Below are 86,314 nucleotides of genomic sequence, written 5' to 3'. Positions count from 1 at the left end.
TTGCGGGTGCGCGTGGCGGGCTTGGTCTCGACGGTTTCCGCCGTGTCGACGGCCGCGACGGCCTTCTTGCGGGTGCGGCGCGGCTTGGTCTCCGCGGCGACCTCGGTCTCGACCGTCTCGGCGACGGGCTCGGCCTTCTTGCGGGTGCGCGTGGCGGGCTTGGTCTCGACGGTTTCCGCCGTGTCGACGGCCGCGACGGCCTTCTTGCGGGTGCGGCGCGGCTTGGTCTCCGCGACGGCCTCGGTCTCGACCGTCTCGATGACGGGCTCGGCCTTCTTACGGGTCCGGGTCCGCGCGGGCTTCGCCTCGGCGGGCTCCGCGACGGGCGCGGTGGCCTCGACGGCCTCCACCGTGTCGACGACCGCCTCCGCCTTCTTACGCGTACGGGTACGGGCCCGCGCGGGCTTCGCCTCGGCCTCCGCGACCGGCTCGGCGGCCTGCACCGGCTCGACCGGGGCCACCACGGCGTCCGCCTTCTTGCGCGAACGACGACGCGGCTGGGCCGGGATCTCGGCCTCGGTCACCGGGGCGACGGCCTCGACGACCGCCTCCGCCGTCTGCACGACGGTCTCGGCGGCGACCGGACCGGCCGGCGGCGCGACAACGGCACCACGCGTGCGGCGGCGACGGCGCGGCGTGCGCGGCTCCGCCGCAGCGGCGGATTCCTCGACGGCGGGGCCGGCGGACCCGGCGGGCCCGGCGGGGCTGACGGGAGCGGCCGTGGCGGTCGCGGCCGCGGCCTCCGCGGCGACCGGCTCGCCGTTGCGCGTGCGACGGCGACGGCGCGGGGTACGGGCGGAACGCTCGCGCTCCTGCTCGCGGCCCTGGTCCCGGTCGCGGTCACGACGGTCCCGGTCCCGGTCGCGGTCCTGCGACGGACGGCCACCGCGGCCACCGCGCGGCGACGCGCCCCGGCCACCGGTCTCGCCCAGGTCCTCGATCTCCTCGGCCGCGAGCCCGGCGCGCGTGCGCTCCGAACGCGGCAGCACACCCTTGGTGCCGGCCGGGATGCTCAGCTCCTCGTACAGGTGCGGGGAGGACGAGTACGTCTCGACCGGGTCGTTGAACTTCAGGTCGAGCGCCTTGTTGATCAGCTGCCAGCGCGGGATGTCGTCCCAGTCGACCAGCGTGATCGCGATGCCCTTCTTGCCCGCGCGGCCGGTGCGGCCGATGCGGTGCAAGTACGTCTTCTCGTCCTCGGGGGACTGGTAGTTGATGACGTGCGTGACGCCCTCGACGTCGATGCCGCGGGCGGCGACGTCGGTGCAGACCAGCACGTCGACCTTGCCGTTGCGGAACGCGCGCAGCGCCTGCTCGCGGGCGCCCTGGCCCAGGTCGCCGTGGACCGCGCCGGAGGCGAAGCCGCGCTTCTGCAACTGGTCGGCGATGTCGGCGGCCGTGCGCTTGGTGCGACAGAAGATCATCGCGAGTCCGCGGCCGTCGGCCTGGAGGATGCGCGCGACCATCTCGGGCTTGTCCATGTTGTGCGCGCGGAAGACGTGCTGCTTGGTGTTCGCGACGGTCTGGCCCTCGTCGTCCGGCGCCGTGGCGCGGATGTGCGTGGGCTGCGACATGTATCGACGGGCCAGTCCGATGACCGCGCCCGGCATGGTCGCCGAGAACAGCATGGTCTGACGCTTCGCCGGCAGCATCTTGATGATCTTCTCGACGTCGGGCAGGAAGCCCAGGTCGAGCATCTCGTCGGCCTCGTCCAGGACGAGCGCCTTCACGTGCGACAGGTTCAGCTTCTTCTGGCCGGCCAGGTCGAGCAGCCGGCCCGGGGTGCCGACGATCACGTCGACGCCCTTCTTGAGGGCCTCGACCTGGGGCTCGTAGGCCCGACCGCCATATATGGCGAGGACACGCACATTGCGCACCTTGCCGGCGGTGAGGAGGTCGTTGGTCACCTGCTGGCACAGCTCGCGCGTCGGGACGACGACGAGGGCCTGCGGGGTGTCGGTGAGCTGCTCGGGCGTGGCCCGGCCCGCCTCGACGTCCGCGGGGACGGTGACGCGCTCCAGGAGCGGCAGACCGAAACCGAGGGTCTTGCCTGTGCCGGTCTTGGCCTGGCCGATGACGTCCGAGCCCGACAGGGCCACGGGGAGGGTCATCTCCTGGATGGGGAACGGATTGATGATGCCGACTGCCTCAAGGGCCTCTGCCGTCTCGGGGAGAATGCCGAGCTGACGGAATGTCGAAGTCTGCGTAGTCAGGGTGCTGCCTCTTCTGTGAGGTGCGGTGCGAGGCGAACGCGGGGGTCTTGACCGTGCCAGTGCCGTGCCGTTGGTACGCCGGTCCCTGATCCGCTGCTGCGGTGGGGCCGGGTGGCGCGGGACCACTGCCGACGCTCGAGCGCTCGTGCCGCTGAGGGTCCCTCCTCGATCCGGACGCCTTGTGACGTACGAGCCGGAGGGCTGTCGGGTCGGAGCCGATCGGGCCTCCGACCGGGCATCCTCATTCGTGCGGCCCGTCACATCTGCGTGCGAGCACCCTTGCGATGGGGGGCAGGGCGGCTTGCACTCGACGGGCTCATTACCACCATACCCCGGAAACGCGCATGCGCGATGGCCGATTTGGTCACGTAGTCGTCGTCACACTCATTGACCAGGGACTTCCGCGTGGCGGTGAGCGGGCTATTGTGCGCTTCATGGAGACGCCTGACAACGCCACGCCCGCCACCGCAGCGACCGACGCAGCGAGCGACGCTCCGACCGGGATCGCCGCCCAGGACTGGGCCACCGCGTCCGCGGACGAGCACTACCGCGCTGCCGTCGTCGACCTGCTCGGCGCCCTCGCCTACGGCGAACTGGCCGCGTTCGAGCGGCTCGCCGAGGACGCCAAGCTGGCGCCCACGCTCGCCGACAAGGCGGAGCTGGCGAAGATGGCCTCCGCCGAGTTCCACCACTTCGAGCAGTTGCGCGACCGGCTCGCCGCGGTCGGCGCCGAGCCGACGGCGGCGATGGACCCGTTCGTCGGCGCCCTCGACGGCTTCCACCGCCAGACCGCGCCGTCGGACTGGCTGGAGGGCCTGGTCAAGGCGTACGTGGGCGACTCGATCGCCTCCGACTTCTACCGGGAGGTCGCGGCCCGGCTGGACTCCGACACCCGTGAGCTGGTGCTCGCCGTGCTCGACGACACCGGGCACGCGTCCTTCGCCGTCGAGAAGGTGCGCGCCGCCATCGAGGCCGAGCCGCGCGTCGGCGGCCGGCTCGCGCTGTGGGCGCGGCGGCTGATGGGCGAGGCCCTGTCGCAGTCCCAGCGGGTGGTCGCCGACCGCGACGCCCTGTCGACCATGCTGGTCGGGGGCGTCGCCGACGGGTTCGACCTGGCCGAGGTCGGCCGGATGTTCTCGCGGATCACCGAGGCGCACACCAAGCGGATGGCCGCCCTCGGACTCGCCGCGTAGTACCAGCACACTCCAGCGCAGGCCCGCACGGTCCGGCGCAGGCCCGCACGGTCCGGCGCAGGCCCGCACGGTCCGGCGCAGGCCCGCACGGTCCGGCGCAGGCCCGCACGGTCCGGCGCGGGCCCGTACGGTCCCGCGCGGCCGTTCCTGCGGCCGCGCGCCCCTCGCGGCGTCCTCAGGCGGACGTCGGGAGGTGGCGCGCTCGGCGGCGGGTGGGGCGCAGCAGCAGCGACAGCAGCGCCACCGCCATCACGATCGAGCCGCAGAGCGTGGCCAGCTCGTGGCCGGAGCCCAGCGACGTGTGCGTGACGAACGCCCCGAACAGGGCGCCGGTGATCCCGGTCGGCAGCACCAGCGTGCGCGACGGCAGGCGGTGCGGCAGACGGTTGCTCGCGGCCCAGGCGAGGGCCAGACCGAGCAGTGCGGATCCAAAGGCTTCGAGAAGCATGGTGAGGGTCCCTCCCGCGCGGCCAGTAGGTGCAAATCGGTCCTAGCCGGTCTACCCCTGGTACCCGGAACGCAATCCTCCCCGTGTGTCCCGGCTGTGGTCGCCCTGTGAACCCGCGGCAACGACAGGACAACGACGGACAACGACAGAAGGGGCCCGGCGGCATCCTGCCGCCGGGCCCCTCCTGGTGCTGATCCGCTCTGCTGATCCGCTCTACAGAGGGCCGAAGCCCACCTTCCGCACTGCGGGCTCGCCCAGCTCCACATAGGCGAGACGGTCGGCCGGGACCAGGATCTTGCGACCCTTCTCGTCCGCCAGCGAAAGCAGCTGCGCCTTGCCGGACAGCGCCGCGGACACCGCGCTCTCGACCTCCTCGGCGGACTGGCCGCTCTCCAGAACGATCTCGCGGGGCGTGTGCAGCACGCCGATCTTGACCTCCACGGCCTTGTCCCTCCGACGATCCGTGATGCGCGCGGACTACCGCGCCGTACGCAGCACAGATTAGCCCGCCCGGCCGACGCTCCCGGCGTCCCGGCGGCACGCCAAGAGCGAACAGCGCACCGGGAACAAAACGGGACGGCCCGCGAGCGGCCGGCTCAGAGGTGCTCGGCGCCGTGCAGCGGGAACCCCGCGATGCCGCGCCAGGCCAGCGAACTGAGCAGCTGCACCGCCTTGTCGCGGGGCACCGGGCTCGCGCTCGACAGCCAGTAGCGCGCGACGACCTGGGAGACGCCGCCGAGACCCACGGCGAGCAGCATCGACTCGTCCTTGGACAGCCCGGTGTCCTCGGCGATGACGTCCGAGATCGCCTCGGCGCACTGGAGGCTGACCCGGTCGACGCGCTCACGCACCGCCGGCTCGTTCGTCAGGTCCGACTCGAAGACGAGCCGGAACGCCCCGCCCTCGTCCTGCACGTACGCGAAATAGGCGTCCATGGTCGCCTGCACGCGCTGCTTGTTGTCCGAGGTCGACGCGAGCGCCGTGCGCACGGACTGCAACAGGGACTCGCAGTGCTGGTCGAGCAGGGCGAGATAGAGCTCCAGCTTGCCCGGGAAGTGCTGGTAGAGGACCGGCTTGCTGACGCCGGCACGCTCGGCGATGTCGTCCATCGCGGCCGCGTGGTACCCCTGCGCCACGAACACTTCCTGTGCCGCGCCCAGAAGTTGATTGCGTCGGGCTCGGCGCGGCAGGCGTGTGCCCTTGGGGCGCGCCGCCTCCGTCTGCTCGATGGCTGTCACGCCGCCTCCCAATATCGTCCGTGTGCTGCAGTGTGCGCCGCGCCGTCATCGTACTTTTGGGTAACCAGGATGTGCGCGGTGCGAGCGCAGAATTTCACGGACCGGACGTCTGTGAAAGCCGCTCGTCGCGCCCCTGTGGGCACAAAGTGACGCATACCGATGGATGCGGCGACGGAGGCGGCGGCAGCGGTGCGCGTGCGGCCGACGCCTCCGGTCCCGGCGGCGTCACCGATAGTCGTCCTCATCGAGCGCGACCACCCTCGCCTGCTCGACCCGGTCCGCCTCGTCGGCGCCGTCCGGGTCGGCCGGATCGACCGGCACGTCGTCCTGCTGGGGGGTCAGTTCGGTGGACTGCTCGGCGGCGTCGGCCTCCGGCTCCTCCACCCCGATCTCCGGGGGGCGGTTGTCGGTGAAGGTCCCGGGCTCGCTCGGGTCGACCGTCATCAGTGGCTCCCTTTCCTCACTTGTCCGTGTGTGGGCGGGTGCCCTGTATCGAGCGTAGGAGACACCCGATCGGGGCGCTATGCGATCTCCTGGTGGGCGTCCTTCCCCGTTCCGGTCCGGCTCTCCCGGCGGGCGGGGGGAGGCTTTGGGGAGAGGTGTGCGCGATCTGTGATGGCGAACACACGCTCCTCAGTGTGATCACCTCGTAACATATGCCGCATGCCTTCGACCGATTCGCCGCGTGTGCCTCCCGCTGTCGCCGCCGTGGCGCCCAAGCCGGGCGCCGTTCAGGTCACGGAGGGGGAGAGACTGCGCTCGGTCGGTCTGCCGGGGGTGACCCTGACGGTCCGCTCGCGGCCGGGCACCCGGGAGGGGCTGCCGCCCGCGCTCTACGTGCACGGTCTGGGCGGTTCCTCGCAGAACTGGTCGGCGCTGATGCCGCACCTGGAGGACGTCGTCGACGGCGAGGCCGTCGACCTGCCCGGCTTCGGCGACTCGCCGCCGCCGGACGACGGCAACTACTCGGTGACCGGGCACGCGCGTGCCGTCATCCGCTATCTGGAGGCCGAACGGCGCGGTCCCGTGCACCTCTTCGGGAACTCGCTGGGCGGGGCCGTCGCGACCCGCGTCGCCGCCGTCCGTCCCGACCTCGTCCGCACGCTGACGCTGGTGTCGCCCGCGCTGCCGGAGATCCGGGTTCAGCGCACCGCCCTGCCGACCGGACTGCTCGCCGTGCCCGGGGTGGCCTCGCTCTTCACCCGGCTCACCAAGGAGTGGACGGCCGAGCAGCGTGTGAGCGGTGTCACGGCCCTCTGTTACGGAGACCCGGGCAGCGTCTCGCCGGAGGGTTTCCGGGCGGCCGTCGAGGAGATGGAACGGCGGCTCCAACTGCCGTACTTCTGGGACGCGATGGCCCGCTCCGCGCGCGGGATCGTGAACGCGTACACGCTCGGTGGCCAGCACGGTCTGTGGCGACAGGCGGCCCGCGTACTCGCGCCGACACTCCTCGTCTACGGTGGACGTGACCAGCTCGTCTCCTACCGGATGGCGGCGCGTGCGGCGCGCACCTTCCCGGAGTCGCGTCTCCTCACGCTCCCCGACGCGGGGCATGTGGCGATGATGGAATACCCGGAGACCGTCGCGACGGCGTTCCGGGAACTCCTCGCGGACAGCGAGGCGTTGAACGGGACGCCCGTGCCGGGGGAGGCGCGGGAGCGGAGCGGGCCCCGGTCCGGCTCCGCGTCCGGTTCGGGTTCCGCGTCCGGTTCGGGTTCCGCGTCGGGTTCCGGTTCCGGGGTCGGCGCGGTACAGGACGAAGCGGGCGAGTCGGTCGAGGCGCGCGGGTCCCTTGAGGCTCGTGAGTCATCCGAGACACGCGAGACGCGCCAGACACAGACGCACCAGACGCAAACGCACCAGACACATGAGGCGCACGACGCGCCGGACAGTACGACACACCGATCGAAGTTGGGGAGCTGAGGCGGCGAGTGGGACGGCACAGCCGCCGAGGGCCGGCGGACAACGGCGACACCGCCGACATACCCGCACCACCCGAGCCGAGCGGCCCGCAGCAGGAGGGCCCGGGCTCAGGGCGCCGGCGCAGGGACGTCGCACCGGAGGGTGCCGTCCAGGCCGCACCCCGCCCGCCCGCGCGGCCGGACGCTCCGTCCGTCCGCGGCGGCCACCCCGAGCAGCGGGAGCCGGGCGGCGGCTGGGGCGCGGGATCACTCGCCGAGAAGCGGACCGGCGGTACCGGGTCGCTCACCGGGAAGCGGGCCGGAGGTGCCGGGTCGCTCACCGAGCAGCGGGCCGGAGGTGCCGGGGCCGGGAGTGTGCGGGACGAGTCGCGGACGTCGTCGCGGGGTGCGGCGACACCGGCGGCCGGGACGCCGACCGTGCCGCACCCGCGGTCCGCGCGGCCCCGCCAGGAGTACGTCGACGCCTTCGACGCGCCGTCAGCGCGCCAGGGCCCGCAGGCCTCCGGCGGCGGCCGGGGCGCTGCCACGGGCACCGACGCGGCGCCCGGGACGGACGCCTCGGGCGGCGGCTCGGGTTCCGGGAACACCGTCGTGGTCGAGACGGCCGAGGCCGACGGCGGCCGGGAGAGGCGCGGCAAGGGCCTGACCTTCACCGGCATCGCCGCCGCGGCCGTCACCACCGTGCTCGCCGTCGTCGTCGCGGGCCAGGTGGCCGACGGGCACGGCGGATCCGGCGACGTCTCGTCGAAGTCCGCCGACGGCGCACGCGGCCACGACGACTCGGCGTCCCGCTCGGACGACCGGGCCACCCCGTCCAGGACCGCGCAGGCCGCCCCGGCCACGTACGACCAGAAGATGGCGAAGAAGTACCCGCTCGCGGCCGACCTGAAGGCGTCGGGGAAGTTCGACGCGATCGGCGGCTCCGACAAGGCGCCGGGGCACGGGCAGAAGTTCCGGTACCGCGTCGACGTGGAGAAGGGGCTCGGACTCGACGGCAAGCTGTTCGCGCAGGCCGTGCAGAAGACCCTGAACGACAAGCGGAGCTGGGCCCACGACAGCGCGCGCACCTTCGAGCGGATCTCCTCCGGCCGGCCGGACTTCGTGATCACTCTGGCCAGCCCGGGCACCACCGCGGACTGGTGTGCGAAGTCGGGACTCGACACGACCGAGGACAACGTGTCGTGCGACTCGGCCGCCACCGACCGCGTGATGATCAACGCCTACCGGTGGGCGCAGGGCTCCAAGACGTACGACCACGTGCTCCACGACAGCGCCATCCACCCCTACCGGCAGATGCTCATCAACCACGAGGTCGGCCACCGGCTGGGCTTCAACCATGTCACCTGCACCCAGGACGGCGCGCTCGCCCCGGTCATGCAGCAGCAGACGAAGTTCCTGACCTTCCAGGGCATCACCTGCAAGCCCAACCCCTGGGTGTACCCCAACGGTTGACGCTTCGTGGCGTTCCGTAGCGCGATGATCTCTTAGCGCGACAGAACGTCACGCGCGCGCGAAAGTTACGCCTGTTCACCCCTTTTGGTGGCGCGATGGACAACCGTCCATCGCGCCACCGGCATGTCCGCATACGTTCGTCCCGCTGCGAGCCGCCGACCCAACGGCGGCTCCCCATACGGGAGATCGGGGGTGTACTCGTGCGTATCGGACTGCTGACCGAGGGTGGCTACCCGTATGTGAGCGGTGACGCCAGGCTCTGGTGCGACCGGCTCGTGCGCGGGCTCGAGCAGCACGAATTCGACATCTACGCGCTCAGCCGCAGCCAGGAGCAGGAGGCCGCGGGCTGGCTCGAACTGCCCCCGCAGGTGGCCCTGGTGCGGACCGCTCCGCTCTGGACGGAGCGCGCGGGTGCCGCTGGCGACGGAGTGCGCGGCGCACTCGGACGGCGCGCCCGTCGCCGCTTTGCCACCCTGTACGCCGAGCTGGCCGAGGCCGTGGTGTGCGGAACCGGCGACGGCTCCGGCAGCGGAACCGGTAACCGGAGGGGGAACGGGACCGGGAGCGGGGCCGGCATCGGCTCGGACCCGGGGTCCGGGCTCGGGCTCGGGCTCGGTCACCGGGCGGGGAGCGGAACGGGTAACCGGTCCGGAAACGGGGTCGTGGTCGGGAGCGGCACGGATGACGGGTCCGGAAGCGGGAGCGCGGCCGGGAGCGGATCCGGCGTCCCCGACGCCTTCGCCCTCGGCGAGGCGGACCGTTTCGCCAACGCGCTGTACGGGCTGGCCGAGCTCGCCCGCGACGAAGGCGGCCTCGGGTCCGCGCTGCGCTCCGAGACCGCCGTGCGCATCCTGGAGCGCGCCTGCCGCGCCCCCGGCGCCCTGCGCGCCGCCCGGGGGGCCCGGGTGCCCGACCTGCTCGCCTTCGCGGCCGAGGTCGCGTGTGTACTGCGCCCGCTCTCCCTGGACTGGTACGACGACGCGGCCGACGGCTCCGGTGGCGGCGGTCTCGGCGCCGTCGACCTCTGCCACGCCACCTCGGGCGGGGCGGCGGCCCTGCCGGGACTGATCGCCAAGCGGTTCCACGGCGTCCCGCTGCTCGTCACCGAGTACGGGGTGCAGCTGCGGGCCCGCTACATCGCGGCGGGCGACGCCGAGCTGAGCGCGCCGGTGCGCGCGCTCCTCGCCGCCTTCCACGGCCGGCTCGCCGCCGAGGTCTACCGGCAGGCCGCCGTCATCACCCCGGGCAACGCCCACGCCAGGCGCTGGCAGGAACGGTGCGGCGCCGACCGCGCCAAACTGCGCACCGTCCACCCCGGTATGGAGGCCTCCCGCTTCGCCGAGGTCGGCGAGCGCGAGGAGCCGGGGGAGCCGGACACGCTGGTCTGGGTCGGGCGGATCGATCCGTCCAAGGACCTGATCTCGCTGCTGCACGCCTTCGCGGAGGTCCGCAAGGAGGAGCCGGGAGCGCGGCTGCGCATCGTGGGGGCGATGCCGACGGGTTCTCGACCGGGCTCCGGCTCCGGCTCGGGCTCGGGATCCGGCTCGGGATCCGGTGCGGGTGTGAGCGCGGGCCCGGCCGCGGCGCTCGGCTCGGGCGCGGGCTCCGGTTCCGGTTCTGGTACCGGAACCGGGAGCGAGCAGGGGGCCAAGGCGTACCTCGGGCACTGCAAGGCTCTGGCCGCGCAGCTCTTCCCCGACGAGGCGGCGGGCCTGCACGTCATAGGTGAGAACCCGGTCTCCTTCGAAGAACTCGGCGCCCCGGAGGCGCCCGGCCTCGCCGAGGTCTACGGCTCCGGTGCCGTCGTCGTCCTCTCCAGCGTCGTCGAAGGCTTCCCGATCAGCCTCGTCGAGGCCATGTTCTGCGGACGCGCGACGGTGTCGACCGACGTGGGCGCCGTCGTCGAGGTGATCGGCGGCACCGGTCTCGTGGTGCCCCCGCGCAACCCGCGCGCCCTCGCCGAGGCGTGCGTGGCCCTGCTGCGCGACTCCGAACGCCGCGAACGGCTCGGCGCGGCCGCCCGGGCCCGCGCCCTGGAACTCTTCACCGTCGAGCAGAACGTCGCGGCATTTCACGGCATTTACCTGGAGATCGTCTCGCACTGCCCGGTGCGCCGGGAGGCCGTCGACGCGGCCGGGGAGCCCCGCCCGTTCGCCCATCCGCCCGAGGCCCACGTACCGGGCCGCTGGACGGCACCGGCCACCGGCGGCACCTGGCCGGCCGGCCGCTCCACCGGTACGGCTGTGCCGCGCCGGGCGACCGCGCTCGGCGGCGGGCGCGAGGAACTGGCCGGCGTGACACGCGGCGGCGGGGAGGGGGACGCATGAGCGCGAGGGACGACCTCGACGGCCCGGACGGCGGCCGTGGCCGCGCCGACGTGCCCCGGGTGCCGGTGGGCGCCGGGGCCTGGGGGACCAGCTCGGAAGAGGCGCTGGCCCTGACCGTCACCGAACAGCCGACCGCGCCCGAGACCGCCGTCGACGCCCCGGAAGCCACCGGCGCCGCCGACTCCCCGGGCCCCCTCGACACGTCCCCGGACCCCCTCGACACTCTCGACTCGGACCTGCTGCACGAGTCCGCCGCGTGGCGCAGGACGACCGGCACCGGTGACGCGCCCCGCCCCACCCGCCCACGGCCCGCCCACAGCACCGACCTGCCGGCCACCGCGACGCCGCGCACCGCCCCGAGCACCGACCTGCCGGCCACCGGGACGACGCGCACCGAGGTGCCCGGCACCGGGGCGCGGGCGTCCCGGGCCGCCGGCTCCCGCACGGGGCAGCGCCGTTCCGGAGTGGACCCCGTCAAGGTCCTGATGCACCGCCACCGCGAGCTGTGCGAGCGCGCCGTCGACCCGCTGGAGATCGCGGCCGGCCTGGAGGCGCACGGCCTGACCGACCGGGCCGCCGCCCACTACCGGCACAAGGACGTCTTCTCGCTCGCCGAGGAGATGTACGCGCGCATGCCGAGGGACGGCGAACCGGGCGCACCGGCCACCACCGCCCCGGCCCCCACCACCGGCGCACACGGCGCGTGGGCCGGGCTCGCGCTGCTGCCCGGCGCCGTCTGCGCCCTCGCCCTGCTCGCCCTGCGTCTCACCACCGGCACCGCACACCTGGCCGTCGCGGTCACCGGCGCCCTGGCCCTCGCCGTCGCCCTGCGCACCACCCTGCGCCACGGCCCCCTGCGCGCCGGCGCCCGGCCCCCCGCGCCCGCCACCCGGCTGTGGGTCTGGTCGCTCCTCCTCTACACGGTCTTCGGCGACGGACTCCTGAACGCGGCACTGGCCGGCGGCCCCGACGAGACCTGGGCCCCTGCCACGGCCCCGCTCCTCGCCCTCGCCGTCGCCGTGGCGCCCGCGACCTGGTGCGCCCGGCTCTTCGCGGCCGGCGCCCGCCGCCGCCTCGCCGCCAGCCGCGGCCTCGCCGACTTCACCTCCTCCGTGCGCCCCCTGCTGCTCGGCTGCGTCCTGCTCTTCACGGTCGCCCTCGCCGTGCTCCTCGCCGCGGCCGGAGCCGTCGTCACCGGGGCCGCCCCCGGCACGGACTACGCAGGTGCGGGCGCCCTGGGCGTCCTGCTGCTGCTCGCCCGACTGCTCGGCGCACACGGCCGCACCCACGCGCCGGCCGTGGTGCTGGGCGTGGCCGCCGGGGCCGAGATCCTCGCCGTCGCCACCGTGTTCGCCGCGCGACTGCCGGGCTGCGCCGTCCTCGGCGTCCCCGTGGAGAGCGCCGTCGACGCCCTCGGCGCGGGGGTGGTGCCCGGCACGGTGTGCGCCGTCGCCGCCCTCCTCCTGCTGGTCCACGTCAACCGGACCCTCACCCTCGCCTCCGCCCACGCCCGCACCGACGACCGGGCGAGCACCCCATGACCCCCACACGCACCACCCGAGTGCCTGCCACACGCACCACCCGAGCCACAGCCGGACGCGCCCCGACCCGGCGCACCCCGCACCTGGCCTGAGCCCCACCTTCCTCCCGCGGGGCCGACACCGCGGGCCCTCCCTTCGACTCTCAGCAACATCCGTAAGGAGAACGCCAGATGACCACCCCTCCTCCCGGAGGCACCGGATACGCCGGATACTCCGGACCTCATGGGCAGCGCGGAACCCACGGGCAGCGCGTGCCGCGCGCGGTCCACCCGGTACTCCCGGTGCCTCCGGCGCCGCCGGTACCCCTGGCGTCGTCGGTGCCCCCCGCGCCGCCGGCCCGCCCGGTGCTGTCGCCGCGAACCCTGGGAGGCGTCCGATGAGGGTCCTGCTGATCGGAGCCAACGGGTACATCGGCCGCTTCGTCGCCGACCGGCTCCTCGCCGACCCCGCCGTGCAGCTCACCGCGCTCGGCCGGGGCGACGACGCCGACGTCCGCTTCGACCTCGCCACCGGCAGCCCGGGCGCGCTCACCCGCTTCCTCGACGCCGTGCACCCCGGAGTGGTCATCAACTGCGCGGGCGCCACCCGCGGCGGCGCCCGCGACCTCACCCGGCACAACACCGTCGCCGTCGCCACCGTCTGCGAGGCCCTGCGCCGCAGCGGCTGCGGCGCCCGCCTGGTGCAGATCGGCTGCGGCGCCGAGTACGGGCCCTCGCAGCCCGGCTCGTCCACCGCCGAGGACGCGGTGCCCCGGCCCGGCGGCCCGTACGGCGTCAGCAAGCTCGCCGCCACCGAACTCGTCCTCGGCTCCGGCCTCGACGCCGTCGTCCTGCGCGTCTTCTCCCCCGCGGGACCGGGCACCCCGGCGGGCTCCCCGCTCGGCCGGCTCGCCGAGGCGATGCGCCGCGCGATGCAGGCGGGCGACGGCGAGCTGAAGCTCGGCGGCCTCGGCGCGCAGCGCGACTTCATCGACGTCCGCGACGTCGCCCGCGCCGTGCACGCCGCCTCGCTCTCCGCGGCCCAGGGCGTCATCAACATCGGCTCGGGCCGCGCGGTACGGCTGCGCGACGCGGCCTCCGTGCTCGCCCGCGTCGCCGGATTCGGCGGGGCCCTCCACGAACTGGACACGCCGTCGGTGGGCGTCCGCACCACCGTCGGCCACCCGCGCTCCGAATCCGACCACGGCATGCACACCCCGCCCGCCGCGTACCCGTACCCCGACGGCTGCGGAAGCTGGCAGCAGGCCGACGTCCGTACCGCCCGCGACCGGCTCGGCTGGCGCCCCCGCATCAACCTCGAAGAGTCCCTCGCCGACATCTGGATGGAGGCGGCATGCCGTATCTGACCCCCGCCGCCCTCGGCCAGTCCAGCACCGACGTACGCCTCGGCTTCGGGATCCCGGGCTTCGCCCACCCCCTCGTCGCCCCCGCCGAATGGGCCGAACTCACCCGCCCGGCAACCCCCTTGCACTGGGTCGTCCTGAATGTCGCACGTGGTCCCGGCAGCCGCCCCGACCCGCACTGCCTGGCGGCGGCGGCCCGGCTGCGCAACGCCGGGGTGCGTGTCCTTGGTCACGTGGACGCCACCCACGGCGCCCGCACCTTCGGCGAGATCGTCTCCGACGCCCACCGCTTCCTCGACTGGTACCAGGTGGACGGGTTCCTGCTCGACCGGTGCCCCACCGAACGGATCGCCCTGCCCGAGATCCGCCGCACGGTCACCACCCTGCGCGCCCTCGTCGACGACGCGTACATCGTGCTCGGCCACGGCACCCACCCGTATCCCGGATACGCCGAGTCCGCCGAGCAGTTGGTGACGTTCACCGGCCCCTGGAGCGACTACCGCTGGTCCCAGGTCGCCGAGTGGACCGCCGACTACCCGCCCGAGAAGTTCTGCCACTTCGTCCACGGCATGCCGGGCGGGCACCTGGAGGAGGCGCTGCGCATCGCCCGCTGGCAGGGCGCGGGCACCATCTACTTCACCGACCGGACGGATCGCGGGGGCCTGACCCACCCCTGGGAGGCGATGCCCGGTTACTGGGACGAAATCGTCTCGCGGATCGGACCTGGTGTCTCGGAATGAAGTCGGGCGTGGCAGTGTTACAGACGGAACATCCGTACGTAGATACCGACCAGCTGCATTAATGAGGTCTCCGTGTCGCTGCCACCCCTGGTCGAGCCAGCTGCTGAGCTCACCGTCGACGAGGTCCGCCGGTACTCCCGCCACCTGATCATCCCCGACGTCGGGATGGACGGGCAGAAGCGGCTGAAGAACGCGAAGGTGCTCTGTGTGGGCGCCGGCGGCCTCGGATCGCCGGCGCTGATGTACCTCGCCGCGGCGGGCGTCGGCACGCTCGGCATCGTGGAGTTCGACGAGGTCGACGAGTCGAACCTGCAGCGCCAGATCATCCACAGCCAGGCCGACATCGGCCGCTCGAAGGCCGCCTCCGCGAAGGACTCCGTCCTCGGCATCAACCCGTACGTGAACGTGATCCTCCACGAAGAGCGGCTCGAGGCCGACAACGTGATGGACATCTTCAGCCAGTACGACTTGATCGTCGACGGCACGGACAACTTCGCGACGCGCTACCTCGTCAACGACGCCTGCGTGCTGCTCAACAAGCCCTACGTGTGGGGTTCCATCTACCGCTTCGACGGCCAGGCCTCGGTCTTCTGGTCCGAGCACGGGCCGTGCTACCGCTGCCTGTACCCGGAGCCCCCGCCCCCCGGCATGGTCCCCTCCTGCGCCGAGGGCGGCGTCCTGGGCGTGCTGTGCGCGTCCATCGGCTCCATCCAGGTCACCGAGGCGATCAAGGTCCTGGCCGGAGTCGGCGACCCGCTCGTCGGCCGCCTGATGATCTACGACGCCCTGGAGATGCAGTACCGCCAGGTGAAGGTCCGCAAGGACCCCGACTGCGCGGTCTGCGGCGAGAACCCGACGGTCACCGAGCTCATCGACTACGAGGCCTTCTGCGGCGTCGTGTCGGAGGAGGCCCAGGAGGCCGCCGCCGGCTCCACGATCACTCCCAAGCAGCTCAAGGAGTGGATCGACGACGACGAGAACATCGAGATCATCGACGTCCGCGAGCCGAACGAGTACGAGATCGTCTCGATCCCCGGCGCCAAGCTGATCCCCAAGAACGAGTTCCTCATGGGCACCGCGCTCGAGGGCCTGCCGCAGGACAAGAAGATCGTCCTGCACTGCAAGACGGGTGTCCGCAGTGCGGAAGTCCTCGCCGTGCTGAAGTCCGCGGGCTTCTCCGACGCCGTGCACGTCGGCGGCGGCGTCATCGGCTGGGTCAACCAGATCGAGCCGGACAAGCCGATCTACTAGCCGGACCACCGGGCCACGGCTCGCAGGCGACCATCCCGGACGGGCCCCGCGCACCACGCGCGGGGCCCGTCCGGCGTGCCGGGGCCGTACACACCACGCGTCAGGAGCACACCGTGCCGTCGCGCGGTATTCGCCCCTCCAGGAGATACGCGTCCACCGCCGCGTCGACGCAGGTGCTGCCCGAGCCGTACGCGCCGTGCCCCTGGCCCTTCCACGTCAGCTCCACACCGACCCCCTCGCCCAGTTCGTCCGCCATCCGGCGCGCGCCCTCGTAGGGCGTGGCCGGGTCTCCCGTGTTGCCGACGACGAGCACCGGTGCCGCGCCCGGCGCGCTCACATCGGGGTCGTCCCACCGGCCCGGCACCGGCCAGTCGTGGCACCAGCCCGCCGTGTCCCAGGCCATGGCCACCCCGAAGACCGGCGAGATCGCCCGGAACCTCGCCAGCAGGGACGTGGCCTCCGCCGCCGTCGGACGCTCCTTGTCGTCCCGGCAGGAGATCGCCCGCTGGGCGTGGGTCGTCGTGCCGTAATGCCCCTGCGCGTCACGGTCGTTGTAGGAGTCGGCCAGAGCGAGCAGCGCCGTGCCGTCACCCCGCTCCGCCGCCCGCAGCCCCCGGGTGAGTGCGGGCCAGCTGGTCTCGCTGTACAGGGTGACGAGAATGCCGGTCGTCGCCAGCGACTCGTTCAGCTCCCGGCCGCCCGTCGTGGGCAGCGGCTTCGCGTCCAGCCGCCTGAGCAGTGCCGCGACATCGCGCGAGCCCGCTTCCGGATCGGCGCCGCGGGAGGTGAAGTAGGCGTCCAGCGCCCGCTGGAATCCGCGCGCCTGGTTCTCGGAGTGCCCCACCGTGCCCACCGTCGGGTCGACGACCGCGTCCAGGGCGAGCCGGCCGACCCTGCCGGGGAACAGGTGGGCGTACACGCCGCCCAGTTCGGTGCCGTACGAGACGCCCATGTAGTGCAGCTTGTCGTCGCCCAGGACCCGGCGCATCAGGTCCATGTCGCGGGCCGCCTCGGTGGTCGACACATGGCGGAGCAGCCCTCCTACCTGCTTCTCGCAGCCCTTGCCGAAGTCCGCGGCGTCCTCGAAGTACGCCGACCGCTCCGCCGCGGTGTCCGGAGTGGCGTCGACGGCCTCGGCGGCCCGCACCGCCCGGTCGTCGCGGCAGCGCACCCCGTGGCTCGCCCCGACCCCGCGCGGATCGAAGCCCACCAGGTCGTAGCGCGACCGCAGCTTTCCGTACTGGGGAGCGAAGGCGGGCAACAGATCGACGCCGGAGGCACCCGGCCCGCCGAAGTCGAACAGCAGCGAGCCGATGCGCTTCCCGCCGCCCCTGGACCTCGCCCGGATGAGAGCGAGGTCGATGGTGCGCCCCGCCGGCCGGGCGTAGTCGAGCGGTACTTCGAGCGCGGCGCACCGCCAGTCCGCGCCCGGGGCGGGTGTGTTCGCCGTGCCCGCGCAGCGCCCCCACCGCAGGTGCTGGCCGGTGAGGGCCCGCGGCAGCGCGGGCAGCGGGTCGGCGCGGGGCGTGGCGACGGGGGACCGCGTGCTGGCCCGGGTCGGCGAGGACGCCACCGGCTTCGGTGCGGTGCCGTCGTCGCCCGCACCGCTGCACCCGGTGATCAGCCCGGCCGTCAGCAGGGCGGCCGTGACCAGCCCGGCCGCCCGGACCGCAGTCCCCGCGCCGGAGCGCCGACGTGTACGTGGCGTCCACGACCTCCGCGGACATGTGTGTGTGCGTACGCGAGCACGCGAAACCTCTGGCGCCATCGGCACCTCCCCCGTCGACCGCCCCCGGTCGAGGAGCGGTCAGGCCATCGTAGGAGGCCCCGCCGACCACCGCTTGAGCCTGTGGACAACTCGAGATTCAGCCTGTGGACAACCTGGCGCTCACGAGCAGACGGTTCCCTCGTCCGGGGTCTTCCCGTCGAGGAGATAGCCGTCGACCGCGCTGCGCACACAGGAGTTGCCGCTGTCGTACGCGCCGTGCCCCTGACCCTTGTAGGTCAGCTCGACCCCCACCGAGCCGCCCAACGCGTCGACCATCTTCTTCGCGCCCTCGTACGGAGTGGCGGGGTCGCCGGTGTTGCCGACGACGAGGATCGGGGCGGAGCCGGACGCGCCCACGTCGGGATGGTCGGCCGCGCCGTCGACGGCCCAGTCGGTGCAGCCGAGCATGCCCCAGGCCAGATAGTCACCGAACAGCGGAGAGGCCTTGCGGAACTCGGGCAGCTTCGCCTCCACGTCCTTCGCCGAGTAACGGGGCTTGTAGTCGCCGCAGTTGATCGCCACGTTGGCGGCCTGCATGTTGCTGTACGTGCCGTTCTCGTTGCGCCCGTTCATCGAGTCGGACAGCGCCATGAGGATCTTGCCGTCGCCGTCGTACGCCTGCTGGAGGCCCTCGGTGAGGTACTCCCAGAAGTCCTTCGAGTAGAGGGACTGGGCGATCCCGTTGGTGGCCGCCGTCTGCGTCAGCTCGCGGGGGAAGACACCGGGGATCGGCTTCTCGTCGAGTTCGCCGAGCAGCTTGGCGATCTTGTCCTTGACGTCCTGCGGGGTGTCGCCGACCGGGCAGTCCTCGGCCTTGGACGTGCAGTCCTTCGCGTAGTTGTCCAGGGCGAGCTGGAAGCCCCTGGTCTGCCCGAGGGAGCTCTGCTCGGGGTCCTGCGTCGGGTCGACGACGCCGTCGAACACGGCGCGGCCGACGTTCTTGGGGAACAGATGGGCGTACACGCCGCCCAGTTCGGTGCCGTACGAGATGCCGAAGTAGTGCAGCTTGTCGTCACCGAGCACCTGGCGCATCAGGTCCATGTCGCGGGCCGCGTCGGTGGTGCGGAGGTGGGGGAGGACCTTGCCGGACTTCTTGTCGCAGGCGCTGTTGAACTCCTTGATGTTGTCGACGAGTTCCTTCTGCTCCCCGGCGTCGTCGGGCGTCGAGTCCTGCTCGAAGTATGTGTCGAGCCGGTCGGCGCTCTCACAGGTCACGCCGGCGCTGCGGCCCACTCCGCGCGGGTCGAAACTGACCAGGTCGTAGCGCCTGCGCAGCTTCTCGTAGTCGGAGCCGAAGGCCGGCAGGGTGGTGACGCCCGAGCCGCCGGGGCCGCCGAAGTTGAAGATCAGAGAGCCGATCCGTCGGGCGTCGGAGCCGCTGGACCTGGCGCGGATCAGCGCGACGTCGATGGTGTCGCCCTTGGGGTCGCTCCAGTCGAGCGGCGCCTTCATGGTGGCGCACTGCCAGTCCGTGCCGCCCGGCAGCGGGGACGGGGAGGCGCCGCCGCCCTCGGAGTTCGCGGGTACCGGACAGTCCTTCCAGCTCAGCTTCTGGGACGGCAGATCCGCGTCGTCCTGCGAGTCGCCGCCGCACGCGGCCAGCGAGGCGGAGAGCAGAGCGGCGGTGACGGCCAGGGCTGCGGCGCGGGGCCGGGACGGAATGGGCATGCGTCCATCCTGCGGCGGACCGCTGCGGGGCGCTCTTGCAGCGGGCTGTGCGGGTGAGAGCCCTCGGGGCGGGCGGGCCGCGGTGCCGGCGCCGGAGCGGGTGCCCGGCGCCGGGCGGCCTACAGGGCGCCCTTGCGGGTCAGGTGGTTGAAGAACAGCCACCCGGGCAGGACCGGCAGCCACAGGGTGAGCAGCCGGTACAGGAGCACCGCGGGGGCGGCCACTTCCTTCGGGAGGCCGATCGCGATCAGACCGACCGTCAGCGTCGCCTCGACGGCGCCGACGCCGCCCGGCGTCGGCGCCGCCGAACCGAGCGCGTTGCCCGCCAGGAAGACGACCGCCACGCTGGCCAGGCTCAGGCTCGTGTTCTCGTCGCCGAAGGCGCGGATCGAGGCGTCCAGGCACATCACGAAGCAGGCCGTCAGGAGCAGCATGCCGCCGATGCCGGTCACCAGCTTCCGCGGTCGCTGGAGCACGTCGAGCATGCGCGGCACCACACCGGCGAACAGCGACCTCACGCGCGTGACGACGAATTTCCGCAGGAAGGGGATCGACGTCACGACCAGGACGAGCACCGCGACGGTCAGCAGACCGGCGATGACGGTCCGCGAAGGCGACAGGGATGGCGTCTTCTCCGTCCCCGTCAGATAGCCGAACGTCAGCAGCAGCAGGATGTGGCTGCACATGCCGAACAGCTGCGAGGCGCCGACACTCGCGACCGCCAGTCCGGGCCGGACGCCCGCCCGCTGGAGGAAGCGGGTGTTGAGCGCCACACCGCCGACCGCCGCGGGAGCCACGATCTTCACGAACGACCCCGCGACCTGCGCCGCGACGGTCCGCATGAAGGGCACCCGCTCCGGCACGAAGCCCAGCAGGCTCATCGCCGCGGCCACGTAGCTGAGCGCGGAGAAGACCACCGCGAGCCCGACCCAGCCCCACTCGGCCTCGCCGACGATGGCGCCGAAGTCGATGTGCGTGAGCTGCGACAGCAGGAAGTACGCGCCGATGGCACCGGCGATGAAGCTGATCAGGGTGCGCGGCCGGATGCGTTCCAGGCGGGCCGGTTCGACGGGCGCCTGCGGCCGGATGAGCAGCACCTGATGGCGGATCTGGGTGAGCAGGTCCTCCTCGCGGGCCTCGTCCAGGGCGTCGTCCATGGCCCGCTTCTCGGCCTGGCGCTCCGCCTTCTCGGACTTCTTCTCGGACTTCTTCTCGGCCCGTACGGACTTCCTGGCGTCGGCCTCGTCCGGGTCGGCGGAGGCGTCGAGGCGGGCCTGCTTGGCCCGGTCGGACGCCTCCAGGACGGCCTCGCGCTCGCGCTGGGCGCGCTCGCGTCCGAGGCGGCGCAGGGTCGCCCTGGTGGTCCGGGTGAGCGCGATCGGCTGGAGCAGCGGCAGGCAGTCGGCGACGGGGTCCGGGCCGAGGACGCCCACGGCGGAGGCGACCGCCCGTTCGGCGCCGACGCGCAGGCCGAGCGTGGTGACGAGCTGCGCGATGTCCATGCGCAGTACCAGTTCACCGGCGGCGATCTCGCCGCCGCGCAGGTCCGTGAGGATCACCGTGCCGGAACGATCCACCAGAATGGCGTCACCGGCGAGCCGCCGGTGCGCGATCCGCCGCGACTGGAGCGACTGGACCTGGTGCCAGGTGTCGCGCAGCAGGTCGTCGGTGATCTCCTCGTCCGGGATCGCGTCGAGGGAGCGCCCGCCGATGTGCTCGTAGACGAGCATCACGGCGTCGGGGCCCAGCTCGGACGTGGCGATCAGCTTCGGGGCGTTCGCCCCCGCGGAGATCGCCGCGTAGGCGAGCAGCGCCTCCTGCTCCAGGGCCTGGCGCAGCGATTGCAGGCTGCGTCGCTGGGTGATGCCGCGCAGCGTCAGCCGCCGCCACACCCGGTAGAAGAAGCCCTGTGCCTGCTGTTCCCGGTCGACCACGGTGACGTCGAGGGGTGGGCCGTCCTCCAGGGTGACGAAGTAGCGCCGGCCCCGGTCGCCGTTCTCCGTGGTGCCCTCGTGGGCCTCTTCGCGGGCGGCGCTGACGGGGTGGAAGCCGACGTGCCGCAGGCCCGCGAGGAGCGTCTGCCCTGTGGGACGCACGTTGGGGGAGCCGACCGCGTACAGCGTGCCGTAGGCGACCGTCCAGCCGATGAGGATGGTCAGGATGATCGAGAACGGTGTGGTGTAGCCGGTGACCAGCATCGTGAAAGCGTCGAGCAGCAGGACCACCCACAGCACGACACGCCAGCGTGGTCTTCGGGACATGCCCACGGCCGTCATGTAGGCGATGACGGGCGCCAGATAGCCGTGCACGGGGTCGGTGAGCGCGTGGATGTCGCTCGGGGACACCTTCGTCAGCGCGTCCTGGATGGACTGGGGCGCGGCCTTGGCCACCCACAGGTCCGTCGCGAGCGTCACCCCGTGGGCGAGGACCGCGGCGAGCACGCCGTCGGCGATCCGCAGCCCGTCACGCTTGATGAGCCGCTCGATGGCGAACGCCACCGGCACCAGCAGGATCGCGATGCTCGACGCGAACCCGGCGAACTTCGTCAGCAGGTCGGGCGCCTGTTCGGTGCCCTTGTTGATGTCCTGCGCGAAACCCGTCGTCGTGGCGTGCGCGAACGCGGCGATGGCCAGCAGGACCACCACCGCGAGCACCCCCGCGAGCAGGCGCATGAGGTCGGAGGGACGGTGCACGCGCGCGGGGAGCAACGGTTCGTCGCCCTCGACCCGCTCCGCGTGCGCGTCCGCGCTGTCGCAGTCCGGATCGTGCAGCGGCTGCTCGTGCTTGGTCCCGTCGGCCTTCTCGGCCGTTTCCTCAGGGCGCGCCGATGCCACAGAAGTGCCCTCCGCCTTGTCGGGGTGCACGTTCTGCTCCGTCGTCTCTTCTTGATCTCGTATCACCAGTCACCGCCCGCACGATGGTGGCATGTCCCATCGCCGTAGGGGGGCATCAGGGTGCATCCGTGGGGTGCGGAGTCGCCGGCGGACGTCTTCCCGCGGATCCGTCCGGGCCGTCGCCCGGCGTCCCCCGGGCGTTGTCGGTGCCGTACGGCAGGATGGGCCGGATGAGCGAGGAGAGCGGGCCGGCAGGAGAACTTCCCGCGTACGCGGAGCGGGTGCTCGAAGTGGCGGAGCTGATTCCGCCCGGGCGCGTCATGACGTACGGGGATGTCGCCGAGTGGCTGGAGGAGGGCGGGCCGCGGCAGGTGGGGCGGGTGATGGCCCTCTATGGAGGAGCCGTGCCGTGGTGGCGCGTGGTCAGAGCCGACGGGACGCTGCTGCCCGGCCACGAGCTGCGGGCGTTCGACCACTACCGGGAGGAGAGCACCCCGCTGCGTGAGGCGTCCCGCGCCGCCGAGGGCCACCTGCCGCGCGTCGACATGAAGCGCGCTCGGTGGGACGGGCAGACCCGTACGGAAGCTCACGATTGACAGCTTCCGCCATCCCGCGCGCGGGCGGGGTGTCGGTGGCCCGTACGGGGGAAACGGGACGCGCGGGGCACTTCGGGGGACCCGCGTCCGTTCGTGAGACTGCGCACACCCGCGCCGGACGGGCTCCGGGACAGGCGTCGGAAGCCCGGCTTCCGCCACACTCGACGGCGTAGCGTCGACGGCACCGTCGATGGCAGACACCTCCCTCACCCCGCCGCCACCGCCTCGCGCGGACGGCGCGCCGACCACCAGCACACCCACCAGGACCAGCGATCCACGTGAGCTCCTCTTCGTCCACCCGCCACCTGTCGCGCCACCAGGCCCGACAGGGGATGCCCGGCGCGTACCGACTGGTACGTACCCCGCCGGCGCCCGTGGACCCCCCTCGTCTGGACGCACGTCAGCGTGCGGTGGTTGACCACGCACGAGGCCCGTTGCTGGTCCTGGCGGGACCGGGCACCGGCAAGACCACCACGCTCGTGGAGAGCGTCGCGGCCCGCATCTCCCAGGGCCTCGAACCGGCGCGGGTCCTGGTGCTCACGTTCAGCCGCAAGGCCGCCGTCGAACTGCGCGACCGCATGGGCCTGCGCATCGGAGCGGCCCGCGCCCCGCAGGCGACCACGTTCCACTCGTTCTGCTACGCCCTGGTCCGCGCCCACCAGGACGCCGACCTCTTCGCCGAGCCCCTGCGCCTGCTGTCCGGCCCCGAGCAGGACGTCACCGTGCGCGAGCTGCTCGCGGGCCAGATCGACCTGGAGCGGGCCGGGCTCGGCCACGTGCGCTGGCCGGACGAACTGCGCGCCTGTCTCACCACGCGCGGGTTCGCCGACGAGGTGCGCGCGGTGCTCGCCCGCAGCCGCGAGCTGGGCCTCGGACCCGCGGCCCTGCACTCCTTCGCCCGGCGCATCGGCCGCCCGGACTGGGGCGCTGCCGCCACCTTCCTGGCCGAGTACCTGGACGTCCTCGACATGCAGGGCGTGCTCGACTACGCGGAACTGGTGCAGCGCGCGGTCCTGCTCGCCCACCGCACCGAGGTCGCCGAACAGCTCGCCGCCCAGTACGACGCCGTGTTCGTCGACGAGTACCAGGACACCGACCCGGCCCAGGTCCGGCTGCTCCAGGCCCTCGCCGGGGGCGGCCGCACCCTGGTCGCGTTCGGCGACCCCGACCAGTCGATCTACGCGTTCCGCGGCGCGGACGTCAACGGCATCCTGGACTTCCCGGACGCCTTTCCGCGGCCGACCGGCGCCCCCGCGCCGGTCGAGGTCCTGACCACGTCCCGCCGCTCGGGAGCCCGCCTCCTGGACGCCACCCGGCGCGTCACCCAGCGGATGCCGCTGACCCGGCTGCCCGCGGACAAGGTGCGCGCCCACCGCGACCTCGCACCCGTGCGCGACGGCGGCCGGGCCGAGGTCTACACCTACCCGACGTCCGGCGCCGAGCTGGACAACATCGCGGACATCCTGCGCCGCGCGCACCTGGAGGACGGCGTCCCGTGGGGCGACATGGCCGTACTGGTGCGCGCGGGCGCGCGCGGCATCCCGGCCATCCGGCGCGCGCTCACGGCGGCCGGTGTCCCGGTGGACATAGACGGCGACGACCTGCCGCTGCGCCACGAACCCGCGGTGATGCCGCTGCTGACCGCCCTGAAGGCGATCGCACAGAGCCCCGCGGCGACCGGGGCGCAGCAGGCCGCGGAGGCTGCGGAGGCCGTCGAGGCCACGGAGGCCGCGGACGGGGACAGCGACGCGGCCGGGGACGGCGACGGGGAGAGCGAGGGCGAGGGCGTCCGTCGGCTGGACACCGAGACCGCGCTCACCCTGCTCTGTTCGCCGCTGGGCGGCATGGACGCCGCCGACCTGCGCCGTCTCGGGCGCGCCCTGCGCGAGGAGGAGCGCGCCGGCGGCAACCACCTGCCGCCGCCCTCGGACGACCTGCTCGCGCGAGCGCTCGCGGAGCCCGAGCGGCTCGCCGCGCACGATCCGGCGTACGCGCGCGGTGCGCAGCGCCTGGGTGCACTGCTCGCGCGGGCCCGCGCGAAGCTCGCCGACGGAGGCACCGCGGAAGAGGCCCTCTGGGAGCTGTGGAACGGCACGCCCTGGCCGCAGCGCCTGGAGCGGTCGGCCCGCCGCGGCGGCGCGGCGGGCCGCAACGCCGACCGTGACCTGGACGCCGTGTGCGCGCTGTTCGCCGTCGCCTCGCGTGCGGAGGAGCGCACGGGCGGCCGCGGCGCGCGCAACTTCCTGGAGGAGATCGAGGCCCAGGACATCGCCGCCGACACCCTCGCCGGCCGCACCGTGCGCCCCGATGCCGTCCGGCTGATGACCGCGCACCGCTCCAAGGGCCTGGAATGGCGGCTCGTGGTCGTCGCGGGCGTCCAGGAAGGGCTGTGGCCCGACCTGCGCCGCCGCGGCTCCCTCCTCGAAGCCGACCGCATCGGACGCGACGGACTCGCCGAACCGCTCACTCCCGGCGCGCTGCTCGCCGAGGAGCGCCGACTGTTCTACGTGGCCGCCACGCGCGCGCGGGAACGGCTGGTCGTCACCGCGGTGAAGGCACCCGCCGACGACGGGGACCAGCCCTCGCGGTTCCTCACCGAACTCGGTGTGGAGCCGCAGGACGTCGCGGGCCGCCCGCGCCGCCCCCTGTCCGTGGCCGCGCTGGTCGCCGAGCTGCGCGCCACGACCGTCGACCCGCGCGTGTCCGATGCGCTGCGCGAGGCCGCCGCCCGCCGCCTGGCCCGGCTCGCCGCGCTCAGCGACGACGACGGCAGGCCCCTGGTGCCGTCCGCCCACCCCTACCGCTGGTGGGGCATGTACGAGCCGACCGAGAGCAAGGTCCCGCTGCGCGACCGCGACAAGCCCGTCGTGCTCTCCGGCAGCGCCCTCGACCAGCTCGCCAACACCTGCGCGTTGCAGTGGTTCCTGGGCCGCGAGGTCAAGGCCGACGCCCCCGCCACCGCGGCCCAGGGGTTCGGCAACGTCGTGCACGTCCTGGCCGACGAGGTCGCCTCCGGCCGCACCCCCGCCGACCTGGCCGTCCTCATGGAACGCCTCGACTCGGTGTGGGACGCCCTCGCCTTCGACGCGCCCTGGAAGTCGGCGCAGGAGAAGGAGCACGCGCGCGTGGCGCTGGAGCGCTTCCTCCAGTGGCACGTCATGGACCGCGGTGGGCGCACCCCCGTCGCCAGCGAGCACGACTTCGACGTGACGCTGGAGGCGGGCTCCTACGAAGTGCGCATCCGCGGCTCCATGGACCGCGTCGAGCGGGACGCCGAGGGCCGCGCGTACGTGGTCGACTTCAAGACCGGCAAGCAGGCCCCGAGCGCCGCCGACGTCGCCCGCCACCCCCAGCTCGCCGTCTACCAGCTCGCGGTCACCGAGGGAGCCGTCGACGAGCAGTTCGGGGCGCGCCCGCACCCCGGCGGCGCCGAACTGGTGCAGTTGCGCCAGGGCGCCGCCAAGAAGGACGGCGGGGAGACGCTTCCCAAGGTGCAGGCGCAAGGCCCCCTGGGCACCGAGGACGGGTCGGGCCGGCCGGACGACTCGGCCGAACCGGGCGGATCCGCTGAATCAGACGGACCGGCTGAACCGGGGGAGGCGGGCCGACCGGGGGAGTGGATCGGCGACCTCCTCGCCACCGCGGCCGGCAAGGTCCTCGACGAGCGGTTCGCGCCGACCACCGGCCAGCACTGCACGCACTGTGCCTTCCGGGCCTCGTGCAGCGCGCGACCCGAGGGCCGGCACGTCGTGGAGTGACGTACGCCTCCGCCGCGCCGGAACGGGCCGGTGCTGTCAGTGGTGCCGGTTAGCCTCGATGAGGTGACCACACGCCTCACCGACCCCGAGCGGCTCAAGGAGCTGCTGGGCATCCCCTTCACCCCGGAGCAGATGGCCTGCATCACCGCGCCGCCCGCCCCGCAGGTGATCGTGGCCGGAGCCGGCTCCGGCAAGACGACGGTGATGGCCGCCCGCGTGGTCTGGCTGGTGGGCACCGGACAGGTCGCGCCCGAGCAGGTGCTCGGCCTCACGTTCACCAACAAGGCGGCGGGCGAGCTGGCCGAGCGCGTCCGCAAGGCCCTCGTCAGGGCGGGCGTCACCGACCCCGACGCCATCGACCCGGACCACCCTCCCGGCGAGCCCGTGATCTCCACCTACCACGCCTTCGCCGGCCGGCTGCTGACCGACCACGGCCTGCGCATCGGCCTCGAACCGACGACCCGGCTGCTGGCCGACGCCACCCGCTTCCAGCTCGCCGCGCGCGTGCTGCGCGAGGCACCGGGCCCCTATCCGGCGCTCACCCGCTCCTTCGCCGACCTGGTCAGCGACCTCCTCACCCTCGACGGCGAGCTGGCGGAACACCTCGTCCCGCCGAGCAGGCTGCGCGCGTACGACCAGGAGCTGCTGCACACCCTGGAAGGCGCCAAGCTCACCAACGCCGATCTGCGCAAGGTGCCCGAGGCCGCCGCCGCCCGGCTGGAGCTGGCCGAGCTGGTGGCCCACTACCGCGCCGCCAAGCGCACCCGGGACGTCCTCGACTTCGGCGACCAGATCGCCCTGTCCGCCACCCTCGCCGACACCCGCGCCGAGGTCGGCGAGATCCTCCGCGACGAGTTCCGGGTCGTCCTGCTCGACGAGTACCAGGACACCTCCGTCGCCCAGCGGATCCTGCTCGCGGGCCTGTTCGGCGGCGGCACCGGGCACGCCGTCACCGCCGTGGGCGACCCCTGCCAGGCGATCTACGGATGGCGCGGCGCCTCCGTCGCCAACCTCGACGACTTCCCCGAGCACTTCGCGTACGCGGACGGCCGCCCGGCCACCCGTTTCGCACTCAGTGAGAACCGCCGCAGCGGCGGCCGGCTGCTCGACCTCGCCAACGGCCTGGCGGAGCCGCTGCGCGCGATGCACGCGGGCGTGGAGGCGCTGCGGCCCGCTCCCGGCGCCGAGCGCGACGGGCTCGTGCGCTGCGCCCTGCTGCGCACCCACGGCGAGGAGATCGACTGGCTCGCGGACTCCCTCGCCCACCTCGTCGGCACCGGCACGCCGCCCGGCGAGATCGCCGTCCTGTGCCGCACCGCGACCGACTTCGCCGAGATCCAGGGCGCCCTTGTCGCCCGTGACATCCCCGTCGAAGTGGTCGGGCTCTCCGGCCTGCTGCACCTCCCGGAGATCGCCGACCTGGTCTCCGTGTGCGACGTGCTCCAGGACCCCGGCGCCAATGCCGCCCTGGTGCGCGTCCTGACCGGGCCGCGCTGGCGCATCGGCGCCCGCGACCTGGCGCTCCTCGGCCGCCGGGCCCGCCTGCTGGTCTCCCACGCGCGCGGGAGCGACGGAGACGATCCGGACCGGCGCCTCGCCGAGGCCGTCGAAGGCGTCGACCCGTCCGAGGTGATATCGCTGGCGGACGCGCTCGACACGTTCCTGGAGACCTCCGCGGGGGCCGACGGCGACGACGACGGGCTGCCGTTCTCACCGGACGCGCGCGTGCGCTTCGCCCGCCTCGCCGCCGAACTGCGCGACCTTCGCCGCTCGCTGTCCGATCCGCTCATGGACGTGCTGCACCGGGTACTCGCGGTCACCGGCCTGGAGGTCGAGCTCTCGGCGTCCCCGCACGCGCTGGCCGCCCGCCGCCGCGAGACGCTGTCCAACTTCCTGGACGTCGCCGCCTCCTTCGCGGCCCACGACGGCACGGCGACCCTGCTGGCCTTCCTCGCCTTCCTGCGGACCGCCGCCCAGTACGAGAAGGGCCTGGACAACGCGCTGCCGGGCGGCGAGAACACCGTGAAGGTGCTCACCGCCCACAAGTCCAAGGGCCTCGAATGGGACGTCGTCGCCGTCCCCGGACTCGTGACCGGCACCTTCCCGAGCACCCAGGGCCGGGAGAAGTGGACCGCCCAGGGCAAGGTCCTGCCGCACGCCCTGCGCGGCGACGCCGCCACGCTGCCCGACATCGAGACATGGGACTCGCGCGGCATGAAGGCCTTTCAGGCCGACATGAAGGACCACCAGCACACCGAGGAACTGCGCCTCGGCTACGTCACCTTCACGCGCCCGCGCCGCCTGCTGCTCGGCTCCGGACACTGGTGGGGCCCCACCCAGAAGAAGAAGCGCGGCCCCTCCGACTTCCTCCGGGCGCTGTACGAGCACTGCGCGGCCGGCCACGGCGACATCGAGGTCTGGGCGGACGAACCGGCCGACGACGAGGAGAACCCGGCCCTCCAGGAAGCGGCCGCCGAGCAGGCCTGGCCGCTCCCGCTCGACGAGGTCTCCCTCGCCCGGCGCCGCGCGGCGGCCGACACCGTCCTCGCCCACCTGGCGCGGGCCACGGACCCCGAACAGGCCCGCGCCCACACCCGCAGCCACCCCGCCGTCCCCGACGAGCCCCCCTTCGAGGACCCCGACTGGCCGCCCCCGCCGGACGACGACGCCCTCGGCGAGGACGAACCCCCGGTCCCGGACGAGGACCTCCCGGACGACTGGGAGAGCCTGCCCACCGAGCGCCCCCGGGTCCCGCACCCCGCAGCACACCGGCCCGCAACCCCACGGACGCACGCCCCGGACCCGGACCCGGCCCCACCCCCGGACGCAGCCGAGCACCCGCACCCGGAAACAGCGCAGCACGCGCGCGTACCCCAGCCGCACACCCTCGCGGTCCCGCACCCCGCGCACGCCCCCGAGCCCGAGCTCACCCCGGAGGAGGCCCGCGCCATCGCCTCCTGGGACCGAGACCTGGACGCCCTTGCCGGGGAGCTGATGCGCGCCCGCGCGTCGGTGCGCGAGGTACCCCTGCCGCAGACGCTCACCGCCTACCAGCTGATGCGGATCGCCGCCGACCCCGACGGCTTCGCCCAGGAGCTGGTCCGGCCCATGCCCAGCCCGCCCCAGCCGGCGGCCCGCCGCGGCACCCGCTTCCACGCCTGGGTCGAGTCCCGCTTCGAGGAGCTGCGGCTGCCCATGATCGACCCGGACGAGCTGCCCGGGAGCGACGCGGAGATCGCCGACGAGCGCGACCTGGAAGCACTCAAGGAAGCCTTCGAACGCACGCCGTACGCCCACCGCACCCCGCACCGGGTGGAACTCCCCTTCCAGCTGGCCATCGCGGGCCGCGTCGTCCGCGGCCGCATCGACGCCGTCTACACGAAGGACGACGGCGACGGGACGACGTACGAGATCGTCGACTGGAAGACCGGCCACCGGCAGAACGCCGACCCGTTGCAGCTCGCCATCTACCGGCTCGCGTGGGCCGAGCGCCAGGGCGTGCCGCCGGAGTCGGTGGACGCCGCCTTCCTGTACGTCCGCACCGGGGAGACGGTCCGGCCGCGCAGCCTGCCCGGCCGGGCGGAGCTCGAACGACTCCTCACCCGGGATCCGCAGGTCGTCGAGGAGCCACCGGACGAGCACCCCTCGGCGGGGGACTAGGCTCGTGGACATGAGCAAGCCCGTTGACAACGCCGTCAGCACCGTCCGTGCGTACATCGAGGACCACCGTGAGGCGTTCCTCGACGACCTGGCCGCGTGGCTGCGGATCCCCTCCGTGTCCGCCCAGCCCGACCACGCCCCGGACGTGCGGCGCAGCGCCGACTGGCTCGCCGCCAAGCTGGCCGGGACCGGCTTCCCGACGACCGAGGTGTGGCCGACGGCCGGAGCCCCCGCCGTGTTCGCCGAATGGCCCTCGGGAGACCCCACGGCCCCCACCGTCCTCGTCTACGGACACCACGACGTGCAGCCCGCCGCCCGCGAGGACGGCTGGGACACCGACCCCTTCGAGCCCGTCGTGGTGGGAGACCGCCTCCACGCGCGCGGGGCCGCCGACGACAAGGGGCAGGTGTTCTTCCACACACTGGGCGTGCGCGCGCACCTCGCCGCCACCGGCCGCACCGCCCCCGCGGTCAACCTGAAGCTGCTCGTCGAGGGCGAGGAGGAGTCGGGCTCCCCCCACTTCCGCGAGCTGATCGAGGCCCGTAGGGAGCGGCTCACCGCCGACGCCGTGATCGTCTCCGACACCGGCATGTGGTCCGAGGACACCCCCACGGTCTGCACCGGCATGCGGGGCCTCGCCGACTGCGAGATCGAGCTGCGCGGACCCGACCAGGACATCCACTCCGGCTCGTTCGGCGGCGCCGTCCCGAACCCGGCGACCGCCGCCGCCCGCCTGGTCGCCGCCCTCCACGACGAGCACGCGCGCGTGGCCGTCCCCGGCTTCTACGACGGCATCGTCGAGCTCACCGACCGCGAGCGCGCCCTCTTCGCCGAGCTGCCCTTCGACGAGGAGCAGTGGCTGCGCACCGCGAAGTCCCACGCCACGCACGGGGAGGCCGGGCACACCACGCTGGAGCGCATCTGGGCCCGCCCCACCGCGGAGGTCAACGGCATCGGCGGCGGCTACCAGGGCCCCGGCGGCAAGACCATCGTGCCGTCGTCCGCCCGGCTCAAGCTCTCCTTCCGGCTGGTCGCGGGACAGGACCCCGACCACGTGGAGAAGGCCGTCACCGCGTGGGTCGCCGACCAGCTGCCCGCCGGAATCCGCCACGAGATCACCTTCGGGGCCGCCACCAGGCCCTGCCTCACCCCGCTCGACCACCCCGCCCTGCAATCCGTCGTCCGCGCCATGGGGAAGGCCTTCGAGCAGAAGATCCGCTTCACGCGCGAGGGCGGCTCGGGCCCCGCCGCGGACCTCCAGGACGTCCTCGACGCCCCGGTGCTCTTCCTCGGCATCTCGGTCCCCTCGGACGGCTGGCACGCGCCGAACGAGAAGGTCGAACTCGACCTCCTGATGAAGGGCGTGGAGACGGCCGCCCACTTGTGGGGCGACCTCGCCGAGAGCTGGACGGCCGCTTCGTGACCGAGACGCCCCGCGCCGTGACCCCTGCCGAACCGCCCGCCGAACCACCCATTCCACCGGGGGAGTTGGAAGCACCCGTGACCACCTGGACCGACCGCACCGCCGACCGACCGCTCTCGCTCGCCGCCCCGAGCGGCATCGACCGCGCGGCGCACCACCGCCTCGACGAGGCGTGGCTCGCCGCCGCCTGGAGCCACCCCACGACCCGGGTCTTCGTGGTCTCCGGCGGTCAGGCGCTGATCGACGAGACACCGGACGGCGCGACGGAACTGGTCATGACGCCGGCCTTCGAAGCACCGCTCACCGAGGCGCACCGCTACTTCCTGGGCACCGACGACGACGGCATCAGCTACTTCGCGCTCCAGAAGGACACGCTTCCGGGCCGCATGGACCAGTCGGCCCGCCCGGCAGGCCTGCGCGAGGCCGGTCTGCTGCTCTCCCACCGCGACGCGGGCCTCATGGCGCACGCCGTCGCCCTGGAGAACTGGCAGCGGCTGCACCGCTTCTGCTCACGCTGCGGCGAGCGCACCGTCATCGCCGCGGCGGGCCACATCCGCCGCTGCCAGGCCTGCGGGGCCGAGCACTACCCCCGCACCGACCCGGCCGTGATCATGGCCGTCACCGACGAGCAGGACCGCATCCTGCTCGGACGCCAGGTGCACTGGCCCGAGGGCCGCTTCTCGACGCTCGCGGGGTTCGTCGAGCCCGGCGAGTCCATCGAGCAGTCCGTGCGCCGCGAGGTGTGGGAGGAGGCCGGTGTCGTGGTCGGGGACGTCGAGTACGTCGCCAGCCAGCCCTGGCCGTTCCCGTCCAGCCTGATGCTCGGCTTCATGGCCCAGGCGACGTCCACGGAGATCAACGTGGACGGCGACGAGATCCACGAGGCGCGCTGGTTCTCCCGCGACGACCTGCGGGCCGCCTTCGAGTCCGAGGAGGTCATGCCTCCCTACGGCATCTCGATTGCGGCCCGCCTGATCGAGCTCTGGTACGGCAAGCCCCTGCCGAAGCCCAGCGACGCGCTGTAGACCCGGCGTCGGGGCCTCAGGCGCCGATCTTCTGCTTGACCTGCGCCAGCGAGGGGTTGGTGAGCGTCGAACCGTCGCTGAAGAGGACGGTGGGGACCGTCTGGTTCCCGCCGTTCGCCTTCTCGACGAACGCCGCCGACTCCGGGTCCTGCTCGATGTTGATCTCGCTGTACGTGATGCCCTCGCGGTCCATCTGCTTCTTCAACCGCTGGCAGTAGCCGCACCAGGTGGTGCTGTACATCGTCACAGTGCCCGACATGGTCCTCGCGCTCCTTCGTGGCTGGTGATGCGTGTTCGCAATGGGTCGAACGTACGCGACCGGGCGACCATTCCCACACGTCGGGCGCATTAGTACGACCGGCGCCCGGTGCCTGTGGACAACGCGACGCATCCGCCCCCGCGGACCTGGCAGCATGGCGGGGTGACAGCAGCAACGCACTCCACCCTGTTCCCACAGGTCCCGGAATCGGCCGACGCGGTGCTCGACGGGCTCGACCCCGAGCAGCGCGCCGTCGCGACGGCGCTGCACGGTCCGGTGTGTGTGCTCGCGGGCGCCGGTACGGGCAAGACGCGCGCGATCACCCATCGCATCGCGTACGGCGTCCGCGCCGGGATCCTCCAGCCCAACACCGTCCTCGCCGTCACCTTCACCAACCGCGCCGCGGGCGAGATGCGCGGCCGGCTCCGGCAGCTCGGCGCCGGAGGGGTGCAGGCCCGCACCTTCCACTCGGCGGCCCTGCGCCAGCTCCAGTTCTTCTGGCCGAAGGCGGTCGGCGGAGACCTGCCCCGGCTCGTCGACCGCAAGATCCAGCTCGTCGCCGACGCCGCGGCCGCCTCCCGGCTCCGCCTCGACCGCGGCGAGCTGCGCGACGTCACCGCGGAGATCGAGTGGTCCAAGGTCACCCAGACCGTCCCCGGCGACTATGCGGCCGCGGCCCACAAGACGGGGCGCGACACCCCCCGCCACCCGGCCGAGATCGCGCAGATCTACTCCGACTACGAGACCCTCAAGCGCGACCGGGGCGTCATCGACTTCGAGGACGTGCTGCTGCTGACGGTCGGCGTGTTGCAGGACCGGCAGGACATCGCCGAGCAGGTCCGCGCCCAGTACCAGCACTTCGTCGTCGACGAGTACCAGGACGTCAGCCCGCTCCAGCAGCGCCTGCTCGACCTGTGGCTCGGCGACCGGGACAGCCTGTGCGTCGTCGGTGACGCCAGCCAGACGATCTACTCCTTCACCGGCGCCACCCCCGACCACCTGCTGAACTTCCGCACCCGCCACCCCGGCGCCACCGTCGTCAAGCTGGTCCGCGACTACCGCTCCACCCCTCAGGTCGTGCACCTGGCCAACGGCGTGCTCGCCCGCGCCCGTGGCCGCGCCGCCGAGCACCGCCTCGAACTGATCTCGCAGCGCGAGGGGGGACCCGAGCCGGTCTACGCGGAGTACGTGGACGAGCCCACCGAGGCCGAGGGCGCGGCCCGCCGCATCCGCGAGCTGATCTCCTCCGGCGTCTGCGCGGGGGAGATCGCGATCCTGTTCCGGACCAACAGCCAGTCGGAGATCTACGAGCAGGCCCTGGCCGACGCCGGTGTGCCCTACCAGCTGCGCGGGGCGGAGCGCTTCTTCGAGCGGCCCGAGGTCCGCAAGGCCGGGCACTCCCTGCGCGCGGCGGCCCGCTTCGGAGGCAATGACGCGGGGCTCGACGAGGCCGTCGACCTGCCCTCCCAGGTGCGGGCCGTGCTCTCCGGAGAGGGCTGGACCACCCAGCCGCCCGCCGGGTCCGGCGCGGTGCGCGAGCGCTGGGAGTCCCTCGCGGCCCTCGCCCGGCTCGCTGAGGACTTCGCCCGGGCCCGCCCCGCGGCGACCCTGGCCGACCTCGTCACCGAACTCGACGAGCGGGCCTCCGCGCAGCACGCCCCCACCGTGGACGGCGTCACGCTCGCCTCGCTGCACGCGGCGAAGGGCCTGGAGTGGGACGCCGTGTTCCTGGTCGGGGTCGCCGAGGGCATGATGCCCATCTCGTACGCGAAGACCGACGAGCAGGTCGAGGAGGAGCGCCGCCTCCTCTACGTCGGCGTGACCCGCGCACGGCGGCACCTGGGCATCTCCTGGGCGCTGTCCCGCTCACCGGGCGGCCGCCCCAACCGCAGGCCGAGCCGCTTCCTCGACGGACTGCGGCCGGGCTCCACCGGCCCGGCCGGCCGCGGCGCGGGCGGCGGACCCGGCGGCGTCGAGCACGGAGCGCGCCCGGACGACGCCGTGTGGGAGCCGCCGGCCGGGGCGCGGGCCCGGGGCGACCGGAAGGTGGCGCGCTGCCGGGTGTGCGGGCACACGCTCGACGCCGCCGAGATGAAGCTGATGCGCTGCGAGGAATGCCCCTCCGACATGGACGAGGGGCTCTACGACCGGCTCATCGAGTGGCGCGCCCGGACGGCGGCCGTTCTCGGCCAGCCCGCGTTCTGCGTCTTCACGGACAAGACGCTGATCGCCATCGCGGAGGCGTCGCCCGACGACGAGCGCGAGCTGTCCCGCATCCCGGGCGTCGGCCGACGGAAGTTTCGGAGCTACGGCTCCGATGTTCTTGCCCTTTGCGCAGGTCAGATGGTGAGAGATGAGGACGATGAGGGCGCCGGAGACGCTTGATTCAAACTCGTCGAAAAAATAGTTTGCGCATGCCCCAGCAATCCCCATAGGTTCTTAAGCACGAGAGCAGCGGCCTTCTCGAAGGCCCTGGTTCCGTGTTGTACTTGAAAGCCGTCGGACCGGTTCATCCGGTCCCCAAGACGCCGAGAGGAGGCGATTCCAGTGATCAGCATCAACGCCAGCTCCACCGTGAAAATGACCGATCGCTCGGTCGTCGCTTCCTGCCTGCTCGGCTTCTCGAACCTGGGCACCGGTCTGTCTGGCGTCAGCGCCATGCGTCCGGAGCCCGGCATGTCCCTCGCCTCCCTGCCGATTCGCGAGGGCAATGAGCGACCGACGAAGGCACCGGAAGCAGTAGCGACGGCACAGGCCCACGCCTATGCCTTTGCCGCGGCCGGTGCCGGATTCCGGAAGCAGACGACGCAGCACCACACGATGTGGGCCTTCCGTGGGCCTGAACCCTGGAGTGATCCAGCCTGATCTTCGATCAGGCCGGCGCCTTCAGGGCCGCGGAACCCCACCCGGGATCCGCGGCCCTTCTGTTTTCCCGGAAGAACCAGCGGTCTTCCGAGGGACCAGAACGAAGGGGCCTCGGGACAACAAAAGAACCCGGTACCACCGCCACCCGGCCCACCGGCCGGAACGACCAGACGAGGAAGACGACACCGTGCAACTCGAAGCGCACGCCCCGTCAGTACCGCCTTCAGACCCTCTTCCCCCGCCCGTCCCCACGGAGGACTCCGCCTTGAACCCGCTGACTGCGCTCACCGCGCTCGACGACGCCATCGAGAACCTCGGCGTGCCCGTCCCCTGCCGTGCCTACGACCCCGAGGTCTTCTTCGCGGAGTCGCCGGCGGACGTCGAGTACGCCAAGTCCCTCTGCCGTACCTGCCCGCTGGTCGAGGCCTGCCTCGCCGGCGCCAAGGAGCGGCGCGAGCCCTGGGGCGTCTGGGGTGGCGAGCTGTTCATCCAGGGAGTCGTCGTGGCCCGCAAGCGGCCGCGTGGCCGCCCGCGCAAGAACCCGGTCGCGGCATGAACACCCGAGGAACGATCGACCGCCCCCTGACGCACGACCCCAAGAAGCAGGCCCCGATGAAGCCGTCCACGAGCGAGCCCGCCGGCTCCGTGACTCCAGACTTTCCGACGTCGGACGCGAACGACTCGCGTCAGAACAGGACCCGTCAGATGCAACTCGCCCCAGAAGCCCTGGCCCGTGCGCATATGCACGAGCGCCTGCGTGAGGCCGACCTCGACCGCCAGGCCATGCGCCTGGTGATCGCCCGCCGGATGCAGCGTCGCGCCGAGCGCGCCTCGCTGCGCGCCCGTCGCGCGCTGGCCATGGCCGTCATGCAGTAATCAACGACAACAGCACCCGGCTGTTCGTGCGGGGGTCGGTCCGGAGCGGACCGGCCCCCGCGGTGCGTTGCGCCGGGCGAACACCCCCGCGCGGCGTTATCGTCGCCGCGTGACATCTCCTCCTGGCGGGGGCCCCGCACACCGCCCCGACCAGCGGACCCTGGTGTGTGCCCGCTGCGGCGCGACCGCCCGGGCGACACCCCTGACCTGGACGTACTCCGTCGAGGACGGCGTCCGGCGGCACTTCTGCGCGAGCTGCTCCCGGGAGAACATCAGGGCCATCGAGGGGCGTCTCGACTCCGACCGGTGGTGACCCGGTCAGCCCTCGGCCGCGGCCGGCGGTCCGTCCTCCCCACCGTCGGCATCGGCATCGGCATCGGCGTCGGCGTCGTCGGCTTCGGCGCCGCGGGCCCGGCCTTCCACGGCCCCGGACTCGTCCGCCGCGTCCTCGGCCCCCTCGTCGTCGGCCTCCTCGGCCACGAATCCGGGCACCCACGCCTCCAGCTCATCCCGCAAGCGCACCGTCGCACCCAGCTGGCACAGCACGCCGATCGTGCTCAGCGTCACCCGGTGGATGAGCAGATACGCCGGAGGCAGATTGAGCTGCTTCCCCAGCTGGTGAGCCGGAGAGCGCGGGTCGGCGATCCGCGCCGCCTGGTTGCGCATCCACGAACGGGTGAAGGTGAACGCCTCGACCCGCGCCGGCTCGATGATCGGCAGCAGATAGTCGAGCACCGCCTCCGGTTCGAGCCGGATCGACTCCTTGACGAAGCCCTCCTCGCGCAGCACCTCGTAGATCGCGCCCGCGTCTCCCTCCAGCGTCAGCCGCAACGAGTCACCGATCGGTGAGGGCAGCCCGCCCGGCAGCCGGTCGACCGTGCCGAAGTCCAGGACGCCCAGCCGCCAGCCGGTCTTCTCGTCGGGCAGCAGGCGGAAGTTCCCCGGATGCGGGTCCGCGTGCAGCAGCCCGGTGCGCGCCGGTCCCGAGAACAGGAAGCGCGCGAGCAACTGGCCCGCGCGGTCCCGCTGTTCCGTGCTGCCGCCGCTGATGATCTCGGCGAGCGGGATGCCGTCGATCCACTCCGTGACCAGCACCTGCTCGCACTGGTGCACCACCTGCGGCACCACGACATCGGGGTCCCCGTCGAACTCCTCGGCGTGCGCCTGCTGCGCCTGTGCCTCCAGGCCGTAGTCCAGCTCCTCCGCCACCCGGTCGCGCAGCTCGGTGATGAGCGGCTTGATGTCCATCCCCGGAATCAGCGGACCCAACAGGCGTGCGAAACGGCCCAGTTGGGTCAGGTCCGACAGCAAGGCCTCGCCCGCGCCCGGGTACTGGACCTTCACGGCGACCTCCCGGCCGTCGTGCCACACCGCGCGGTGCACCTGCCCGATCGACGCCGCCGCGGCCGGCTTGTCCTCGAACTCCAGGAACAGCTCCCGCCATTCCTCCCCGAGCCGCTCGTCGAGCACGGCGTGCACGGTGCGGGTCGGCATCGGAGGCGCGGCCTCCTGAAGCTTGGTGAGCGCCGCGCGGTAGGGCCCGGCGACATCCTCGGGCAGCGCCGACTCGAAGACGGACAGCGCCTGCCCGAACTTCATCGCCCCGCCCTTCAGCTCACCGAGGACGCGGAACAGCTGCTCCGCCGTGCGCTGCTGGAGCTCCCGGCCGACGATCTCGGCGGACTTGCCGCCGATCCGCTTGCCGATGCCCCAGGTCGCCCGGCCCGCGAAGCCGATGGGCAGAGCGGCCAGCTTGGCGGTACGGGTCACCGCCTTCCGGGGAAGATCAGACATACACCCCTCCAAGTGCCGGACGAGCCGTACCGCGCGCGTCCGGTGTCGTGGCGCCGTCGGCCATTGCCTACCCCACCATTGTGTCCTGCGGCTCGGCCTCCACGGGGGTCTCCTTCCCGTAACCTCCCTCACCCGCACCGCATGGGCACTCCGGATGGGGCCACACCGGCCTCGCGTGCCAGTCGAGACCGGGTGCGGACGTCTCCCACCGCGCCCCCGTGCTCGACGGCAGCTCACCGTCCAGGAAAGCCAGCCCGTGCGCCGCCGCGAGACCCGCAACCGCGGTGGAAAGCCCCACGTCACAGGGCTGCACCTGGCGCGAGGAGCGACCCGAGCCCCACTGCGCGAGCAACCGCGGCCAGACCGGATCGCGGTCCGCGCGCCCCAGCAGCAGACAGCGCGCGCATCCCGTGCCCCCGGGCAGCACCAGGGGCCCCACCACACCCGTGGCCTCGACCACGCCCGCGTACAGATGCGGGATCCCCGCCGCCATCAGATCCTCCACGGCCACCGGATCGGGGGAGTGGACACCGAGGCCGTCACGGGGCGCGACGATCACCAGCGACAGCGCGGGCTCGCCCTGCTCCCCCTCGGCGGGGCGGGGCGCGGCGGTGCGCCGGTCCGGGCGCGGAGGCCGGCCCGGCGCCGCCGCGCGCACCACGCGCTGCGCGGACACCTCGCGCCGCTCGCCCACCGCCGTCCCCGGCTGCCCGCCGGGTGCCACGTCCCACGGTGCGACGCAGCCGCCGTCCCGCACGTCGACATGGCCCACTCCCGCCGCCGCGAGCACCGAGGCGAGCACCGCGCCCACCCGGCCGGCCCCGCGCACCTGGACCCGCATCGAGTGCCGCGCCGCCAGTCTCCGCATGCCCTCGGCGGGCGCCGCGGTGGTCACGGTGAGGGCCGCGTGGTCGGGGCGGAGCCGGTCCAGCACCGCGGGCCGCCGGCGCAGCGCGTCGGCGTCCGGGCCGCCGCCCGTCGCGTCGTCGAGCAGCCCCGCCCCCGTCAGCCGTTCGAGAAGGGCGTCGACGTGACCGTCCGGCAGGCCCATCCGCCGGGCCTCCTCGCGCAGCAGCGGCACGCCGCGTGTGCCGTCGAGCAGGGTCAGGAACGTCCCGGTGGCCGTGTCCACCGGGCCGAGCACCACCGCATGGGCCGGTGTCATCCCGCACTGCACCGTGTTCAGGTCGTGCCAGCCGCGCCGCAGTGCGGGCTTGAGGATCGGATGCATGGCTGTCCCCCGTGGTTCCCCGTGCCGTGCTCCCGCCGATGCGGCGCGAGCCGTTCGCCTCGACCGAGAGCCGTTCCCCTCGATCGACGGCCAGCATGGCCGCCGGGCCCGACGGGTGCGGAAAGTTGTCCACAGGCGGTGGGTAATAGTCGTACGAATCGTTCGCCGGGGGCGCGGGGCCGCACCGAAGACTTCCGGAGGCGGGACTTCCGCCCTGTACAGCGGGTAACGTCGGGGCGTGCCCGTCGACCCCCTGCACCGTGCCTCGACCACGCAGCGCAGCACGGAGAAACCGCCGCCGAGCGGCCTCGGGACGAGCGCCGTCGAAGTCCGCAGGAGCGCGCGGCGACGCCGGACGGTCTCCGCCTACCGGGAGGGCGACCGCACCGTGGTCCTCATCCCGGCCCGCATGTCGGAGGCCGAGGAGAAGCGCTGGGTCGGCGTCATGCTCGACAAGCTCGCGGCGCAGGAGAGCAAGCGGGTCCTCGGCGACGCCGAGCTGGCCGAGCGCGCCGAGCGCCTGTCCGAGCAGCACCTCGGCGGGCGGGCCCGCCCGGCGTCCGTTCGCTGGGTCACGAACCAGAACACCCGGTGGGGATCGTGCACCCCCGCCGAGGGCAGCATCCGCCTCTCGCACCGGCTCCAGGGCATGCCGGAGTACGTCGTCGACTACGTCCTGATCCACGAGCTCGCCCATCTGCTGGTGCCCGGGCACGGCCCGCGGTTCTGGCGGCTCCTGGAGGCCTACCCGCGGACGGAGCGGGCGCGCGGCTACCTCGAAGGGGTGGTCGCCGCGGACCGGCTGCCCCATCCGCCGGGCGCGCGCGGCGAGTGACACGCCGCCCGCGGACGCCCGTCGTCCGGCGGAGACGGTTGTGTACCAGGGCTGTCCCGACCTCTACCGCTGTCGGTGTTTGCAGTTAGCCTGGCGCGACGCAATCACCATCGGGATGGGGGACGGTCGTTACGCATGGCCAGGGAATTCCAACGCGGCCACAAGGCCAAGATCAGTGATCTCACGGCGGGCACCGATCTGTACGTAGGCGTACAGATCGCCGGTCCCGGCCTGTCCTTCGACATCAGTTGCTTCGGCCTCGACGCCGAGGAACGCCTGTCCGACGACCGTTATTTCGTCTTCTTCAACCAGCCGAAGACGCCCGAGGAGTCCGTCCAGCTGCTGGGCGCCCAGGCCGGCGACACCGAGTCCTTCCGCGTGACGCTCGACCGGATCCCGGCCCGGATCCACAAGCTGTCATTCACCGCGACCATCGACGGCGCGGGCCAGATGTCGCAGGTGGGCCCCGGATACATCCGGATCGTCGCGGGCGGCGAGGAAGTGGCCCGGTACGCGTTCACCGGCGCCGAATTCTCCACCGAGCGTGCCGTCATGCTGGGCGACTTCTACCTGAAGGACGTCTGGCGCTTCGCCGCCGTCGGACAGGGCTTCGACGGCGGGCTGGAGGCGCTGCTCAAGAACTTCGGCGGCGAGGTCGCCGAGGAGGAGCCCGCCGCCGCGCCCGCCCCGCCGCCCCAGCAGGCCGCGGCGCCCGTGTTCGCGCCGCCCGCCTTCGGCGCCCCGGCCGCTCCCGCTCCCGCCCCCACACCCCCGCCCGCCCCCGCGCCGCAGAGTTTCGCGCCGCCCCAGACGCCTGCGCAGGCGCCGCCCCCGCCGCCCGCGCCGACCGCGCCGACCGCGCCGACCGCGCCGTCGATCCACCAGGCGCCCACCATCGCCGCCCCGCTGGCCCCGCCCCCGGGCGCGGTCCCGCCGCCCCCTGCCGCCCCGAACCCGTTCGGACAGCAGCCGCCGCAGCAGTTCGGGCAGGTCCCGGGCCAGGGCGGGGCGACGCTGCCGCCCGGTTACGGGCCGCAGTCCCCGACCCCGCCCATGCCGCCGGGCCACCAGCAGCCGGCCGCCGCCCCCGCCCCGTTCGGCGGCCCGCAAGGAGCCCCCTTCGGCGGTCCGCAAGGAGCCCCGCACGGCGCCCCGCAAGGAATTCCGCAGCAGGCCGCGGCGCCCGGCGTCGCGGCCGCCCTGGAGAAGTACCGCGAGGCCCCCACCGGCCAGCGCTGGACGCCGCAGAACAAGAAGCTGATCCGCGTCGACCTCGGCGCCGCCGGCGACCAGCCGGTCCTCGCCCGCCAGGGCAGCATGGTGCTCTACCAGGGCAAGGTCGACTTCAGCTACAAGGGCGCGGGCTTCGCGGGCCGCATCGTGGGCAACGCCACCGGCCAGGAGATGCAGCTGATGCGCTGCACCGGCCGCGGCCAGGTCTTCTTCGCCGAAGAGGCCACCTACCTGCACCCCATCGAGCTCCAGGGCGACGCGATCTGCGTCTCCTCGGAGAACGTGCTGGCCTTCGACGAGAGCCTTCAGTACGAGGTGCGCAGGATCGAGGGCCACGGCATCCCCGGCGGCGCCCTGTTCGTGATGCAGTTCCAGGGCACCGGCACCGTCGTCGTGAAGACCCACGGCACCCCCGTGGTGCTGCCGGTGACCCCCACCACGTTCGCCGACTCCAACGCGGTGGTGGCCTGGTCCGCGGCCGCCCAGGCGATCGTCTCCAGCCAGGTCCGCATGCGCCGCAACGCCTACCCCGGCCACAGCGGCGAAGGCGTGAACCTCCAGTTCCGGGGAGCCCCCGGCAACTTCATCGTCGTCCAGCCGTACGAGGTCTGAGGGAGCCCGTCATGAACCAACCACTCGCGGGCTTCGCCCCGACACCCGTAGCGGCCCGCATGGAGAACCACGGCAGCAACATGCTGAAGGTCGCCATGCAGACCGGGAACGACCTCCTCGCGCGCGTGGGCTCGATGGTCGCCTACGAAGGCTTCGTCCAGTACGAGCCCAACCCGCCCGCCGTGCGCCAGATCGCCCGGGACTGGATCACCGGCGAGGGCGCCCCCCTGATGAAGGCGTCCGGCGACGGCCTGCTCTACCTGGCCGACTACGGCGCGGACGTCGTCGTCATCAACCTCGGCGGCGACTCGATCTCGGTCAACGGCACCAACCTCCTCGCCCTCGACGCCCACCTCCAGTGGGGCGTCGAGCGGGTGAAGGGCCTCGCCAAGTTCACCGGCCAGGGCCTGTGGAACATCACCATCAGCGGCCAGGGGTACGTCGCCCTGACCTCGCGCGGCACCCCGATCGTCGTCGACTGCGGACGCGGCGAGGACGAGACGTACGTGGATCCGGACGCGCTCATCGCCTGGTCGCCGAAGCTGAAGGTGAAGGGCAAGCGCAGCTTCCGGGCCGGCTCGCTCATCGGGCGCGGCAGCGGCGAGGCCTACCAGATGGGCTTCTCCGGCGAGGGCATCGTCGTCGTCCAGCCCAGCGAGGACAGCACCGACCGTCTCCGAGTCCGGGGCTGAGGGGGAGCGCACACATCATGCAGAGTCCGCTTTTCGCATACGCCGACCAGCAGTCCCAGGACCGCTACACGGTGCAGAACCCGCAGATGCTGCGGGTCGTCCTGGAGGGCCACGACGACCTCCTCGCCCGCAAGGGCTCGATGGTCGCCTACCAGGGGCTCGTCGAGTTCGACGGCGAGTACCAGGCCCACGGCCGGCAGCGCGCCCGCGCGGTCACCGGCGAGGGCCTGAGCCTGATGCGCTGCCACGGCCAGGGCATCGTCTACCTCGCGAACCTCGCCCAGTACGTCCACCTGGTGGACGTGGAGCAGGACGGCCTGACCGTGGACAGCAACTACGTCCTGGCCATGGACTCCAGCCTGCACCACGAGGTCATCGCGGTGGACAGCCAGTTCGGGATCTCCGGATCCGGCAAGTACCAGCTCAACATCACCGGCCACGGCAAGGTCGCCCTGATGACGTCGGGCCAGCCGCTGATGATGCAGGTCACGCCCGACAAGTACGTCAACGTCGACGCGGACGCCATCGTCGCCTGGTCGACGAGCCTGCGGGTCCAGATGCAGGCGCAGACGCACTCCTCGGGCGTCTGGCGGCGCCGCGGCAACACCGGCGAGGGCTGGGAGCTGAGCTTCATGGGCAGCGGTTACGCGCTCGTCCAGCCCAGTGAGCTGCTGCCGCCGCAGAACGCGGCGATCGGCGGCGGCCTCGCCGCCCAGTACGGCATGGGCCAGCAGGGCGCCCGCGGCGCGAACCAGGGCAACGCCTGGAGCTGACGGCCGCACCGGCCGGGACACAGGGGTGGGGGCGAACGCCATGGCGCTCGCCCCACCCCTTGCGGCTCCGTCCCTACAGGCGGGCGCGGGTGGCCTCCACCAGGCGGACCACTGACGTGTCGGCGACGTCAGCGACCTCGTCGTACGGGAACCAGCGCAGGTCGAGCGACTCGTCGCTGATGGCCTCCGTGGCGTCGGGCGGGGCGAGCGCCGCGTACTGCACGTCCAGGTGCTGGGTGCACGGGCCGGGGATCGGGTGCCGGTCCAGCCGGACCGGGCCGCCCGCCAGCAGCGTCAGGCCCGGCACGCCCGACTCCTCCGTCGCCTCGCGCAGCGCAGCGGCGGCCACCGAGCGGTCACCGGACTCGCAGTGGCCCCCCATCTGCAACCACATCCGCAGCTTCTTGTGCAGCGTGAGCAGGACGCGCCCGCGCGCGGGGTCGACGACCAGGGCGCTCGCCGTCAGATGGCCGGCCGTGCACGGCTTCCACAGACCGGCCTCACCGTGCGCGGAGAGGTGGTCCAGGTAGGCCTGGCGCAGCTCGGGCTGGCCCTCGTAGCCCTTGAGCACGAGGACCGCGTCGTCGTACAGACTCACTTGGTGTCGTCGTCCTCGCCGGTGTCGTCGTCCTTGGCCGTCCTCGGCTGGTCGCCGCTGCCGCCGGCCGCCTCGCCGAGCATCTTGTCGAGCTCGGAGAAGTCCAGCTGCTCGCGGTGGACGAAGCCGTCCGGGTCGTCCAGGTCGGACGCCGTCGGCAGCATGTCCGGGTGCTCCCACAGGTCGTCGCGGCCGTCGACCCCGCGCGCGTCCGTGAGCGAGGCCCACAGGCGCGAGGCGTCACGCAGCCGCCGCGGCCGCAGTTCGAGACCGATCAGCGTCGCGAACGTCTGCTCGGCCGGTCCGCCGGTCGCCCGGCGGCGGCGCAGCGTCTCGCGCAGCGCGTCGGCGGAGGACAGGCGGGGCTTCGCGGCCGCGTGGACCACCGCGTCGACCCAGCCCTCCACCAGCGCCAGCGCCGTCTCCAGCCGCGCCAGGGCGGCCTTCTGCTCCGGGGTGTCCTCCGGCTGGAACATGCCCTGCTGGAGCGCCTCCTGGATCTGCTCGGGGTTCTGCGGGTCGAACTGGCCGACCACGTCCTCCAGCTTGGAGGTGTCGACCTTGATCCCGCGCGCGTAGCCCTCGACCGCGCCGAACAGGTGCGAGCGCAGCCACGGCACGTGCGCGAAGAGCCGCTGGTGGGCGGCCTCGCGCAGCGCCAGGTAGAGCCGCACCTCCTCCTGCGGGACGCCGAGGTCCTTGCCGAACGCCTCCACGTTCAGCGGGAGCAGCGCCGCCTTGCCGGCCGGGGCCAGCGGCAGGCCGATGTCGGTGGAGCCGACGACCTCGCCCGCGAGCACGCCGAGCGCCTGGCCGATCTGCGAGCCGAACATGGCGCCGCCCATGGAGCGCATCATGCCGATCAGCGGGCCCGCCATCGCCTGCATCTCCTCGGGCAGGACGTCGCCCATGGCCATGCCGACCCGCTCGGCGACCGGGTCGACGAGCTCCTTCCACACCGGGAGGGTCGCCTCCACCCACTCCGCGCGGCTCCACGCCACGGCGGAGTGCGCACCCGACGGCAGCGACGTCGCGTCGTCCAGCCACAGGTCGGCCAGGCGCACCGCCTCCTGCACCGCGGTGCGGTCGGCGGGGCCCACGCTGGCGTCCTTCACGCCGTCCTGCGTGCCCTGGGAGACCGTCTGGCGGGCGATGTCCTTGGCCATGTCCCAGTTCACCGGCCCGCCCTCGTAGGAGAGCATCTGGCCGAGCTGCTGGAACGCCGCCCCCAGATCGTTCGGATCCATCGATCCGAACATGGCCGCGAACGGGTTGTCCCCGGCCGCGCCCCCGGGGCCGCCCGCGCCGGGAAGGCCCGGGAAGCCGCCGAATCCGAACGGATTGGCCGGTCCCTGACCGCCACCGCCCTGCTGGTCCTTCTTCTTGCCCTCGTCGCCGTCTTCCGGCTCCTCCGGCGGAAGGCCGAAACCGAATGGGGTGTCACTCACGGGATTCCTCGGCTGGTAAGGCCACCGGTTCTGCCCGGTGGCGACTGCCCGACTTACACACACCCAGCGTAGACACCGCGACGGGATCGGGCCTCGGTGCTTCGCCGACTCATGGCCTGCGGCAGGATGGATGCCTCCTGGTACGTACGTGTCATTCACGTACTTACCGAAGACAACCGCTGGAGACGCCCGGTGAGTTCCCCAGATCCACAGGTTCGCGCAGCGCGAAACCCTTCAACCAGTCCGGCCGCGCGCGGCCCCGTCGTCGCGGTCACCGGTGCCGCGTCCGGCATCGGAGCCCTGCTCACCGAGCGGCTCGCCGCCTCCGACGCGATCAAGCAGGTGCTCGCCATCGACGAGCGGCGGGGCGAGTGCGCCTCCGCCACCTGGCACATCCTGGACGTACGGGATCCGGCCATCGCGGAGAAGCTGCGCGGCGCCGACGTCGTGGTGCACCTCGCGCTCGACCTCGATCTCGAGTCCGACCCGGCGGCCCGCACCGCCTACAACGTGCGCGGCACCCAGACGGTGCTCACCGCCGCCGCGGCGGCCGGGGTGCACCGCGTCGTGCTGTGCACCTCGGCCATGGTCTACGGGGCCCTTCCCGAGAACGAGCTGCCGCTCTCGGAGGACGCCGAGCTGCGCGCCACCGCGGAGGCGACCGGCGTCGGCGACCTCCTGGAGATCGAGCGCCTGGCGCGCCGCGCGCCCCGCGCCCACCCCGGCCTCAACGTCACCGTGGTGCGTCCCGCGGTGCTCGTCGGCGGCACGGACACGGCCCTGACCCGCTATTTCGAGTCGCCGCGCCTCCTGGTGGTGGCCGGCTCGCGGCCCGCCTGGCAGTTCTGCCACGTGGAGGACCTGTGCAGCGCCCTGGAGTACGCCGTCCTGGAGAAGGTCGACGGAGAGCTCGCGGTGGGCTGCGACGGGTGGCTGGAGCAGGAGGAGGTGGAGGAGCTGAGCGGCATCCGCCGGATGGAGCTGCCCTCGACCGTCGCGCTGGGGGCCGCGGCCCGGCTGCACCGCATCGGCCTGACGCCCTCGCCCGCCGGTGACCTCGCCTACACGATGTACCCCTGGGTCGTCAGCGGCAGCAGGCTGCACGACGCCGGATGGCGACCCCGATGGACGAACGAGGAGGTCCTCGCGGAGCTGCTGGAGGAGGTCGCCGGCCGGCGCACCGTGGCCGGACGCCGGCTCGGGCGCAAGGACGCGACGGCCGCGGGCGCCGCGGGCGCGACGGTGGCCCTGCTGGGCACGGCGGCCGTGGTGCGGCGGGTGCGCAAGGCGCGCCGCCGCATCTGAGGCGCGGAGCCGCGCGGGAAGCCCCGCCGTGCGGAAAGCCCGACGCCGACCGGGTGGCCTGTAGGAGGATCCAATTCACCGCCGCCAGGGGTGTACGGCACGATGAAGGCATGGCATCCACCCAGCACGACCACCCCGGCGAGCAGGCGGCGCAGGACCCCATCAGGCTGCTCGCCGTCCGGGAGACCCCGCTCTCCGTCGACGAGGTGTTCCAGGCGGTCGGCGACGCGGCGGCGGGCGGTACCGCGCTCTTCGTGGGGACCGTGCGCAACCACGACGGCGGGTCCGACGTGGACCGGCTCGGGTACTCGTGCCACCCGACCGCGGAGGCGGAGATGCGGCGCGTCGCCGAGCGGGTCGCCGCCAAGTTCCCGGTGCGCGCGCTCGCGGCGGTCCACCGGGTCGGCGATCTGGCGGTCGGGGACCTCGCCGTGGTCGTCGCCGTGTCGTGCCCGCACCGCGGCGAGGCCTTCGAGGCGTGCCGGATGCTCATCGACGACCTCAAGCACGAGGTGCCCATCTGGAAGCACCAGACGTTCTCGGACGGGACGGAGGAGTGGGTCGGGGCCTGCTGAGGCTCCGGTTGCGTAACCGCCACCCTGCGGCGAGCGTTGACTGAGCGGATGGTTAATCTGCTGATCAGTCAGTTGCGGTCGCACATGGGGTCGGGAGGTCGGCATGGCAGTGCTCTTGTGGCTGCTGATTCCGGTGGTCGCCGCGGTCGGCGCCGCGCTCTGGGGCTCGTGGGCCGGCCGGAGCCGGCACAAGACGGGTGACGTCACGGAGCTCAGCGGCTACGAACGTTTTCGCGAGGCGATGGAGAAGTCCCACTCCGGGACCTGAGGCCGCGGGGCCGGGTCCCGTACGGACCGGCCCCACAGGTGCACGCGCGGGCCCGTCCCGTACTGTCGTTCCATGCCACGCCGCACCGCGACGATGCTCGCTTCGACCCTGATGCTGATCGCGCTGCTCTGCGCGGGGGTGCTCATCAAAGTGCCCTACGCGGAGATGTCCCCGGGTCCGACGGTGAACACGCTCGCGGACCACGACGGCGAACCCGTCCTCCAGATCTCCGGACACAGGACGTACGAGACGTCCGGACACCTCAACATGACGACCGTCCGGGTCACCAGCGCCGACTTCAACATGAACCTGGTCTCCGCGGTCTACGGGTGGCTCGCCCACGACAGCATCGTGGTTCCGCACGACACCCTGTACCCCGACGGCCAGACCGAGGAGCAGTCCTCGCAGGAGAACGCCGAGGAGTTCAGCCAGTCCCAGGAGAGCGCCAAGGTGGCCGCCCTGGAGGAGCTGAACATCCCCGTGAAGTCCTGGGTGATCGTTTCCTCTGTCGTGAAGGACAGCCCGGCCGAGGGCCGGCTGCACGCCGGTGACGTGATCAAGGCCGTCGACGGCACCCGGGTCACCAAGCCCTCCGACGTCGCCAAGCTCGTCACCCGGCACAAGGCCGGCGAGGACGTCGTCTTCACGGTGGTGCCGGTCAAGCAGGCCGCCGCCGCCGAGAAGGAGGGCAAGGAGGCCACCGCCACGGAGAACGTGACGATCAGGACCGACAAGGCCGACGACGGCCGCGCGATCGTCGGCATCCAGGCCGGGACCGACCACACCTTCCCGTTCCAGATCGACATCAAGCTCGCCGACGTCGGCGGCCCCAGCGCCGGTCTGATGTTCTCCCTGGGCATCGTGGACAAGCTCACGCCCACCGACCTGACCGGCGGCAAGTTCGTGGCGGGCACCGGCACCATCGACGACGACGGCAAGGTCGGCCCGATCGGCGGCATCGGCATGAAGCTCGTCGGCGCGCGCGAAAAGGGAGCGCAGTACTTCCTGACGCCGAAGGACAACTGCGCGAGCGCGGCCAAGGACACCCCCAGCGGGCTCACCCTGGTGAAGGTGGGCACCCTGGACGACGCGATGGGCGCCCTGAAGGACATTCGCAGTGGCAACACCGGCGCCCTGCCGAAGTGCACCGCCAAGAGCTGACACCCGGCTCTGCGCAGCGGGGCGCCGCGGGGAGGATCCCGCGGCGCCCCGCTCGCGCCGGGGTGGCCGTCCTCACTCGGCGAACGTCGCCGCCAGTGCCTCGGCGAGGCCCGGCACCAGGTCCGAACCGGTGAGGACCTCGGTCGGCGCGTCCTTCTCGCGCAGCCGCAGCGCCGAGTCCCGGGACCCGTCGCGCAGTACGGCGACCGTCATCCGGACCTCTTGGCGGTCCGGGTGCTCGGCGACCCACCGGGTGAGCTTCTTGCCGGTGAGCCCCTCGGGGACGGACGCCTCGGCGGACGGCGGCAGCATCAGGCGCTCCACCGTCAGCGCACAGCCGGCGACGGCGTCGGGCCACGCGATGGTGCCGAGGAAGTCGTCCAGCGGCTTGGAGGCGGGGATCTCGTCCTGGAGGATCGGGGTGAAACCGGTGGTCTCGCCCTCGCTCTCCAGGCCGAGCTGGGCCGCGAGGGCCGGTTCCTGGGCGCGCAGGGCGCCGGTGTCGACGAGGGCGAAGAGGCGGGCGGGCTGGTCCCAGCCCATGCCGGAGGCGTACTCGTCGATCTCGAGGACGGCCCGGGTGAGGGGGCTTGCTGCCATGGGGGTGTTGGACATGGTCACAATCCTGCCTCGTTCGTCCCCCGAAGCGGGAACTGAGTAAAGCCTGAGTAAGTTGCATAGATGAGGGGTCCGCGATCTCGGGGGCCTGACAGATCGATTACTGAACTATCGAGGTGCGCACCTTGGCTTTCCAGATGCCGGACCGGGGCGGGGGTCCGACGGGACCGCGGATCAGAGTGGGACGCCCCTCCCGGCGTGCCCGGACGCTGCTGCTGACGCTGGGCGTCCTCGCCGTGCTCGGCATGGCCTTCGTCATGTTCTCCGGGTTCTGGACGGACTGGCTCTGGTACCGGTCGGTCAATTACTCGTCCGTGTTCACGACGACGTTGCAGACGAAGATCGGACTGTTCTTCGTCTTCGGTCTGCTGATGGCGCTCGCCGTCGGGGTGAACATCTGGCTGGCGCACCGGCTGCGGCCGCCGCTGAGCGCGATGTCGAGCGAACAGCAGAGCCTCGACCGCTACCGCATGGGCATCGCGCCCTTCAAGAAGTGGCTGCTCGTCGGGATCACCGCCCTCGTCGGCCTGATCGCGGGCGCCTCGGCGGCCAGCCAGTGGCGCACGTGGCTCCAGTTCGTGAACGGCGTGCCGTTCCACCAGAAGGACTCGCAGTTCCACCTGGACGTGTCGTTCTACGCCTTCGACCTGCCCTGGTACCGGTTCCTGCTCGGCTTCGGCTTCGCGGCCGCCGTGATCGGCCTGGTCGCCGCCGCGCTGACGCACTACCTGTACGGCGGGCTGCGCATCACCAGCCCGGGCGCGCGCGCCACGGCGGCCGCGACGGGGCACCTGTCCGTCCTCCTGGGGCTGTTCGTGGCCCTCAAGGCGGTCGCGTACTGGCTCGACCGGTACGGGTTGGCGGTGAAGTCGAGCGACTTCAAGGCGACGAACAACTGGACGGGCCTGCGGTACGTGGACGCGACGGCGTACCTGCCGGCGAAGACGATCCTGTTCTGCATCGCCGTCATCTGCGCCCTGCTGTTCTTCGCGACGCTGTGGCGGCGCACCTGGCAGCTGCCGGTCATCGGCTTCGGCCTGATGGTGCTCTCGGCCATCCTGATCGGCGGCCTGTATCCGGCCATCGTGCAGAAGTTCCAGGTGCAGCCGAACGAGCAGTCCAAGGAAGCGCCGTACATCAAGAAGAACATCGACGCCACGCGCAAGGCGTACGGCATCGACAAGGCGACGGTCGGCGACTACAGCGGCGAGGGGTCCGACAAGGACACCAAGAAGCTGCGCACCGAGTCCGACTCGGCGGCCAGCTACCGCCTGAACGACCCGAACATCGTGTCGCCGACGTTCCAGCAGCTGGAGCAGCAGCGGAAGTACTACCAGTTCCCGACGACGCTGGACGTGGACCGCTACAAGGGCCAGGACACCGTCGTGGGCCTGCGCGAGCTGAACCTGGGCAAGCTCGACAAGCGCAACTGGATCAACGACCACTTCGTCTACACGCACGGCTACGGAGCCGTGACGGCGAAGGGCACCTCCACCTCGCAGGGGGCTCCGCAGTTCACCGAGTCGGGTCTGCCGACCGGCGGTGACCTCGGGGACTACAACCAGCGCATCTACTACGGCGAGAAGACGACGCAGTACTCCATCGTCGGCGGGCCGCAGAAGGAGCTGGACTACGAGCAGGAGGACGGCACCCAGAAGACCACCAGCTACAAGGGCGACAGCGGCGTCAACCTGTCCAACCCGGTGAACCGCGCCGCGTACGCGGTGGCCTTCAGCGAGCCGCAGATCCTCTACTCCGGCGCCATCGGCGAGGGCTCGCGGATCCTGTACAACCGCACGCCCAAGGAGCGCGTCGAGGCCGTCGCGCCCTGGCTGACGATCGACGGCGACGCGTACCCGACCGTCGTCAACGGCAAGGTCACGTGGGTGGTCGACGCCTACACGACGTCGAACGGCTACCCGTACGCGTCCCGGACGACGCTCGGCGACACCACGGCCGACTCGCTCAACGAGGCGGACAGCCAGCGTTCCGTCGTGGCGCAGCAGAACCAGGTCAACTACATCCGCAACTCGGTGAAGGCGACCGTCGACGCGTACACGGGCGAGGTCAAGCTCTACGCGTGGGACGAGAGCGACCCGGTCCTGAAGACCTGGGAGAAGGCCTTCCCCGACACGGTGCAGCCCAAGAGCGCCATCCCCGCCGACCTGAAGGAGCACCTGCGCTACCCGCAGGACATGTTCAAGGTCCAGCGGGAGCTGCTGAGCCTGTACCACGTGACGGACTCGGACCAGTTCTACAACGCGTCCGACGCCTGGCAGGTGCCGAACGACCCCACCAAGAAGGACAACAGCGCGGTTCCGCCGTACTACCTGTCCATGAAGATGCCGGACCAGAGCAGTCAGCAGTTCTCACTGACGACGACGTTCACCCCGAGCGGCCGGCCGAACCTGCGGGCCTTCATGGCGGTGGACGCCGACGCGACCAGTAAGGACTACGGCGCCATAAGGCTGCTGAGAGTCACCGAGGACAAGGTCCAGGGACCCGAGCAGGTACAGAACAAGCTCAACTCCTGGGACCCGGTGGCGAACTGGGTGCGCGACATGAAGGGTGCCGACTCGACGGTGCTGTACGGCAATCTGCTGACCGTGCCACTCGACAGCGGGTTCCTCTACGTCGAGCCGATCTACGCACAGGGCCGGAACTCCGAGTACCCGCTGATGCGCAAGGTGGCCGTCTCCTACGGAGACAGAATGGGCTTCGCCAACTCGCTCTCGGACGCGTTGAACGACGCCTTCGAGGTGGACGGCGGGTCGTCGACCGAACCGGAGAAACCCGGCGGCGACACCACCAGCCCCGGGAACTCGACGGTCAAGGCGGCCCTCGCGGACGCCGAGAAGGCCTTCGAGGCCGGCCAGAAGGCGCTGAAGGGCGGCGACTGGACCGCGTACGGCACGGCGCAGGACGACCTCCAGGACGCCCTGGAGCGCGCCGACAAGGCCCAGACGGCGGCCGAGAAGGACGCCGGCAAGAACGGCGACGGCAAGGCCGCCGACAAGGACAAGAGCGGGTCCGACGGTCAGGGCGCCGGTGGCTGAGGTGCAGGTCGGAGGGTGAGCGGGCACCACCCCGCGCCGTGGTACGGTTGCAACACAACGGCGCGGGGTGGAGCAGCTCGGTAGCTCGCTGGGCTCATAACCCAGAGGTCGCAGGTTCAAATCCTGTCCCCGCTACTGATGATCGAAGGCTCGGAAGCTAAGGCTTCCGGGCCTTCGGTGCGTCGGGGCACCGGATGTCATGAGTCGCTGGCATGTGCGGTGTGGGAGGTGCGGTACGGGGTGAGCTGGGTACGCGTGCCAAGGGGGCGTACCAGAGATGTCTCAGGTGCGTCCCATGTATGTGCGAAGGGCGCTTCACCCGGGGAGACTTGGGGAAACTGTGTTTCACTTATCTCTCTGTGGGCATGTCGACAAAACGCTGAAGTGACCTCACTGGCTGCGGTATTCACGATGTACCCAGGTTGCAGGTGGTGCGACGATGGACGTTATGGGGGACAAGGCAACTCTGTGGGAGACAGGGCGGTTTGTGCAGCCGACAGATCGGGACGAACCCGGCGAAGCTGTAGAAGAAGCACGGCGCCGGCTGGCCGCGGAGGCCGGTGACGTCGAGGCGATGAGCGTCCTCGGCGCCATGCTGCTGCGCCGCGGTGACCTCGACGGGGCCGAGCCGCTGCTGCGCAACGCCACGAGCGTGGGCGACCGGGCCGCGGCCAACAACCTGGGGGTCCTGCTGCACCAGCGGGGCTACGCCGACGAAGCCGCGGGATGGTGGCGGATCGCCGCCGTCGCCGGCTCCGCCGCCGCGGCCCACGCCCTGGGCCGGCACCACCGCGAGCGCGGGGACGAGCCCGCCGCCGAGTACTGGCTGCGCCAGTCCGCCGAGCAGGGGCACACCCTCGCCGCGTACGCCCTCGCCGACCTGCTGGAGCACCGCTCCGACGTGGGCGCCGAGCGCTGGATGCGGGTCGCCGCCGAGCGCGGGCATCGGGAGGCCGCCTACCGCCTCGCCCGAGCGCTCGACCGCAAGGGCGGCACCGACGTGCTGGTCGCCGGGGACGCCAAGAACCCCGCGGAGGAGGCCGAGCAGTGGTACCGCCAGGCCGCCGCCCGCGGGCACCGCAGGGGCGCCCTGCACCTCGGCGCGATCCTGGAGAAGCGCGGCGACCTGAAAGAGGCCGGCAGGTGGTACCTGACGTCTGCGAAGGACGGCGAGCCGCGCGCCGCGTGCGCCCTCGCCTTCCTGCTGCGCGACGCGGGCGACGAGGAGAGCGCCGCCGTGTGGTGGCTGCGTGCCGCCCAGGACGGCGACGGCAACGCCGCGAACGCGCTGGGTGCGCTGCACGCCGGGCGCGGTGAGACGCAGACCGCCGAGCGCTGGTACCGGGCCGCCATGGACGCGGGCGACAACAACGGCGCGTACAACCTGGGGCTGCTGTGCGCCGAGCAGAAGCGCACCGCGCAGGCCGAGGACTGGTACCGGCGCGCCGCGTACGCGGGGCACCGGGAGGCGGCCAACGCGCTGGCCGTGCTGCTCCTCCAGAACGACGACGCGGTCGGGGCCGAGCCGTGGTTCTCCAAGGCCGCCGAGGCCGGCAGCGTCGACGCCGCCTTCAACCTGGGGATCCTCTACGCCGGGCGCGAGGAGGAGGAGTCCGCTCTCAAGGCGGTCCAGTGGTACGAGCGGGCCGCGGCCGGCGGGCACACGGAGGCCGCGCTCCAGGCCGGTATCGCGCGGCTGCGGGACGGCGACGAGCGCGGGGCCGAGCGGCACCTGCGGTGCGCGGCGGGCGGGGGCAGCCCCGAGGCCGCGTACCGGCTCGCCTCGCTGCTCGACGCGCGGACGCCGCCCGCGCCCCGGCACGAGCTGGGGGAGCCGGTCACGGAGAAGACCGAGTGCGAGGAGTGGTACGAGCGGGCCGCCGAGCACGGCCACCGGCGGGCGCAGGTGCGGGTCGGGATGCTGGCCGCCGCGCGCGGCGACGTCGTCGAGGCGGCCCGGTGGTACCGGGCGGCCGCGGAGACCGGTTCGCGCAACGGGGCGTTCAACCTCGGCCTGCTGCTCGCGCGGGAGGGCAGTCAGCCCGAGGCGGCCCTGTGGTGGACGCGGGCGGCCGACGCGGGGCACGGGCGGGCCGCGCTGCGGCTCGCCCTGCTGTGCGCGCGGCGCGGGGAGCTCGCCGCCGGGCAGACGTGGGCGTGCCGGGCCGTGGAGCTCGGTCCCGCCGAGGTCGCCGAGCGGGCCGGGCGGCTGCGGGACGCCCTGGGGCAGGAGCTGTCCGCCTGACCGCCGGGTGGCCCCGACCGCCGCGAGACATGCGTGGACGTGGTGTGCGGCCGGGGCCCGAGCGGCCGGGCGGGACGGGATTTGCGCTGGTCGGGGGCGTCGCGTAGAGTCGTGTTTACCGACGCGGGGTGGAGCAGCTCGGTAGCTCGCTGGGCTCATAACCCAGAGGTCGCAGGTTCAAATCCTGTCCCCGCTACTGAAGACCACAGCCCGGAACCATCACGGTTCCGGGCTGTGGCGCGTTCAGGGCCTCTTTCCGGGCCGGTGGCCCACCGCCTCCTCGTACAGCTTCCGGTCCACGGTCCTGGACTCCGGCAGGGGATCGCCCTGCGAGACGCCCGCCGCCGTGTACGCCTTCTGGAGCCGGTCCGTCGTGCCGGCGCGGATCTCCCAGTCCATGCGGAGCGACGGCGTCGACTCCAGGACCTTCCGGTCGGTCTTCAGGAGCGTGGCCAGCTCGGCGACGAAGGCGGGGTCCTTCTTGTAGTCGCCCGCGAAATACGTGTCGATCGTACGGATGTACGCGCGCAGGAACGCGACGCCCGCGTCCGGGTCCTTGCCGAGCAGGTTCGGGCCGAACAGCAGGCCGCCCAGCGGTTCGCCCAGGGGCTGGCCGCCGAGGAAGGCGTAGTGCGGGTCGCCGTCGACCTTGCGCCAGACCGGGTCGAGCAGCCATGCGGAGTCGACGCCGCCGTTCTGGAGCGCGGTCAGCACGTCCGCCGAGCCGAGCTGCTGGAACCGGACCTCGTCGAGGCCGCCGCCGTGCTTCTTCAGCGTCGTGTCCATGGGGTACGAGATGACCGAGCCCTTGCCGATCATCGTGCCCATCGTCCGTCCGGCCAGGGTGACCCGGGAGGCGTCCTCGCCGTCCTTGAGGCGCACCCACAGGCCGCTCCTGGACCCGGGGTCGGGGGAGAAGTTTCCCGCGACCCACTTGATGTCGAAGCCGCCCCTCACGCCGTTCATGACGGCCGCCTCGGGGGCCGCCCACTGGGCGTCGATGTCGCCCTTGGCCAGCAGGGGCAGGGCGTCGGGGGTGGGCAGGACCTTGAGGGTGACGGCCAGGCCCTCCTTCTCGAACTCGCCCTTCGCGACGGCCAGGACGAGCGGCGCGACGTACTCGGCGCCGAGGGTGCCGGTCGCGACGGTCAGCTTGCGGGTGCGGTCCGGGGCGACGGGAGCGGGCGCCCCTGACCCGCAGCGCGCGGGCTCGCGGTCGGCCGCCAGGTCGGACGGGTCGGTCCAGCTGCCCTTGCCGCAGCCGGCGACCGCCGCGATCGTGCGCGGCGCGGTCGCGGCGCCGCCCGGCGCGCCGTCGTCGTGCCGGGCGCAGGCGGGGCCGGCGAGGAGCAGGACGCAGGCCGCGAGCAGGGCCGTCCCCGGATGTCTGGTGCGCATGGAACCTCCGTACGAAGGACGTGTTGAGCCGTGCCGTGCCGTGCCGTGCCGTGCCGGTTCGGGTCAGGTCCGGCCCCGGCCGCGGTCGCGCGGCGCCCAGGGGGTGAGGAGCCGGCCGGCGAGCCGGACCAGCTCGGAGAGGACGACGCCGAGCACGGCGACGCAGAGGATGCCGACGAACATGACGTCGTTCTGGAACAGGGCCCGCGCGTCGAAGATGAGGTGGCCGAGGCCGTTCGTCGCGGCGATCTGCTCCGAGGCGACGATGACGAGCACGGCCACGCCCGCCGCGATCCGGGCGCCGACCAGGACCGCGGGCAGCGAGGCGGGCAGCAGGACGTGGCGGAACATCTGCCACGGGGACGCGCCGAAGACCTGGCCCGCGTCGCGGTGCCCGGCGGGCACGGAGAGCACGGCCGCCATGGTCGAGATCCAGACGAAGAAGAAGACGGTCGCCGCGACGAGGGCGACCTGCGGGCCCTCGCCGAGCCCGAACATGTTCAGGAACACGGGCAGCAGGGCCAGCTTCGGCACCACGTAGAGCGCGTCGAGCAGGGGTTCGAGGGCCGCGCGGACCAGGGAGACCGAGCCCATCAGCAGGCCCAGGGCGTAGCCGGTCACCGTGCCGACGGCGTATCCGGCCAGGACGCGCTGGAGGGTGGCCCGGACGTCCGGCCACAGCTCGCCCGCCGTGGCCCGGTCCCAGCCGTCGGCGAGGATCGTGGAGGGCGCCGGGTACACGCGGTCGTCGATCCAGGCGTGGCCGGCCGCCAGTTGCCAGAGCAGGACCAGCAGCAGCGGGACGGCGACGGCGAGGGACAGCTCCAGGGCGCGGCGCCTGCGCCGGGTGCGGGCCGGGTGGAGTTCGTGCGGGCCGGGGGCGCGGACCAGGACGCCGGTGCCGTCGTCCGGGGCCTCGGCGGGGGTGGTCGTCGTCATGCCGGGATCGCCTCCGGGTGCACCTCGCCGCGCAGCAGGTCCCACAACTCGCCCTTGAGCGCGGTGAACTCCGGGGTGGAGCGGATGTCTCCGGTGCGCGGCCGCGGGAACGGCGGGCGGCGCTCGGCGATCGTGCGGCCCGGCCGTGCCGACATCACCAGGACGCGGTCGCCGAGGACGATGGCCTCCTCCAGGCTGTGCGTGATGAACAGGGTCGTGGTGCGGGTCGACTGGGTCAGGGCGAGGAGTTCGTCCTGGAGGATCGTGCGGAGCTGGGCGTCGAGCGCGGCGAACGGCTCGTCCATGAGCAGGATCTCGGGCTCCACCGCGAGGGCCCGGGCGATCGCGACGCGTTGGCGCATGCCGCCGGAGAGCGCGGCGGGGTGGGCGTCGGCGACGTCGGCGAGGCCCATGCGGTCGAGCCAGTCGCGGGCCCGGGCGTTGGCCTCCTTGCGCGGGACCCGCTGGACGTCCAGGCCGAAGCGGACGTTGGCCAGGACCGTCTTCCAGTCGTGGATGCCGTAGTCCTGGAAGATCATGGCGGCCGGGCGCGGGCTCGTGGTGCGGATGGTGAGAGAGCCGGCGGAGGGGCGGGTCAGGCCCGCCGCGATGCGCAGGAGGGTGGACTTCCCGCAGCCCGACGGGCCCACCACGCAGACGAACTCGCCGGGCGCGACGGTCAGGTCCAGGGGGCCGAGGGCGTGGGTGGGGCCGAAGGTGCGGGTGAGGTCGCGGGCTTGCAGCTTGGGACGCATGGGCCCTCCGGGGTGCGGGGGTGTGGTGGGCGCCCGCGAGAATATGACGGCCCGTCAGATTCCGGAAGGGGTGGTGGGGGTCGGCCGTGGGGGCCTCGCCGCGGTCCCGGTGCCCGGGCCGGGCGGGGAACGACGGAAGCGGCCCGCGCCGGGAAGGCGCGGGCCGCTTCTGTGGAGTACGCGGGCTACGGGTGGCTACAGGCCGGGCACACGCCCCGGTAGGTGACCTCCACGGCGGAGACCGTGAAGCCGAAGCGCTCCGAGTCGGGCAGGCTCGTCAGCGGGTTGCCCGTCGGGTGGACGTCGCGGATCTGGCCGCACTGGGCGCAGACCAGGTGGTGGTGGGGGCGGTGCGCGTTCGGGTCGTAGCGCTTGGCCCGCTTGTCCGTGGCCACCTCGATGACCTCGCCCAGCGACACCATCTCGCCCAGGGTGTTGTAGACGGTCGCCCGGGAGATCTCGGGCAGCTTCGCGACAGCGCGGGCGTGGACCTCGTCGGCCGTCAGGTGGACGTGGTCGCCGTCGAGGACCTCGGCCACGACACGGCGCTGCGCGGTCATCCGCCAGCCGCGTCCGCGCAGTCGTTCCAACAGGTCGCTCATGAAAACCAGCCTAACAGCCAGGGGGGCAAATCCCGAACAGGTGTGACTTTGGAGCATTGCTTGACTTAGACATTGTCCATTGTAGGATCGCAAACGGCTCAGGCCAAGCGACAGGACAACTCCGGAAGGGCCCCCATGTCCGAGAATCACGAAGCAATCGTCACTGACCCGAAGTCGGAGGGGGAGGGCGGCTGTCCCGTCGCGCACGGGCGTGCGGCGCACCCGACCCAGGGCGGGGGGAACCGTCAGTGGTGGCCGGAGCGGCTCAACCTGAAGATCCTCGCGAAGAACCCCGCGGTGGCGAACCCGATGGGCGAGGACTTCGACTACCGCGAGGCGTTCGGCGCGCTGGACCTCGCCGCCGTCAAGCGGGACATCGCCGAGGTGCTCACCACCTCGCAGGACTGGTGGCCGGCCGACTTCGGCAACTACGGCCCGCTGATGATCCGGATGGCCTGGCACTCGGCCGGCACGTACCGCATCAGTGACGGCCGCGGCGGCGCCGGCGCCGGGCAGCAGCGCTTCGCGCCGCTCAACAGCTGGCCGGACAACGCCTCGCTCGACAAGGCCCGCCGCCTGCTGTGGCCGGTGAAGAAGAAGTACGGCAAGAACATCTCGTGGGCCGACCTGCTGATCCTCACGGGCAACGTCGCGCTGGAGACCATGGGCTTCGAGACCTTCGGGTTCGCCGGTGGCCGCGCCGACGTCTGGGAGGCCGAGGAGGACGTCTACTGGGGCCCCGAGACCGAGTGGCTCGGCGACAAGCGCTACACGGGCGACCGCGAGCTGGAGAACCCGCTCGGCGCCGTCCAGATGGGCCTCATCTACGTCAACCCCGAGGGTCCCAACGGGAACCCGGACCCGGTCGCCGCGGCCCGCGACATCCGCGAGACCTTCCGCCGCATGGCGATGAACGACGAGGAGACCGTCGCCCTCATCGCCGGTGGCCACACCTTCGGCAAGACCCACGGCGCGGGCCCGGCGGACAACGTCGAGGCCGACCCCGAGGCCGCTCCCATGGAGCAGCTGGGCCTCGGCTGGCGGTCCACCCACGGCACCGGTGTGGGCAAGGACGCCATCACGTCCGGCCTCGAGGTCACCTGGACCAGCACGCCGACCCAGTGGGGCAACGGCTTCTTCAAGAACCTCTTCGAGTACGAGTACGAGCTCACGAAGAGCCCGGCCGGCGCCAACCAGTGGGTCGCCAAGGACGCTGAGGAGATCATCCCCGACGCCTTCGACCCGACGAAGAAGCACCGGCCGACCATGCTCACCACCGACCTGTCGCTGCGCTTCGACCCGGTCTACGAGCAGATCTCGCGCCGCTTCTACGAGAACCCGGACCAGTTCGCGGACGCCTTCGCCCGCGCCTGGTACAAGCTCACCCACCGCGACATGGGCCCCGTCGTGCGCTACCTCGGCCCGGAGGTCCCGAGCGAGGAGCTGCTGTGGCAGGACCCGCTGCCCGCGCGTGAGGGCGAGCTGATCGACGCCGCCGACGTGGCCTCCCTCAAGGAGCGGATCCTCGGCGCCGGCCCGACCGTCCCGCAGCTGGTCTCGGCCGCCTGGGCCGCCGCCTCCTCCTTCCGGGGCAGCGACAAGCGCGGCGGTGCCAACGGCGCCCGGATCCGCCTGGAGCCGCAGCGCGGCTGGGAGGTCAACAACCCGGACGAGCTGGCCACGGTGCTGCGTGCCCTGGAGGGCGTCCAGGAGTCCTTCAACGCCCAGAGCGCCAAGAAGGTCTCCCTCGCCGACCTGATCGTGCTCGCGGGCACCGCGGCCGTCGAGCAGGCGGCCAAGGACGGCGGCGTCCCGGTCGAGGTCGCGTTCTCGCCGGGCCGGGTCGACGCCACGCAGGAGCAGACGGACGTCGAGTCGTTCGCCGCGCTGGAGCCGACCGCCGACGGCTTCCGCAACTACGTGGGCAAGGGCAACCGCCTCCCCGCCGAGTTCCTGCTGATCGACAAGGGCAACCTGCTCGACCTGAGCACCCCCGAGCTGACCGTCCTCGTCGGCGGCCTGCGCGTCCTCGGTGCCAACGCGGGCGGCTCGAAGCACGGTGTCCTCACCGAGCGTCCGGGCACGCTGACGAACGACTTCTTCGTCAACCTGCTCGACATGGACTACAGCTGGAAGTCCACCTCGTCCGCGCAGGACGAGTTCGAGGGCCGCGACGCCACCGGCGCCGTGAAGTGGACCGGCACCCGTGCCGACCTCGTCTTCGGCTCCAACTCCGAGCTGCGCGCGGTCGCCGAGGTCTACGCGAGCGACGACGCCAAGGAGAAGTTCGTCAAGGACTTCGCCGCGGCCTGGACCAAGGTCATGGACCTGGACCGGTTCGACCTGCGCTGAGCGGCCGGGCATGAGTGAGGAGGGCCGGTTCCCCGGGTGGGGAGCCGGCCCTCCGCGCGTGCGTCTCAGCCGGTCAGGGACGGTGCGGGCTGCCGGTCCGGGGACCAGCAGCGGATGATGTCGCGCACCGAGACGATGCCGACCGGCTCCTGCCCGTCGAGCACGATCAGGTGCCGGAACCCGCCGTGCGTCATCGCCTGCGCGGCGTCCTCCAGGGTCCACGCGGGAGCGGCGAACACGACATCGGTGGTGGTGTGGGTGTCGGCGGTCTCGACGTCCGGGTTCTGGTCCCGGCCGAGGGCGTTGAGGACATCGCGCTCGGTCAGGATGCCGATGCCGGAGCCGTCGGGGTCGAGGACCACGGCGGCGCCGACCCGGCGGCTGGCCATCAGCCGGGCCGCCTGGCGCAGGGTGTGGGACGGTCCGATGGTGAGGACCATCGTGCTCATGGCGTCGCGGACGAGCATGGATGGAGCCACCTTCCTGTGTGAGGTTCCCGCTCACCGCTCCCGGGATCCCCGTGCGGGGACTCCGTGAAGCGGTTCACAAGTTCACAAGTGGGGGGACTCTCAGAGTTACAGGTAAAGGGAGTACCAACAAGAGGGCGCGTGGGGTGAGTTCGGGGGCGCCCGCCGCGCGCCGCGGATCCGGTCAGCGGGCGGCGAGGTGGCTCAGCATCTCGTCGTGGAGCAGCCCGTTCGACGCCGCCGCGTTGCCGCTGTGCGGGCCGGGACGGCCGTCGAGCCCGGTGAACGAGCCGCCGGCCTCCGTCACCACGATGGCGGTCGCCGCCATGTCCCACAGGGAGAGCTCGGGCTCCGCGCAGAGGTCGACCGACCCCTCGGCCACCATCATGTACGGCCAGAAGTCGCCGTAGCCGCGCGTGCGCCACACCTTCCGGGTCAGGTCCAGGAAGCCGTCCAGCCGCCCCTGCTCCTCCCAGCCGCTCAGCGACGAGTAGGCGAAGGAGGCGTCGGCCAGGCGGCCCACCTCGGACACGTGCAGCCGGCTCGCCGAGGTCAGGCTGCGGCCGGTGTACGCGCCCGCGCCCTTCGCCGCCCACCAGCGGCGGCCCAGCGCGGGGGCCGACACCACGCCGACCACGGGTTGGAAGCCGTCCTCGCCCGCCTCCATCAGCGAGATCAGGGTGGCCCAGACCGGCACCCCGCGGACGTAGTTCTTCGTGCCGTCGATCGGGTCGATCACCCAGCGGCGCGGGCCGGTGCCCTGGACGCCGTACTCCTCGCCGAGGATCGCGTCGCGCGGCCTGGCCCGCTGGAGGTTGCCACGGATCAGCTCCTCGGCGGCCTTGTCGGCCTCGCTCACCGGTGTCATGTCCGGCTTCGTCTCCACCTTGAGGTCGAGGGCCTTGAAGCGGGCCATGGTCGCGGCGTCGGCGGTGTCGGCGAGAACGTGGGCAAGACGCAGATCATCGTGGTAATCGGGCATGACTGCACAGTAGCGACCGTGCTCGGTCGGGGGCCACAGCGCCCGGGGCCACAACCCGGACCGCCCGCCGTGTGCGGGCTCTTGACAGTGCGGACAAGCCCGTCAACTCTGGCGAAACGAGCCGTACGGCCCCACGACGGCGCCCGGGAGGCGACGGTGCCCGCAGCACGGGAATCCCTGTTGGACGCGGCCTACACGGCGCTCGCCCGGCGCCCCTGGGGCGGCGTGCGGATGGTCGACGTGGCGGCGGTCGCCGGGGTGTCCCGGCAGACCCTCTACAACGAGTTCGGCAGCAAGGAAGGGCTCGCGCGGGCGCTCGTGCGCCGGGAGGCCGACGCCTACCTCGCGGGCGTCGACCGGGCCCTGAAGGAGGGCGGGCTGGACACCGTCGCCGAGTGGACGGTGTCCGCGGCGCGGCGCAATCCGCTGGTGCGGGCGGCGCTCACCGGCTGCTGGAGCGAGCGGCTGCCCGCGCCGACCCTCTCGGCGGTGCCCTCGTCCTCCGCCGTGCCGGCGCAGCGCCGCGCGGACGGGCCGCTGCCCGCCCCCGCCGACTTCGTCTCGGCGGTGCGCGACCGGTCGCTGGCCGCGCTCGGTACGCCGGGCGCGCCCATGGCCGAGTCCGAGGCGCTGGCCCGGGACTGCGAACTCGCGGTCCGCCTCGCCCTGTCCTGCGTGCTCGCGCCGGTGGGGCCGGTGGGGCCGGGTGGGGAGGACGGCGCCGGACGCCTCGTCCGCGAGGCGCTGCGGGCACGGACTCCCTGACGGGGCCGGTGCCAGTGCCGGGGCCGGTGCCGGTGCCGGGGGCCTTCGCGCGGGGTGGCCGGGGCCGGGGTCAGTGGCCGGAGCCGGAGATCTGGAGGCCGATGACGCCCGCGATGACCAGGCTGATGGAGACGATCTTCAGGGTGGAGACCACGTCGCCGAGGAAGACCATGCCGTAGATCGCGGTGCCCGCGGCCCCGATGCCCGTCCAGACCGCGTACGCGGGACCGACGTCCAGCTTCTTCAGGGACAGGGTCAGCAGGCCGAAGCTGCCCAGCGCGAAGCAGGCGAACGCGATCGTCGGCCACAGGCGGGTGAAGCCGTGCGAGAGCTTCAGACAGACCGCGAACCCGGTCTCCAGAATTCCCGCGACGATGACCAGCAGCCACGCCATGTGATGTGCCTCCCGCGTTCCACTGATCCCGTGATCCCGGTCAACCCTGTGATCTTGCGTCCGGCTCGGTGTGATTATGCCCCCACCCGGCCGCGGGGGCAGCGGACAGCACCCGGATCAGTCGCCGTCACGCCGCTCCCGCGTGGCCAGCAGCCGCCGCAGCGAGTACAGCCGCGCCGGATCCGCGTGCCCCTCGGCGACCCAGGCGTCCAGGGCGCAGTCCGGCTCGTCGTGGCTGCACGCGCGCGGGCAGTTCTCCGTACCGGGCTCCAGGTCGGGGAAGGCGTGGATGACCCGCGACGGATCCACGTGGTGCAGTCCGAACGAGCGCACGCCCGGCGTGTCGACCACCCAGCCGGCGTCGCCCGACAGGGGCAGGGCGAGCGCCGAGGTGGTGGTGTGCCGGCCGCGGCCCGTGACGGCGTTGACGTGCCCGGTGGAGCGCCGCCGGCCGTCCGGGACGAGGGCGTTGACCAGGGTCGTCTTGCCGACGCCCGAATGGCCGACGAACGCGGTGATCTTGCCGTCGAGCTGCTCGCGCACCCGGGCGACGGCCGTGCCGTTCTCCAGCTCCTCGCGGCTGGTCACCACGTACGGGATGTCCAGGTCCCCGTACAGGTCGAGGATCTTGGCCGGGTCCGCCAGGTCCGACTTGGTGAGGACCAGCAGCGGGGAGAGCCCGCCGTCGAACGCGGCGACCAGGCAGCGGTCGATCATGCGCGGGCGCGGTTCGGGGTCGGCGAGCGCGGTGACGACGGCGAGCTGGTCGGCGTTGGCCACCACCACCCGCTCGTAGGGGTCGTCGTCGTCCGCCGTGCGGCGCAGCACCGAGGTGCGCGGCTGGATGCGCACGATGCGGGCCAGGGTGTCCTTCTTGCCGGTCAGGTCGCCGACGACGGAGACCTGGTCGCCGACCACCGCCGCCTTGCGGCCCAGCTCGCGGGCCTTCATCGCGGTGACCGGGACGTCGTCGATGAGGACGGTCAGCCGTCCCCGGTCCACGGTGAGGACCATGCCCTCCGCGGCGTCGTCGTGCTTGGGCCGGATGTTCGTCCGCGGCCGGTTCCCCTTGCGGTTGGGGCGCTGGCGGATGTCGTCCTCGTCGGTGTTCTTGCCGTAACGGCGCATCGCGATGTTCCCTACGACCGGTCGGTCCCGAGCATCGCGGCCCACATGTCGGGGAAGTCCGGCAGCGTCTTCGCGGTCGTCGCCACGTTCTCGATCTGCACGCCCTCCACCGCCAGCCCGATGATCGCGCCCGCGGTGGCCATGCGGTGGTCGTCGTACGTGTGGAAGATGCCGCCGTGCAGCCGGCGCGGGCGGATGTGCAGCCCGTCGGCCGTCTCGGTGACGTCGCCGCCCAGCTCGTTGATCTCCTTGGTGAGCGCCGCGAGCCGGTCCGTCTCGTGCAGCCGGAGGTGGGCGACGCCGCGCAGGGTGGACGGGCCGTCGGCCAGCGCGGCGACGGCCGCGATGCCGGGGGTCAGCTCGCCGACCTCGCCCAGGTCCACGTCGATGCCGTGCACGGTGCCGGTGCCGGTGAACTCCAGGCCCCGCTCGGTCAGCTCGCAGGAGCCGCCCATCCGCGTGAAGATCTCGCGCAGCGCGTCGCCGGGCTGGGTGGTGTGGGCCGGCCAGTCGGGGATCGTCACCGTGCCGCCGCCGACCAGCGCGGCGGCCAGGAACGGCTGCGCGTTGGAGAGGTCGGGCTCGATGGTGATGTCCCGGCCGAGCAGCGCGCCGGGCGTGACCCGCCACACGTTCGCCTCGCCGCCCGACTCCGGGGTGTCGACCTGGGCGCCGACCGCGCGCAGCATGTCGACCGTCATCCGGATGTGCGGCAGGGAGGGCAGCGTGGAGCCGGTGTGGCGGACCTCGACGCCCTGGTTGAACCGGGGGGCCGACAGCAGCAGCGCCGACACGAACTGGGACGAGGACGAGGCGTCGATCTCCACCGGGCCGCCGTCGAGCGCGCCGCCGCCGTGCACCGTCAGCGGGAGCGCACCCCGGTTCTGGTCGTCGATCCGGGCGCCGAGCGCGCGCAGCGCGTCGATCACGCCGTGCAGCGGACGCTCGTACGAACGGGGGTCGCCGTCGAACCGGATCGGCCCGTCGGCGAGCGTCGCGACGGGCGGCAGGAAGCGCATGACCGTGCCCGCGTTGCCCACGTCGACCGTGGCCGGGCCCTGGAGCCCGGACGGGATGACCCGCCACGCCTCGCCGGAGCCGTCCGGGCCGACGCCCTCCTCGATGCCGACGCCCATCGCGCGCAGCGCGCCCGCCATCAGCAGGGTGTCGCGCGAGCGCAGCGGACGGCGCAACCAGCCCGGCTCGGCGGCGAGGGCGGCGAGGACGAGCGCCCGGTTGGTGACGGATTTGGACCCCGGCACCTGGACGGTCGCGTCGATGGCGCCGCTCGCGACAGGGGCGGGCCAGAGTGCGGTGTGCGCGGGGTTCGTGGTCATGCCCTTTACTTTAGTGGGCCCTCGCGGAGCCACCCGCTCACCGTCCCAGCAGCCAGCGGCCACCGCCCAGCAGTGCGCACAGCGAGACGGCGTGGAAGAAGAACAGCCACATTCCCGCGGGGGCGTGCGTGAGACGGGCGAGCTGGTCGGCGTCCGAGTCGCCCGCGCCGCCCCTGCGCCGCTTCGACTGGAGCTCGAACGCCGGGCGGACCCCGCCCAGCAGCAGGAACCACACCACCGCGTACGCGAACGCCGCTTGCACCTGCGGCCCCGCCAGCCAGGACACCAGCAGGAACGCGCCGCCCGTCACCACGACCGTGAGCACCCCGTACGCGTTCCTGATCATCACCAGCATCGCGATGAGCAGCGCCGTGGCCAGCCACAGCAGCAACGTGATGTGCCCGGCGCCGAGCAGCGCGGCGCCGCCGAGGCCGAGCAGCGGCGGGGCCGTGTACCCGGCCGCGGCGGTCAGGATCATGCCGAGGCCGTGCGGCTTGCCGCGGCTGACGGTCAGGCCGCTGGTGTCCGAGTGCAGCCGGATCCCGTCCAGGCGGCGGCCCATCAGCAGCGCGACCAGGCCGTGGCCGCCCTCGTGGGCGATGGTCACGGCGTTGCGGGAGAACCGCCATACGGTGTGCGGGACGATCGCGGCGAGGGCGACGACGCCGGTGGCGATCACCACCCACAGGTCGGGGTCGGACTGGGTTCCGAAGATCCGGTCCCAGAGGCTGGCGTCCATGGTCTTTCCCGGCTCCCGTTCGGTGGGGGTCTTGCTTCTGGCACTGTGGCACGTATGTGCGGACGGTATGCATCGAGTCGTAGGCCCGAGGATCTCGCAGGAATCTTCGAGATCGAGAAGTGGGAGCCGGAGGAGACCTTCGAGCCGGACTTCAACGTGGCCCCCACCAAGGAGGTCTACGCGGTTCTCGACCGCCCCGTGAAAGACGCCGGCGATCCGCGCCCGGTTCGCCAGCTGCGCAAGCTGAAGTGGGGGCTCGTGCCCTCCTGGGCCAAGACGCCCGAGGGCGGCGCCCGCCTGATCAACGCGCGGGCCGAGACCGTCCACGAGAAGCCCTCGTACCGGCGGGCCTTCGCCACGCGGCGCTGTGTCGTGCCGGCCGACGGCTACTACGAGTGGGTGACCGGGACCGGCGAGCGCGATCTGGAGGTCGAGGGCAGGAAGAAGCGGCCGCGCAAGCAGCCGTACTTCGTGACGCCGGCCGACGGGTCCGTGTTCGCCATGGCCGGGCTGTACGAGTTCTGGCGGGACCGGACGCTTCCCGACGAGCATCCGCTGGCCTGGTGGGTGACGTGCTCCGTGATCACCCTGGAGGCCGAGACGGCTCCGCTCGGGGTGGCGCCCGCCGAGGGGCCGCGCTCGCTGTCCGACATCCATCCCCGGATGCCGCTGATGCTGCCGCCGGACCGGTGGGACGCCTGGCTCGATCCGGCCCGCACCGATGTCGAGGATGTGCGGGGGCTGCTCGCGGCGCCGCCGGAGGGTCTGATGCGGGCCTATCCCGTGTCCACCGCCGTGAGCAATGTCCGCAACAACGGCCCCGAACTCCTGACCGAACTGGAGGCCCCGGAGGAGGGGACTCTCTTCTAGCCGGCGCGTTTTGTTGTCGTGACCTGGCGTGCTGTTCCGCGCGCCCGCTCGTGAGACGGATCCGCGTCTGCCCCACGGGCGTTCGCTGCTACCGCGCGGGCCGGTGGCCGCTTCTCGCGCAGTTCCCCGCGCCCCTGGATGCGAGCTTCGCTCGCCCAGGGGAGGTGGGTGGGTGCTGCCTGGGGGACGGGTGACCGCGCCGAGCACCGCCTTGGGAGGCGACCGTGCGGAGCACGGCCTCAGGGAGCGAGTGATCGCGCGGGCGCAGCCTCAGAGGGCGATCGCACTGGGCCCGCAGCCTCCTGGCGAGGGCGCGCGGAGCGCTGCCTCTGGGGGAGGCTGCGCGCAGCGCACGCCTCAGGGGCGCGGGGAACTGCGCGAGAAGCGGCCACCGGCCCGCGGACGCGCACAGGGCGAGACCACCACGCCGCAGACGTACTCGGGGCGAGGCCACCGGGACGCAGATGTGTACGGAGACGGCTCCGGTCGTCGTGGCGTGGAGGAACGGCGGGGTCGGGGGGGCGGGCACCATGGGTGGGTGACCTCAGTGATGGAGACCGTGAGTACGCGGAGCGGCGACGCGCGCGTGACCTGGCACCCCGCCCCCCACCCGACCCTGCTCCTGGCGGCGAGCCACGGCGCGGGCGGCGGTATCGAGGCCCGCGACCTCCAGGCCCTCGCCGCGACCCTGCCCGCCCACGGAGTGACGGTCGCCCTGGTGGAGCAGCCCTGGCGCGTGGCCGGCAAGAAGCTGGCCCCGGCGCCGAAGACCCTCGACGCCGCCTGGCACGACCTCTGGCCCGCCCTGACCCGCCCCGGCCTCCCGGTGATCGCGGCGGGCCGCAGCGCGGGCGCCCGCGTGGCCTGCCGCACCGCCGCCGACCTCGGCGCCGCCGCCGTCCTCGCCCTGAGCTTCCCCCTGCACCCGCCGGGCCGGCCGGAGAAGTCCCGGGCCGCGGAACTGCTCGGCTCCGGCCTGCCGACCCTCGTCGTGCAGGGAGGCAACGACCCGTTCGGCAGACCCGCCGAGTTCCCGGACTCCACCCGCTACACCCTCGTCGAGGTGCCCTACGGCGACCACGGCTTCGCGGTCCCCAAGCGCGCCCCGCTCGACCAGGACGAGGCCCTCGCGACGCTCACCGCAGCCGTCGCGGCGTGGACCCGGTCGCTCGGCTGATCCCCGGGCGGTTCCCGGGAATGCCGAGCGCCGGACGACTGTTGTGCGCACTACCGGTGCACACCATTCGTACGAGAGGAAGTCCGCCGCATGGGTTCGACCATCTGCCCCAGTCGCAGCACCGCTCCTGACCTGGAGTGGAGCGTGCTGTCGGCTGCCAAGACCGCTCCTATTCGGGCGGCGGGCGGACCGGATCGTCGTCTATCCTCCGATTCGGGTGGAGCCTTCCCGGGTTCCACGACGTCGCTTGAGGAGGTGGGTCCGGTCACAGGGACCGACGCAGGGACCGAACACGGCCAGCCCGACGAGCGGCCCGAGCCGGCGGAGACCGCCTCCGAGCGCAGCGCGCGCTTCGAGCGGGACGCGCTGGAGTTCCTCGACCAGATGTACTCGGCCGCGCTGCGGATGACGCGCAACCCGGCGGACGCCGAGGACCTGGTGCAGGAGACCTACGCGAAGGCGTACGCGTCGTTCCACCAGTTCCGCGAGGGCACCAACCTCAAGGCGTGGCTGTACCGCATCCTGACGAACACCTTCATCAACTCGTACCGCAAGAAGCAGCGCGAGCCCCAGCGCAGTGCCGCCGAGGAGATCGAGGACTGGCAGCTCGCGCGCGCCGAGTCGCACATGTCGACCGGTCTGCGCTCCGCCGAGTCGCAGGCGCTCGACCACCTGCCCGACTCGGACGTGAAGTCGGCGTTGCAGGCGATCCCGGAGGAATTCCGCATCGCGGTCTATCTGGCCGACGTAGAGGGCTTTGCGTACAAGGAGATCGCGGACATCATGGGGACACCCATCGGGACGGTGATGTCCCGGCTCCACCGTGGACGCCGCCAGCTGCGCGGCATGCTGGAGGACTACGCCCGTGACCGCGGGCTCGTCCCGGCCGGCGCCGGAGAGTCGAACGAAGCGAAAGGCTCGGGCTCATGAGCTGCGGAGAGCCGCACGAGACGGACTGCAGTGAGGTCCTCGACCATCTCTACGAGTTCCTCGATCACGAGATGCCGGACTCCGACTGCACCAAGTTCGAGGTGCACTTCGAGGAGTGCTCCCCGTGCCTGGAGAAGTACGGCCTGGAGCAGGCCGTGAAGAAGCTGGTCAAGCGGTGCTGCGGCTCGGACGACGTGCCCAGCGACCTGCGGGCCAAGGTCATGGGGCGGATCGACGTGATCCGCTCCGGCCAGGGCGCGCCCGACGAGGGCACCCCGCTCGCCTGACCCCGGGCCGGGCCCCGGCCCCGGCCCCGACCGCCCGGCGCCCGCCGCCGCACCTGCCGTCCCCGCCCTGCCCAACTGCCCCCTCTCGCGTGGCAGTTGGGGCGGGAATCATCGGCTGATTCACCCGATCGTGCTAATCCGGGGCCTTCTGCCCCGGTAATCGCCATGATGACGCCCGAGCGGCGCGTCCCGCGTCCTACTCTCTGGTCTCCGTGAACGGAACGTCACGGGGAGGGAGTTGGGCATGCGGTCGGTTCCGCCGATGGCCGGTGCGTATGTGCTCCTGACAGCGGGCGCGGGCGCCGTCTGCGCGGCACCCGCCCTCTCCGCCCGCACCTCGTGGACCGCCGTGGCGCTGCTCGCGTGCGTGTACGTGGGCTGCGGCCTGGCGGGGCGCGGGCCGCGGGGGATGGGCACGTTCTATCCCGTCCTGCTCGCAGGAGCGTTTCTGCTGCCGCCGTCGGCCGCGGCGCTCGTCGCCGTGCCCGGCGCCCTCCTCGGGCAGGTCGAGCAGCGCCCGAAAGGGCTGCGCCGCGTCTGGCGGGCGGCCCAGCTCGCCGTCGCCGTCCACGCCTCCGCCCGGGTCTTCGGCGCGCTCGGCGGGCCCGCCGCGATCGCCGGGCCCCGCTTCCCCGGCGCGCTGCTGCCCGGCGCCGCCGCCGTCCTCGCCTTCTGCGCCGTGCTCACCGCGCTCGACGGGGGGATCCTCGCCGTCGCCGAGCGCGTACCGCCGCGCACCGCCTGGCGCGGCCTCTTCCTGCGCTCCCTCGCGCCGGTGGCCGTGCACGGGCTCGCCGGGCTGATGATGGCGGTGCTCTGGACCAGCTCGTACGGGCCCGTGGCCGCGCTGCTCGTCGTGCTGCCCATGTGCATCTCCTGCTGGGTGTTCGCCCAGTACCAGCGCGAACGCTCCGCCCACCAGGCCACCATCCGCGCCCTCGTGCAGGCCGTCGACATCAAGGACGGGTACACCCGAGGCCACAGCGAGCGGGTCGGCCAGGCGTCCATGATGATCGCCCGCGAGCTGGGCATGCCCGACGAGCGGGCCGAGGTGCTGCGGTTCGCCGGGATCCTGCACGACGTCGGGAAGCTCGGGGTGCCGACGCGGCTGCTCCGCAAGGACGGGCCGCTCACCCCCGAAGAACGCAAGGTCATCGAGCTGCACCCGGAGTACGGGCACGAGATGGTGCGCGGCATCGGCTTCCTCGGCGATGCGCGGGCCGCGATCCTGCACCACCACGAGCGGCTGGACGGGAGCGGCTACCCGTACGGGCTCGTGGGGACGCAGATCCCGGAGTTCGCCCGGGTCGTCGCGGTCGCCGACGCCTTCGACGCGATGACCTCCACCCGCACGTACTCGCGGGCGCGGCCCGTGCCGGTCGCCGTCGCCGAGCTGGAGCGGTGCGCGGGATCGCAGTTCGACCCGGAGATGGTCGGGGCGCTGGTGCGGGCCCTGGACCGGGAGGGATGGCATCCGGTGGTGACGGCCGACGAGGAGCCGGGCGCCGCCGCCGTGCCCGCGCCCCTGGCGGCCGGGGAGACGCCGCTGCGCGGGGCGTCGGCCCGATGACGGGGACCGGAGCGGGCGACGCGGCGGCCGGCGCGGGACGCCGCCCCGCCGCCCCGGCCGGAGCGCCCGGGGCGGGCGCGGGCGCGTCCCGGGCGGTGTCCGGGACGGTCGCCGGGGTGTACGCCGTCGCCGGGGCGCTGACCCTCGTCGCGTTCGCCGCCACCGTCGCGCGCGGGGTCGACGGGCGCGGGATCGCGCTCGCGTTCGGCGTGCTGGTCGCCGTGGGGGAGCTGGCCCGCTGGGGCGGCGGCGGGGACCGGGAGTCCGCGCCGCTCGCCGCCGCCGGTGCGCTGGCGTACGCGCTGCTGGGATCGGTCGCGGGGGAGCCCACCGGCCACGGCGTGCTCCAGGTCGTCGCGGTGGCCGTCGCGGGCGCGCTCGTCGGCTGCGTCCCGCACGTGGCCCGGGGCCGCGGACCCTCGCCCGACCACATCGCGCGCCGCGTGCTGACCGTCTGGTTCGCCGCCGCCTGCTTCCAGCCGCTGTACAACCAGGGCCGGGCCGAGGAGTGGTTCGGCGACGGCGCGTACTACGCGCTGTTCGTCGTCGGGCTGCTGGCGCTGACCGGACTCTGCGACGCCGTGCTCGCCGCCGCGATGGCGCACGCCAGGACCCGCTGGCCGTTCGGGCCGCTGCTGCGCGACGAGATGCGGGCCATGCTCGGCATCGGCACCGCCGTCGGCGCCACCGGGGCCGTGCTCGCCCTGGCCGTCGCCGTCGCCGGACTGTGGGCGCTGCCCGTCATCAGCCTGCCGCTGCTCCTCACCCAGCTGGCGTTCAGGCGCTACTCCGCGGTCCGCGCCACGTACCGCCAGACCATCGCCTCACTGGCCCGCGCCACCGAGATCGCCGGCTACACCCCGCACGGGCACGCCCACCGGGTGGCGGCGCTCAGCCGTGCCATAGGGCGCGAGATGGGGCTGTCCGGGCCGGACCTGACCGTTCTGGAGTACGCGGCCCTGATGCACGACATCGGGCAGCTCTCGCTGGTCGACCCGGTGCGGGACGGCGCCACCGCGGCCCTGCCCGCCGCCCAGCAGCGCCGGATAGCCCTGCTCGGCGGCGCCGTCGTCCGGCAGACCGGGGTGGACGCCCAGGTGGCCGTCGTGGTCGAGCGGCTGGCCGATCCGTACCGGGAACAGCCGCTCACCGCACGGATTGTGCGGACAGCGAACGCCTATGACGAGATGGCCAGGGGAACAGGACCCCAGGGACCGCTCGCCGCCCTGGAAGGGCTGCGGCTGGCCACCGGCAGGGAGTATCAGCCGGAGGTCGTCGAGGCGCTGGCCAGGGTGGTGTCGCACCCCGGTCTGAGCCTAGGGTCGGCTGGGTAACCCATGGGTAATGAGCGAGGCTCCGACCGTCCGTGGTTGGATGCGAAAGAGCGACCAAAGAGGGGGTCCGAGGGCCCGGGCCCCGAGTATCGGCAGGCGGGAATCGTGAGGATCTTCGGCAAGGGACGGCACCGGCCCTCCGCCTCGTGGCGGCAGGCCACGGATCGTGCGTTCACGCTCATCGGCGACGGACGGTACGAGGACGCGGGAGCGCTGCTGACCCGCGCTGCCGATCTGGAACCGTGGCTCTCCGAGTCCTGGTTCAACCTCGCGCTGCTGCACAAGTTCCGCCACGACTGGGAGCAGGCGCGGACCGCGGGGCTGCGCGCCGTCGCCCTGCTGGAGCGCGAGACCGGCGCCCCGGACTGGTGGAACGTCGGGATCGCCGCCACCGCCCTCCAGGACTGGCCGCTGGCCCGGCGGGCCTGGCAGGCGTACGGGCTGCGGGTGCCCGGCGGCGCCGCGGCGGCCGGCGAGCCGACCGGCATGGACCTGGGCAGCGCGGCCGTGCGGCTCTCCCCGGAGGGCGAGGCCGAGGTGGTGTGGGGGCGGCGGCTGGACCCCGCGCGCATCGAGGTGCTGTCGATCCCGCTGCCCTCGTCGGGGCGGCGCTGGGGCGAGGTCGTGCTGCACGACGGCGTGCCCCACGGCGAGCGGACCACCGCCGCCGGACACTCCTTCCCGGTCTTCGACGAGATCGAGCTGTGGGCGCCCTCGCCGGTGCCGACCTGGGTCGTGCTCCTGGAGGCCGCCACCGAGTCCGACCGGGACGCCCTGGAGCGGCTGGCCGCCGACGCCGGGTTCGCCGCCGAGGACTGGTCCTCGTCGGTGCGCCTGCTGTGCCGGATGTGCTCGGAGTCCCGGATGCCGTCCGACGACGGCGACGAGGAGCACCTGGACCCGCACGACCACAGCGAGCCCGGGCACCCCGGGCCGCTGGGGCACCGCACCGACGGGCAGCTGTGGGTGCCGGAGCGGGAGTGCGGGGTGGCCGCGCCGGCCTCCCTGGTGCGGGGACTGCTCGACGGGTGGGTCGCCGATTCGCCGGATTCGCGGGACTGGCGGGATCTCGAAGAGGTGTGCTGAGGCGCGCGGCCGGCCGGGCGCCCGTCGTAGCTGGTCGCGCCCCTGGGGGGCCTTCGCTCCCCGTACCCTGTGAGGGTCACCCCTGTCTCCCTAGGAAGGCTCACGTCCGTCATGGCTCAGCAGGACATCGAGAAGCAGCACGCGGGCGTGCTCCCCGTCGATGACGAGGGGTTCGTCGTCGACACCGAGGACTGCGAGGCCCGTGAGGCGGCGTACCGGGAGCGCGGGACGTCCCGCCCGATCACCGTGGTGGGCAACCCGGTGCTGCACAAGGAGTGCGCCGACGTCACCGAGTTCGACGACGAGCTGGCCCGGCTGGTCGACGACATGTTCGCCAGCCAGCGCACCGCCGAGGGCGTCGGCCTCGCCGCGAACCAGATCGGGGTGGACCGCAAGGTCTTCGTGTACGACTGCCCGGACGACGACGGCGTGCGCCACACCGGCGTGGTCTGCAACCCGGTGCTGCGGGAGCTGCCCGCGGACCAGCGCCGCCTCGACGACTCCAACGAGGGCTGCCTGTCCGTCCCGACCGCGTACGCCGAACTCGCCCGCCCCGACTACGCCGTGGTCACCGGGCAGGACGAGAAGGGCAACGCGATCACCGTGCGCGGCACCGGCTACTTCGCGCGCTGCCTCCAGCACGAGACGGACCACCTGTACGGGTATCTGTACATCGACCGGCTGTCGAAGCGCGAGCGCAAGAACGCCCTGAAGCAGATGGACGAGGGCACCCCGCGCTACCCCGTGGTCGCCAACGACTGACCCGCCCCCAGCGTCGCGCAACGGCGCCCGGCCCGGAGTGATCCGGCCGGGCGCCGTTGCGCGTTCCCGCACGCCACCGACCCGGCGGGCGAGCGCACGAGCGGATGTGCGCCCGCGTGTGCGAACAGGACAGGCCGAACATGATTCAGATCCGGTCATCTAAGGGGACGAATCCGGTTACTAGGGGTAGTGAGGGGAGCAAATCCGTTCCCAGAACGGTCAGTTGTGGTGCTGAATAGAAAGCGCGGGGATACGCAACGGCGCGCGCCCGGCACTGCGGGAGGGGTGTACGCCTTCGGCCGACAGAGAGGGGTTTGTTCGTGCCTGCCTATCCACATGCTCCACATGCGGCAGTACCGCCGGCGCTCGCACTACCGGTGATCGAGGACGCGTTTCCTCGCACACTGCATCCGTATTGGCCAAAGCTCCAGGAGAAGACGCGTACCTGGCTGCTCGAAAAGCGGCTCATGCCCGCCGACAAGGTGGAGAAATATGCCGACGGCCTGTGCTACACGGACTTGGTCGCTGGCTACTACATGGGTGCACCCGACGAGCTGCTCGGGGCGATAGCCGACTTCAGTGCGTGGTTCTTCGCCTGGGACGACCGGCACGACCGTGACGTGATCCACGGCAGGGGGGCGAACTGGCGCCGGCTGGCGGTCCAGTTGCACGCGGCCACCGAGGCCCCGCAACTGCACCTGGAGCACCCGGACCCACTGGTCGCGGGGTTCGCCGACTGCTTCGACCGCTTCTACGGCCGGCTCGGCCCGGCCTGGGACGCCCGGTTCGCGCGCCACTTCCACGTGGTGATCGACGCCTACGACGAGGAATTCCGGAACAGGATGACGGGGACCGTTCCGACGGTCGGCGAATACATCGCCCTGCGCCGCCGGACTTTCGCCCACTGGATCTGGATCGACCTGCTCGAACCGGTCGCCCAGTACGAACTCCCCACGTGGGTGCGGAAGAACGACGCATTCATGCGGGCCGCCCTCGCGACCCAGGACTTCTCCGCCTGGTACAACGACCTCTGCTCGCTCCCCAAGGAACTCGCGGGACAAGAATTGCACAACCTCGGGATAAGTCTCATCAAACACGAGGGTCTTTCCGTGCGGGAAGCCGCGGCGGAAGTCCACCGAAGGGTCGAGGGAACCATTGCCGATTTCCTCGCCGCGGAACAGGAGATCGAGCTGACCGTGGTCGCCGCGGAACAGATAGGACCGCACGGAAGGGAACTCGCCGCGGCCATCAGGTCGTGCGTCGAGAACATGCGGAACTGGTTCAGTTCCGTGTACTGGTTCCACCACGAATCGGGGCGCTATCAGGTCGACACCTGGGACGACCGGGCCACCCCGCCGTACATCACCGACACGCCCCGCACCGATCAGGTGGGTGACCGCGCATGACCATCGAATCCACTCTGCCGAACCCGGCACCGGCGCCGCAGGGCGAGCGGCGGGAGCCGCCGCCGGCCCCCGGCGGCGCGCCGCTCGTCGGCCACGCCTGGAACCTGCTGCGCGACCCGCTCGGCTTCCTCACCTCGCTGCGCGACGGCGGCGCCGTGGTGCGGATCAGGCTGGGGCCCGGGTCGGCCCTCGCCGTCAATGACCCGGAGCTCGTCGAGCGGCTCCTGCGCAGCCCGGACTACCTGGTCGGCGGGGCGCTGTGGGACACCCTCGGCGTGCTGCTCGGCGAGGGCGTGGCGACCAGCAACGGACCGCGGCACCGGCGCCAGCGCCGGACCCTCCAGCCCGCGTTCCGCGCGGAGCGGATAGCCGAGTACGGCGTGCTGATGGCGCAGGAGGCGCAGCGCACCGCCGACGGGCTGCACGCCGGGCACACCGTCGACATGGCGGCCGAGATGTTCCGCACCGCGACCCGCACGGCCGCCCGCTCGCTGCTCTGCATCGAGGCGCTCGACGACCGCGCCGAACGGCTGTGCACGGCACTCGGCACCGTTTTCGACGGAATGTACCGGCGCATGATTCTCTCCGTCGGACCGCTGTACCGACTGCCTCTTCCGGCCAATCGGCGATTCGCTCGGGCGTTGGCCGATTTGCATCGGCTGGTCGACGAGATCATCGCCGAACGGCGGGAGGCGTTGGACTCGGGAAGCAATGTGGACGACCTCCTGACCACATTGCTCAGGGCTCGCGACGAGAACGGCGAACTGGTTCCCGAACAAGAGGCGCACGACCAAGTCATCGCGCTGCTCGTCGCCGGTGGCGAGAATGTGGCGAAGACCCTGTCGTGGACCCTGCAACTTCTCGCCGAACACCCGGAGGTCGAAAGGAGGCTGTACGAGGAAGTTGAATCCGTCACGGCCGGACGGCCGGTCGCTTTCGGCGACCTGAAGCAGCTCGCATATATGCGGAACGTCATCACCGAGTCCATGCGGATTCGACCGGCGGCCTGGATATTCACCCGGGTCGCCGCCGTCGACACCGAGCTGGGCGGGTACCGGATTCCGGCCGGGACCGACATCTTCTACAGCCCCTACGCGATGCAGCGCGACCCGCGCTCCTTCGAGGACGCGCTGGACTTCGACCCCGACCGCTGGCTGCCCGAGCGCCGGACCCGGGCGGCACAGACCGCGCACCAGCCCTTCGGCACCGGCAACCGCAAGTGCCCCGGCGACCACTACAGCATGACCGAACTGGCCCTGACGCTCGCCGCGTTGGTCGCCAAGTGGCGCTTCACGCAGGTGCCGGAGACGGACACCACCCCCCGGCTGGGCATCACGCTGTCGCCCAGGAAGGCGCTGCTGCGGGTGGAGGCGAGGGACGCCTGACCCGCCGGGGGGACGCCTAGCCCGCCAGCCGGACCCGGAAGGTCCGGCGGAAGGCGTTCGGCGTCGTGCCGAGCACCTTCATGAACTGGTGGCGCATCGCCGCCGCGTTGCCGAACCCGGCGCGCCCGGCGATGGCGTCCACCGTCTCGTCCGTGCCCTCCAGCAACTCCTGGGCGAAGAGCACCCGTTGGCGCAGCAGCCAGCGGTACGGCGTGGTGCCCGTCTCCTGGAGGAAGCGGCGGGCGAAGGTGCGCGGCGACATCAGCGCCCGCGCCGCCAGCTCCTCCACGGTCACCGGCTCGGCGAGGTGCCGCTCCATCCAGGCGAGCACCTCGCCGACGGTGTCGCAGCGCGTCGCGGGCAGCGGCCGCTCCACGTACTGGGCCTGGCCGCCGTCGCGGTGCGGCGGGACGACCATGCGCCGCGCGATCGTGTTCGCCACCTCGGCGCCGTGCTCGGTGCGCACGATGTGCAGACAGGCGTCGATGCCCGCGGCGGTGCCCGCCGAGGTGATCACCGGCCCCTCGTCCACGTACAGCACGTCCTGGTCGACGCGGGTGCGCGGGAAGTCCCGGGCGAGCTGGCGCGCGTACCGCCAGTGGACCGCGCAGCGGCGGCCGTCGAGGAGTCCGGCGGCGCCGAGCACGAACACGCCCGCGCAGAGGCTGAGCACCCGCGTGCCCCGGTCGACCGCCTGGCGCAGCGCCTCCAGCAGCTCCGGCGGGTAGGCGCCGAAGCGCCGCCCCGCCGACGGGATCGCGATGAGGTCGGCCTCCGCGAGCCGCTCCAGGCCGTGCGGGGTGGATATCGTCATGCCGGGGACATGGGTGGTCAGGGACGGGCTCTCCGCGGAGACCACCGCGAAGTCGTACACGGGCAGCCCGGCGTCGCTCCGGTCGAGGCCGAACACCTCGCAGACGACGCCGAGTTCGAAGGGATGCACACCGTCGAGCAGCACTGCGGCCACGTTCTTCAGCATGGTCCCCAGTGTGCCGCAGAGTTGGCAGGAATTCAGGGTCCGATGACAGTCCTGCCACTGCCGCGGGGAGCGCGGCAGCGACACAGTAGAGCCATGAACACAGCGATGAACTACCTGACCGTCCTCTTCGTCCTGCTGCTCCTGGCCGCGCCCTCCCTCTACGGGATCGCCCGCGACCTGCGCATCGACCGCGAGATCCGCGCCGCCCGCACCGCCCGCGAGACGGAGGAGCGGCGCGCCCGCTACACGGCCGCCGCCTGAGCGGACCGGCTCAGAACTCCTCGTCGAAGCCGACCGAACCCTCGACCGCGACCTGGTACGCGGACGGCCGGCGCTCGAAGAAGTTGGTCAGTTCCTGGACGCCCTGCAACTCCATGAAGGAGAACGGGTTCTCCGAGCCGTAGACCGGCGCGAACCCGAGGCGCTGGAGGCGCTGGTCGGCGACGCACTCCAGATACTGGCGCATCGAGTCGGTGTTCATGCCGGGCAGGCCCTCACCGCACAGGTCGCGGCCGAACTGCAACTCCGCCTCGACCGCCTCCCGCAGCATGTCGGTGACCTGCTGCTCCAGCGCGTCGTCGAAGAGGTCCGGCTCCTCCTTGCGGACGGTGTCGACCACGTCGAACGCGAACGACATGTGCATCGTCTCGTCGCGGAACACCCAGTTGGTGCCGGTGGCCAGCCCGTGCAGCAGGCCGCGGCTGCGGAACCAGTAGACGTACGCGAAGGCACCGTAGAAGAACAGGCCCTCGATGCACGCGGCGAAGCAGATCAGGTTGAGCAGGAAGCGGCGGCGGTCCGCCCGCGACTCCAGCCGGTCCAGCTTCTCCACCGAGTCCATCCACTTGAAGCAGAACTCGGCCTTCTCGCGGATGGACGGGATGTTCTCCACCGCGGCGAAGGCCGCGGTCCGGTCCTCGGGATCGGGGAGGTAGGTGTCGAGCAGCGTCAGATAGAACTGGACGTGCACGGCCTCCTCGAAGAGCTGGCGCGAGAGGTAGAGCCGCGCCTCGGGGGAGTTGATGTGCTTGTAGAGCGTCAGGACCAGGTTGTTCGCCACGATCGAGTCGCCGGTCGCGAAGAACGCGACCAGGCGGCCGATCATGTGCTGCTCGCCCGCGCTGAGCTTCGCGAGGTCGGCGACGTCCGAGTGGAGGTCGACCTCCTCGACGGTCCAGGTGTTCTTGATCGCGTCGCGGTAGCGCTCGTAGAAGTCCGGGTAGCGCATGGGGCGCAGGGTCAGTTCGAAGCCCGGGTCGAGCAGGTTCTTCTCAGGGGTGGTGTCGGTCATTACTGGCAGGCCTCGCAGGACTCGGGGTTTTCCAGGGAGCAGGCGACCGCGTCGGCTTCGGCGGCGCTCTGCGCGGGCACGGTCGAGCGGCCGGCGGCCCGGGCGATGCGCGTCGCGGGACGCGAACGCAGGTAGTACGTCGTCTTCAGGCCCGACTTCCAGGCGTACGCGTACATGGAGGAGAGCTTGCCGATGGTCGGCGTCTCCAGGAACAGGTTCAGCGACTGGGCCTGGTCGAGGAAGGCGGTGCGCGCCGCCGCCATGTCGATGAGCCCGCGCTGCGGGATCTCCCACGCCGTGCGGTACAGCGCGCGGACCTCGTCCGGCACCCAGGTGAAGCCCTGCACCGAGCCGTTGGACTCGCGCAGCGCCTCCCGGGTCTGCGCGTCCCACACGCCGAGCGCCTTCAGCTCGTCCACCAGGTACGAGTTGACCTGGAGGAACTCGCCCGACAGCGTCTCGCGCTTGAACAGGTTGGAGACCTGCGGCTCGATGCACTCGTAGACCCCGGCGATCGAGGCGATGGTGGCCGTCGGCGCGATCGCGAGGAGCAGCGAGTTGCGCATGCCCGTCGTGGCGATACGTTCCCGCAGCGCGGCCCAGCGCTCCGGCCAGGTGAACGCGACGTCGTAGTGGTCGGGGTGCAGCACGCCGCGCGCGGTGCGGGTCTTCTCCCAGGCGGGCAGTGGGCCGTGGCGCTCGGCGAGGTCGGCCGACGCCTCGTACGCGGCGAGCATGATCCGTTCCTGGAGCCGGGTGGACAGCGCCCTGGCCTCGGCGGAGTCGAACGGCAGGCGCAGCTTGAAGAAGACGTCCTGCAACCCCATCGCGCCCAGGCCCACCGGACGCCAGCGGGCGTTGGAGCGGCCCGCCTGCTCGGTCGGGTAGAAGTTGATGTCGACGACGCGGTCGAGGAAGGTGACGGCCGTGCGGACGGTCTCGTCCAGCCGCTCCCAGTCGATGGCGCCGTCCGCCACGAACGCGCCCAGGTTCACGGACCCCAGGTTGCAGACGGCCGTCTCCCCGTCGTCCGTCACCTCCAGGATCTCGGTGCACAGGTTCGAGGAGTGCACGGTGTGGCCGGGCTCCGCCGTCTGGTTGGCGGTGCGGTTCGCCGCGTCCTTGAACGTCATCCAGCCGTTGCCGGTCTGCGCGAGGGTGCGCATCATGCGGCCGTACAGGTCGCGGGCGGGGATGGTCTTGCGCGCCTTCCCCTCGGCCTCGGCCCTGCGGTACGCGGCGTCGAACTCCTCGCCCCACAGGTCGACCAGCTCGGGCACGTCGGCCGGCGAGAACAGCGACCAGGGCTGGTCGGCGTCCACCCGGCGCATGAACTCGTCCGGGATCCAGTGCGCCAGGTTGAGGTTGTGGGTGCGGCGGGCGTCCTCACCGGTGTTGTCCCGCAGCTCCAGGAACTCCTCGATGTCGGAGTGCCAGGTCTCCAGGTAGACGGCGGCCGCGCCCTTGCGGCGCCCGCCCTGGTTCACCGCCGCCACCGACGCGTCGAGGGTCTTCAGGAACGGCACGATGCCGTTGGAATGGCCGTTCGTGCCGCGGATCAGGGAGCCGCGCGAGCGGATGCGGGAGTAGGAGAGGCCGATGCCGCCGGCGTGCTTGGAGAGCCGGGCCACCTGGTGGTAGCGGTCGTAGATCGAGTCCAGCTCGTCCAGCGGCGAGTCGAGGAGGTAGCAGCTCGACATCTGCGGGTGCCGGGTGCCGGAGTTGAAGAGCGTGGGGGAGGAGGGGAGGTAGTCGAGCCGGCTCATCAGGCCGTACAGCGCGGCGACCTCGTCGAGCGCGTGCGCCGAGTCGTCCTCGGCGAGCCCGGCCGCCACCCGCAGCATGAAGTGCTGGGGCGTCTCGATCACCTTGCGGGTGATCGGGTGGCGCAGCAGGTAGCGGCTGAAGACGGTGCGCAGCCCGAAGTAGCCGAAGCGGTCGTCGGCCGCGCGGTCCACCAGCGCGTCGAGCCGCGCGGCGTGCACGCGGACGAAGTCGGCGGTGCGGTCCGCGATCAGCCCCTCGCGGTGGCCGACGGCGATCGACCCGGTGAACGAGGTCACGCCCTGCGAGGCGGCCTCGGCGGCGATGGAGAGCGTGAGCAGCCGCGCGGCGAGCCGGGAGTAGACGGGGTCCTCGGAGATCAGCCCGGCCGCGCCCTCGGTGGCGAGTTCGCGCAGCTCGGCCTCGTCGGCCCGCGCGCTGCGGCCCCGCAGCGCGGCGGCGGCGACCCGGCCGGGGTCCGCGGCGGGCAGATCGGCGGTCAGCTCGGTCAGGGTGCGCAGCAGCGCGGTACCGGGGGCATCCGCCTCGGCCACGGCTGAGGCAGGATCAGCGGGCGCGATGGTCACGGTGGGGCTCTCCCTCGCTCGGCTCGGGGCCCGCGGGGAGACAGTGGCCCGGGCCCGCGCACGGCGGGGCCCGCGTCACCGGCCCATTCCACGAGGCCCGGACGTCGTCGACACCCGGGCCGGGTGGCACGGGTGTGCCGTCGGCAGGTCTTCGGACTCACGTACGCGCTTCGAGGCTTACGTTCACCGTTGCGGGACAGTTCCGGATTTGCACCGGATTCCCCTGCACTGACAGCGAGAGCGAGCATACATGTTGTGCCGGGTGTTCGCCGCACCCCCACATCTTGTGTCGGGGGTGTCGCTCAGGCCCCGCTGGGCTGCTTGAGCAGGGTGGCGACGAAGTCCTCGGTGAAGTTGCGGGGGCCGGTGCCGAGGGCGACCCGGCCGCGGCGCGCGGTGCGGGCCGCGACGAGCGGGGACTCCTGGTAGTAGGCGCGCGGGTAATCGGCGTCGTAGGGGATGAAGACGGTCTTGCCGCGGGTGAGTTCCGACCCGCACTCGACCACGACGGTGCCTTCGGCGGCGGTCACGAACGACTCGTCGGCGCACACGCCCACGGCCAGCGGGTCGTGCAGCGGGGAGCCGCCGGTCTCGCGGTAGGCGCCGAGATAGAAGTCCATCAGGCGGGTGGTGAGTCCCAGGTCGTCGCCGGCCGCCCGGAGCGTGTCCAGGTCGTCGGTGGTGAACCGCCAGCCGTGCGTCGCGTCGAGGCCGACCATCGTGTACGGGATGCCGGAGGAGACGACGAGGTCCACGGCGTCCGGGTCGGCCCAGGCGTTGAACTCGGCGACCGGGGTGATGTTGCCGGGCACGTCGGCCGCGCCGCCCATGAAGACGAGCTTCTTCACGCGCCGCGCGAAGCCGGGGTCCTCGGTCAGCGCGAGGGCCACATTGGTGAGCGGTCCCGTCGCGCACACGGTCAGCTCGCCCTCGTACGCGCGCGAGAGCCGCAGCAGCGCCTGCGCGGAGGACTCGGTCTGCTCGGGCGCGGTGGAGTCGGGCAGGGTCTCGGTGCCGAGCCCGGACGCGCCGTGGAACTCGCCGGCCGCCGAGTAGGGCAGCCGGGTCAGCGGGCGGCCCGCGCCGCGGTGCACGCCGACGTCGCCGTCGATGCCGAAGACGCGGGCGAGGGCGCGGCCGTTGCGGAAGGTCTGCTCGGCGGGGACGTTGCCGCCGACCGTCGTGTACGCCTTGAGGTCCCACAGGCCGGTGCCGAGCAGGTATTGCAGCGCGACGGCGTCGTCGATGCCGGGATCGCTGTCGAGAACGATGGGGGCGGGCACGTTTCCTCCAGGGCGGGTGGTGCGGGGGCTGTACCGGGTCACCGTAACGGGACGAGCCCCTCCGCTCGGGAGGGGCTCGTCAGGTGGACGCGGTGCGGGCCCTAGTGGCCGGTGCCCACGGCCGGCAGCTCGGTCCGGACGCCCCGGTCGCCCGCGTCGGCGGTGTAGTCCGCCGGGGCGGTCTCGTCGACGCCGTCGGGTGCCTTCAGCGCGCGCAGGACGAAGGTGAGGACGACGGTCACGAGGACGTTCAGGACGATCGCCGTCATGCCGATGTAGCCGATCTGGCCGATCCCGGGGATCTCCGCCGACGACCCGCCGAAGTGCTTCTGCGCCGGCGACTCGACGTTCCACGCGGCGACCGTGCCGTAGACCATGCCGACGGCCCAGCCGGCGAGCAGCGCCCAGCGGTGGAACCAGCGGGTGAACAGGCCGCCGACGAGCGCCGGGAAGGTCTGGAGGATCCAGATGCCGCCCAGCAGCTGGAAGTTGATCGCGACGGTCTTGTCCATCGTCAGGACGAAGGCCAGCGCGCCCACCTTCACCAGCAGCGACACCAGCTTGGAGACCTTGGTCTCCTGCTGCGGGGTCGCGTCCGGCCTGATGAAGTCCTTGTAGATGTTGCGCGTGAACAGGTTCGCCGCGGCGATCGACATGATGGCCGCCGGGACCAGCGCGCCGATGCCGATGGCGGCGAAGGCGACGCCCGCGAACCAGTCGGGGAACATGTCCTCGAAGAGCTGCGGAATCGCCAACTGGCCGTTCTGCACCTGGATCCCGGCCGCGATCGCCATGAATCCGAGCAGCGCGAGCAGGCCCAGCATGAGCGAGTACAGCGGCAGGATCGTGGTGTTGCGGCGGATGACCTCGCGGCTCTTGGACGACAGGGTCGCCGTGATCGAGTGCGGGTACATGAACAGCGCGAGGGCCGAGCCGAGCGCGAGCGTCGCGTACGTCCAGGTGCCGGCCGAGCCGGGGGCGAGCGCCCCGACGGGTTTGTCCGTCGCGGGGTTGATCTTCGAGAACTTCTCGCCGGCCGCCGCGAAGATGTCGTCGAAGCCGCCCAGCTTGATGGGGATGTAGATGATGGCGACCGCGATGACGATGTAGATCAGCGTGTCCTTGACGAACGCGATCAGCGCCGGGGCGCGCAGGCCCGAGGAGTACGTGTACGCGGCGAGCACGCCGAACGCGATCAGCAGCGGCAGGTCCTTGACGAACCAGTTGGTGTCCTCGCCGCCGCCGACGCCCATGACGTCCAGCACGGCCTGGATGCCGACCAGTTGGAGCGCGATGTACGGCATCGTGGCGAGGATGCCGGTGACGGCGACCGCGAGGGACAGGCCCTTGGAGCCGAACCGCCCGCGCACGAAGTCCGAGGTCGTCACGTACCCGTGCTTGTGCGAGACCGACCACAGGCGCGGCAGGAACGTGAAGATCAGCGGGTATACGAGGATCGTGTAGGGCACCGCGAAGAAGCCGGAGGCGCCGGCCGCGTAGATCGCCGCCGGGACGGCGACGAAGGTGTACGCGGTGTAGAGGTCGCCGCCGAGCAGGAACCAGGTGATCCAGGTGCCGAACGACCGGCCGCCCAGGCCCCATTCGTCGAGCGAGTCGTTCTCCGAGCGGCGCCAGCGCGCGGCGAGGAAGCCCATGACCGTGACGGCCAGGAAGAAGATGATGAAGACGGTGAGCGCGACACCGTTGACCCCGTTGTTCACGCCTTGCCCCCCGCGGACCGGTCGGAGTGACGGGCGCGCTGGTCGCGCTGCCACAGCTTGTACGCGGTCATGGTGAGCGCGGTCGAGATCAGCACCCAGAGCATCTGGTACCAGTAGAAGAACGGGATCCCGATGAACGTCGGGTCGATCTTGGCGTAGGAGCTGACCCACAGCATCGCCACGAACGGTGCGATCAGACACAGTGCAATGACGACGCGGACCGGTGTGACCACCGGTCCGTTCACTTCAGGCGCATCGGACATGACGCGGCTCCGTCCCCTCGCTGGTTCCACTTATCTCATGCTTAACGTGCGGGAAATCTAGGCGAGAGACCTGCTCCACGGAACCCCCGTCCGCATAACGGACGTGGTCCGCGGTGACGGGAGGACCGTAGAGCAGAAAGCCGGACCCGCGCTACGGCGCGGATCCGGCTTCTGGATGCGTGGGTCGGGGTGCGGTCAGTCCATCGGGCGCTGGAGGCGCGCCACGAACTTGTAGCGGTCGCCGCGGTACACCGAGCGCACCCACTCCACCGGCTGGCCCGAGCCGTCGATCGAGTGCCGGGAGAGCATCAGCATCGGCAGCCCGACGTCCGTGCCGAGCAGGCCCGCCTCGCGCGGGGTGGCCAGCGAGGTCTCGATGGTCTCCTCGGCCTGGGCCAGGTGCACGTCGTAGACCTCGGCCAACGCCGTGTACAGGGACGTGTACTTGACCAGGCTGCGGCGCAGCGCGGGGAAGCGCTTGGCCGACAGGTGCGTGGTCTCGATGGCCATCGGCTCGCCGCTGGCCAGGCGCAGCCGCTCGATGCGCAGCACCCGGCCGCCGGCGGTGATGTCGAGGAGCCCGGCGAGGGTGTCGTCGGCCGTGACGTAGCCGATGTCGAGCAGCTGCGAGGTCGGCTCCAGGCCCTGGGCCCGCATGTCCTCGGTGTACGAGGTGAGTTGGAGCGCCTGCGAGACCTTCGGCTTGGCGACGAAGGTGCCCTTGCCCTGGATGCGCTCCAGACGGCCCTCGACGACCAGCTCCTGGAGCGCCTGGCGGACGGTCGTGCGGGAGGTGTCGAACTCGGCGGCGAGGGTCCGCTCCGGCGGTACCGGGGTGCCCGGCGGCAGCGTCTCCGTCATGTCGAGCAGGTGCTTCTTCAGACGGTAGTACTTGGGCACGCGCGCGGTACGGACAGG

General features: G+C 72.4%; 72 protein-coding genes, 2 tRNA genes and 1 riboswitch (1 of these 75 cut by a window edge). Of the genes, 43 read left to right on the top strand and 31 right to left on the bottom strand.

Annotated features, from left to right (window positions below; translation table 11 throughout):
• Window positions 1–2,111 (bottom strand): DEAD/DEAH box helicase (locus tag ACIP5K_RS01145; RefSeq protein ID WP_401403734.1); only part of this gene is annotated, 2,111 nt, incomplete at its 3' end.
• A 527-nt stretch (window positions 2,112–2,638) separates the two neighbouring features.
• Here ACIP5K_RS01145 and ACIP5K_RS01140 point away from each other — a divergent pair.
• Window positions 2,639–3,406 carry a ferritin-like fold-containing protein gene (locus ACIP5K_RS01140; RefSeq protein ID WP_401403730.1) on the top strand — a complete coding sequence of 256 codons (768 nt, stop codon included), beginning with the start codon at window positions 2,639–2,641 and terminating at the stop codon, window positions 3,404–3,406.
• Window positions 3,407–3,581: 175 nt separating this feature from the next.
• On the opposite strand, the gene ACIP5K_RS01135 is transcribed toward ACIP5K_RS01140, so the two are convergent.
• The 4 genes from ACIP5K_RS01135 to ACIP5K_RS01120 all read right to left on the bottom strand — a co-directional run bounded on the left by ACIP5K_RS01135 (window position 3,582) and on the right by ACIP5K_RS01120 (window position 5,536).
• The gene (locus ACIP5K_RS01135) at window positions 3,582–3,854 is read right to left on the bottom strand and encodes a hypothetical protein (RefSeq protein WP_401403727.1); all 273 of its coding nucleotides are present in this window, start codon (window positions 3,852–3,854) and stop codon (window positions 3,582–3,584) included.
• 213 nt (window positions 3,855–4,067) lie between these two features.
• Window positions 4,068–4,295: a DUF3107 domain-containing protein gene (locus tag ACIP5K_RS01130; protein ID WP_383497197.1), complete on the bottom strand. Its 228-nt coding sequence runs from the start codon at window positions 4,293–4,295 to the stop codon at window positions 4,068–4,070.
• Window positions 4,296–4,450: 155 nt separating this feature from the next.
• Window positions 4,451–5,092, bottom strand: a complete 642-nt coding sequence (locus ACIP5K_RS01125) for a TetR/AcrR family transcriptional regulator (RefSeq protein ID WP_401403724.1) — start codon at window positions 5,090–5,092, stop codon at window positions 4,451–4,453.
• Window positions 5,093–5,317: 225 nt separating this feature from the next.
• Entirely contained in the window at window positions 5,318–5,536 is a 219-nt protein-coding gene (locus ACIP5K_RS01120; RefSeq protein WP_401403721.1) for a hypothetical protein, read from the bottom strand.
• A gap of 219 nt (window positions 5,537–5,755) precedes the next feature.
• Here ACIP5K_RS01120 and ACIP5K_RS01115 point away from each other — a divergent pair, with 219 nt between their 5' ends.
• The 7 genes from ACIP5K_RS01115 to moeZ all read left to right on the top strand — a co-directional run bounded on the left by ACIP5K_RS01115 (window position 5,756) and on the right by moeZ (window position 15,667).
• Window positions 5,756–7,015, top strand: coding sequence for an alpha/beta fold hydrolase (locus ACIP5K_RS01115; protein WP_401403718.1), 1,260 nt, complete (start codon window positions 5,756–5,758; stop codon window positions 7,013–7,015).
• Window positions 7,016–7,023: 8 nt separating this feature from the next.
• The gene (locus ACIP5K_RS01110) at window positions 7,024–8,466 is read left to right on the top strand and encodes a DUF3152 domain-containing protein (RefSeq protein WP_401403715.1); all 1,443 of its coding nucleotides are present in this window, start codon (window positions 7,024–7,026) and stop codon (window positions 8,464–8,466) included.
• Between the two features lie 200 nt (window positions 8,467–8,666).
• Window positions 8,667–10,793: a DUF3492 domain-containing protein gene (locus ACIP5K_RS01105; RefSeq protein WP_401403712.1), complete on the top strand. Its 2,127-nt coding sequence runs from the start codon at window positions 8,667–8,669 to the stop codon at window positions 10,791–10,793.
• Window positions 10,790–12,334: a hypothetical protein gene (locus ACIP5K_RS01100; protein WP_401403709.1), complete on the top strand. Its 1,545-nt coding sequence runs from the start codon at window positions 10,790–10,792 to the stop codon at window positions 12,332–12,334. Before ACIP5K_RS01105 ends, ACIP5K_RS01100 begins: the two co-directional genes overlap by 4 nt.
• A 376-nt stretch (window positions 12,335–12,710) precedes the next feature.
• Window positions 12,711–13,679 carry an NAD-dependent epimerase/dehydratase family protein gene (locus tag ACIP5K_RS01095; protein ID WP_401403706.1) on the top strand — a complete coding sequence of 323 codons (969 nt, stop codon included), beginning with the start codon at window positions 12,711–12,713 and terminating at the stop codon, window positions 13,677–13,679.
• Window positions 13,667–14,416: a spherulation-specific family 4 protein gene (locus ACIP5K_RS01090; protein WP_401403704.1), complete on the top strand. Its 750-nt coding sequence runs from the start codon at window positions 13,667–13,669 to the stop codon at window positions 14,414–14,416. Before ACIP5K_RS01095 ends, ACIP5K_RS01090 begins: the two co-directional genes overlap by 13 nt.
• Window positions 14,417–14,488: 72 nt before the next feature.
• Entirely contained in the window at window positions 14,489–15,667 is a 1,179-nt protein-coding gene (moeZ, locus tag ACIP5K_RS01085; protein ID WP_401403701.1) for an adenylyltransferase/sulfurtransferase MoeZ, read from the top strand.
• A gap of 100 nt (window positions 15,668–15,767) precedes the next feature.
• Here moeZ and ACIP5K_RS01080 read toward each other — a convergent pair whose 3' ends face one another.
• From ACIP5K_RS01080 to ACIP5K_RS01070, 3 genes are all read right to left on the bottom strand, one after another.
• Complete coding sequence (locus ACIP5K_RS01080; protein ID WP_401403698.1) at window positions 15,768–17,435, bottom strand: alpha/beta hydrolase; 1,668 nt, start codon at window positions 17,433–17,435, stop codon at window positions 15,768–15,770.
• Window positions 17,436–17,555: 120 nt separating this feature from the next.
• On the bottom strand, window positions 17,556–19,103 hold the full coding sequence (locus ACIP5K_RS01075) for an alpha/beta hydrolase (protein WP_401403695.1): 1,548 nt from the start codon (window positions 19,101–19,103) through the stop codon (window positions 17,556–17,558).
• A 119-nt stretch (window positions 19,104–19,222) separates the two neighbouring features.
• A complete protein-coding gene (locus ACIP5K_RS01070; RefSeq protein WP_401403693.1) occupies window positions 19,223–21,967 on the bottom strand; it encodes a lysylphosphatidylglycerol synthase domain-containing protein in 2,745 nt (914 codons plus the stop codon).
• Window positions 21,968–22,167: 200 nt separating this feature from the next.
• On the opposite strand from ACIP5K_RS01070, the gene ACIP5K_RS01065 reads away from it, so the two are divergent.
• From ACIP5K_RS01065 to nudC, 5 genes are all read left to right on the top strand, one after another.
• Window positions 22,168–22,533, top strand: coding sequence for an MGMT family protein (locus ACIP5K_RS01065; RefSeq protein WP_401403690.1), 366 nt, complete (start codon window positions 22,168–22,170; stop codon window positions 22,531–22,533).
• A gap of 278 nt (window positions 22,534–22,811) precedes the next feature.
• The gene (locus ACIP5K_RS01060) at window positions 22,812–26,291 is read left to right on the top strand and encodes an ATP-dependent helicase (protein WP_401403687.1); all 3,480 of its coding nucleotides are present in this window, start codon (window positions 22,812–22,814) and stop codon (window positions 26,289–26,291) included.
• 63 nt (window positions 26,292–26,354) lie between these two features.
• The gene (locus tag ACIP5K_RS01055; RefSeq protein WP_401403684.1) at window positions 26,355–29,951 is read left to right on the top strand and encodes a UvrD-helicase domain-containing protein; all 3,597 of its coding nucleotides are present in this window, start codon (window positions 26,355–26,357) and stop codon (window positions 29,949–29,951) included.
• A 10-nt stretch (window positions 29,952–29,961) separates the two neighbouring features.
• Window positions 29,962–31,374 carry a dipeptidase gene (locus ACIP5K_RS01050; protein ID WP_401403681.1) on the top strand — a complete coding sequence of 471 codons (1,413 nt, stop codon included), beginning with the start codon at window positions 29,962–29,964 and terminating at the stop codon, window positions 31,372–31,374.
• Between the two features lie 77 nt (window positions 31,375–31,451).
• Entirely contained in the window at window positions 31,452–32,399 is a 948-nt protein-coding gene (gene nudC, locus ACIP5K_RS01045) for an NAD(+) diphosphatase (RefSeq protein WP_401403678.1), read from the top strand.
• 16 nt (window positions 32,400–32,415) lie between these two features.
• Here the strand turns inward: nudC and ACIP5K_RS01040 are convergent, their stop codons facing one another.
• Window positions 32,416–32,658 carry a mycoredoxin gene (locus ACIP5K_RS01040; RefSeq protein WP_401403676.1) on the bottom strand — a complete coding sequence of 81 codons (243 nt, stop codon included), beginning with the start codon at window positions 32,656–32,658 and terminating at the stop codon, window positions 32,416–32,418.
• Window positions 32,659–32,820: 162 nt separating this feature from the next.
• Between ACIP5K_RS01040 and ACIP5K_RS01035 the strand changes: the two genes are divergently transcribed.
• The 5 genes from ACIP5K_RS01035 to ACIP5K_RS01015 all read left to right on the top strand — a co-directional run bounded on the left by ACIP5K_RS01035 (window position 32,821) and on the right by ACIP5K_RS01015 (window position 36,712).
• Window positions 32,821–35,043, top strand: coding sequence for an ATP-dependent DNA helicase UvrD2 (locus tag ACIP5K_RS01035; RefSeq protein ID WP_401403674.1), 2,223 nt, complete (start codon window positions 32,821–32,823; stop codon window positions 35,041–35,043).
• Window positions 35,044–35,205: 162 nt separating this feature from the next.
• A complete protein-coding gene (locus ACIP5K_RS01030; protein ID WP_401403671.1) occupies window positions 35,206–35,523 on the top strand; it encodes a hypothetical protein in 318 nt (105 codons plus the stop codon).
• Window positions 35,524–35,710: 187 nt separating this feature from the next.
• Window positions 35,711–36,079: a WhiB family transcriptional regulator gene (locus ACIP5K_RS01025; protein WP_401403668.1), complete on the top strand. Its 369-nt coding sequence runs from the start codon at window positions 35,711–35,713 to the stop codon at window positions 36,077–36,079.
• On the top strand, window positions 36,076–36,399 hold the full coding sequence (locus ACIP5K_RS01020; RefSeq protein ID WP_401403667.1) for a hypothetical protein: 324 nt from the start codon (window positions 36,076–36,078) through the stop codon (window positions 36,397–36,399). Before ACIP5K_RS01025 ends, ACIP5K_RS01020 begins: the two co-directional genes overlap by 4 nt.
• Before the next feature lie 109 nt (window positions 36,400–36,508).
• Entirely contained in the window at window positions 36,509–36,712 is a 204-nt protein-coding gene (locus tag ACIP5K_RS01015; protein ID WP_401403664.1) for a hypothetical protein, read from the top strand.
• A gap of 5 nt (window positions 36,713–36,717) precedes the next feature.
• On the opposite strand, the gene ACIP5K_RS01010 is transcribed toward ACIP5K_RS01015, so the two are convergent.
• Entirely contained in the window at window positions 36,718–38,193 is a 1,476-nt protein-coding gene (locus ACIP5K_RS01010) for an ABC1 kinase family protein (RefSeq protein WP_401403661.1), read from the bottom strand.
• 67 nt (window positions 38,194–38,260) lie between these two features.
• Window positions 38,261–39,424 (bottom strand): ThiF family adenylyltransferase, encoded by a 1,164-nt coding sequence (locus ACIP5K_RS01005; protein ID WP_401403660.1) that lies wholly within the window; start codon window positions 39,422–39,424, stop codon window positions 38,261–38,263.
• Between the two features lie 238 nt (window positions 39,425–39,662).
• Here ACIP5K_RS01005 and ACIP5K_RS01000 point away from each other — a divergent pair, with 238 nt between their 5' ends.
• The 4 genes from ACIP5K_RS01000 (at window position 39,663) to ACIP5K_RS00985 (ending at window position 43,569) form a co-directional block, all read left to right on the top strand.
• Window positions 39,663–40,259: a M48 family metallopeptidase gene (locus tag ACIP5K_RS01000; RefSeq protein WP_401403657.1), complete on the top strand. Its 597-nt coding sequence runs from the start codon at window positions 39,663–39,665 to the stop codon at window positions 40,257–40,259.
• 135 nt (window positions 40,260–40,394) lie between these two features.
• Window positions 40,395–42,104, top strand: a complete 1,710-nt coding sequence (locus ACIP5K_RS00995) for a TerD family protein (protein ID WP_401403654.1) — start codon at window positions 40,395–40,397, stop codon at window positions 42,102–42,104.
• An 11-nt stretch (window positions 42,105–42,115) separates the two neighbouring features.
• Window positions 42,116–42,796, top strand: coding sequence for an AIM24 family protein (locus ACIP5K_RS00990; RefSeq protein ID WP_351451720.1), 681 nt, complete (start codon window positions 42,116–42,118; stop codon window positions 42,794–42,796).
• A 17-nt stretch (window positions 42,797–42,813) separates the two neighbouring features.
• Window positions 42,814–43,569: an AIM24 family protein gene (locus ACIP5K_RS00985; RefSeq protein ID WP_401403650.1), complete on the top strand. Its 756-nt coding sequence runs from the start codon at window positions 42,814–42,816 to the stop codon at window positions 43,567–43,569.
• A 73-nt stretch (window positions 43,570–43,642) separates the two neighbouring features.
• Here the strand turns inward: ACIP5K_RS00985 and ACIP5K_RS00980 are convergent, their stop codons facing one another.
• Window positions 43,643–44,167, bottom strand: coding sequence for an NUDIX hydrolase (locus tag ACIP5K_RS00980; protein WP_401403647.1), 525 nt, complete (start codon window positions 44,165–44,167; stop codon window positions 43,643–43,645).
• Window positions 44,164–45,615: a zinc-dependent metalloprotease gene (locus tag ACIP5K_RS00975; protein ID WP_401403645.1), complete on the bottom strand. Its 1,452-nt coding sequence runs from the start codon at window positions 45,613–45,615 to the stop codon at window positions 44,164–44,166. The genes ACIP5K_RS00980 and ACIP5K_RS00975 overlap by 4 nt, the downstream gene beginning before the upstream one ends.
• Before the next feature lie 192 nt (window positions 45,616–45,807).
• Between ACIP5K_RS00975 and ACIP5K_RS00970 the strand changes: the two genes are divergently transcribed.
• The 4 genes from ACIP5K_RS00970 (at window position 45,808) to ACIP5K_RS00955 (ending at window position 48,924) form a co-directional block, all read left to right on the top strand.
• A complete protein-coding gene (locus tag ACIP5K_RS00970; protein WP_401403642.1) occupies window positions 45,808–46,920 on the top strand; it encodes an SDR family oxidoreductase in 1,113 nt (370 codons plus the stop codon).
• Window positions 46,921–47,030: 110 nt separating this feature from the next.
• Window positions 47,031–47,495: a molybdenum cofactor biosynthesis protein MoaE gene (locus tag ACIP5K_RS00965; protein ID WP_401403639.1), complete on the top strand. Its 465-nt coding sequence runs from the start codon at window positions 47,031–47,033 to the stop codon at window positions 47,493–47,495.
• A 103-nt stretch (window positions 47,496–47,598) separates the two neighbouring features.
• Window positions 47,599–47,763, top strand: a complete 165-nt coding sequence (locus ACIP5K_RS00960; RefSeq protein WP_353944614.1) for a hypothetical protein — start codon at window positions 47,599–47,601, stop codon at window positions 47,761–47,763.
• A gap of 72 nt (window positions 47,764–47,835) precedes the next feature.
• On the top strand, window positions 47,836–48,924 hold the full coding sequence (locus ACIP5K_RS00955) for a PDZ domain-containing protein (RefSeq protein WP_401403636.1): 1,089 nt from the start codon (window positions 47,836–47,838) through the stop codon (window positions 48,922–48,924).
• Window positions 48,925–48,996: 72 nt separating this feature from the next.
• Here ACIP5K_RS00955 and ACIP5K_RS00950 read toward each other — a convergent pair whose 3' ends face one another.
• Window positions 48,997–49,539: a PPA1309 family protein gene (locus ACIP5K_RS00950; RefSeq protein WP_401403633.1), complete on the bottom strand. Its 543-nt coding sequence runs from the start codon at window positions 49,537–49,539 to the stop codon at window positions 48,997–48,999.
• Between the two features lie 140 nt (window positions 49,540–49,679).
• On the opposite strand from ACIP5K_RS00950, the gene ACIP5K_RS00945 reads away from it, so the two are divergent.
• From ACIP5K_RS00945 to ACIP5K_RS00930, 4 genes are all read left to right on the top strand, one after another.
• Window positions 49,680–52,598, top strand: a complete 2,919-nt coding sequence (locus ACIP5K_RS00945) for a UPF0182 family protein (protein WP_401405209.1) — start codon at window positions 49,680–49,682, stop codon at window positions 52,596–52,598.
• 61 nt (window positions 52,599–52,659) lie between these two features.
• Window positions 52,660–52,733, top strand: a tRNA-Met gene (locus ACIP5K_RS00940).
• A gap of 304 nt (window positions 52,734–53,037) precedes the next feature.
• Entirely contained in the window at window positions 53,038–54,843 is a 1,806-nt protein-coding gene (locus ACIP5K_RS00935; protein WP_401403630.1) for a sel1 repeat family protein, read from the top strand.
• 122 nt (window positions 54,844–54,965) lie between these two features.
• Window positions 54,966–55,039 (top strand) — tRNA-Met (locus tag ACIP5K_RS00930).
• Window positions 55,040–55,086: 47 nt separating this feature from the next.
• On the opposite strand, the gene ACIP5K_RS00925 is transcribed toward ACIP5K_RS00930, so the two are convergent.
• The 4 genes from ACIP5K_RS00925 to ACIP5K_RS00910 form a co-directional block, all read right to left on the bottom strand.
• Window positions 55,087–56,241: an ABC transporter substrate-binding protein gene (locus tag ACIP5K_RS00925; protein WP_401403627.1), complete on the bottom strand. Its 1,155-nt coding sequence runs from the start codon at window positions 56,239–56,241 to the stop codon at window positions 55,087–55,089.
• Window positions 56,242–56,304: 63 nt separating this feature from the next.
• Window positions 56,305–57,180 carry an ABC transporter permease gene (locus tag ACIP5K_RS00920; protein WP_401403624.1) on the bottom strand — a complete coding sequence of 292 codons (876 nt, stop codon included), beginning with the start codon at window positions 57,178–57,180 and terminating at the stop codon, window positions 56,305–56,307.
• Window positions 57,177–57,935, bottom strand: a complete 759-nt coding sequence (locus ACIP5K_RS00915; protein WP_401403621.1) for an ABC transporter ATP-binding protein — start codon at window positions 57,933–57,935, stop codon at window positions 57,177–57,179. The genes ACIP5K_RS00920 and ACIP5K_RS00915 overlap by 4 nt, the downstream gene beginning before the upstream one ends.
• Window positions 57,936–58,120: 185 nt before the next feature.
• Window positions 58,121–58,537 carry a Fur family transcriptional regulator gene (locus ACIP5K_RS00910; RefSeq protein ID WP_401403619.1) on the bottom strand — a complete coding sequence of 139 codons (417 nt, stop codon included), beginning with the start codon at window positions 58,535–58,537 and terminating at the stop codon, window positions 58,121–58,123.
• Between the two features lie 135 nt (window positions 58,538–58,672).
• On the opposite strand from ACIP5K_RS00910, the gene katG reads away from it, so the two are divergent.
• A complete protein-coding gene (gene katG / locus ACIP5K_RS00905; RefSeq protein ID WP_401403616.1) occupies window positions 58,673–60,889 on the top strand; it encodes a catalase/peroxidase HPI in 2,217 nt (738 codons plus the stop codon).
• A 65-nt stretch (window positions 60,890–60,954) separates the two neighbouring features.
• Here the strand turns inward: katG and ACIP5K_RS00900 are convergent, their stop codons facing one another.
• Window positions 60,955–61,356 (bottom strand): cyclic nucleotide-binding/CBS domain-containing protein, encoded by a 402-nt coding sequence (locus ACIP5K_RS00900; protein WP_401403614.1) that lies wholly within the window; start codon window positions 61,354–61,356, stop codon window positions 60,955–60,957.
• A gap of 184 nt (window positions 61,357–61,540) precedes the next feature.
• On the bottom strand, window positions 61,541–62,338 hold the full coding sequence (gene hisN, locus ACIP5K_RS00895; RefSeq protein WP_401403611.1) for a histidinol-phosphatase: 798 nt from the start codon (window positions 62,336–62,338) through the stop codon (window positions 61,541–61,543).
• A 156-nt stretch (window positions 62,339–62,494) separates the two neighbouring features.
• Here hisN and ACIP5K_RS00890 point away from each other — a divergent pair, with 156 nt between their 5' ends.
• Window positions 62,495–63,103, top strand: a complete 609-nt coding sequence (locus tag ACIP5K_RS00890) for a TetR/AcrR family transcriptional regulator (protein WP_401403608.1) — start codon at window positions 62,495–62,497, stop codon at window positions 63,101–63,103.
• Between the two features lie 70 nt (window positions 63,104–63,173).
• On the opposite strand, the gene ACIP5K_RS00885 is transcribed toward ACIP5K_RS00890, so the two are convergent.
• From ACIP5K_RS00885 to ACIP5K_RS00870, 4 genes are all read right to left on the bottom strand, one after another.
• Window positions 63,174–63,497, bottom strand: coding sequence for a DMT family transporter (locus ACIP5K_RS00885; RefSeq protein WP_401403605.1), 324 nt, complete (start codon window positions 63,495–63,497; stop codon window positions 63,174–63,176).
• Between the two features lie 117 nt (window positions 63,498–63,614).
• On the bottom strand, window positions 63,615–64,625 hold the full coding sequence (gene rsgA / locus ACIP5K_RS00880) for a ribosome small subunit-dependent GTPase A (protein WP_401403603.1): 1,011 nt from the start codon (window positions 64,623–64,625) through the stop codon (window positions 63,615–63,617).
• A gap of 11 nt (window positions 64,626–64,636) precedes the next feature.
• On the bottom strand, window positions 64,637–65,962 hold the full coding sequence (aroA, locus tag ACIP5K_RS00875) for a 3-phosphoshikimate 1-carboxyvinyltransferase (RefSeq protein ID WP_401403600.1): 1,326 nt from the start codon (window positions 65,960–65,962) through the stop codon (window positions 64,637–64,639).
• A gap of 37 nt (window positions 65,963–65,999) precedes the next feature.
• Window positions 66,000–66,701 (bottom strand): M50 family metallopeptidase, encoded by a 702-nt coding sequence (locus ACIP5K_RS00870; protein WP_401403597.1) that lies wholly within the window; start codon window positions 66,699–66,701, stop codon window positions 66,000–66,002.
• Between the two features lie 54 nt (window positions 66,702–66,755).
• Between ACIP5K_RS00870 and ACIP5K_RS00865 the strand changes: the two genes are divergently transcribed.
• The 10 genes from ACIP5K_RS00865 to ACIP5K_RS00820 all read left to right on the top strand — a co-directional run bounded on the left by ACIP5K_RS00865 (window position 66,756) and on the right by ACIP5K_RS00820 (window position 77,508).
• Window positions 66,756–67,571: an SOS response-associated peptidase gene (locus ACIP5K_RS00865; protein ID WP_401403594.1), complete on the top strand. Its 816-nt coding sequence runs from the start codon at window positions 66,756–66,758 to the stop codon at window positions 67,569–67,571.
• A gap of 550 nt (window positions 67,572–68,121) precedes the next feature.
• Window positions 68,122–68,748, top strand: a complete 627-nt coding sequence (locus ACIP5K_RS00860; protein WP_401405207.1) for an alpha/beta family hydrolase — start codon at window positions 68,122–68,124, stop codon at window positions 68,746–68,748.
• Between the two features lie 255 nt (window positions 68,749–69,003).
• Window positions 69,004–69,678: an RNA polymerase sigma factor SigR gene (gene sigR / locus ACIP5K_RS00855; RefSeq protein ID WP_401403591.1), complete on the top strand. Its 675-nt coding sequence runs from the start codon at window positions 69,004–69,006 to the stop codon at window positions 69,676–69,678.
• Window positions 69,675–69,965: a mycothiol system anti-sigma-R factor gene (gene rsrA / locus ACIP5K_RS00850; RefSeq protein WP_401403589.1), complete on the top strand. Its 291-nt coding sequence runs from the start codon at window positions 69,675–69,677 to the stop codon at window positions 69,963–69,965. Before sigR ends, rsrA begins: the two co-directional genes overlap by 4 nt.
• 244 nt (window positions 69,966–70,209) lie before the next feature.
• Entirely contained in the window at window positions 70,210–71,535 is a 1,326-nt protein-coding gene (locus ACIP5K_RS00845) for an HD-GYP domain-containing protein (protein ID WP_401403586.1), read from the top strand.
• A complete protein-coding gene (locus tag ACIP5K_RS00840; protein WP_401403584.1) occupies window positions 71,532–72,869 on the top strand; it encodes an HD-GYP domain-containing protein in 1,338 nt (445 codons plus the stop codon). The genes ACIP5K_RS00845 and ACIP5K_RS00840 overlap by 4 nt, the downstream gene beginning before the upstream one ends.
• Before the next feature lie 105 nt (window positions 72,870–72,974).
• Window positions 72,975–73,955 (top strand): tetratricopeptide repeat protein, encoded by a 981-nt coding sequence (locus ACIP5K_RS00835; RefSeq protein WP_401403581.1) that lies wholly within the window; start codon window positions 72,975–72,977, stop codon window positions 73,953–73,955.
• Between the two features lie 111 nt (window positions 73,956–74,066).
• Window positions 74,067–74,717 (top strand): peptide deformylase, encoded by a 651-nt coding sequence (gene def, locus ACIP5K_RS00830; protein WP_401403578.1) that lies wholly within the window; start codon window positions 74,067–74,069, stop codon window positions 74,715–74,717.
• Between the two features lie 377 nt (window positions 74,718–75,094).
• On the top strand, window positions 75,095–76,123 hold the full coding sequence (locus tag ACIP5K_RS00825; protein ID WP_401403575.1) for a multidrug MFS transporter: 1,029 nt from the start codon (window positions 75,095–75,097) through the stop codon (window positions 76,121–76,123).
• Entirely contained in the window at window positions 76,120–77,508 is a 1,389-nt protein-coding gene (locus ACIP5K_RS00820; protein WP_401403572.1) for a cytochrome P450, read from the top strand. Before ACIP5K_RS00825 ends, ACIP5K_RS00820 begins: the two co-directional genes overlap by 4 nt.
• A 16-nt stretch (window positions 77,509–77,524) precedes the next feature.
• Here the strand turns inward: ACIP5K_RS00820 and ACIP5K_RS00815 are convergent, their stop codons facing one another.
• Window positions 77,525–78,487, bottom strand: a complete 963-nt coding sequence (locus tag ACIP5K_RS00815; protein WP_401403569.1) for a helix-turn-helix domain-containing protein — start codon at window positions 78,485–78,487, stop codon at window positions 77,525–77,527.
• Between the two features lie 93 nt (window positions 78,488–78,580).
• Between ACIP5K_RS00815 and ACIP5K_RS00810 the strand changes: the two genes are divergently transcribed.
• Window positions 78,581–78,748, top strand: coding sequence for a hypothetical protein (locus ACIP5K_RS00810; protein WP_401403567.1), 168 nt, complete (start codon window positions 78,581–78,583; stop codon window positions 78,746–78,748).
• A 10-nt stretch (window positions 78,749–78,758) separates the two neighbouring features.
• On the opposite strand, the gene ACIP5K_RS00805 is transcribed toward ACIP5K_RS00810, so the two are convergent.
• From ACIP5K_RS00805 to ACIP5K_RS00780, 6 genes are all read right to left on the bottom strand, one after another.
• Window positions 78,759–79,778, bottom strand: a complete 1,020-nt coding sequence (locus ACIP5K_RS00805) for a ribonucleotide-diphosphate reductase subunit beta (protein ID WP_401403564.1) — start codon at window positions 79,776–79,778, stop codon at window positions 78,759–78,761.
• The gene (locus tag ACIP5K_RS00800) at window positions 79,778–82,129 is read right to left on the bottom strand and encodes a ribonucleoside-diphosphate reductase subunit alpha (protein WP_401403562.1); all 2,352 of its coding nucleotides are present in this window, start codon (window positions 82,127–82,129) and stop codon (window positions 79,778–79,780) included. The genes ACIP5K_RS00805 and ACIP5K_RS00800 overlap by 1 nt, the downstream gene beginning before the upstream one ends.
• A gap of 124 nt (window positions 82,130–82,253) precedes the next feature.
• A riboswitch (cobalamin riboswitch) is annotated at window positions 82,254–82,377 on the bottom strand.
• 54 nt (window positions 82,378–82,431) lie between these two features.
• Window positions 82,432–83,412, bottom strand: coding sequence for a nucleoside hydrolase (locus ACIP5K_RS00795; protein WP_401403559.1), 981 nt, complete (start codon window positions 83,410–83,412; stop codon window positions 82,432–82,434).
• A gap of 101 nt (window positions 83,413–83,513) precedes the next feature.
• Window positions 83,514–85,133: a monocarboxylate uptake permease MctP gene (gene mctP, locus ACIP5K_RS00790; RefSeq protein WP_401403557.1), complete on the bottom strand. Its 1,620-nt coding sequence runs from the start codon at window positions 85,131–85,133 to the stop codon at window positions 83,514–83,516.
• The gene (locus ACIP5K_RS00785; RefSeq protein ID WP_401403554.1) at window positions 85,130–85,396 is read right to left on the bottom strand and encodes a DUF3311 domain-containing protein; all 267 of its coding nucleotides are present in this window, start codon (window positions 85,394–85,396) and stop codon (window positions 85,130–85,132) included. Before ACIP5K_RS00785 ends, mctP begins: the two co-directional genes overlap by 4 nt.
• Window positions 85,397–85,591: 195 nt before the next feature.
• On the bottom strand, window positions 85,592–86,314 hold the 3' portion of the coding sequence (locus tag ACIP5K_RS00780) for a GntR family transcriptional regulator (RefSeq protein ID WP_401403551.1). 42 nt of this gene lie beyond the right edge of the window; 723 of the gene's 765 nt are visible here — the last part of the coding sequence; its start codon lies beyond the right edge, outside the window — the gene reads right to left on this strand; its stop codon occupies window positions 85,592–85,594.

It is taken from the genome of Streptomyces sp. NPDC088785 (assembly GCF_044750685.1).
Lineage (GTDB): Bacteria > Actinomycetota > Actinomycetes > Streptomycetales > Streptomycetaceae > Streptomyces.
The sequence above is the reverse complement of the archived record's forward strand: the minus strand, read 5'-3'. Positions and strand labels throughout refer to the sequence as shown.

Coding starts and splice junctions, on each gene's coding strand:
- ACIP5K_RS01100 (WP_401403709.1), top strand. CDS start 10,790: ATGAGCGCGAGGGACGACCTCGACGGCCCGGACGGCGGCCGTGGCCGC.
- ACIP5K_RS00995 (WP_401403654.1), top strand. CDS start 40,395: ATGGCCAGGGAATTCCAACGCGGCCACAAGGCCAAGATCAGTGATCTC.
- ACIP5K_RS00860 (WP_401405207.1), top strand. CDS start 68,122: ATGGAGACCGTGAGTACGCGGAGCGGCGACGCGCGCGTGACCTGGCAC.
- ACIP5K_RS00965 (WP_401403639.1), top strand. CDS start 47,031: ATGGCATCCACCCAGCACGACCACCCCGGCGAGCAGGCGGCGCAGGAC.
- ACIP5K_RS01120 (WP_401403721.1), bottom strand. CDS start 5,536: ATGACGGTCGACCCGAGCGAGCCCGGGACCTTCACCGACAACCGCCCC.
- ACIP5K_RS01050 (WP_401403681.1), top strand. CDS start 29,962: ATGAGCAAGCCCGTTGACAACGCCGTCAGCACCGTCCGTGCGTACATC.
- aroA (WP_401403600.1), bottom strand. CDS start 65,962: ATGACCACGAACCCCGCGCACACCGCACTCTGGCCCGCCCCTGTCGCG.
- ACIP5K_RS01005 (WP_401403660.1), bottom strand. CDS start 39,424: ATGCATCCGATCCTCAAGCCCGCACTGCGGCGCGGCTGGCACGACCTG.
- ACIP5K_RS00925 (WP_401403627.1), bottom strand. CDS start 56,241: ATGCGCACCAGACATCCGGGGACGGCCCTGCTCGCGGCCTGCGTCCTG.
- ACIP5K_RS01080 (WP_401403698.1), bottom strand. CDS start 17,435: ATGGCGCCAGAGGTTTCGCGTGCTCGCGTACGCACACACACATGTCCG.
- ACIP5K_RS00815 (WP_401403569.1), bottom strand. CDS start 78,487: ATGCTGAAGAACGTGGCCGCAGTGCTGCTCGACGGTGTGCATCCCTTC.
- def (WP_401403578.1), top strand. CDS start 74,067: ATGGCTCAGCAGGACATCGAGAAGCAGCACGCGGGCGTGCTCCCCGTC.
- ACIP5K_RS00865 (WP_401403594.1), top strand. CDS start 66,756: ATGTGCGGACGGTATGCATCGAGTCGTAGGCCCGAGGATCTCGCAGGA.
- ACIP5K_RS00955 (WP_401403636.1), top strand. CDS start 47,836: ATGCCACGCCGCACCGCGACGATGCTCGCTTCGACCCTGATGCTGATC.
- ACIP5K_RS01010 (WP_401403661.1), bottom strand. CDS start 38,193: ATGTCTGATCTTCCCCGGAAGGCGGTGACCCGTACCGCCAAGCTGGCC.
- rsgA (WP_401403603.1), bottom strand. CDS start 64,625: ATGCGCCGTTACGGCAAGAACACCGACGAGGACGACATCCGCCAGCGC.
- ACIP5K_RS00920 (WP_401403624.1), bottom strand. CDS start 57,180: ATGACGACGACCACCCCCGCCGAGGCCCCGGACGACGGCACCGGCGTC.
- ACIP5K_RS00990 (WP_351451720.1), top strand. CDS start 42,116: ATGAACCAACCACTCGCGGGCTTCGCCCCGACACCCGTAGCGGCCCGC.
- ACIP5K_RS00845 (WP_401403586.1), top strand. CDS start 70,210: ATGCGGTCGGTTCCGCCGATGGCCGGTGCGTATGTGCTCCTGACAGCG.
- ACIP5K_RS00870 (WP_401403597.1), bottom strand. CDS start 66,701: ATGGACGCCAGCCTCTGGGACCGGATCTTCGGAACCCAGTCCGACCCC.
- ACIP5K_RS00910 (WP_401403619.1), bottom strand. CDS start 58,537: ATGAGCGACCTGTTGGAACGACTGCGCGGACGCGGCTGGCGGATGACC.
- ACIP5K_RS00840 (WP_401403584.1), top strand. CDS start 71,532: ATGACGGGGACCGGAGCGGGCGACGCGGCGGCCGGCGCGGGACGCCGC.
- ACIP5K_RS01090 (WP_401403704.1), top strand. CDS start 13,667: ATGCCGTATCTGACCCCCGCCGCCCTCGGCCAGTCCAGCACCGACGTA.
- ACIP5K_RS01040 (WP_401403676.1), bottom strand. CDS start 32,658: ATGTCGGGCACTGTGACGATGTACAGCACCACCTGGTGCGGCTACTGC.
- ACIP5K_RS01095 (WP_401403706.1), top strand. CDS start 12,711: ATGAGGGTCCTGCTGATCGGAGCCAACGGGTACATCGGCCGCTTCGTC.
- ACIP5K_RS00805 (WP_401403564.1), bottom strand. CDS start 79,778: ATGACCGACACCACCCCTGAGAAGAACCTGCTCGACCCGGGCTTCGAA.
- ACIP5K_RS00785 (WP_401403554.1), bottom strand. CDS start 85,396: ATGTCCGATGCGCCTGAAGTGAACGGACCGGTGGTCACACCGGTCCGC.
- rsrA (WP_401403589.1), top strand. CDS start 69,675: ATGAGCTGCGGAGAGCCGCACGAGACGGACTGCAGTGAGGTCCTCGAC.
- ACIP5K_RS00885 (WP_401403605.1), bottom strand. CDS start 63,497: ATGGCGTGGCTGCTGGTCATCGTCGCGGGAATTCTGGAGACCGGGTTC.
- ACIP5K_RS01065 (WP_401403690.1), top strand. CDS start 22,168: ATGAGCGAGGAGAGCGGGCCGGCAGGAGAACTTCCCGCGTACGCGGAG.
- ACIP5K_RS00945 (WP_401405209.1), top strand. CDS start 49,680: ATGCCGGACCGGGGCGGGGGTCCGACGGGACCGCGGATCAGAGTGGGA.
- katG (WP_401403616.1), top strand. CDS start 58,673: ATGTCCGAGAATCACGAAGCAATCGTCACTGACCCGAAGTCGGAGGGG.
- ACIP5K_RS01115 (WP_401403718.1), top strand. CDS start 5,756: ATGCCTTCGACCGATTCGCCGCGTGTGCCTCCCGCTGTCGCCGCCGTG.
- ACIP5K_RS00950 (WP_401403633.1), bottom strand. CDS start 49,539: ATGTCCAACACCCCCATGGCAGCAAGCCCCCTCACCCGGGCCGTCCTC.
- ACIP5K_RS01020 (WP_401403667.1), top strand. CDS start 36,076: ATGAACACCCGAGGAACGATCGACCGCCCCCTGACGCACGACCCCAAG.
- ACIP5K_RS00985 (WP_401403650.1), top strand. CDS start 42,814: ATGCAGAGTCCGCTTTTCGCATACGCCGACCAGCAGTCCCAGGACCGC.
- ACIP5K_RS00960 (WP_353944614.1), top strand. CDS start 47,599: ATGGCAGTGCTCTTGTGGCTGCTGATTCCGGTGGTCGCCGCGGTCGGC.
- hisN (WP_401403611.1), bottom strand. CDS start 62,338: ATGCCCGATTACCACGATGATCTGCGTCTTGCCCACGTTCTCGCCGAC.
- ACIP5K_RS00820 (WP_401403572.1), top strand. CDS start 76,120: ATGACCATCGAATCCACTCTGCCGAACCCGGCACCGGCGCCGCAGGGC.
- ACIP5K_RS01075 (WP_401403695.1), bottom strand. CDS start 19,103: ATGCCCATTCCGTCCCGGCCCCGCGCCGCAGCCCTGGCCGTCACCGCC.
- ACIP5K_RS00915 (WP_401403621.1), bottom strand. CDS start 57,935: ATGCGTCCCAAGCTGCAAGCCCGCGACCTCACCCGCACCTTCGGCCCC.
- ACIP5K_RS00810 (WP_401403567.1), top strand. CDS start 78,581: ATGAACACAGCGATGAACTACCTGACCGTCCTCTTCGTCCTGCTGCTC.
- ACIP5K_RS00935 (WP_401403630.1), top strand. CDS start 53,038: ATGGACGTTATGGGGGACAAGGCAACTCTGTGGGAGACAGGGCGGTTT.
- ACIP5K_RS00900 (WP_401403614.1), bottom strand. CDS start 61,356: ATGCTCGTCCGCGACGCCATGAGCACGATGGTCCTCACCATCGGACCG.
- ACIP5K_RS01135 (WP_401403727.1), bottom strand. CDS start 3,854: ATGCTTCTCGAAGCCTTTGGATCCGCACTGCTCGGTCTGGCCCTCGCC.